At 63.4% G+C, this 111,459-nt stretch carries 114 protein-coding genes and 4 pseudogenes (2 of these 118 running past the window's edge); 64 read left to right on the forward strand and 54 right to left on the reverse strand.

Annotated features, from left to right (window positions below; all coding sequences use genetic code 11):
• The 9 genes from NKJ09_RS18980 to NKJ09_RS19020 form a co-directional block, all read left to right on the forward strand.
• Positions 1-186: the final stretch of a beta-galactosidase gene (locus tag NKJ09_RS18980; protein ID WP_352484035.1), read on the forward strand. The gene continues 1,956 nt to the left of window position 1, outside the view; only the last 186 of its 2,142 coding nucleotides appear in the window; its start codon lies beyond the left edge, outside the window; the stop codon is at positions 184-186.
• 152 nt (positions 187-338) lie between these two features.
• Positions 339-902, forward strand: coding sequence for a hypothetical protein (locus NKJ09_RS18985; protein ID WP_352494472.1), 564 nt, complete (start codon positions 339-341; stop codon positions 900-902).
• Between the two features lie 18 nt (positions 903-920).
• Positions 921-1,133, forward strand: coding sequence for a hypothetical protein (locus tag NKJ09_RS18990; protein WP_352763305.1), 213 nt, complete (start codon positions 921-923; stop codon positions 1,131-1,133).
• 126 nt (positions 1,134-1,259) lie between these two features.
• Positions 1,260-2,768 (forward strand): molybdopterin cofactor-binding domain-containing protein, encoded by a 1,509-nt coding sequence (locus NKJ09_RS18995; protein ID WP_352515662.1) that lies wholly within the window; start codon positions 1,260-1,262, stop codon positions 2,766-2,768.
• Positions 2,769-2,782: 14 nt separating this feature from the next.
• Positions 2,783-4,096 (forward strand): molybdopterin cofactor-binding domain-containing protein, encoded by a 1,314-nt coding sequence (locus NKJ09_RS19000; RefSeq protein ID WP_352515672.1) that lies wholly within the window; start codon positions 2,783-2,785, stop codon positions 4,094-4,096.
• Positions 4,097-4,119: 23 nt separating this feature from the next.
• The gene (locus NKJ09_RS19005) at positions 4,120-4,638 is read left to right on the forward strand and encodes a (2Fe-2S)-binding protein (RefSeq protein ID WP_352494542.1); all 519 of its coding nucleotides are present in this window, start codon (positions 4,120-4,122) and stop codon (positions 4,636-4,638) included.
• 6 nt (positions 4,639-4,644) lie between these two features.
• Positions 4,645-5,925 (forward strand): cytochrome c, encoded by a 1,281-nt coding sequence (locus tag NKJ09_RS19010; RefSeq protein WP_352494469.1) that lies wholly within the window; start codon positions 4,645-4,647, stop codon positions 5,923-5,925.
• A 147-nt stretch (positions 5,926-6,072) separates the two neighbouring features.
• Complete coding sequence (locus NKJ09_RS19015) at positions 6,073-7,314, forward strand: acyl-CoA dehydrogenase family protein (RefSeq protein ID WP_352494541.1); 1,242 nt, start codon at positions 6,073-6,075, stop codon at positions 7,312-7,314.
• A gap of 7 nt (positions 7,315-7,321) precedes the next feature.
• Positions 7,322-8,338, forward strand: coding sequence for a phosphotransferase family protein (locus tag NKJ09_RS19020; RefSeq protein ID WP_352494468.1), 1,017 nt, complete (start codon positions 7,322-7,324; stop codon positions 8,336-8,338).
• A gap of 44 nt (positions 8,339-8,382) precedes the next feature.
• On the opposite strand, the gene ftsZ is transcribed toward NKJ09_RS19020, so the two are convergent.
• A complete protein-coding gene (gene ftsZ, locus NKJ09_RS19025) occupies positions 8,383-9,390 on the reverse strand; it encodes a cell division protein FtsZ (protein ID WP_023720665.1) in 1,008 nt (335 codons plus the stop codon).
• 210 nt (positions 9,391-9,600) lie between these two features.
• Positions 9,601-10,719: an NAD(P)/FAD-dependent oxidoreductase gene (locus NKJ09_RS19030; protein WP_352494467.1), complete on the reverse strand. Its 1,119-nt coding sequence runs from the start codon at positions 10,717-10,719 to the stop codon at positions 9,601-9,603.
• Positions 10,720-10,861: 142 nt separating this feature from the next.
• Here NKJ09_RS19030 and NKJ09_RS19035 point away from each other — a divergent pair, with 142 nt between their 5' ends.
• Positions 10,862-12,238, forward strand: a complete 1,377-nt coding sequence (locus NKJ09_RS19035) for an aspartate aminotransferase family protein (RefSeq protein WP_352494466.1) — start codon at positions 10,862-10,864, stop codon at positions 12,236-12,238.
• Positions 12,239-12,243: 5 nt separating this feature from the next.
• Here the strand turns inward: NKJ09_RS19035 and NKJ09_RS19040 are convergent.
• From NKJ09_RS19040 to NKJ09_RS19055, 4 genes and pseudogenes are all read right to left on the reverse strand, one after another.
• A pseudogene (locus NKJ09_RS19040) lies at positions 12,244-13,345 on the reverse strand (alcohol dehydrogenase family protein).
• 32 nt (positions 13,346-13,377) lie between these two features.
• Complete coding sequence (locus NKJ09_RS19045) at positions 13,378-14,757, reverse strand: aspartate aminotransferase family protein (RefSeq protein ID WP_352494465.1); 1,380 nt, start codon at positions 14,755-14,757, stop codon at positions 13,378-13,380.
• A 35-nt stretch (positions 14,758-14,792) separates the two neighbouring features.
• Positions 14,793-16,286 (reverse strand): NAD-dependent succinate-semialdehyde dehydrogenase, encoded by a 1,494-nt coding sequence (locus NKJ09_RS19050; RefSeq protein WP_352494464.1) that lies wholly within the window; start codon positions 16,284-16,286, stop codon positions 14,793-14,795.
• A gap of 127 nt (positions 16,287-16,413) precedes the next feature.
• A complete protein-coding gene (locus NKJ09_RS19055; protein ID WP_352484028.1) occupies positions 16,414-16,905 on the reverse strand; it encodes an Lrp/AsnC family transcriptional regulator in 492 nt (163 codons plus the stop codon).
• Positions 16,906-16,987: 82 nt separating this feature from the next.
• Between NKJ09_RS19055 and ehuR the strand changes: the two genes are divergently transcribed.
• The 10 genes from ehuR to doeB all read left to right on the forward strand — a co-directional run bounded on the left by ehuR (position 16,988) and on the right by doeB (position 26,708).
• Positions 16,988-18,373: a MocR-like ectoine utilization transcription factor EhuR gene (ehuR, locus tag NKJ09_RS19060; protein ID WP_352494463.1), complete on the forward strand. Its 1,386-nt coding sequence runs from the start codon at positions 16,988-16,990 to the stop codon at positions 18,371-18,373.
• Between the two features lie 122 nt (positions 18,374-18,495).
• Complete coding sequence (gene ehuA / locus NKJ09_RS19065; protein WP_023720656.1) at positions 18,496-19,281, forward strand: ectoine/hydroxyectoine ABC transporter ATP-binding protein EhuA; 786 nt, start codon at positions 18,496-18,498, stop codon at positions 19,279-19,281.
• Between the two features lie 65 nt (positions 19,282-19,346).
• A complete protein-coding gene (gene ehuB, locus NKJ09_RS19070; RefSeq protein ID WP_352484026.1) occupies positions 19,347-20,198 on the forward strand; it encodes an ectoine/hydroxyectoine ABC transporter substrate-binding protein EhuB in 852 nt (283 codons plus the stop codon).
• 188 nt (positions 20,199-20,386) lie between these two features.
• Positions 20,387-21,046 (forward strand): ectoine/hydroxyectoine ABC transporter permease subunit EhuC, encoded by a 660-nt coding sequence (gene ehuC, locus NKJ09_RS19075; protein WP_023720654.1) that lies wholly within the window; start codon positions 20,387-20,389, stop codon positions 21,044-21,046.
• Between the two features lie 16 nt (positions 21,047-21,062).
• A complete protein-coding gene (ehuD, locus tag NKJ09_RS19080) occupies positions 21,063-21,722 on the forward strand; it encodes an ectoine/hydroxyectoine ABC transporter permease subunit EhuD (protein ID WP_023720653.1) in 660 nt (219 codons plus the stop codon).
• Entirely contained in the window at positions 21,719-22,492 is a 774-nt protein-coding gene (gene eutA, locus NKJ09_RS19085) for an ectoine utilization protein EutA (protein WP_352484025.1), read from the forward strand. Before ehuD ends, eutA begins: the two co-directional genes overlap by 4 nt.
• A 10-nt stretch (positions 22,493-22,502) precedes the next feature.
• The gene (eutB, locus tag NKJ09_RS19090; protein ID WP_352484024.1) at positions 22,503-23,495 is read left to right on the forward strand and encodes a hydroxyectoine utilization dehydratase EutB; all 993 of its coding nucleotides are present in this window, start codon (positions 22,503-22,505) and stop codon (positions 23,493-23,495) included.
• Positions 23,492-24,484, forward strand: coding sequence for a cyclodeaminase (locus NKJ09_RS19095; protein WP_352494462.1), 993 nt, complete (start codon positions 23,492-23,494; stop codon positions 24,482-24,484). The genes eutB and NKJ09_RS19095 overlap by 4 nt, the downstream gene beginning before the upstream one ends.
• A 38-nt stretch (positions 24,485-24,522) precedes the next feature.
• Positions 24,523-25,701, forward strand: coding sequence for an ectoine hydrolase DoeA (gene doeA / locus NKJ09_RS19100; protein ID WP_352763310.1), 1,179 nt, complete (start codon positions 24,523-24,525; stop codon positions 25,699-25,701).
• A 5-nt stretch (positions 25,702-25,706) separates the two neighbouring features.
• Positions 25,707-26,708, forward strand: coding sequence for a N(2)-acetyl-L-2,4-diaminobutanoate deacetylase DoeB (gene doeB / locus NKJ09_RS19105; RefSeq protein ID WP_352494460.1), 1,002 nt, complete (start codon positions 25,707-25,709; stop codon positions 26,706-26,708).
• A 2-nt stretch (positions 26,709-26,710) separates the two neighbouring features.
• Here the strand turns inward: doeB and NKJ09_RS19110 are convergent, their stop codons facing one another.
• On the reverse strand, positions 26,711-27,370 hold the full coding sequence (locus NKJ09_RS19110) for a GntR family transcriptional regulator (protein WP_352494540.1): 660 nt from the start codon (positions 27,368-27,370) through the stop codon (positions 26,711-26,713).
• 322 nt (positions 27,371-27,692) lie between these two features.
• On the opposite strand from NKJ09_RS19110, the gene NKJ09_RS19115 reads away from it, so the two are divergent.
• From NKJ09_RS19115 to atzF, 8 genes are read left to right on the forward strand one after another with little or no spacing between them, the layout of a single operon-like run.
• Positions 27,693-28,820, forward strand: coding sequence for a BMP family ABC transporter substrate-binding protein (locus NKJ09_RS19115; RefSeq protein ID WP_352494459.1), 1,128 nt, complete (start codon positions 27,693-27,695; stop codon positions 28,818-28,820).
• A 20-nt stretch (positions 28,821-28,840) separates the two neighbouring features.
• Positions 28,841-29,965, forward strand: coding sequence for an ABC transporter permease (locus NKJ09_RS19120; RefSeq protein WP_352494458.1), 1,125 nt, complete (start codon positions 28,841-28,843; stop codon positions 29,963-29,965).
• Complete coding sequence (locus NKJ09_RS19125; RefSeq protein ID WP_023720644.1) at positions 29,965-30,891, forward strand: ABC transporter permease; 927 nt, start codon at positions 29,965-29,967, stop codon at positions 30,889-30,891. Before NKJ09_RS19120 ends, NKJ09_RS19125 begins: the two co-directional genes overlap by 1 nt.
• 14 nt (positions 30,892-30,905) lie before the next feature.
• Complete coding sequence (gene biuH / locus NKJ09_RS19130; RefSeq protein ID WP_023720643.1) at positions 30,906-31,607, forward strand: biuret amidohydrolase; 702 nt, start codon at positions 30,906-30,908, stop codon at positions 31,605-31,607.
• Positions 31,608-31,617: 10 nt separating this feature from the next.
• Positions 31,618-33,150, forward strand: a complete 1,533-nt coding sequence (locus tag NKJ09_RS19135) for an ABC transporter ATP-binding protein (RefSeq protein WP_023720642.1) — start codon at positions 31,618-31,620, stop codon at positions 33,148-33,150.
• Positions 33,150-33,818 (forward strand): cysteine hydrolase family protein, encoded by a 669-nt coding sequence (locus NKJ09_RS19140; protein ID WP_352494457.1) that lies wholly within the window; start codon positions 33,150-33,152, stop codon positions 33,816-33,818. The genes NKJ09_RS19135 and NKJ09_RS19140 overlap by 1 nt, the downstream gene beginning before the upstream one ends.
• Positions 33,811-34,161: a cupin domain-containing protein gene (locus tag NKJ09_RS19145; RefSeq protein ID WP_023720640.1), complete on the forward strand. Its 351-nt coding sequence runs from the start codon at positions 33,811-33,813 to the stop codon at positions 34,159-34,161. Before NKJ09_RS19140 ends, NKJ09_RS19145 begins: the two co-directional genes overlap by 8 nt.
• The gene (atzF, locus tag NKJ09_RS19150) at positions 34,158-35,966 is read left to right on the forward strand and encodes an allophanate hydrolase (protein ID WP_352494456.1); all 1,809 of its coding nucleotides are present in this window, start codon (positions 34,158-34,160) and stop codon (positions 35,964-35,966) included. The genes NKJ09_RS19145 and atzF overlap by 4 nt, the downstream gene beginning before the upstream one ends.
• A gap of 5 nt (positions 35,967-35,971) precedes the next feature.
• Here the strand turns inward: atzF and NKJ09_RS19155 are convergent, their stop codons facing one another.
• Positions 35,972-36,529, reverse strand: coding sequence for a cytochrome c (locus NKJ09_RS19155; protein ID WP_352494455.1), 558 nt, complete (start codon positions 36,527-36,529; stop codon positions 35,972-35,974).
• Positions 36,526-36,924, reverse strand: coding sequence for a Cu(I)-responsive transcriptional regulator (cueR, locus tag NKJ09_RS19160; protein WP_031194477.1), 399 nt, complete (start codon positions 36,922-36,924; stop codon positions 36,526-36,528). Before cueR ends, NKJ09_RS19155 begins: the two co-directional genes overlap by 4 nt.
• 263 nt (positions 36,925-37,187) lie before the next feature.
• Here cueR and NKJ09_RS19165 point away from each other — a divergent pair, with 263 nt between their 5' ends.
• Genes NKJ09_RS19165 through NKJ09_RS19175 form a run of 3 tightly spaced genes read left to right on the forward strand, consistent with a single transcriptional unit; the run spans position 37,188 to position 40,182 of the window.
• Positions 37,188-38,255, forward strand: a complete 1,068-nt coding sequence (locus NKJ09_RS19165; RefSeq protein ID WP_352494454.1) for a type III polyketide synthase — start codon at positions 37,188-37,190, stop codon at positions 38,253-38,255.
• Positions 38,252-38,965 carry a methyltransferase domain-containing protein gene (locus tag NKJ09_RS19170; protein ID WP_023720635.1) on the forward strand — a complete coding sequence of 238 codons (714 nt, stop codon included), beginning with the start codon at positions 38,252-38,254 and terminating at the stop codon, positions 38,963-38,965. The genes NKJ09_RS19165 and NKJ09_RS19170 overlap by 4 nt, the downstream gene beginning before the upstream one ends.
• Complete coding sequence (locus tag NKJ09_RS19175; protein WP_352494453.1) at positions 38,962-40,182, forward strand: NAD(P)/FAD-dependent oxidoreductase; 1,221 nt, start codon at positions 38,962-38,964, stop codon at positions 40,180-40,182. The genes NKJ09_RS19170 and NKJ09_RS19175 overlap by 4 nt, the downstream gene beginning before the upstream one ends.
• Before the next feature lie 123 nt (positions 40,183-40,305).
• On the opposite strand, the gene NKJ09_RS19180 is transcribed toward NKJ09_RS19175, so the two are convergent.
• The 8 genes from NKJ09_RS19180 to NKJ09_RS19215 all read right to left on the reverse strand — a co-directional run bounded on the left by NKJ09_RS19180 (position 40,306) and on the right by NKJ09_RS19215 (position 45,675).
• Positions 40,306-40,470: a hypothetical protein gene (locus NKJ09_RS19180; RefSeq protein WP_023720633.1), complete on the reverse strand. Its 165-nt coding sequence runs from the start codon at positions 40,468-40,470 to the stop codon at positions 40,306-40,308.
• 113 nt (positions 40,471-40,583) lie between these two features.
• Positions 40,584-41,150 carry a hypothetical protein gene (locus NKJ09_RS19185; protein WP_023720632.1) on the reverse strand — a complete coding sequence of 189 codons (567 nt, stop codon included), beginning with the start codon at positions 41,148-41,150 and terminating at the stop codon, positions 40,584-40,586.
• On the reverse strand, positions 41,147-41,926 hold the full coding sequence (locus tag NKJ09_RS19190; RefSeq protein WP_352484015.1) for a DsbA family protein: 780 nt from the start codon (positions 41,924-41,926) through the stop codon (positions 41,147-41,149). Before NKJ09_RS19190 ends, NKJ09_RS19185 begins: the two co-directional genes overlap by 4 nt.
• 51 nt (positions 41,927-41,977) lie before the next feature.
• Complete coding sequence (locus tag NKJ09_RS19195; protein ID WP_031194475.1) at positions 41,978-42,715, reverse strand: SCO family protein; 738 nt, start codon at positions 42,713-42,715, stop codon at positions 41,978-41,980.
• Between the two features lie 13 nt (positions 42,716-42,728).
• Positions 42,729-43,256: a TlpA disulfide reductase family protein gene (locus tag NKJ09_RS19200; RefSeq protein ID WP_352494452.1), complete on the reverse strand. Its 528-nt coding sequence runs from the start codon at positions 43,254-43,256 to the stop codon at positions 42,729-42,731.
• Between the two features lie 7 nt (positions 43,257-43,263).
• On the reverse strand, positions 43,264-43,704 hold the full coding sequence (locus tag NKJ09_RS19205) for a DUF411 domain-containing protein (protein ID WP_023720628.1): 441 nt from the start codon (positions 43,702-43,704) through the stop codon (positions 43,264-43,266).
• A gap of 28 nt (positions 43,705-43,732) precedes the next feature.
• Positions 43,733-45,169, reverse strand: coding sequence for a multicopper oxidase family protein (locus NKJ09_RS19210; RefSeq protein ID WP_352494451.1), 1,437 nt, complete (start codon positions 45,167-45,169; stop codon positions 43,733-43,735).
• Between the two features lie 131 nt (positions 45,170-45,300).
• Positions 45,301-45,675 (reverse strand): hypothetical protein, encoded by a 375-nt coding sequence (locus tag NKJ09_RS19215; protein ID WP_023720626.1) that lies wholly within the window; start codon positions 45,673-45,675, stop codon positions 45,301-45,303.
• Between the two features lie 146 nt (positions 45,676-45,821).
• Here NKJ09_RS19215 and NKJ09_RS19220 point away from each other — a divergent pair, with 146 nt between their 5' ends.
• Positions 45,822-46,418: a cation efflux transmembrane domain-containing protein gene (locus tag NKJ09_RS19220; protein ID WP_023720625.1), complete on the forward strand. Its 597-nt coding sequence runs from the start codon at positions 45,822-45,824 to the stop codon at positions 46,416-46,418.
• Positions 46,419-46,616: 198 nt separating this feature from the next.
• On the opposite strand, the gene NKJ09_RS19225 is transcribed toward NKJ09_RS19220, so the two are convergent.
• Positions 46,617-47,039, reverse strand: coding sequence for a hypothetical protein (locus NKJ09_RS19225; protein ID WP_352494450.1), 423 nt, complete (start codon positions 47,037-47,039; stop codon positions 46,617-46,619).
• Positions 47,040-47,227: 188 nt separating this feature from the next.
• Here NKJ09_RS19225 and NKJ09_RS19230 point away from each other — a divergent pair, with 188 nt between their 5' ends.
• From NKJ09_RS19230 to NKJ09_RS19245, 4 genes are all read left to right on the forward strand, one after another.
• Complete coding sequence (locus tag NKJ09_RS19230) at positions 47,228-48,040, forward strand: class I SAM-dependent methyltransferase (protein ID WP_352494449.1); 813 nt, start codon at positions 47,228-47,230, stop codon at positions 48,038-48,040.
• Between the two features lie 1,822 nt (positions 48,041-49,862).
• The gene (locus NKJ09_RS32520) at positions 49,863-50,195 is read left to right on the forward strand and encodes a DUF2778 domain-containing protein (protein WP_376706065.1); all 333 of its coding nucleotides are present in this window, start codon (positions 49,863-49,865) and stop codon (positions 50,193-50,195) included.
• A 196-nt stretch (positions 50,196-50,391) separates the two neighbouring features.
• Positions 50,392-51,177 carry a ThuA domain-containing protein gene (locus NKJ09_RS19240; protein WP_352494447.1) on the forward strand — a complete coding sequence of 262 codons (786 nt, stop codon included), beginning with the start codon at positions 50,392-50,394 and terminating at the stop codon, positions 51,175-51,177.
• Between the two features lie 55 nt (positions 51,178-51,232).
• Positions 51,233-52,291 carry a Gfo/Idh/MocA family protein gene (locus tag NKJ09_RS19245; RefSeq protein WP_352484006.1) on the forward strand — a complete coding sequence of 353 codons (1,059 nt, stop codon included), beginning with the start codon at positions 51,233-51,235 and terminating at the stop codon, positions 52,289-52,291.
• 103 nt (positions 52,292-52,394) lie between these two features.
• Here NKJ09_RS19245 and NKJ09_RS19250 read toward each other — a convergent pair whose 3' ends face one another.
• The gene (locus NKJ09_RS19250; protein ID WP_352494446.1) at positions 52,395-53,093 is read right to left on the reverse strand and encodes a TetR/AcrR family transcriptional regulator; all 699 of its coding nucleotides are present in this window, start codon (positions 53,091-53,093) and stop codon (positions 52,395-52,397) included.
• A 183-nt stretch (positions 53,094-53,276) separates the two neighbouring features.
• Here NKJ09_RS19250 and NKJ09_RS19255 point away from each other — a divergent pair, with 183 nt between their 5' ends.
• Together NKJ09_RS19255 and NKJ09_RS19260 are read left to right on the forward strand one after the other, a co-directional pair.
• Complete coding sequence (locus NKJ09_RS19255; protein WP_352494445.1) at positions 53,277-53,753, forward strand: RidA family protein; 477 nt, start codon at positions 53,277-53,279, stop codon at positions 53,751-53,753.
• A gap of 306 nt (positions 53,754-54,059) precedes the next feature.
• The gene (locus NKJ09_RS19260; RefSeq protein ID WP_352494444.1) at positions 54,060-54,491 is read left to right on the forward strand and encodes a DUF6841 family protein; all 432 of its coding nucleotides are present in this window, start codon (positions 54,060-54,062) and stop codon (positions 54,489-54,491) included.
• 24 nt (positions 54,492-54,515) lie between these two features.
• On the opposite strand, the pseudogene NKJ09_RS19265 reads toward NKJ09_RS19260, so the two are convergent.
• A pseudogene (locus NKJ09_RS19265) lies at positions 54,516-54,713 on the reverse strand (polar amino acid ABC transporter ATP-binding protein); the annotation flags it as partial.
• On the opposite strand from NKJ09_RS19265, the pseudogene NKJ09_RS19270 reads away from it, so the two are divergent.
• Both NKJ09_RS19270 and NKJ09_RS19275 read left to right on the forward strand, forming a co-directional pair.
• Positions 54,687-54,902: pseudogene (locus NKJ09_RS19270) on the forward strand (Gfo/Idh/MocA family protein); the annotation flags it as partial. The pseudogenes NKJ09_RS19265 and NKJ09_RS19270 sit on opposite strands and share 27 nt — an antisense overlap.
• A 302-nt stretch (positions 54,903-55,204) precedes the next feature.
• A complete protein-coding gene (locus NKJ09_RS19275) occupies positions 55,205-55,627 on the forward strand; it encodes a hypothetical protein (protein ID WP_023720612.1) in 423 nt (140 codons plus the stop codon).
• 143 nt (positions 55,628-55,770) lie between these two features.
• Here NKJ09_RS19275 and NKJ09_RS19280 read toward each other — a convergent pair whose 3' ends face one another.
• From NKJ09_RS19280 to NKJ09_RS19310, 7 genes are all read right to left on the reverse strand, one after another.
• Positions 55,771-56,499 carry an amino acid ABC transporter ATP-binding protein gene (locus NKJ09_RS19280; RefSeq protein ID WP_376703691.1) on the reverse strand — a complete coding sequence of 243 codons (729 nt, stop codon included), beginning with the start codon at positions 56,497-56,499 and terminating at the stop codon, positions 55,771-55,773.
• A gap of 29 nt (positions 56,500-56,528) precedes the next feature.
• Positions 56,529-57,203, reverse strand: coding sequence for an amino acid ABC transporter permease (locus NKJ09_RS19285; RefSeq protein WP_023720610.1), 675 nt, complete (start codon positions 57,201-57,203; stop codon positions 56,529-56,531).
• Positions 57,200-57,871: an amino acid ABC transporter permease gene (locus tag NKJ09_RS19290; RefSeq protein WP_352494443.1), complete on the reverse strand. Its 672-nt coding sequence runs from the start codon at positions 57,869-57,871 to the stop codon at positions 57,200-57,202. The genes NKJ09_RS19285 and NKJ09_RS19290 overlap by 4 nt, the downstream gene beginning before the upstream one ends.
• A gap of 148 nt (positions 57,872-58,019) precedes the next feature.
• Positions 58,020-58,808, reverse strand: a complete 789-nt coding sequence (locus tag NKJ09_RS19295; RefSeq protein WP_023720608.1) for an ABC transporter substrate-binding protein — start codon at positions 58,806-58,808, stop codon at positions 58,020-58,022.
• A gap of 110 nt (positions 58,809-58,918) precedes the next feature.
• Complete coding sequence (locus tag NKJ09_RS19300) at positions 58,919-60,082, reverse strand: saccharopine dehydrogenase family protein (protein WP_352494442.1); 1,164 nt, start codon at positions 60,080-60,082, stop codon at positions 58,919-58,921.
• The gene (locus tag NKJ09_RS19305; protein ID WP_023677254.1) at positions 60,079-60,582 is read right to left on the reverse strand and encodes an Lrp/AsnC family transcriptional regulator; all 504 of its coding nucleotides are present in this window, start codon (positions 60,580-60,582) and stop codon (positions 60,079-60,081) included. Before NKJ09_RS19305 ends, NKJ09_RS19300 begins: the two co-directional genes overlap by 4 nt.
• Positions 60,583-60,752: 170 nt before the next feature.
• Positions 60,753-60,968 (reverse strand): hypothetical protein, encoded by a 216-nt coding sequence (locus NKJ09_RS19310; protein WP_352494441.1) that lies wholly within the window; start codon positions 60,966-60,968, stop codon positions 60,753-60,755.
• Between NKJ09_RS19310 and NKJ09_RS19315 the strand changes: the two genes are divergently transcribed.
• Positions 60,967-61,821, forward strand: a complete 855-nt coding sequence (locus tag NKJ09_RS19315) for a hypothetical protein (RefSeq protein WP_352494440.1) — start codon at positions 60,967-60,969, stop codon at positions 61,819-61,821. The genes NKJ09_RS19310 and NKJ09_RS19315 overlap by 2 nt on opposite strands.
• A gap of 169 nt (positions 61,822-61,990) precedes the next feature.
• Here the strand turns inward: NKJ09_RS19315 and NKJ09_RS19320 are convergent, their stop codons facing one another.
• Both NKJ09_RS19320 and NKJ09_RS19325 read right to left on the reverse strand, forming a co-directional pair.
• Complete coding sequence (locus NKJ09_RS19320) at positions 61,991-63,037, reverse strand: acyltransferase family protein (RefSeq protein ID WP_352494439.1); 1,047 nt, start codon at positions 63,035-63,037, stop codon at positions 61,991-61,993.
• A 207-nt stretch (positions 63,038-63,244) separates the two neighbouring features.
• Positions 63,245-63,970, reverse strand: coding sequence for a 3-keto-5-aminohexanoate cleavage protein (locus NKJ09_RS19325; RefSeq protein WP_352494438.1), 726 nt, complete (start codon positions 63,968-63,970; stop codon positions 63,245-63,247).
• A gap of 156 nt (positions 63,971-64,126) precedes the next feature.
• Here NKJ09_RS19325 and NKJ09_RS19330 point away from each other — a divergent pair, with 156 nt between their 5' ends.
• The gene (locus tag NKJ09_RS19330; RefSeq protein ID WP_352481701.1) at positions 64,127-64,870 is read left to right on the forward strand and encodes a 2OG-Fe(II) oxygenase; all 744 of its coding nucleotides are present in this window, start codon (positions 64,127-64,129) and stop codon (positions 64,868-64,870) included.
• Between the two features lie 24 nt (positions 64,871-64,894).
• On the opposite strand, the gene NKJ09_RS19335 is transcribed toward NKJ09_RS19330, so the two are convergent.
• Together NKJ09_RS19335 and NKJ09_RS19340 are read right to left on the reverse strand one after the other, a co-directional pair.
• Positions 64,895-66,250 (reverse strand): sigma-54-dependent transcriptional regulator, encoded by a 1,356-nt coding sequence (locus NKJ09_RS19335; RefSeq protein ID WP_352494437.1) that lies wholly within the window; start codon positions 66,248-66,250, stop codon positions 64,895-64,897.
• Positions 66,251-66,256: 6 nt separating this feature from the next.
• Positions 66,257-68,116, reverse strand: a complete 1,860-nt coding sequence (locus tag NKJ09_RS19340; RefSeq protein ID WP_352494436.1) for a sensor histidine kinase — start codon at positions 68,114-68,116, stop codon at positions 66,257-66,259.
• Positions 68,117-68,352: 236 nt separating this feature from the next.
• Between NKJ09_RS19340 and NKJ09_RS19345 the strand changes: the two genes are divergently transcribed.
• The 4 genes from NKJ09_RS19345 (at position 68,353) to NKJ09_RS19360 (ending at position 71,984) form a co-directional block, all read left to right on the forward strand.
• Positions 68,353-69,684: a dicarboxylate/amino acid:cation symporter gene (locus NKJ09_RS19345; RefSeq protein ID WP_292659748.1), complete on the forward strand. Its 1,332-nt coding sequence runs from the start codon at positions 68,353-68,355 to the stop codon at positions 69,682-69,684.
• A gap of 470 nt (positions 69,685-70,154) precedes the next feature.
• Positions 70,155-71,219 (forward strand): glycosyltransferase family 2 protein, encoded by a 1,065-nt coding sequence (locus NKJ09_RS19350; protein WP_352494435.1) that lies wholly within the window; start codon positions 70,155-70,157, stop codon positions 71,217-71,219.
• A 151-nt stretch (positions 71,220-71,370) separates the two neighbouring features.
• Positions 71,371-71,649 (forward strand): type II toxin-antitoxin system RelE/ParE family toxin, encoded by a 279-nt coding sequence (locus tag NKJ09_RS19355; protein ID WP_352489936.1) that lies wholly within the window; start codon positions 71,371-71,373, stop codon positions 71,647-71,649.
• A gap of 26 nt (positions 71,650-71,675) precedes the next feature.
• A complete protein-coding gene (locus NKJ09_RS19360) occupies positions 71,676-71,984 on the forward strand; it encodes a HigA family addiction module antitoxin (RefSeq protein ID WP_352455430.1) in 309 nt (102 codons plus the stop codon).
• Positions 71,985-72,025: 41 nt separating this feature from the next.
• Here the strand turns inward: NKJ09_RS19360 and NKJ09_RS19365 are convergent, their stop codons facing one another.
• The 6 genes from NKJ09_RS19365 to NKJ09_RS19390 all read right to left on the reverse strand — a co-directional run bounded on the left by NKJ09_RS19365 (position 72,026) and on the right by NKJ09_RS19390 (position 77,357).
• Positions 72,026-72,313, reverse strand: coding sequence for a DUF982 domain-containing protein (locus NKJ09_RS19365; RefSeq protein WP_352481695.1), 288 nt, complete (start codon positions 72,311-72,313; stop codon positions 72,026-72,028).
• A gap of 90 nt (positions 72,314-72,403) precedes the next feature.
• On the reverse strand, positions 72,404-73,210 hold the full coding sequence (locus NKJ09_RS19370; protein WP_023720592.1) for an ABC transporter permease: 807 nt from the start codon (positions 73,208-73,210) through the stop codon (positions 72,404-72,406).
• Between the two features lie 4 nt (positions 73,211-73,214).
• Positions 73,215-74,048, reverse strand: coding sequence for an ABC transporter permease (locus tag NKJ09_RS19375; RefSeq protein ID WP_031194462.1), 834 nt, complete (start codon positions 74,046-74,048; stop codon positions 73,215-73,217).
• Between the two features lie 17 nt (positions 74,049-74,065).
• On the reverse strand, positions 74,066-75,181 hold the full coding sequence (locus NKJ09_RS19380) for an ABC transporter substrate-binding protein (protein ID WP_352494434.1): 1,116 nt from the start codon (positions 75,179-75,181) through the stop codon (positions 74,066-74,068).
• Positions 75,182-75,248: 67 nt separating this feature from the next.
• Complete coding sequence (locus NKJ09_RS19385) at positions 75,249-76,343, reverse strand: ABC transporter ATP-binding protein (RefSeq protein WP_352494433.1); 1,095 nt, start codon at positions 76,341-76,343, stop codon at positions 75,249-75,251.
• Positions 76,344-76,466: 123 nt separating this feature from the next.
• Entirely contained in the window at positions 76,467-77,357 is an 891-nt protein-coding gene (locus NKJ09_RS19390; protein WP_352494432.1) for a LysR substrate-binding domain-containing protein, read from the reverse strand.
• 75 nt (positions 77,358-77,432) lie between these two features.
• On the opposite strand from NKJ09_RS19390, the gene NKJ09_RS19395 reads away from it, so the two are divergent.
• Together NKJ09_RS19395 and NKJ09_RS19400 are read left to right on the forward strand one after the other, a co-directional pair.
• Positions 77,433-79,025: a zinc-binding metallopeptidase family protein gene (locus tag NKJ09_RS19395; protein WP_352494539.1), complete on the forward strand. Its 1,593-nt coding sequence runs from the start codon at positions 77,433-77,435 to the stop codon at positions 79,023-79,025.
• A gap of 33 nt (positions 79,026-79,058) precedes the next feature.
• Positions 79,059-79,991 carry a dimethylarginine dimethylaminohydrolase family protein gene (locus NKJ09_RS19400; protein WP_023720586.1) on the forward strand — a complete coding sequence of 311 codons (933 nt, stop codon included), beginning with the start codon at positions 79,059-79,061 and terminating at the stop codon, positions 79,989-79,991.
• An 80-nt stretch (positions 79,992-80,071) separates the two neighbouring features.
• Here NKJ09_RS19400 and NKJ09_RS19405 read toward each other — a convergent pair whose 3' ends face one another.
• Positions 80,072-81,079, reverse strand: a complete 1,008-nt coding sequence (locus tag NKJ09_RS19405; protein ID WP_023720585.1) for an ornithine cyclodeaminase family protein — start codon at positions 81,077-81,079, stop codon at positions 80,072-80,074.
• A gap of 158 nt (positions 81,080-81,237) precedes the next feature.
• Here NKJ09_RS19405 and NKJ09_RS19410 point away from each other — a divergent pair, with 158 nt between their 5' ends.
• Complete coding sequence (locus NKJ09_RS19410) at positions 81,238-81,699, forward strand: Lrp/AsnC family transcriptional regulator (RefSeq protein WP_023720584.1); 462 nt, start codon at positions 81,238-81,240, stop codon at positions 81,697-81,699.
• 105 nt (positions 81,700-81,804) lie between these two features.
• Here NKJ09_RS19410 and NKJ09_RS19415 read toward each other — a convergent pair whose 3' ends face one another.
• Positions 81,805-82,188 (reverse strand): YybH family protein, encoded by a 384-nt coding sequence (locus NKJ09_RS19415; RefSeq protein WP_023722391.1) that lies wholly within the window; start codon positions 82,186-82,188, stop codon positions 81,805-81,807.
• A 160-nt stretch (positions 82,189-82,348) separates the two neighbouring features.
• A complete protein-coding gene (locus NKJ09_RS19420) occupies positions 82,349-83,098 on the reverse strand; it encodes an SDR family NAD(P)-dependent oxidoreductase (RefSeq protein WP_352494431.1) in 750 nt (249 codons plus the stop codon).
• Positions 83,099-83,195: 97 nt separating this feature from the next.
• Between NKJ09_RS19420 and NKJ09_RS19425 the strand changes: the two genes are divergently transcribed.
• The gene (locus NKJ09_RS19425) at positions 83,196-84,089 is read left to right on the forward strand and encodes a LysR family transcriptional regulator (RefSeq protein WP_023722389.1); all 894 of its coding nucleotides are present in this window, start codon (positions 83,196-83,198) and stop codon (positions 84,087-84,089) included.
• A gap of 72 nt (positions 84,090-84,161) precedes the next feature.
• On the opposite strand, the gene NKJ09_RS19430 is transcribed toward NKJ09_RS19425, so the two are convergent.
• On the reverse strand, positions 84,162-84,593 hold the full coding sequence (locus NKJ09_RS19430; protein ID WP_352494538.1) for a VOC family protein: 432 nt from the start codon (positions 84,591-84,593) through the stop codon (positions 84,162-84,164).
• 208 nt (positions 84,594-84,801) lie between these two features.
• Between NKJ09_RS19430 and NKJ09_RS19435 the strand changes: the two genes are divergently transcribed.
• Entirely contained in the window at positions 84,802-86,004 is a 1,203-nt protein-coding gene (locus NKJ09_RS19435; RefSeq protein WP_352494430.1) for an MFS transporter, read from the forward strand.
• Between the two features lie 96 nt (positions 86,005-86,100).
• On the opposite strand, the gene NKJ09_RS19440 is transcribed toward NKJ09_RS19435, so the two are convergent.
• On the reverse strand, positions 86,101-87,003 hold the full coding sequence (locus NKJ09_RS19440; protein ID WP_352494429.1) for a sigma-70 family RNA polymerase sigma factor: 903 nt from the start codon (positions 87,001-87,003) through the stop codon (positions 86,101-86,103).
• Positions 87,004-87,210: 207 nt separating this feature from the next.
• Here NKJ09_RS19440 and NKJ09_RS19445 point away from each other — a divergent pair, with 207 nt between their 5' ends.
• Positions 87,211-88,617 (forward strand): MFS transporter, encoded by a 1,407-nt coding sequence (locus NKJ09_RS19445; RefSeq protein ID WP_352481689.1) that lies wholly within the window; start codon positions 87,211-87,213, stop codon positions 88,615-88,617.
• 56 nt (positions 88,618-88,673) lie between these two features.
• Here the strand turns inward: NKJ09_RS19445 and NKJ09_RS19450 are convergent, their stop codons facing one another.
• Positions 88,674-88,973, reverse strand: a complete 300-nt coding sequence (locus NKJ09_RS19450; protein WP_352494428.1) for a P-loop NTPase family protein — start codon at positions 88,971-88,973, stop codon at positions 88,674-88,676.
• Between the two features lie 205 nt (positions 88,974-89,178).
• Between NKJ09_RS19450 and NKJ09_RS19455 the strand changes: the two genes are divergently transcribed.
• From NKJ09_RS19455 to NKJ09_RS19480, 6 genes and pseudogenes are all read left to right on the forward strand, one after another.
• Complete coding sequence (locus tag NKJ09_RS19455; RefSeq protein ID WP_352481688.1) at positions 89,179-90,372, forward strand: acyltransferase family protein; 1,194 nt, start codon at positions 89,179-89,181, stop codon at positions 90,370-90,372.
• Between the two features lie 3 nt (positions 90,373-90,375).
• A complete protein-coding gene (locus tag NKJ09_RS19460) occupies positions 90,376-91,479 on the forward strand; it encodes a glycosyltransferase family 2 protein (protein WP_023722381.1) in 1,104 nt (367 codons plus the stop codon).
• A 63-nt stretch (positions 91,480-91,542) separates the two neighbouring features.
• Complete coding sequence (locus NKJ09_RS19465; RefSeq protein ID WP_031195092.1) at positions 91,543-92,514, forward strand: glycosyltransferase family 2 protein; 972 nt, start codon at positions 91,543-91,545, stop codon at positions 92,512-92,514.
• Positions 92,515-92,523: 9 nt separating this feature from the next.
• Positions 92,524-94,308 (forward strand): ABC transporter ATP-binding protein, encoded by a 1,785-nt coding sequence (locus tag NKJ09_RS19470; RefSeq protein ID WP_502901336.1) that lies wholly within the window; start codon positions 92,524-92,526, stop codon positions 94,306-94,308.
• A gap of 1,077 nt (positions 94,309-95,385) precedes the next feature.
• The gene (locus NKJ09_RS19475) at positions 95,386-95,604 is read left to right on the forward strand and encodes a hypothetical protein (RefSeq protein ID WP_051409764.1); all 219 of its coding nucleotides are present in this window, start codon (positions 95,386-95,388) and stop codon (positions 95,602-95,604) included.
• A gap of 112 nt (positions 95,605-95,716) precedes the next feature.
• Positions 95,717-95,872, forward strand: a pseudogene (locus tag NKJ09_RS19480) (SOS response-associated peptidase); the annotation flags it as partial.
• A gap of 326 nt (positions 95,873-96,198) precedes the next feature.
• Here the strand turns inward: NKJ09_RS19480 and NKJ09_RS19485 are convergent.
• The 9 genes from NKJ09_RS19485 to NKJ09_RS19525 all read right to left on the reverse strand — a co-directional run bounded on the left by NKJ09_RS19485 (position 96,199) and on the right by NKJ09_RS19525 (position 104,353).
• The gene (locus NKJ09_RS19485; RefSeq protein WP_023722376.1) at positions 96,199-96,348 is read right to left on the reverse strand and encodes a hypothetical protein; all 150 of its coding nucleotides are present in this window, start codon (positions 96,346-96,348) and stop codon (positions 96,199-96,201) included.
• Positions 96,349-96,351: 3 nt separating this feature from the next.
• A complete protein-coding gene (locus tag NKJ09_RS19490) occupies positions 96,352-96,681 on the reverse strand; it encodes a DUF2934 domain-containing protein (protein ID WP_023722375.1) in 330 nt (109 codons plus the stop codon).
• Between the two features lie 149 nt (positions 96,682-96,830).
• Complete coding sequence (locus NKJ09_RS19495) at positions 96,831-97,460, reverse strand: BA14K family protein (RefSeq protein WP_023722374.1); 630 nt, start codon at positions 97,458-97,460, stop codon at positions 96,831-96,833.
• A gap of 174 nt (positions 97,461-97,634) precedes the next feature.
• Complete coding sequence (locus NKJ09_RS19500) at positions 97,635-98,396, reverse strand: ABC transporter ATP-binding protein (RefSeq protein WP_023722373.1); 762 nt, start codon at positions 98,394-98,396, stop codon at positions 97,635-97,637.
• Between the two features lie 32 nt (positions 98,397-98,428).
• The gene (locus tag NKJ09_RS19505) at positions 98,429-99,427 is read right to left on the reverse strand and encodes an ABC transporter substrate-binding protein (RefSeq protein WP_352494427.1); all 999 of its coding nucleotides are present in this window, start codon (positions 99,425-99,427) and stop codon (positions 98,429-98,431) included.
• 54 nt (positions 99,428-99,481) lie between these two features.
• Positions 99,482-100,330: an ABC transporter permease gene (locus NKJ09_RS19510; RefSeq protein WP_352494426.1), complete on the reverse strand. Its 849-nt coding sequence runs from the start codon at positions 100,328-100,330 to the stop codon at positions 99,482-99,484.
• Positions 100,331-100,370: 40 nt separating this feature from the next.
• Positions 100,371-101,735 carry an LLM class flavin-dependent oxidoreductase gene (locus NKJ09_RS19515; RefSeq protein WP_352494425.1) on the reverse strand — a complete coding sequence of 455 codons (1,365 nt, stop codon included), beginning with the start codon at positions 101,733-101,735 and terminating at the stop codon, positions 100,371-100,373.
• 45 nt (positions 101,736-101,780) lie between these two features.
• Positions 101,781-102,338, reverse strand: a complete 558-nt coding sequence (gene msuE / locus NKJ09_RS19520) for an FMN reductase (protein ID WP_023722369.1) — start codon at positions 102,336-102,338, stop codon at positions 101,781-101,783.
• A gap of 722 nt (positions 102,339-103,060) precedes the next feature.
• Positions 103,061-104,353 carry an Nramp family divalent metal transporter gene (locus tag NKJ09_RS19525; protein ID WP_352494424.1) on the reverse strand — a complete coding sequence of 431 codons (1,293 nt, stop codon included), beginning with the start codon at positions 104,351-104,353 and terminating at the stop codon, positions 103,061-103,063.
• Between the two features lie 235 nt (positions 104,354-104,588).
• Between NKJ09_RS19525 and NKJ09_RS19530 the strand changes: the two genes are divergently transcribed.
• Both NKJ09_RS19530 and NKJ09_RS19535 read left to right on the forward strand, forming a co-directional pair.
• Entirely contained in the window at positions 104,589-104,894 is a 306-nt protein-coding gene (locus NKJ09_RS19530; protein ID WP_023722367.1) for a hypothetical protein, read from the forward strand.
• Positions 104,895-105,218: 324 nt separating this feature from the next.
• The gene (locus NKJ09_RS19535; RefSeq protein ID WP_352494423.1) at positions 105,219-107,474 is read left to right on the forward strand and encodes an alpha/beta fold hydrolase; all 2,256 of its coding nucleotides are present in this window, start codon (positions 105,219-105,221) and stop codon (positions 107,472-107,474) included.
• A 120-nt stretch (positions 107,475-107,594) separates the two neighbouring features.
• On the opposite strand, the gene NKJ09_RS19540 is transcribed toward NKJ09_RS19535, so the two are convergent.
• Entirely contained in the window at positions 107,595-108,449 is an 855-nt protein-coding gene (locus tag NKJ09_RS19540; protein WP_352494422.1) for an aldo/keto reductase, read from the reverse strand.
• A gap of 229 nt (positions 108,450-108,678) precedes the next feature.
• Here NKJ09_RS19540 and NKJ09_RS19545 point away from each other — a divergent pair, with 229 nt between their 5' ends.
• The 4 genes from NKJ09_RS19545 (at position 108,679) to NKJ09_RS19560 (ending at position 111,056) form a co-directional block, all read left to right on the forward strand.
• Positions 108,679-109,314, forward strand: coding sequence for an ankyrin repeat domain-containing protein (locus NKJ09_RS19545; protein ID WP_352494421.1), 636 nt, complete (start codon positions 108,679-108,681; stop codon positions 109,312-109,314).
• A 145-nt stretch (positions 109,315-109,459) separates the two neighbouring features.
• Positions 109,460-109,849 carry an ArsR/SmtB family transcription factor gene (locus NKJ09_RS19550; RefSeq protein ID WP_352481715.1) on the forward strand — a complete coding sequence of 130 codons (390 nt, stop codon included), beginning with the start codon at positions 109,460-109,462 and terminating at the stop codon, positions 109,847-109,849.
• Positions 109,846-110,379: an SRPBCC family protein gene (locus tag NKJ09_RS19555; protein ID WP_352494420.1), complete on the forward strand. Its 534-nt coding sequence runs from the start codon at positions 109,846-109,848 to the stop codon at positions 110,377-110,379. Before NKJ09_RS19550 ends, NKJ09_RS19555 begins: the two co-directional genes overlap by 4 nt.
• Before the next feature lie 101 nt (positions 110,380-110,480).
• Complete coding sequence (locus NKJ09_RS19560) at positions 110,481-111,056, forward strand: dihydrofolate reductase family protein (protein WP_352481678.1); 576 nt, start codon at positions 110,481-110,483, stop codon at positions 111,054-111,056.
• A gap of 8 nt (positions 111,057-111,064) precedes the next feature.
• Here NKJ09_RS19560 and NKJ09_RS19565 read toward each other — a convergent pair whose 3' ends face one another.
• Positions 111,065-111,459, reverse strand: the final stretch of a protein-coding gene (locus tag NKJ09_RS19565) for a class I SAM-dependent methyltransferase (RefSeq protein ID WP_352494419.1). 406 nt of this gene lie beyond the right edge of the window; the window shows 395 of its 801 coding nt (coding positions 407-801); its start codon lies off the right edge, out of view; the stop codon is at positions 111,065-111,067.

Consider the following 111,459-nt stretch of genomic DNA (forward strand, 5'->3'; position numbering starts at 1 on the left):
GACGGCGTCGAGGTGACGATGCGCGAGAATGATGAACGCCAGCTTCTGTTCATGCAAAACATCAAGGACACGCCGGTTGCGGTAACCGGCGTTCCCGCCGGCAGCAACCTGCTCGACGGCAAAAGGCCTGTCTCCGGAGTGCTGACCCTGGACGGCTATGGCTGTGCTATCATCGAATTGATCTGATGCGATACGATATGCCGCCAGCAGGTTCAAGATAGAAGAAGAGGGAGGTCAGTTTCCAGTCCACAGAATATCGAAAATGGTGAGAGCGTTGATTTTTTGGTTATGTTCTACTGGGAGATTTGGTAGACTGTTGACAGAGGAGGAGAAATTCTGTGGACGAGATGCCGAAAACTACTCGGAATTTGCGTTTCTCCCTGGCGCTTGGAATCGTGTCCTGGCTGTTGCTCGGTTCGTCGGTTCCGGCCGCGGCTGCCAGGCTTTCCCCAGCGCAGGCTTCGGTCGTTACGGCGGAGATAGCAAAGCTCAAATATCCTGAGGAGCGTGCGCTCGCCAAAGGTTGGACGGATGCGAAGAAAGTAGCCGAGTTCATCTGCCGCCCAGCTGCCATGAAAGCGCTAAAGCATCGCATCAAGGGTGTCGATCGGGTGTTTCTGGGGACCGACGATCCCAGCACGCTGCAGCTCGTGAGCAACCGTCGGCTGACGGGCAGCGGCCAGGCCCGAACGGGCGACGACTGGCAAGCCTTCAGCTTTTCCTGCGGGCTGAACCCACAGACCGGGAAAGCCATATCTTTCGAGATTGCCCCCTTGCCGTCAACCGGTTCGGTTCCCGCTGCCGAGGACAAGCCCGCGCCTAAATGGCCGCGTTACTTCGGGCCTGGGCCAGTGCGTTCTCCCACCTTCAATCCAAAGAAGTGGCCTGGTCAAACTCCGTAGCTGCGACGAGCACGGCGTTTGCCGATGCGCCTCTACCCGGATTGTGAAACCAGCCGGACCGAAACGATGCCGGCGAATGGCCCTAAAGTCACGCAAAGAATGATGAACGGCGAACAGCTGTTGACGCTGGAGCAAAAGGGTAATGTCGCACAGGATATTCACATCCTAAATAGAGCTCTTGCGCCTTACAACTGGCAGGATTGTCATAAAACGTTCCAACGATTTTCATGACATGGCAAGACTGTTCTGCTTTTCGGCGAATGCCGCCATTGCGGAACGGCCCCGACTCGCGAACTATACATGGGAGGCGAGCCGACCAACTGTCCGGTCCGGCACTTGGCCAGTCGGGGAGGCGGTATGAACGGCAGGGTTTCGCGGCGCCAGTTCATCGCGGCGGCTGCCGGCGCGGGAATTTCGGTCAAGGTCGGTTTTCTGGGTCGGCCTGCATCGGCGGCGCTCATTGCCAATCCGTCGGACGGTTCGCTGAACTGGATCGGACCGGATGGTCGGCCGCGCTTTCGGATGGATGCCGTGGCCAAGGTCACCGGCGACAAAACCTTCACCCGCGATTTTCGCGCCCGCGACGTGGCGGGCTGGCCGCAGGAACAGAGCCACGCCGTCCTGATCCGTGGAACCCGCGCCGACGCCCCGTTCGCTGGACTGGACCTCTCGTTGCTGGGAGAGGATCTCAAGCCCGACCGGCTCGTTCTCGGCGAAGACCTAGTCCGCGATGGCCTTGCGCCGCCGGAAACAACGGCGCCCGGCTTCTATGGCGACATGTTCCTGGTGCCGAAAGGGCGCACACCGCGCCTGCTTGGCCAGCCGGTCGCGCTCTTGATCTACAAGGATTTCGCGCGGTTCGACGCGGCGAAGCGGCTGGTCCGTTTCGCCGACGACGTCGTGCGCTGGGGTGCGGTCAGCGGCTACGACACGCCACGGCATTACGGCGCCGGCCGTTTCGTGCGCATCGGTGGCGCAACATCGGATGATCCCGACATTTATGCCCCCCTCGAAGGCACGACGATCTACGGCGATTTCGACGGAGATCAGGTCATCTGGCCGAAGCCGGATCAGGGCGGCGATGCCGCCGCGCGTGCCATGTGGGCGGCGGGCGAGATCGAGCGCGAGATTGCGGCTGCCGGCGACGACGCATTGGTCCTGAAGCGAAGCTATTTCTCGCAGTCGGTCGACGCCTCGGCGATGGAGGCCGACAACGGCAATGCCTGGTTCGAGCCGGCCAGTTCGACGTTGCACGCAATCATAGCAACCCAATCGCCCTACGAGGTCGCGACCTCAACCCTGGCGATGCTGTCGAAATCGCAATTCGCACTCAAGGCGCTAGATCTCTCGATCGGCTATACGGTTGGATACGGCACCAAGGACCACTCGATCTTTCCCTATTACGCCGTCCTGGCAGGCCTCTATGGCGACGGGCGGCCGGTGCGCCTTGCCAACGACCGGTTCGAGCAGTTCCAGATGGGGCTGAAGCGCCACGCCTTCTGGATGGAGAACACGCTTGTCGTCGATCGCTCCACGCACGCCTTCCGCATCATGAAGGGGAGCTATCGTACGGATGCTGGTGGGCGGCGCAATTTCTCGCCCGACGTCGGCAACGTCGGCGCCAGCGCTTCGCAGAGTATCTATTACCTACCGAAGAGCGATTTCTCGGTCGAGGTCCGCGCCTCGCGCGCCGTTGACGCCGGCTCGACGCGTGGATACGGCACGCTGCAGACCATGGCGGCGACCGAGATGATGGTCGACGAGGCGGCCGAACTGCTCGGCATCGATCCGATCGAGCTTCGCCTCAAGAATGCGTTCAAGACCGGCATGAAGAACTCGCAGGGTGCCATTCCCGGCGGGCGCTGAGGACGGAAGAGATCCTGGAGCGGGCCCGTGCCCATCCGCTCTGGAAGGATCGCGCCGCGAAGAAAACTGAGTTCGACACCGCTAATCCCGGCAATCACTATGGCGTCGGTTTCGCGCAGGTGCAGAAGGATTACGGGACCGGAGCCGACGCAGCGGTGACCACGCTGTCGCTGGATCCGTCCGGTCGGTTGGCGATGCGGCACAACGGCAACGATATCGGCACGGGCCTGACCACCTCGCAGGCGGTCATGGTCGCCGACATCATCGGCCGGGTGCCGGACGAATGCGCCTTCGGCGTCGTCGACTGGCCGGAAATGCCGCTCGTTTCGACCGAGGAGCCCAATACAACGCCACAGGACAAGGAGGATGCGCTGGCGCAGAATCCGCGCTGGACGCCCTCCTTTGTTTCACCGATGAGCGCTTCCAACAGCGCCTATTTCGTCGGCCACGCAACGCGGACGGCGGCGCGCGCACTGCTGCGCCTGTCGCTCAGGCCGGCGGCAGTCGCGCTCTGGTCGAGCGGGCCGGGTGGCGGGCAGGCGCGGCCGCTCGCGATCGATATCGCGGATGCGCGGGTGGTCGATGGCAGGCTGACGGCCGGTGGAATGGAGCCGCTCGGACTGGAGCAACTCGCGGCAGCGGCGCACAAGCTTGGCCTGGTCACGGGCGTCAGCGTCCATGTCTTCAACCGCTGGCAATGGGCGGAGGCGGTGTTCGACGTGCCGAATGTCGGCACGGTCCGGTTGCCAGCCGATGCACTGTCGGCGTGCTATGGCCAAGGCGCGCCGGCTGAATTGAAGGCCCTGATGACCTCGGATGGCTTCCATTTCCTTGACCGGCGTGAGGTGTTCTACCTGCCGGTGCAGCGCCTGAATGCTGCCGTCACCTATTACACCGGGATGGCGACGATCGCCGAGATCGCCGTCGACACCGCCTCAGGCGAGGTGAAGCTCCTGTCACATCATTCGATCCTCGAATGCGGCACTCAGGTCGTGCCGGAACTCGTCTCCGGTCAGATCCAGGGCGGTCTGGCGATGGGAGTCGGGCACGCCTTGCTCGAGGAGTTGCCACTCTATGAGGACGGCCCCGGCGACGGCACCTGGAACTGGAACCGTTATCGCTTGCCGCATGCAACAGATGTCGCGGTCTGGACGCAGACGTCGGAGGTGCTGCCGCCGCTTTCTGAAACCGATCCGCCGAAGGGAATGGCCGAGGTAGTGATGATCGCGATCGTTCCGGCGATCGCCAATGCCGTGAACCATGCCATCGGCAGGCGCTTCTATCAGACGCCGATCACATCCGAGAAAATCCTGGAGGCCCTGTCGTGACCCTCGCCACGCGACCACTCTCCATGACCGTCAACAATCGGACGGTCGGCCCGGTCGATGTGCCGGACGATCTGATGATGATCGACTTCCTGCACGAATATCTGAACCTTACGGGATCGCGGCTCGGCTGTGGCCAGGGCATCTGCCATGCCTGCGCGATCATCCTCGATGGGCCGGATGGAAGCTCCCGGGAAATCCGGAGTTGCATCACCGGAGCGCATTTCTTCGAGGGCAAATCTGTCCGCACCATCGAGGCACATGCCGAACGCGACGCGAACGGCAATGTCGTGCGCCTCTCTCCGGTCCAGCAGGCCTTCATCGAGCATTTTTCCTTCCAGTGCGGCTATTGCACGCCGGGCTTCGTCACCGCCGCGACCGTGTTGATCGAGCATCTGAAGACGGCGCCCGTCCGGCGTGCCGACGTCGAACAGACGATCGAGCAGGCGCTTGCGCCGCATATCTGCCGTTGCACCGGTTATGTCCGCTATTACGAGGCCGTTCGTGACGTGATCCTGAGCACGCCCGGGCTGGTACAGGGCTGAGGCGCGATGATGAGGCGCCCCTGGATATTCCGCCTGCCGCGCTTTCTAATTCTCGGTCTGGCGGTCACTGTGATCGCAGCGCTGGCGGTCTTCCTCGGCCTGTTCGAAAAGAGCGCCGTCAGCGCGGTGGTCGATAGGCCGTTGTCAGCCGAGGAGATGCAAAAATTGGCTCCGCAGGGCCGGTATCTTGCCCAGGCGGCCGATTGCGCCGCCTGTCATACGGCGCCGGGCGGCGCGCCCTTCGCCGGCGGTCTCGCCTTTGCCATGCCCTTCGGCACGCTCTACGCCTCCAACATTTCGCCGAACAAAGAGACCGGCATCGGCGCCTGGACCCGGGCCGACTTCCATCGCGCCGTCCGCGACGGCGTTGGGGCGCATGGCCGGCATCTTTATCCGGCCATGCCCTATACGTCCTATCGGCGGCTCACGGAGGCAGATGTCGATGCGATCTACGCCTTCCTGATGACACGCGAGCCGATCCGGCAGGCGAATCGGGCGGGCAGCTTTCCGTTCCCCTATGTCCGCCGGTTCATGACCTTCTGGAACCTGATTAATCTTCCCTCCCGAACGGTTGCCGAGGACGCGGCCAAATCGCAGGACTGGCATCGCGGACGCTATCTGGTTGATGCACTCGGCCATTGCGGCGAATGCCACACGCCACGCGATTTCACCATGGCCACGATCCCGAGCCGATATCTCCAGGGCGCGCGGATCGACAATGTCGACGCACCGGACATCACCACGGCCAGTCTGGCGCGGTTCGGCTTCGACCGCGACGGTCTCGCCGCTTACATGCGCGCCGGGCTTGGGCCGGAGGGGGTGATGAGCTTCGGCATGTTCGACGTGGTGCACAATTCGACACGGCATCTGGACGAGGCGGACGCCAAGGCGATGGCGACCTATCTGATCGGCGAGGCGGCGTCCGCACCCGAACCCGGCAAGCCGTCTGCCGCGACCGAGGCTGCCGCCGGCCGACGCGTCTATGTCGAGGCCTGTTCCGGCTGTCATGGCCTGAACGGCGAAGGCACGCCGCATGTCGCGCCGGCAGTGACCACCAATGTGTCGCTGCGCCTGCCGAGCGCCCACAATTTGCTGGTAATCGTGCTGGACGGCCTTCCGGCTCGCATCTATCCGCACGGCGAAGCGCGGCAGGACATGCCGGGCTTTCGTGAACTGCTGACCGACCAGGAAATCGTGGATCTCGGCAATTACTTGCGCGTCAAGTGGGGCGGGACCAGTCCCGACATTACGCCGCAAAGCGTCGCGGACGTGGCAAAACGAAACTGAGTAAGCCTGATCCTGGAAGTCGACCGGTATCGGCAGCTCACAGGCTGGTATCGCCATTGCCGTTGCTCACATTCGATGCCGGCAGCTACACTACCGTTTCGACCATCGAGATCGATGGCGGCATCTCGTTTCATCGTTGTGAGCGCCATGAATTTCGACATCCCCGTCCGCACCGAGGCCTTCCGCAGCCGGATCGCCGATTTCGTCGAGCGCGAAATCCTGCCGCTCGAGGCAGACAAGGCTTCCTATGACGGCCATGGCAACATCGCGCTGCCGCTGCTCGAAACGCTGCGGCCAAAGGCGAAGGCGGCTGGCCTGTGGTGCCTGCAGTTGAAACCCGAGACTGGCGGGGCGGGCCTTTCCAAGGTGGATATAGCTGTCTGCTATGAGGCGATGAACCGCTCGATCTTCGGTCCGGTCGTGTTCAATTCCGCGGCTCCCGACGACGGCAACATGATGGTGCTGGAACGGTTGGGGACGCCGGAGCAGAAACAGAGATGGCTGAAGCCGATCGTCGATGGCAAGGTGCGCTCGGCTTTCGCAATGACGGAACCGCATCCGGGCGGCGGGTCGGACCCGTCGATGATCATGACCAGAGCCGAGCGGCGCGGCGACAGATATGTCGTCAGCGGCCGCAAATGGTTTATCACCGGGGCGCAAGAGGCGAGCCATTTCATCCTTGTCGCACGCACCTCGGACGATCCGCGTCACGGCCTTTCGGCCTTGCTGTTCCACAAGGACCAGCCGGGCTGGCGGATCCTGCGGCGCATCGAGATCATGGGACCGGAAGAACATGGCGGCCATTGCGAGCTGGAATTCGACGGGCTTGAAATCCCGGTCGAGGACGTGCTTGCCGGCGAAGGCAGCGGCCTCAGGGTTACCCAGGTCCGGCTCGGTCCAGCGCGGCTCACCCATTGCATGCGCTGGCTCGGCCTTTCCAAGCGCTGCGTCGAAATCGCGCGCGCTTATGCCGCCGAGCGTAGCGGCTTCGGGCAGCTTTTGGCCGACCGCGAGAGTATCCAGCTGTTGCTCGGCGACCTTGCCATGCGCATCGAGATCGGTCGCTTGCTGGTGATGAAGGCGGCCTGGGAGCTCGATCGCGGTGGCTTTGCCCGCAAGGAGGTTTCCATGGCCAAGATCCAGGTCGCCAATGTGCTGCATGACGCCGCCGACGTGGCGATCCAGATCAACGGCGCCCGCGGCTATTCGAAAGACACTGTGCTCGAATGGATCTACCGCTATGCCCGCCAGGCTCGCCTGGTCGACGGCGCCGACGAGGTTCACAAGATGGTGCTCAATCGCTTCCTCAACGAGGAAGGTACAGGCTTCTGGCGCTGGCATGTCGAAGCCGGCACGCAAGATGACACAGGTCGCAGCGGGAACGGCTGAGCCGGCAATGAGGACGGATTTCGATCCAACGCGCCTGGAGGATTTTCTGAGAGCGCATTTTGGCGATGGCCAGATGTCGCTTGAGCGGATCGTCGGCGGCCAATCCAATCCGACCTATTTCGTCGACTATGGCGGCCGCCGCATGGTGCTGCGCAAGAAACCTCCGGGACCGATCCTGCGCGGCGCTCATGCCGTCGATCGCGAATACAGGGTGATCGAAGCGCTCGCGGAGACAGAGGTGCCGGTGCCGCGGCCGGTGCTCTTTCACGACGGCGACGAGCCGCTTGGCACGCCGTTCTATCTGATGCAGCGGCTCGACGGCCGGGTGTTCCACGATGGTGCGTTGCCGGGACTGGCGCCGGACGAGCGGCGCGGCATCTATTTCGGCATGGCCGAGGCGCTGGCAAAGCTGCACGCAGTCCGGCCGGAAGAAGTCGGGCTCGGCGATTATGGCCGTCCCGGGAACTATTTTGAGCGACAGATCGCGCGCTGGACCAGACAGTTGCGGGAATCGCCGAGCGAGCGCATCACCGCGCTCGAAGCCGTCGCCGAATGGCTGCCGCGACATCTTCCGCCAGATGACGGCCACGTCTCGATCGCGCATGGCGACTTCCGTTTCGGCAATCTCATCTTCCATCCCGAGCGGCCCGAAGTGATCGGCATACTCGACTGGGAGTTATCGACGCTTGGCAATCCGCTCGCCGATCTCGGCTTCTGCTCGATGCCCTGGCATTCCTCGCCTGACGAATATGGCGGCATCCTCGGCCTCGATCAGGCCGCGCTCGGGATTCCGACACAACGCGAATTCCTCGATCATTACTTCGCCCACGCCGTGCCGACGGCGCCGCTGCAACGGTTCCATCTGGTGTTTGCCATGTTCCGCTTTGCGGTGATCTTCGTCGGCATCGCCGACCGCGTGCTGGCCGGCAGCGCGGTTGCGGCCGATGCGGCGGATGTGGCACCGCTGGCCGGCCATTTCGCTGCACGCGCCATGGAAGTCATCCACGGCGCGCGGCCCTGGTGAGGAGAGGCTGGCAATCGGCTGAGCGAGCCGCACGCGATACGCGTTCAGTTCATTCGAACTTCCGGTTCCGCCAGCAGTGGAATCTCCAGGCCACGCCGCAAGCCGGTGGCGACGACCGACACCCTGAATTTTCCGGCGAGTGCCTTGTCGAAGATGGCGCCGACGATGATGTCGGCATCGTTGTCGACCTCCTCGCGGATGCGGGTAGCCGCTTCATCGACCTCGAACAGCGTCATGTCCATGCCGCCCGATATCGAGACAAGGACGCCCTTGGCGCCCATCATCGAAGCTTCGTCGAGCAGCGGGTTGGCGATTGCCGCTTCCGCCGCCTTCTTGGCACGGCCTTCTCCGGCGGCCTCGCCGGTTCCCATCATGGCGCGGCCCATGTCGCGCATCACCGACTTCACATCGGCGAAGTCGAGATTGATCAGCCCTTCCTTGACGATCAGATCGGTGATGCAGCCGACACCTGCATAGAGAACCCGGTCGGCCATGGCGAATGCGTCGGCGAACGTGGTTCTGGCGTCGGCGATCCTGAACAGGTTCTGGTTGGGGATGACGATGACGGTATCGGCGCTTTCGCGCAGGCGCTCGATGCCGTCATCGGCAGCGTGCATGCGGCGCCTGCCTTCGAAGACGAATGGCTTGGTGACGACGGCGACGGTCAGTATTCCAGCTGCCCGCGCTGCCTGCGCTATAACAGGCGCGGCACCTGTTCCGGTTCCACCTCCCATGCCGGCGGTCACGAAGCACATATGCGTTCCAGCAAGGTGATCCATGATCTCGTCGATGGATTCCACGGCCGCGGCACGGCCGACCTCGGGCAGGGACCCGGCGCCCAGACCTTCGGTGATATGAGCGCCCAACTGGATCAGCCTCGTTGCCTTCGACATGGCAAGGGCCTGGGCATCGGTGTTGGCGACGATGAATTCCGCGCCCTGCAGGCCTTCGGCGATCATGTTGTTGACGGCGTTGCCGCCGCCGCCGCCGACCCCGACGACGGTGATCTTAGGCCTCATCTCCGAGATTACCGGCCTCGTCGCGGTGTTCATTGCCGTTCTCCCTGGATACGCCGAGTGGTCGCTGGAAGCTTGTCCCGGGCGCACTGCGAAAACTTTGAACCGGGCAGTGCGAATCAGAACAGCCCAGAATGCAGGGAATCAGAGCGCGGAGCGGGCTGCAAGTGCGCGATGTGCCTCTTAGGCGACTTGCGCCTGAAAGTTCACGCAATGCGCCTCAGATCGTGGCGCGGGCGCCGCACGCTACAACTTCGGCGCGAGGCGCTGCGCGACATGATCGGCAATCGCCAGGCAGGAGGTCAGGCCGGGGCTTTCGATGCCGAACAGGTTGAGCAGGCTGTCCACGCCATGCACCGCCACGTCCTGGATGACGAAGTCGGCATTGGCCTCACCGGGACCGGACAGTTTTGGCCGGATGCCGCTATAGGCGGGCTGCAGGCTGCCATCGGCCAGGTCCGGCCAGTATTTGCGGATCTCGCTGTAGAAGCGCTCGCCACGAGCTGGATCGACGCGATAGTCGAGTTGATCAGTCCATTCGACGTCCGGCCCGAAGCGGGTGACGCCGTCGAGATCGAGCGTCAGATGAACACCGAGTCCGCCTGGTTCGGGTACTGGATAGATCAGCCGCGAGAAGGGCGCCCGGCCGGCCACCGAAAAATAATTGCCTTCGGCGTAATGGAGCTTTGGCACGAACTGCTGATCTAGCCGTTCAAGCGAGCGGGCAAGCGCTGCGGCGCTAAGCCCGGCCGCATTGACGAAGCGTGTGGTAGCGATCTCGAAGCGCTCGCCGCCGGTAGCGTCCACCGTGTCGAGCACGACGCGGCCCGCTTCGATGCGGCCGGCGGCGACGCGGGTGTTGAGGCTGAGTGCCGCCCCGTGCTCCTCGGCATCAGCCAGCAAGGCAAGCATCAGGGCATGGCTGTCGACGATCCCGGTGGCCGGCGACAGCAGCGCCGCCGTGCACTTGAGGCTGGGCTCCAGCGCATGTGCCTCGGCTTCGCTCAAGGGCGCCAGGTCGCCGGCGCCGCAAGCGCGCGCATTGGCCCGGATCGAGGCGAGCACCGGCTCCTGTTCGGCATTTGTGGCGACGATGAGCTTGCCGCAGCGCAAATGCGGGATCGCACGCTCGTCGCAGTAGCGATAGAGCTTTTCCCGGCCCGCCACGCAGAACCGGGCTTTCAGCGATCCAAGTGGATAGTGGAGGCCGGCGTGGATGACCTCGGAATTGCGCGAACTTGTTCCGGTGCCGATGGCGCTCTCGGCTTCCAGCACCAGCGTGTCGATGCCGCGCTTCGCCATCTCTCGCGCGATCGCCAGGCCAACGACGCCGGCGCCGGCGACAATGCAGTCGATTTGGTCCACGATCAGGTCAAGCCGAAGTTCTGCATGCGTCCATCCATCCGCTGGCCCTGTCGAAAGCGCTTGACACTATATCGTTCGAGAAAGATGCATCAAACCGCATAATGCACGGGGCCTGCCGATGCGGACCCGCACAGGAGCCATCATGGACGCACGACCGAACTCCCCCGAAGCCCGCGACATAAGCTTTCACATGCATGGCTACACCAACGCCCGCAAGCATCAGGAGGCAGGGCCGCTCGTCATCGAGAAGGGCGACGGCATCTATGTCGAGGACCTCGCCGGCAACCGCTATATCGAGGCGATGGCCGGGCTTTGGAGCGTCGCGGTCGGTTTTTCGGAGAGGCGGCTGGTCGATGCGGCGGTACGGCAAATGTCGAAGCTGCCTTACTATCACGACTTCGGCTCCAAATCGCATTCACCGCTGATCGATCTTGCCGAGAGACTGGTGCAGATGGCGCCGGTGCCGATGAGCAAGGCGTATTTCACCAATTCCGGCTCCGAGGCCAACGATACGGCCATGAAGATGATCTGGTACCGGTCGAATGCGCTCGGCCAGCCGGCGCGCAAGAAGATCGTCAGCCGCAAGAAGGGCTATCACGGCGTCACCATTGCCTCGGCGAGCCTGACCGGACTGCCCAACAACCACATCTCGTTCGATCTGCCGATCGCCAATGTGCTGCATACCTCGACACCGCACCATTGGCGCGAGGCGCTGCCGGGTGAAAACGAAGAGCAGTTTTCGAGCCGGCTCGCCGACGAGCTGGAAAAGCTGATCCTGGCCGAAGGACCGGAAACCATCGCCGCCTTCTTCGGCGAACCGATCATGGGTGCTGGCGGCGTCATTGTTCCGCCTTCCGGCTACTGGGAGAAGATACAGGCGGTGCTGTCGAGATACGACATCCTGCTTGTCGCCGACGAGGTGATCTGCGGCTTCGGCAGAACAGGTGAGATGTTCGGCTCGCAGACCTTCGGCATCAGGCCCGACATCATGGTGCTGTCGAAGCAGATCTCTTCGTCCTATCTGCCGATCTCGGCCCTGCTGATCAACGAAAAAGTGTTCGAGCCGATTGCCGACGAAAGCAATCGTATCGGCACCTTCGGCCACGGCTTCACCGGCGGCGGCCATCCTGTTGCGGCAGCGGTCGCGCTCGAGAACCTGAAGCTGATCGAGGAGCGCGATCTTGTCGGCAATGCGCGCACCGTCGGTGCGCATATGCAGAAGCGGCTGCGCACGCTCGCTTCGCACCCGCTTGTCGGCGAGGTGCGCGGCATCGGCCTGATCGCGGCGGTCGAACTGGTCGGCGACAAGGTGAACAAGGCGCCGTGGGGCACGGTTGGTGCCTTGGGCGGACTCGTCAACGGCTTCATGCAGCAGAACGGCGTCATCTCGCGCAATATGGGCGATGCGCTGGCTTTCTGCCCGCCGCTGATCATCACCGAGCCGCAGGTCGACCAGGTGATCGACGCGTTTGAACGGTCGCTCGAGGCTGCCGCCAAGCAGGTCCGATCGCAGAGCTGATCGCGCTATTGAGGGACGCCGACCGCATCCGGCACAACGACCAGCTTGCCGACGAAGTCCTTGGCGATGAAATCGGCCTGGGCGCGATGGAAATCGGAGAGCTTGTAGACGCCGCCGACCAGCGGCCAGATCTTCTTCTCCTCGATGTAGCGCACGATGCGGCGGAAATCCGCCCGCGTGCCCTGGCTCGAGCCGTGCAGTTGCAGCTGTTTCAGATACATGGTGCGCAGATCTAGCTGCACGACGGGGCCGGCAATTGCACCAGCCGTGGTATAGCGGCCTTCCGACCTCAAGATGCGCAGGAGATCGTTGAAGATCGCGCCGCCGACCAGATCGGCCACCACGTCGATCGGCTGGCCCCCGGTCGCCGCGCTGACGGCGGCCGGCAGATCGGCAACGCCACGGGTGATCACCGCCTCGGCGCCGATGTCACGCACGGCCTGTTCCTTGCCCCTTGCCGGCAATTGCATAGGGAATGGCGCCGCGCGCCCGCGCCAGCTGCACGATGCCGGAGCCGACGCCGCCCGAGGCGCCGGTGACCAGCACACGCTCGCCGGCTTTCAATGAGGCGCGTTCCAGCATCTGCTCGCCGGTGAGATAGGCGCAGCAGAACGTGGCGAGTTCGACATCGCTCAGATCGGTGTCGACGACATGGGCGTTTTCGGACGGTACTGCCTGGTATTCGGCATAGCCGCCGTCGCGGCCATGGCCCATATAGTCGATGTCGGCGAGTGAATCGTCGTCGCGATTGTAGATGGAGAAATCGACCATCACCCGCTCGCCGATGCGAGCCGGCGACACGCCGTCGCCGACGGCAACGATGTTGCCGACCGTGTCGGTGCCCTGGATGCGCGGGAAGGTCAGTGTATTGCCCTGTCGACGCCAGGTCGACACAGCGGCGGCATCCTCCTCAGTGCCATACGCGCCCTGTCGCACCCAGACATCGGTGTTGTTCATACCGCAAGCGGTGACCTTGACCAGCACCTCACCCGGGGCGGGCGAGGGCACTTTGACGTCGGTGCGGTAGACGAGCTTTTCCGGTCCGCCGTGCCCGATCAACTGCACGGCGGCCATGGTGGCGGGGATGGTCTTGGTCATGGCATTCATGTCGGTTCTTCAGATGTTGGCATGTCGGTTCTTCAGATGTTGGCAAACACGCTCTTCACCGCATCGGCCGTCTTGGAGACGACGATGTCTGCCTCTTCCCGCGTCAGGCAGAGCGGCGGCGCAAAACCGAGAATGTCGCCCTGCGGCATGGCGCGGCCGATGACGCCGCTTGCCGCAAGCGCGGTCGCGATCTGCGGACCGATCTTCTGCGAGGCATCGAAGAACACGCGATCGTTCTTGTCGGCGACGAACTCGATTGCCGCCAGCATGCCGTCGCCGCGCACCTCGCCGACGTTTTTGTGGCCACCGACGGCTTTCGTCAGCTCGGCGCGGAAATAGGCGCCGGTCTCGCCGGCGTTCCGTACCAGGTCCATCTCGTCGATCAGTTCCAGGTTGGCGACGCCGGCGGCGACGCAGATCGGATGCGCCGAATAGGTCCAGCCATGGCCGAGCGAGCCGAGCTTGTCGGAACCCTGCACCAGCACCTGCCAGACCTTGTCGGAGACGATGACTCCGGAGAGCGGCGCATAGGCCGAGGTCAGGCCTTTGGCGATGGTAATCAGGTCGGGCTTGATGCCGTAATGGTCGGAGCCGAACATGGTGCCCAGCCGGCCGAAGCCGGTGACGACCTCGTCGGCAACCAGCAGCACGTCGTACTTCTTCAGCACCGCCTGGATCTTCTCCCAGTAGCCGGCCGGCGGCGGCACGATGCCGCCGGTGCCGAGGATCGGCTCGCCGATGAAGGCGGCGACCGTTTCCGGCCCTTCGGCCAGGATCATCTCCTCGAGCTTGTCGGCGCAGTATTGCGAAAACTGCTCCTCGCTCAGCGAGCGGTCGGCGCGGCGGAAATAGTAGGGCGCCTCGGTGTGCAGGACCGGCGCACGCGGCAGGTCGAAGGCGTTGTGGAAAAGGTCGAGGCCGGTCAGCGATCCGGTCATGATGCCGGAGCCGTGATAACCGCGCCAGCGCGAGATGATCTTCTTCTTCTCGGGCCGGCCGAGCACGTTGTTGTAGTACCAGATCAGCTTGATGTTGGTTTCGTTGGCGTCGGAACCGGAGAGGCCGAAATAGACCCTCGACATGCCTTGCGGCGCGCGGTCGATGATCATCTTGGAAAGCGTGATCGATGCCTCGGTGCCGTGGCCGACATAGGCATGGTAATAGGCGAGGTTCTTGGCCTGTGCGGCGATGGCGTCGGCGATCTTCTGGCGGCCATAGCCGACATTGACGCAGTAGAGCCCGGCGAAGGCGTCGATGCTCTTCTTACCGGTATTGTCCCAGATGGTGACGCCTTCGCCACCGGCAATCACACGCGTCGGGCTCTCGCCACGCGCATGGGTGCCCATATGGGTCGAGGGATGGAAGAAGTGATCGCGATCCCAGGCGGCGAGTTCGTTTGACTGGTCGAGCATTTTTTTACTCCTGAGAAAAATGTGTCGGGCGCGGCTCACGCAACGTCGAGGCAGAGATATTTGAGATCGGTAAAGGCTTCGAGCCCGTGACGCGAGCCCTCGCGGCCGATGCCGGACTGCTTGACGCCGCCGAAGGGGATCGGCGCGCCGGTGATCTTGACGCGGTTGATGGCGACCATGCCATAGTCGAGCGCGCGACCCATGCGCAATTGCCTGCCGCCATTCTCAGTCACGACATAGGCAACCAGGCCGTATTCGGTGGCGTTGGCGCGGGCGATGACCTCGTCCTCGCTGTCGAAAGGCGTCACTGCCGCAACCGGACCGAAGGTCTCCTCGCGCATGATCAAAGCGTCGTCTCCAACGTCGGCAAGCACGGTCGGCTGGTAAAACAGCGGCCCGGCCGGATGGCGCTTGCCGCCGGTCAGGCAGCGCGCGCCTTTGGCGAGCGCATCGGCCACCTGCTCCTCGACCTTCTTGGCGGCGCGTTCATGCATCAAGGGTCCGATTTCGGTGTCGTCAGCCAGGCCATTGCCGGCCCGCAATGCCTGGACGCGTTTGGCGAAAGCAGCGCAGAACCGATCGTATAGCGGACGCTGGACATAGATGCGGTTGGCGGCGAGGCAGTCCTGGCCGGAGGTGGCGAATTTGGCGTCGACCGCGATGGCCACAGCCTTGTCGAAATCGGCGTCGGCGAAGACGATCAGCGGCGCATGACCGCCGAGCTCCATCACCAGACGCTTCATCGTCGGCGCACTCTGCGCGGCGATCAACCTGCCGACCTCGGTCGAGCCGGTGAAGCTCATGGCGCGAACGCGCGGGTCTTCGCACATCCGCCCAACGATGGTCGAAGCCTTGCCGGTGAGGACGTTGAACACGCCAGCCGGCAGGCCGGCACGTTCGCCAAGCTCGGCCAGCGCCAGTGCGGACAGCGGCGTTTCCGAGGAAGGGTGCGCGGCGATGGTACAGCCGGCGGCAAGAGCGGCAGCCGCCTTGCGGGTCAGCATGGCCGCTGGAAAATTCCACGGCGTGACCACGCCGACGACGCCGAGCGGCTCGCGCCGCACCATCATCTCCGCGCCCGGCAGATGACTGGTGACGCTTTCGGCGTTGAGGCGTTTGGTCTCCTCGGCATACCATTCGACAAAAGAGGCGGCGTAGTCTATCTCGCCGAGCGATTCCTTCAGCGGCTTGCCTTGTTCTAGCGTCATCAGCAGCGCCAGGTCATTTTTGGCGGCGATGATCAGATCGAACCATTTGCGCAAGATTTTCGAACGTTCCTGCGGCAGCAATGCGCGCCAGGCGGAAAAGGCGCGCGATGCCGCATCGATCGCCGACGTCGTCTGCCGGGCATCGAGCGCGGCAACGAAAGCGACGGTGGATCCGGTGGCCGGATCGGTCACCTCGAAACTCTCCGCGGTCTCGCTTGCCGTCCAGTGGCCATCGACATAGGCGAGTTCACGCAGCAGCCGTCGGTCGGCGAGGCGATCAAGCGCTTCATGGCGCTGCGAGCGGGCAAAATGTGCGGACATCATCGGGCTCCCGGTTCGGGTGACGCCGCAAGACTATCTCTGCCGCGCAAACAGAGAGGCTGTTTCGGTGCCTGCACGTAGAGAGATTGTCTCTATTGCATCGCCCGGGCAGACGATCTCTCCTGTATCAGGAAGATGCGGGCAGCAGATCGGCCACTGGCAGCACACTCTCCTCCTTCACCGTCTTGGTGACGATGTAGGTGAAATAGCGGTCTATGCCGATCTCGCGTTCGAGCAGAGTGTCAACCAGCCGCTGATAGGCGTCGATGTCGCGCGCCATCACCTTCAGCAGGTAATCGACGCCGCCACCGACAGACCAGCAGGCGACGATCTCGGGGATGTCGCGGATGACGCGCTCGAAACGGTCGAAATCGGCCTGGCGGTGGCTGGCCAGCGTCACCTCCATCAGCACGGTGGCGACCGGCGCGATGGCACGCATGGCGATCCTGGCGTGATAGCCGGAGACGATGCCGGCCTTTTCCAGCTTGCGCAGCCGCATCCAACACGGCGTCGGCGACAGGCCGACCTTCTCGGCCAGCGCCAGCTTGGTGATGCGCCCGTCGCGCTGGATGGCGTCGAGGATTTTCAGGTCGATCGGATCGAGTTTCGCTGCAGCCATGATCGTCCACTTCCAGTGCCGGACACCATGATGGCGCATTATTTCGATTGTCAATTGCACTGATTTCGATCTCTAATAAGTCATGACATTATGGCGACCAGATCCCGCTCTTATCCGGCGGCCGGCCTACCAATCGCTCGCCGACCAGTTCGCGCGGGCCATCCATGACGGGCGCCTGGCCAATGGCGCCCGGTTGCCGACGCACCGGCAGCTGGCCGACGATCTCAAACTTTCCGTGCAGACGGTCAGCCGCGCCTATGAGGAACTGATCCGCCGCGGGCTGGTGTCCGGCGAGGTCGGCCGCGGCAGCTTCGTGCAGACGCAGCGCCGCGAGCCGGAGCCGCCCTATTTGCCGGAGCGGCTGGGTGAGGTCATCGACCTCTCTATCCTGAAGCCGGTCTGCGAACCGATGCATCTGGAGCGGCTGAAGCAGGCGCTGGGCTGGCTCGCCGAAAACCTGCCGTCGAGCTCGGCGCTGTCGTTCAGGCCGAACATGGTGTTCCCGCGCCACCGCGCGGTGGGTGTCGAGTGGCTACGCTTCTGCGGCCTCGACGCGTCGCCGCAGAACATCAGCCTGACCAACGGCGCCACCGCAGGGATGACAGTGGCGCTGATGAGCGTGGCGCCGCCCGGTTCGACCGTCGCCACCGAGGCGATCGGCCATCACACACTGATCCCGCTGGCGCGTTATCTCGGTTTCAACCTCGAGGGTTTGCCGATCGACGACAATGGGCTGATCCCGGCAGCGCTGGACGAGGCCTGCCGGCTGTCGGACATCCGCGCGGTGTTCGTGCAGCCCTCGGTGATCAACCCTACGGCGACGCTGATGGACGCCGCCCGGCGCGAACAGATTGCCGCCGTTGCGCGCAGGCATGACATCGCCATTATCGAAAACGACGTCCTCGGCCCGCTGGTCGAGGACCGGCCGCCGCCGGTCGCGGCGTTTGCACCCGAGCGCACGCTCTACGTCACCTCCTTCACCAAGATCGTGGTGCCGGGCCTGCGCATCGGCTATCTCGCGGCACCCGATCGTTATGTCGCCGCGGTTGCCAACCGCCACCTCGTCTCGAACTGGATGGCGACGCCGCTGGTGGCCGAGATCGCCACCAAATGGGTGACCGACGGCACCGCGATGGAACTCGTTCGATGGCAGCGGATGGCTTTGCGGCGGCGTCTGGACATCGCCGCCGAGGCGCTCGCCGGAGTGGACTATCGGGCTCATCGCGACGGGCTGCATGTCTGGCTGCAACTGCCCGATGATCGCGGCGAGGAAGGCTTTGTTTCCCAGGCCCGCCTGCAGGGCGTGGCGATCGCGCCCGGCACGTCGTTTCGCATTTCGCAGATGCCTTGGCATCCAGCCGTGCGGATTTCGCTGGGCTCGACCACGGAGGGGGAACTGCGTGCCGGTCTCGGCGTTGTCACCAAGCTTCTGCTCGGCGATCCCGAGCATCTCCTGCTTGCGATCTAGGCAACAATTGGCGGGGAATTGTGCGGAGTCCGAAATATTGTCATGATATTATTTTCTTGATTGACATGATTTGCCGCGATCCGCATCGTTAAAGGTACAGCTTCTCCAGCACGGGAAATTCATTGTCGGCGCCCATCATCAAGATCGACGGCATTTCGAAAAGCTTCGGCACCTTCAAGGTGCTGGATGGCCTCTCGATGCAAGTCATGCCCGGCGAGAAGCTGGCGCTGATCGGCCCGTCGGGTTCGGGCAAGACGACGATCCTGCGCATCCTGATGACGCTCGAGCGCATTGACAGCGGCCACATCCAGGTCGACGGCGAGCAGTTGTACCATATGGAGCGCAACGGCCGGCTGCTGACGGCGGATGAACGGCATTTGGCAAAGATGCGCCAGAAGATCGGCATGGTCTTCCAACTGTTCAATCTGTTTCCGCACAAATGCGTCATCGACAATGTGACGCTGGCACCGATGCTGACCAAAGCCATGCCGCGGGCCGCCGCCGAAAAGCGGGCGATGGAGCTGCTCGACATGGTCGGCATGGTCGACAAGGCCAAGGCGATGCCGGCGCAGCTTTCCGGCGGCCAGAAGCAGCGCGTCGCGATTGCCCGGGCGCTGGCGCTGTCGCCGAAGATCATGCTGTTCGACGAGGTCACCTCGGCGCTCGACCCGGAACTCGTCGACGAGGTGCTCAACGTCATGCGCAAGCTCGCCGCCGAGACCGATATGACCATGCTGCTGGTCACCCACGAGATGGGTTTCGCCCATGACTTCGCCGACCGGGTGCTGTTCTTCGATCGCGGCAGAATAGTCGAGGAAGGCAAGCCCGACGAGATTTTCCGCCATCCCAAACAGGAGCGTACGCAAGGTTTCCTGAAGAAGATCATTGCGGCCGGACATCGGGTCTGACTGCCATGCGAGGCGGCGACGCCTCAAGCAAGCCAAGAAGACAGACAAACAAGGAGTTGGGAACAATGAAGAAATTTGCCATTTTGGCCGGCGTCGCCGGTATTGCGCTGACGGCGGTGCTGGCCGCCTCGACGACCGGCTCGGCCGATGACAGCAAGCTCGAAGAGCTCAAGGCGCAAGGCTTTGCCCGCGTCGCCATCGCCAACGAGCCGCCCTATACGGCGGTTGCCGCCGACGGCAAGGTCTCGGGTGCGGCGCCTGACGTTGCCCGTGAAATCTTCAAACGCCTTGGCGTCAACGACATCGTCGCCTCTATCTCGGAATATGGTGCCATGATCCCCGGCTTGCAGGCCGGCCGTTTCGACGTCGTCACCGCCGGCCTGTTCATGAAGCCGGAACGTTGTGCTGCGGTCGCCTATTCGGAACCGGTGCTGTGCGACGCCGAGGCGATGCTGGTGAAGAAGGGCAACCCGAAGGGCTTCAAGAGCTACGAGGACGTCGCCAAGGACACCAGCGCGACGATCGGCGCACCCGGTGGCGGCACAGAGGAAAAGCTGGCGCTCACCGCAGGTGTGCCGCGCGAGCGCGTCATCGTCGTGCCGGACGGCCAGAGCGGCCTGAAGATGCTGCAGGACGGCCGCATCGATGCCTATTCACTGCCAGTGCTGTCGATCAACGACCTGGTCAAGAAAGCCAATGATCCGAACCTCGAAGTCATCGCGCCGGTGGTCGGTGCGCCGGTCTATTGCGATGGCGCGGCCTTCAAAAAGGGCGACGAAGCGCTACGTGATGCCTATGATGTCGAGCTGGCGAAACTGAAGAAGTCCGGCGAGTTCGCCAAGATCATCGAACCCTACGGCTTCTCGGCGGCGGCGGCGATGTCGACGAGCCGCGACAAGCTCTGCTCGGCGAAGTAGGCGCGTTCTTCCTTCTCCCCGTTGACGGGGAGAAGGTGGCCCGAAGGGCCGGATGAGGGGCGACGCCCAGCTTTTGACAGATTGGCTCTGCCCCTCATCTGCCTGCCGGCATCTTCTCCCCGTGAACGGGGAGAAGGACGCTGAAGTGATCGCCTCGCCAAATATTCAATGCGGAGCCCTTTCGACCAATGACCCAATGGTCCGGCTATTTCGGCCTGATTTTGCAAGGAGCGCTTGTCACCATCGAGCTGACGCTGATGGGGTCGGTGCTGGCCTTGATCATGGCCTTTCTTGCCGGGCTGGGGCGGCTGTCGCGGTTTTTTGTGCTACGCGCGCTGGCCACCGCCTATATCGAGTTCTTCCGCGGCACCTCGATCTTCGTGCAGCTGTTCTGGGCCTATTTCGTGCTGCCTTTCGCCGGCATCTCGCTGACGCCGCTGCAGGCCGGCGTGCTGGCGCTGGGCCTGAATGTCGGGGCCTATGCGGCGGAAGTGGTGCGCGGCGCCATCAAGTCGATCGGCCGCGAACAATACGAGGCCTGCACCGCGCTCAATCTCGGCCGCTGGCAAGCCATGCGCCATATCATCCTGCCACAGGCACTGCTGGTGATGCTGCCGACCTTCGGCAACAACGCCATTGAATTGCTCAAGGCCACCGCCGTCGTCTCGCTGATCTCGCTTGCCGACCTGACCTTCCAGGCGCAGGTGGTGCGCTCGCAGACCGGCAACACGCTGGTGCCGTTCAGCACCATTCTCGTCATCTATTTCGTGCTGGCGCTACTCATCTCATGGGGCGTGCGGTCGCTGGAACGCCGCATGGCGCGCGGCCTCGACGGGGTGCGCGTCTGATGGATCGGGCTCTGTAATGGAATGGGATTGGGATTTTGTCCGGCAGATCCTGCCGACGCTGATCCAGGGGGTGAAGATCACCATCCTGGCGACGCTGCTCGGCTCGGTGCTGGCGGCCATCGTTGGGCTGGGCATCGCGTTGGCGCGCCGTTCGCCGAACAGGGCTCTGTCGCGCACGATCGGCTTCCTTGCCGAGTTCATCCGCGGCACGCCGCTATTGGTGCAGCTCTATTTCATCTTCTACGTGCTGCCGGATTTCGGCGTCCTGTTGCCGCCGCTGGTGGCGGGCGTCATCGGTCTCGGGCTGCATTACGGCACCTACACAGCCGAGGTCTACCGCGCCGGCATCGATAATGTGCCGCGTGGCCAATGGGAAGCGGCCAAGGCCTGCAATCTGAACGCCACGCAGACCTGGACGCACATCATCATGCCGCAGGCGATCCCGCCGATGATCCCGGCGCTTGCCAATTATTTCATCGCCATGTTCAAAGAGACGCCGCTGCTGTCGGCGATCACCGTGCTGGAACTGATGAACCAGGCCAAGAGCGTCGCCAATACCTATTATCGGTATATCGAACCGATCACCTTGGTCGGCGCCTTCTTCCTCGCCATCAGCCTGTTCTCGGTGGTGCTGCTGCGCTGGCTGGAACACCGTTATGGGCGGATCGAACGATGAGCGCTGCACCCGATATCCGCCTGCGCTCGGCCCGTCCAGCGCTCGATGCACGTCCGCTGGAAAAGCGGGTCGGCCTGATTATCCTTGCCACCGACCATACGAGCGAACCGGATTTTCACCGCATGGTGGCAAGCGATCGTATCGGCGTCTATGTCGCGCGTATTCCCTACGCCAACCCGACGACGCCGGAGAATTTGCGCAAGATGCAGCCGTCACTGACGGCGGGCGCGGCCCTGATCCTTCCTGACGAACCGCTCGATGCGATCTGCTATTCCTGCACCTCGGCCTCCGTCGTGATCGGCGATGCCGAAATCGAGGCGGCGGTGAAGGCCGCGAAACCCGGCGCGCCGGTGGTGACGCCGCCGATGGCCGGAGTGCGCGGCCTGAAGGCGCTGGGCGCCAGGACAATCAGCATCCTCACCCCCTATACGGTCGAGACGAGCCGGCCAATGGCGGCCTATTTCGCGGCACACGGTTTCGAGATCGCCAGCTTCACTTGCCTCGGCTTCGAGGATGACCGCGAGATGGCGCGGATTGCGCCGAAATCCTTGGTCGATCTGGCCCGCGAGGCGACGGCCCCGCAGGCCGACGCGCTGTTCGTGTCCTGCACGGCGCTGCGGTCGGCGCTGGCAGTTGTCGGTATGGAAGAAGCCATCGGCCGTCCCGTCGTCACCAGCAACCAGGCGACAGCCTGGAATTGCCTGCGGCTTTGCGGCGACGACGAGCCACGCCCCGAATTCGGCCGCCTGATGACGCTGCCGTTGAACTGATTGCAGAGCCATGACCACGTCCAGGATAAGCCTCTCCGACATCCGCGCCGCACGCGAGCGCATCGCAGGCAAGGTCGAGCGCACGCCGACCGTCACTTCCCCGAGTCTTTCCCAACACTTGGACGCTCCTGTTTATCTCAAGCTCGAACATCGGCAGACCACCGGCGCCTTCAAGTTGCGCGGTGCCTCGAACGCTATCGCCTCGTTGACAGAAGAGGAGAGCGCGCGCGGCGTCGTCGCGGCCTCGACCGGCAACCATGGCCGGGCGCTTGCCTATGCCGCTCGACTGCAAGGCATCCACGCGACGATCTGCATGTCGCGGCTGGTGCCTGAGAACAAGCTCGAGGAAATCCGTCGGCTCGGCGCCGAGATCCGCATCGTCGGCAACAGCCAGGACGATGCGCAGCGGGAGGTCGAACGGCTGGTCGCGGAAGAGGGGCTGATCATGCTGCCGCCTTTCGATCATCCTGCGGTCGTTGCCGGGCAAGGAACACTTGGGCTGGAGATCATGGAACAAGTTGCGGACGCCGCGCTGGTGTTGGTGCCGCTTTCCGGCGGTGGGCTGGCGGCTGGCGTTGCCGCTGCCGTCAAGGGCGTCAGCCCGGCAACGAGGGTCATCGGCGTTTCGATGGCGCGCGGTGCGGCGATGAAGGCAAGCCTCGACGCCGGGCATCCGGTGTCGGTCGAGGAACTGCCGACGCTGGCCGACTCGCTCGGCGGCGGCATTGGGCTCGACAACCGGCTGACCTTCGCCATGTGCCGTGATCTGCTCGATGATGTGATCCTGCTCAGCGAGGACGAGATCGCCGCCGGCATCCGCCATGCTTATGAGCAGGAGCGCGAGATCGTCGAAGGCGCCGGCGCGGTCGGCATTGCGGCTGTGCTTGCCGGCAAGGTCGGGGCGAACGGCCCGACGGTGCTCGTGCTGTCCGGCCGCAACATCGACATGACACTGCACCGCAAGATCATTTGCGGCGAAGCAATTGCGGAGAGCGCAGCATGAGCCGGATGACGATCCTCACCGAAGCTGAATTGCGCAAGATCGTGAAGCTCGATCTCGATGCCGTCGCCTGTGTCGAGAACGCGTTTCGCGCGCTCGCCACCTTGCCAGTGGCGATGCCGCCAATCCTGCGGCTCGACATTCCCGAGCATCGCGGCGAGGTCGATGTCAAGACCGCCTATGTGCCGGGCATCGACGGTTTTGCGATCAAGATCAGCCCCGGCTTTTTCGATAATCCGAAGCTCGGCCTGCCTAGCGTCAACGGCATGATGGTGCTGCTGTCGGCGAAGACCGGGCTGGTCGAGGCGCTGCTGCTCGACAATGGCTATCTCACCGACATCCGCACGGCGGCGGCCGGCGCGGTCGCCGCCAAACATCTGTCGCGTCCGGACTCCTCCGTTGCCGCAATCTTCGGCGCCGGTGTTCAGGCCGGACTGCAGCTCGAGGCGCTGATGCTGGTGCGGTCGATCACCGAGGCTCGGATCTGGGCAAGGGATGCCGCCAAGGCCGAAGCCGCGGCGGACGCATTGTCCGAAAGACTGGGCATCGCCGTTCACGCCGAGCCGGACGCGGCAAAGGCTGCGGCCGATGCCGACATCATCGTCACCACGACGCCGTCGACCGAGCCGCTGATCAAGGCCGGCTTCGTCTCCGCCGGCCAGCACATCACCGCGATGGGCTCGGACGCGGAGCACAAGAACGAGATCGCGCCGGCGATCCTGCGCATGGCCGACCTCTACGTCGCCGACAGTGCGAAACAGACGCGGCTCCTGGGCGAACTGCACCATGCCATCGTGGCGGGCGTGATGGCGGCCGATGCCGAGATCACCGAGCTTGGCCACATCATCGCCGGCGAAAGGCATGGCCGGCGTTCGGACAGCGACATCACCATTGCCGATCTGACCGGCACCGGCGTGCAGGACACGGCGATCGCCACGCTCGCCCGCGACCGTGCGCGTGCAGCCAAGACCGGTACGATTTTCGAAAGCTGATACCGGCCGCAAGGCCCAACAAACGAGGACCAAGAACAATGCAGCCTAATTTGAAATTCTCGCGCGGCGAATATGCGGAGCGCCTCGCCAAGACGCGGAAGGCGATGGAGGCCAAGGGCGTCGATCTGCTTGTTGTCAGCGATCCGTCCAACATGGCCTGGCTGACCGGCTATGACGGCTGGTCGTTCTACGTACACCAGGCGGTCGTCGTGCCACCGTCGGGCGAGCCGGTGTGGTACGGGCGCGGCCAGGACGCCAACGGCGCCAAGCGCACCGCCTATCTCGCGCACGACAACATCGTCGGCTATGCCGACAACTATGTGCAGTCGACCGAGCGCCATCCGATGGATTTTCTGTCCAGCGTGCTCGCCGATCGTGGCTGGGGCAAGCTCAGCATCGGTGTCGAGATGGACAATTACTGGTTCTCTGCCGCTGCCTTCGCATCGCTGCAGAAGCACTTGTCCCATGCCCGCTTCGTCGATGCCACGGCACTGGTCAACTGGCAGCGCGCGGTGAAGAGCCCGACCGAAATCGACTACATGCGCAAAGCCGCCCGCATCGTCGAAGCGATGCACCAGCGCATCGTCGACAAGATCGAAGCCGGCATGCGCAAATGCGACCTGGTCGCCGAGATCTATGATGCCGGCACGCGCGGCGTCGACGGCATTGGCGGCGACTATCCGGCGATCGTGCCGCTGCTGCCGTCAGGCGCCGACGCATCGGCACCGCATCTAACTTGGGACGACAGGCCGATGAAATCGGGCGAGGGCACTTTCTTCGAGATCGCCGGCTGCTACAACCGCTACCATTGTCCGCTGTCGCGCACCGTTTTCCTCGGCAAACCGACGCAGGAATTCCTCGATGCCGAAAAGGCGACGCTGGAAGGCATGGAGGCCGGGCTTGCCGCCGCCAAGCCCGGCAACACCTGCGAGGACATCGCCAACGCCTTCTTCGCGGTTCTGAAGAAATACGGCATCGTTAAGGACAACCGCACCGGCTATCCGATCGGGCTTTCCTATCCGCCGGACTGGGGCGAACGCACGATGAGCCTGCGCCCAGGCGACCGCACCGAGCTCAAGCCCGGCATGACCTTCCATTTCATGACCGGCCTGTGGCTGGAGACGATGGGCTTGGAAATCACCGAATCCATCCTGATTACCGAAACCGGGGTCGCGTGCCTGGCCAATGTGCCGCGCAAGCTGGTGGTGAAGAATTGAGCCCGATGTCCAGCCTTCGCCCATCACCGATCACGCCGAGCGTCGATTTCGAGCGCGACGGCGTGCAGCACGGTTTCTTGCGCCTGCCTTACAGCCGTGACGATTCCGCCTGGGGATCGGTGATGATCCCGATCTGCGTCATCCGCAACGGCAACGGGCCGAGTGCATTGCTCACCGGCGGTAATCATGGCGACGAATATGAGGGGCCGCTGGCGCTTTACGATCTCGCCCGCACGCTCGATCCGAGGCAGGTCAGCGGCACGGTCATCATCGTGCCGGCGATGAATTATCCGGCGTTCCGCGCCGGCACGCGCACCTCGCCGATCGACAAGGGCAATCTCAACCGCAGCTTTCCCGGCCGGCCCGACGGTACGGTGACCGAGAAGATCGCCGATTATTTCCAGCGCGAACTTCTGCCGCGCACCGACATCGCGCTCGATTTCCATTCCGGCGGCAAGACGCTCGACTTCGTGCCGTTCTGCGCCGCCCATATCCGGCCCGACAAGGTGCTGGAAGAGAAGGGGTTCGCTGCGGTTGAAGCTTTCTCGGCACCCTGGTCGATGAAGATGCTGGAGATCGACGCGGTCGGCATGTTCGACACTGCCGCCGAAGAGATGGGCAAGCTGTTCATCACCACCGAGCTCGGCGGCGGCGGAACTTCGCGCGCGGAAACGGTGAGGATCGCGCGTCGCGGCGTGCTCAATGTGCTGCGCCATGCCGGCATCGTCGCCGGCGCGGTCGAGATGCAGCCGACCCGCTGGCTCGACATGCCATCGGGAGATTGCTTCTCGTTCGCCGAGGACGACGGGATGATCGAAACCATGATCGATCTCGGCGAGCCGGTGGCAGAAAACCAGGTGCTGGCGCGCATCCATTCGATCGGCCGCACCGGCGGCGCTCCGCAGGAGATCCGGGCCAAGATGTCCGGTCTGTTGGCGGCGCGGCATTTCCCCGGATTGGTCAAGGCCGGCGACTGTGCTGCCGTGGTGGCCGTGCTGGTCGATTGAGGCTAGGAGGCCGATGTCGGAAACGGCTCGGCCTTGCCTTTAGGGCGGTCGCCGATGGCAAAGACGGCGCTCGCCTCGCTGACGATCGAGACATGGTCCTTGGCGGCTGTTCCGGCGGCCGTACTGTCGCCGCGCATGATTGCGGTAACGATGGCGTCATGCTCTTGCCAGGACTGGGCCAGCCGGCCGGGCAGCATGAATTGCGCGCGCCTGAACGGCGCCAGCCGGCCGCGGGTCATGACGGTCAACTCATAAATGTGCTTGCTGTGCGCGCCGCGATAGAGCCGGGTGTGGAATTCGGTGTTGAAAATCTCATACTCTTCTTCGGCACCGAGCTGCACGAAGCGTGCCGAGGCCCGGTGCTCGGCCTCCAGCGTGCGGCGCTCGCCGGCCGTCATGCGCTCGGCCGAGAAGCGCGCGCAGATCGCTTCAAGCTCGGCCATGCTCTCGAACATCGAGGCGAGGTGCTCCTGCGTCATCACGGCGACGGTGGCGCCGCGGTTCGGCCGCCTTTCGACCAGTCCCATGGCGCTGAGCCGGCTGAGCGCTTCCCTGATAGGCGTGCGTGAGACGTCGAAGCGGGCGGCGAGCGAGGCTTCGTCGAGTTTTTCGCCGGGACGCAGGAAACCGGTAACGATCCGGTCGCTGATCGCCCTCACCATCTGATCGACGGTCGTGCCCGACCTGATCAAATTGCGCTTTGCCGACACGTCTCCTCCGTCCAGTCTCTTCGCGCAGCCATAAGCCACGCACCGGCTTCGATTCCTCCGCAGCTCTGTATGCCTATGTTTTAGCCTTCATGTCAAATTGGCCGTTTTAGAGGCAAAAAGTGTATGCAATTGCTCCGGCTTTGTGCAGGCCACATCGGCACACTCGTTGATATTGCTGAATAAATCCCATTTCTGAAACTGGCACGCTGATTGCATACACTTCTTTCATTGAGGTGTTAACCGGCCCCAAAGGCCCCATAGAGGGAGCATTCACATGACCGAGCGATTCATGCTTAGCCGCCGCGACCTGCTCAAGACTTCCGCCGCCGGAGCGGCGCTCGGTCTTGCGTCCGCATCGTTTCCGATCAGCAGGGCCTTCGCCGCGACCGCAACCGTCGGCTTCATCTATGTCGGGCCAAAGGACGATTACGGCTACAACCAGGCGCATGCCGAAGGCGCCGCCACGCTGAAGGGGATCGAAGGCATTTCCGTCGTCGAAGAGGAGAACGTGCCGGAGACGGTCGACGTGCAGAAGACGATGGAATCGATGATCAATCTCGACGGTGCGTCGCTGATCTTCCCGACCTCGTTCGGCTATTTTGATCCGCATATGCTGGCCATGTGCGCGAAATTCCCCGACGTGCAGTTCCGCCATTGCGGCGGCATGTGGAACAAGGACAAGCATCCGATGAATGCCGGTTCCTATTTCGGCTATATCGGCATGGGCCAGTATCTGAACGGCGTCGTCGCCGGCCACACCAGCAAAACCAAGAAGCTCGGCTTCGTCGCGGCAAAGCCGATCCCGCAGGTGCTGCTCAACATCAATTCCTTCCTGCTCGGCGCGCGCTCGGTCGACCCGACCATCACCTGCCAGGTGATCTTCACCGGCGAGTGGTCGCTGGCGGTCAAGGAGGCGGAGGCCACCAATGCGCTGGTCGACCAGGGCGCCGACGTCATCACCTGTCATGTCGACAGCCCCAAGGTGGTGGTCGAGACGGCGGCCGGGCGTGGCGCCTTCATCTGCGGCTATCATGCCAACCAGAACCCGCTGGCGCCGGAGAAATACCTGACCGGCGCGGAATGGAACTGGGCCAAGGTCTACAAGATGTTCGTCGACGATCTGGTGGCCGGCACGCCGCTTCCCAATTTCACGCGCGGCGGCCTGGCCGACGGTTTCGTCAAGATGAGCCCGCTCGGCCCCGCCGTCGGCGAGGCCGCCCGCAAGCAGTTCGACGGCACGCTGGCCGAAATGATGAAAGGCGGATTTTCGGTCATCAAGGGTCCGTTGAAGAGCAACAAGGGCGTCGTCGTCGCGACCGAAGGCCAGGCCTTCGTCGAGACCGCGCTCGAGCTGGAAAGCATGGACTACCTCGTCGAGGGCGTGGTCGGTTCGACCGCCTGAACCGGATCGGAGACGGGGCCATGACAGACACGGTCAGTACCGCGAGCGCACCAGCGCTGTTTGGCGCCAGGAATTATCCGGCGGCACTCGAATGGGTGGCACGGCGGGCGGAAGCCTTCGTCATACCGCTCGCGGCGCTGATCGTCGGCATGGCGCTGTTCAGCCTGTTCATCGCGCTGGTCGGCAAATCACCGGTGCAACTCTACGTGACGATGTGGCGCGGCGGCTTCGGCTCCTGGTTCTCGATCCAGAACTCGCTGTCGCGGGCCGCACCGCTTTTGCTGGCAGCGCTCTGCGTGGCGCTGCCGGCTCGGCTCGGCCTCGTCGTCATCGGCGGCGAAGGCGCGATCGTGCTGGGCGGCGTTGCCGCCGCCGCCATCGGCGTCGCGGCGAATGGCGCGCCGGCTTTCGTGGTCATCCTGTTGATGGGCGTGGCGGGCGTGGTCGCCGGCGGCATCTGGATAGGTGCCGTCGGCGCACTCCGCCACTACCGCGCCGTCAACGAAACCATATCCAGCCTGCTGATGGCCTATATCGCCATCGCGCTGATGAACCATCTGGTCGAAGGGCCGCTGCGCGATCCGGCCTCGCTCAACAAACCTTCGACCGAGCCGCTGGCGGATGCCTACCGCATCGGCAACATTCCAGGCATGGACGTGCACTGGGGCCTTGTCGTCGGCATCGTCGCCTGCGTCCTGTCCTGGCTGTTGATCGAAAAGACGCGCTGGGGGTTTGCCGCCCGCATTGCCGGCGGCAATGTCAGGGCGGCCCAGGTGCAAGGGCTTGCCGTCGGCCCGCTGATCGTCGGCTTTACCGGGCTCGCCGGCGGCTTTGCCGGACTGGCCGGCATGCTGGAAGTCGGCGCCGTGCAAGGCAGCGCCAACGCCTCGCTCGCCGCCGGCTACGGCTATACCGGCATCCTCGTCGCCTTCCTCGCCCGCCACAATCCGCTCGCCATCATCCCGGTCGCTTTCCTGCTCGGCGGCATCGGCGCTTCCGGCGGGCTGATCCAGCGCCGCATGGACCTGCCCGACGCCACCGTGCTGGTGCTGCAAGGCATGCTCTTCGTAGTCATCCTGTTCAGCGAAACCTTTTACGGCCGCTTCAAGGTTTTCAATCCCGATCTGTGGAAGAGGGGCTCCTGATGGACGCGACCGAGATCGGCCTGTGGGGCGTGCCGCTCGCCATTCTCGGCGGCGCCATCCGCGTCTCGACGCCGTTCATCTTCGTGTCGCTCGGCGAAGCCATCACCGAGCGCTCCGGCCGCATCAATCTCGGCCTCGAAGGCACGCTGGTCTTCGGCGCAATGACCGCCTATGCGGTAGCAGTGGTGACCGGCTCGCCATGGCTCGGCGTGCTGGCTGCCGCCGGTGCCGGTCTTTGCTTCGGGCTGTTCCATGGCTGGATCTGCAAATTCCGCGGGGTTAACGACATCGCCATCGGCATCGCGCTGATGCTGTTCGGCTCGGGTCTCGCCTTCTTCTTCGGCAAGCCGTTCATCCAGCCCTCGGCGCCAGACCTGCCGGCCATCGCCTTCGGTGGCTGGTCGAATATTCCGCAGGTGCAGGCGGCGCTCAACGTCAACGTGCTGTTCCTGATCGGGGCCGCACTTGCGCTGTTCCTGTGGTGGGCCTTCCGTAACACCCGCGCCGGCCTGATCGTACGCGTCGTCGGCGACAGCTCCGATGCGGCGCGCGCCATGGGCCTCAATCCCAACACCGTGCGCCTGCTTGCGACAGGCGTCGGCGGCGCGCTCGCCGGCATCGGCGGCGCCTATCTGTCGCTCTATTACCCCGGCAGCTGGACCGAACGCATCTCGTCGGGGCAGGGGCTGATGGCGGTGGCGCTGGTCATCTTCGCACGCTGGAACCCGCTCGGCTGCTTTGCCGCGGCACTGTTGTTCGGCGGCGCCGGGGCGCTAGGCCCGGCGTTGCAATCGGTCGGGGTAACGCAGGGCTACTATCTCTTCTACGCCGCACCTTACATCCTCACGCTCATCATCATGATCGCCACCTCGTCGCCGAGCCGCTCGCTTGCCGGCGCGCCGGGCGAGTTGTCGATCACCAAATGACTGGAGTTTTCCCGATGAACGCCAGAGCCGAGATCACCCAGCGCTACATCGACGCCGACCCTTATCCATGGCCCTACAATGGCGAGCTGCGGTCGGACAATACGGCTCTGATCATCATCGATATGCAGACCGATTTCTGCGGGCCGGGCGGCTATGTCGATCATATGGGCTACGATCTTTCGCTGGTGCGGGCGCCGATCGAGCCGATCAAGTCGGTGCTTGCAGCCATGCGGGCCCAGGGCTACACCATCATCCACACGCGCGAGGGCCACCGGCCCGATCTCGCCGACCTGCCGGCCAACAAGCGCTGGCGCTCACGCCGCATCAATGCCGGCATTGGCGACCCCGGACCTTGCGGGCGCATCCTGGTGCGCGGCGAACCAGGCTGGGATATCATCCCCGACCTCTATCCGGCGGCGGGCGAACCGATCATCGACAAGCCGGGCAAGGGCTCGTTCTGCGCCACCGATCTGGAGCTGATCCTGCACCAGCGCGGCATCGAAAACATCGTGCTGACCGGCATCACCACCGATGTCTGCGTCCACACGACCATGCGCGAGGCCAATGATCGCGGCTTCGAATGCGTGATGCTTGAGGACTGCTGCGGCGCGACCGACTACGGCAACCATCTCGCCGCGATCAAGATGATCAAGATGCAGGGCGGCGTGTTCGGCGCGGTGTCGAGCTCGGCGTCCTTCGTCGCGCAGCTGCCGTGAGGGGGCGATCTTGAGCGGAACCATCGTCAAGAAAGCCGTCGGCGTCGAGACTATCGGCATGACCATGCGCTTCGGCGCCTTCACCGCGCTGGACGATGTCTCGATCAAGGTGCCAGCGGGATCATTCCATGCGCTGCTCGGCGAAAACGGTGCCGGCAAGTCGACGCTGGTCAAATGCATGATGGGTTTTTACCGCCCGACCGCCGGCGACATGCTGGTCGATGCCCGCGAGGTCGCGATAGCCAGCCCGAAGGATGCCTCGGCGCTCGGGCTAGGCATGGTCTATCAGCATTTTACCCTCGTCCCGTCGCTGACCGGTGCGGAAAACCTGGTCATTTCCCGCGAGAAAGTGCCGGGCGTCATCGACTGGCGCAAGGAGCGCGCCGCACTTGCGCAATTCATGCAGCGGATGCCGTTCAAGCTGCCGCTCGACGTCAAGGTGGCGGAACTTGCGGCCGGCGAGAAGCAGAAGCTCGAAATCGTCAAGCAGCTCTATCTCGGCCGCAGTTTCCTGGTGCTCGACGAGCCGACTTCGGTGCTCACCCCTGGCGAGGCACAGGAAGTGCTTGGCCTGGTGCGCGACATGACCAGGACAGGCGACCTCACCGTGCTGATGATCTCGCACAAATTCCACGAGGTGACGGCCTTTGCCGACGACATCACCGTGTTGCGCAAGGGCAGGCTGACCGGAACCGGAAAGGTCTCCGAACTTTCGCACAAGCAGATGGCGGCGATGATGATCGGCGACCAACCGATTGCAGCACTCGACAGTCGCGCTCCGGTGCCGGCCGGCGCCAGGCAGGTGCTGACGGTAAAGTCGCTGAAGGCGCCTGACCGCACCGGCTTGAAAAGCATCGACATCGGCGAGCTCGACGTGAAGTCCGGCGAGATCGTCGGCATCGCCGGCATCTCCGGCAACGGCCAGAAGGAGTTTCTCGAAGTCCTTGCCGGACAGCGGGCACGCAATGCGGGCGACGTTCTGGTGAAAGGCTCGCCCTATGGTGCCAGCCGCAGCGAGGCGCGCACACTCAATGTCCGCTTCATTCCGGAGGAGCCATTGCGCAATGCCTGCGCACCGCGGATGACGGTGGCCGAAAACATGGCCTTCCGGACCTTCGACCTCAACGAGGCCGGCAAGCCGGTCAACTGGATCAGGATGAGCGCGATCAGGGACTACGCGGCCCGTCTTGTCGAACAGTTCAAGGTCAAGACGGCCTCGCTCGCTTCGCCGATTTCATCATTGTCGGGCGGCAATGTGCAGCGCGCGGTGCTGGCGCGGGAACTGACCGGCGAGGTCGATTTGCTCATCGTGTCGAACCCCTGCTTCGGCCTCGACTTCTCCGCCGTCGCCGAAATACGCGCCCGCATCATGAAGGCGCGCAATGCCGGTGCTGCAGTGCTTTTGATGTCGGAGGACCTCGACGAGCTGCTTGAGCTCTCGGACCGCATCTTCGTCATGTCGGATGGCGCGCTGGTCTACGAGACGCCGATCGCGCAGGCGAGCGTGCAGACGATCGGCGAGCACATGGCGGGACATCATTGATGGCGGAGATCGAGGCGCTGCCGTTCCCGTTTGCCTTCAAGCCTGAGGCGATGGCGCTGGTCGTCATCGACATGCAGCGCGATTTCGCCGAGCCCGGCGGCTTCGGCGCCAGCCTCGGCAACGACGTCAGCCGGATCACGGCGATCGTGCCCACGGTGAAAAGGCTGCTCGAAGGGTTTCGCGCCGCTGGCCTGCCGGTGATCCACACGATGGAGTGCCACAAGGCAGATTTTTCGGATCTGCCGCCGGCCAAGCGCAATCGCGGCAGTCCGTCGATCCGCATCGGCGATATCGGTCCCATGGGTCGCGTGCTGATCGTCGGCGAACCGGGAACGGCGATCCTCGATGAACTTGCACCATTGCCTGGCGAGATCGTCATCGAAAAACCCGGCAAGGGCGCGTTCTATGCCACCAGCTTCGGCGATGACCTCAAGCGGCTCGGCGCACAGCAACTGGTCTTTGCCGGGGTGACGACGGAGGTCTGCGTGCAGACGACGATGCGCGAGGCCAACGACCGCGGCTATGAATGCCTGCTGGCGGAGGATGCGACGGAGAGCTATTTTCCGGAGTTCAAGACGGCAGCCCTTGCCATGATCAGGGCGCAGGGCGCGATCGTCGGCTGGACGGCGACAACGGACCAGGTGCTCGAGGGAATTTCCAATGCCTAACATTGCATACCAGGCCCTCATCCAAGGGGGCTGGCGTGATCTGCCATTCGAGCCTTTTCGCGAAGGCATCACGGTGCATTGGCTGCTCAAGGGGGGATCGACGGAACCGTCGGTCGCGATTCTCAACTACCGGGCGGGCGCCGGCGTGCCGCGTCACCGCCACGCCGGGCTGGAAACGATCATCGTGCTGGAAGGCTCGCAGAGCGACGAGAACGGCGACTATGCAGCGGGCAGTGTGATCCTGAACCCGGTTGGAACCGAGCATTCGGTGTGGACAAAAGACGGCTGCGTCGTACTCATCCAGTGGAACCTGCCGGTCGTCATTCAGGGCGAGGCCGAATGAGCGACATCCGCTTCGACATAGCGAGCCTGCACGCCGCCTATCAGGCCGGCCTCAGTATTGGCGATATGATCGATACGGTCCATGCGCGGCTCGCGGCGGCCGATGACCCGGGCATCTTCATCCATCTGGCGAGCAGGGCGGAGATGCTTGCCGAGGCGGAAAAGCTCGGCCCGTTCGATCCGTTGGCAAAGCCACTGTGGGGCGTTCCGTTCGCGGTCAAGGACAACATCGATGTTGCCGGCATGCCGACCACGGCGGCCTGCGCGGAATATGCCTACTTGCCGGCGAACGACGCCACCGTCGTCGCGCGGCTCAAGGCCGCCGGCGCGCTGGTCGTCGGCAAGACCAATCTCGACCAGTTCGCTACCGGCCTGGTCGGCGTGCGCACGCCCTATCCAATCCCGAGGAATGCGATCGACCCGACACTGGTGCCGGGCGGCTCCTCATGCGGCTCGGCCGTGGCGACGGCGCGTGGCATCGTCTCGTTCGCGCTCGGCACCGACACCGCCGGTTCGGGCCGCATACCCGCCGGCCTCAACAACATCGTCGGGCTGAAGCCGAGCGTCGGCGCGCTGTCGGCCGCCGGCGTCGTGCCGGCCTGCCGCACGCTCGACTGCGTCTCCGTCTTCGCACTCAACGTCGACGACGCCTACAGCGTGTTCGAGGTCGCGGCGGCGAAGGACGACGCCGATCCCTATTCACGTGACCTCGGCATCCAACCGCTTGCCGCGCGCCCACCGGTGCTGACGGTTGGCGTGCCGGCCAAGGCCGATCGGACGTTCTTCGGCGACCAGGCGATGCAGGCGGGCTTCGAGGCCGCTCTTGCCTCGCTGGAGACGCTGGGCTGCAGGCTGGTCGAAATCCCGTTCGGCGATTTCTACGCCACCGCCAATCTGCTTTACGAGGGCGCCTGGGTGGCCGAGCGTTACACCGCGATCAGGGACTTCATGGATGCCAACGAGGCGGCCATGCATCCGGTGACGCGGCAGATCATCGGCGGTGCGCGAAAACTTTCCGCAGCGGACGCCTTCAACGGGCTCTATGCCTTGCAGGCCTACAAGGCCAAGCTTGCGCCGGTTATCGCCTCGGTCGATCTTTTCTGTGTGCCGACCGCGCCGACGCATTACACAGTCGAAGCGGTGTTGGCTGACCCTATCGTCACCAACAGCCGGCTCGGCACCTACACCAACTTCGTCAATCTGCTCGACATGTGCGGCATCGCCGTGCCGACCGGAACCCGCAGCGACGGTTTGCCGATGAGCGTCACCTTGCTTGCCGCGGCGGGCAAGGACCATCTGACGGCGTCGCTTGCGCGCGATGTCCATGCGGCAAGCGGCCTTGCGCTGGGCGCTACCGGCTGGCCGCTGCCGCCGCGTGGCGATATCCGCGTGGACGTGGATGAAGGCACGATCGAGCTGGCCGTGGTCGGCGCGCATCTATCGGGGATGGCGCTGAACGGCCAGTTGCAGCAGCTCGGCGCGATTTTCGCCCGGGGTGCGAGAACGGCGCCGCTCTACCGGCTTTACGCACTCGCCGGCCAGTCGGTGTCGAGACCGGGGCTCGAGCGCACCTGCAATGGCAAGGGCACAGCCATCGAGGTCGAAGTCTGGCGGCTGTCGCCGCAAGCCTTCGGTCGCTTCGTCGCGGCGATCCCGCCGCCGCTCGGCATCGGGACGCTTCTGCTCGACGACGGAACTTCGCCGAAAGGCTTCCTCGTTGAAAGTGCCGGCCTTACCGATGCAGAAGAGATTTCGCATTTCGGCGGCTGGCGCAATTTCATGGCGGATCAGCAGCTGCGGAGCTGACGCCATCACTCGACCTTTTGCCGGAACTTCGAGTGGCAGCTCGAGCAATCCTGCAAGATGAGATGCAGGAGGTGCTCCGCCGGCAATTTGGCGGGATCGGCTTCCGCCGTCCCCGGTCGCTTGCCAAGCAGGCTGCCACCGCCCATCGCCGGGCCGGAACCCATTCTCATGTCGTCGGTAATGCGCGGCGGCACCCGCTCGGCGTCGGAGGCCAGGGCGCTGGCCAGCGTCCCGATGTGGCGAGCCAGCCCTTCGAACTCCGCGCGGGCAGGGTCGATATCCAGCTTGGCGCCTGAAGGCGCACCCAATGTCGCGCTGGGGAATTCGGCAATGAGGGAAGGGCCGGTGCGGGCGCGGAGGGCCTCGGCCGCCGCTTTGAAAGCCGCGGCGTCATACGCCCGCTTGCCGTCGAACATCCCGGCGATCGCCTTTGCCGCCGCAGCCATTTCCTTCATCGAGGCCTGGCGAGCCTCGATGACCGCATCACGGCTCGAATGGGCGGCAGCGAGCACGACAGAGACGCAGGCAAGCGACAGCACTGTTAGAGCGGCTGCGAGCCTCACTGGGCCACGCCTTGTCCCGCCAACTCGTCGATGATCGGGCACTCCGGCCGCTCGTCGCCGTGGCAGTGACTGACCAGATGGTGAAGCAAGCCGCGCAATCCGACCAGTTCGGCGATCTTCCTGTCGATCTCCACCAACTTGGCTTTCGCGATCGCCTTCACGTCAGCGCTGTCACGTTCCCTGTCTTGGTACAGCGAGAGCAACTGGCGGCATTCGTCGACCGAAAACCCCAGGCTTCGCGAGCGCTGCAGGAAGCGCAGCCGGTGAATATCGGCCGTCGAGTAATCGCGATAGCCATTGTCTGTCCGGGCCGGGTGCAAGAGCCCGATGTCCTCGTAGTAGCGGATCGTCTTGGCCGGTAGGCCGGATTTTTCGGATGCGACGCCGATGTTCATATCGGAAATCTCCTTTATCGGAGGAAATAGACCTTCCAGTAGATGGAAGGTCAACATGATGTGGCGATTTTGGATGCCCGACGCAACCGCCCGCCGGCTCCAACCGTTTGCCTGCCAACAGCGCATACTGAACCTTCGGGAAGAAATCAGTTTTCGGAAACGTTTATCGAACAGCGCTCAAACTCGGCGCCCGGCACCAGGTACCGATCAGCAAGGACCCTCCGGCGGCACGTTACGCCGTGCAGACGCCGAGGAGATAGAACATGCCCGTCAAGGCCTATATCAACCGGATCGCGACAGCGGTGCCGGAGCACGAGGTTCATCAATTCTACCTGCGTTTCGCGGCCTCGATGCTCGCGGCCGATCGCCGGAGGATCTTCGAACGCATGGCCGATCTTGCCGGCATCGAGCACCGCTATTCCTGCTTTGCGCCGGCGTCCGATCCCGAAGGACCATCCGCCGACCTGGCCGGGACCTTCATTCGGGGCGCGTTTCCCGGAACGGCCATGAGAATGGCGATGTTCGACGATGCCGCACCTGTTCTGGCGCAAAAGGGCATCGACGGATTGCAACTTGGCGACGACGCTTCCCGCATCACCCATCTTATCGTCACTACCTGCACCGGTTTTTCGGCGCCGGGCATCGATCTCGAGCTGGTTGCGCGTTGCGGGCTGCCGGACGGGGTCGAACGCACGATGATCGGTTTCATGGGTTGCTACGCGGCGATCAACGGCCTCAAGCTGGCGCGTCACATCGTCCGCTCCGACCCGCAGGCCAAGGTCCTGCTGGTCAATATCGAGCTCTGCACGATGCACCTGCGTCAAACCACCGAACTGGAAAAACTGCTGTCGTTCTGCCTCTGGGGCGATGGCTGTGCGGCTGCGCTCATCACTTCCGAGCCGCTCGGCATCGAGCTCGATAGCTTTCACTGTCTGGTGGCGAGGGAGCGGCGGGATCTGATGCGCTGGAATATTCGCGACCACGGATTCGAAATGGTTCTTTCCGGCCAAGTGCCGGCAGCGATTCATGAAGCGTTGCGGAGCAACCAGGCCGCCATCCTCGGTGGCCGGCCGACCGAGGCGATCGACCTTTGGGCCGTGCACCCGGGTGGGCGTTCGGTGCTTGATGCCGTCGAAAGGGCTCTGGAACTGGAGCCCACCGCGCTGGAACCATCGCGCGCGGTGTTGCGCCAATACGGGAACATGTCGTCGGCGACCGTCATGTTCGTGATGAAAGAGATGCTGAAGGCGCCTGCCGGCCTGCTCGGCTGCGGCATGTCGTTCGGACCCGGGCTGACGGCCGAAACCATGCTCTTTCGAACGGTGTCATGAGCGGCCTGGAGCATCGGCAGCTTGCGCCGGAAATCCTTGACGGCCTTGCGGCCGACGATCCGCGAGCGCTGACCGCGCGCCGCGACCTTCGGCGCATCAATATGCTGATGTTTCAGGTGCCGATCATGACGTCGTTGCTCAGGAGGTTTGTGCCAAAGCCGCCACGCCGTATTCTGGAGATCGGCGCCGGCGATGGCTCCTTCATGCTGGCGGTGGCGCGGCGCATGGCCAGGCATTGGCCTGGGGTCGAACTGATGATGCTCGACCGCGTCAGCCTCGTCACCGCGCAATTGCGCGGCGATTTTGACAGGCTGGGATGGAAGGCTGAAGGGATCACCGCCGATGTCTTCGACTGGGCAGGAAAGATCGAGGGCGCACGGTTCGACGCCGTCACGGTCAATCTGTTCCTGCATCATCTCGACGATGCGCAGCTCGTGCGTCTGTTTTCGCTGATCAGGCCGAAAGCCCCGTTGCTGCTGGCGACTGAGCCGTTGCGGGCGAAACTGGCGCTGGCCGCGACCCGTCTTCTCCCGGCAATCGGCGCCAATGACGTCACACGGAACGATGCGGCGCAAAGCGTGCGTGCCGGCTTTCGCGGCAGCGAGCTTTCCGGTCTCTGGCTTGCGGCCAACGGCAAACCGGTCGAGGAGCGGCGCGCCGGCCTCTTCTCCCACATCTTCGTCGGCGCCAGTGCCGGCAGCGACTCATGACGCGATTGTCGACTCATGACGCGATCGTCATCGGTGCCGGCCCGGCGGGGACGTCCGTCGCGCTCACGCTGGCCCGGCGCGGATGGGCCGTGGCAATTGTGGAAAAGACCGCATTTCCGCGCCGCAAGGTCTGCGGCGAATACATCTCGGCAAGCAATCTTGCGCTTTTCGACCAGCTGGAGATCGGCGATGCCTGGCGTACCGATGCCGGCCCCGAAATCCGCCGCGTCGGTTTGTTTTCCGGCGAAACCTGCGTCGAGGCGGCAATGCCACGTGCAGGAGCTGGGCCTCCTGCAAAAGACGGCTTCGGCCGGGCACTCGGCCGGGACATTCTCGACTCTCTGCTTTTGCAGACGGCGCGATCGGCGGGTGTCGAAATCTTCCAGCCCTGCCGCGCCGTCGCCATCGACCGGGACGGCGAGATGCAAAGGGTACGAATTCAAGCCGGGGACGAAACGGCGATGTTGCGCGCGCCGGTGATTGTCGCCGCACACGGCTCCTGGGAACCGGGGCCGCTGCCCAGCCAGCTCGCAAAGGCCAATCGCCCGTCGGACCTGCTCGGCTTCAAGGCGCATTTCACCGGGTCGTCGCTGGCGCCGGATTTGATGCCTCTGCTGGCCTTCCCCGGCGGCTATGGCGGCATGGTCTCGGCCGATCATGGCCGCTTGTCGATCTCGTGCTGCATTCGCCGCGATATGCTGGCGCGGTTGCGTAAACAACATGGCCCCAAACACCGGAGCCATGTGCCGGCCGCCGATGCGGTCTCCCGCCATCTCGTCGACTCATGCCGGGGCGTGCGGGACGCTCTGGAACCGGCGCTTCTCGACGGTCCGTGGCTTGCCGCAGGTCCGATCCGGCCGGGAATTCGCTCGTTCTACGAAGAGGACATCTTCCGCGTCGGCAACGCAGCCGGAGAGTCTCATCCTGTTATCGCCGAGGGTATCTCGATGGCGCTGCAGTCCGGCTGGCTGCTGGCTTGCGAACTCGCATGCGCGCCAGGTGGCCGAGCAGGGCGCGAGGCTGCCGCCAGGCGCTATGAGGCGGCCTGGAAAAGACTGTTTTCGACACGGGTCTACGCTGCCGCGGCCCTTGCCGGAATTGCCCTTCGCCCCGGCAGCGCCACCTTGATGGCGGCGATCGTCCGGAATTTCCCGCAGACACTGACACTGGGCGCGCAACTGAGCGGCAAGACCAAGCGGGTTCCCGGCTTTGCCTGACGAGTGACGCGGCGTCGTGCTGCCCTGGTCGCCTTACATGCCACCGCCACAGTTGGCAGCAGCTGGCTCCTTCTCCCCGGAATTTGTCATCGCATAGTCGTATACCTGACTGCGTCCGCGGCTTCAGGTTCGCAGGTATTTGACCAAGGCTGCAATCGCGAGCAAGAGGGCGACGAACACCAGGACCCAGACGAGCGCCATGCCGCCCATCATCCACGTACCCATTGGACCATTCATCATTGCAATCACCTTTACGGTCAGTGAAGGCCCGCCTTCGTCGGTAAGCATCGGCGACTGCGAAGGCAATTAGCTCGCCGTGGAATTCGGTCAAGACGACTAGGAAACCGATCGGCCGCCTGTCGCCTTGTCCCCCCAACCGGAAGTGTCCTGTCCTTGCCGTCTCACATACCTCCGCCGCAGCCGTCCGAGAGATCCCAGACGTCGACGACCTGCTTGCCGGTGAAACCTTGCTCGCGGATCAGGAACTTCGCCAATCCGCCATACACTTTCCAGCGCCAGCATTGGCAGCAGCAAGGGCCTTTCTCGTTGGAATTGGCCATCGCATAGTCATAGGCCTGCTGCTCGTCGCCGGAGAGTTTCACATCGTAGTAGGGCATCATCTTCTGTGCGATGCCGGCCGGAATATCGTACGGATCGTTCGGGATCATCGCGATCTCGCGGTACCTGGCCAAACCGTTCACCTGCTCGGCATAGCGCTTTGTCTCCATTGGGCTGCAGCACGAGCCCGTGATCCGCGACATCGCCGGCATGGTCGCAATCGACTCCGTGAACTTGGCCGAACACGTGCTGTTGCCGTTCTGGCTGAGATATTTGAAGCGGCGCACCAGATCGGAATCCTCCGCGGCGATCGTCAAATCCGGCCCCTTGAGCAAGCCGACGACCGCAGCGACGCCAAAGGCGCTGCCCAGAACAACCGTCCGTCGGGTTGGATGGCATATCCGGCTCATTTGCTGTTCCTCGCTTGCTCGATCAGTTTCTTCATCGTTGCGAGGTCGGTCGCGCCGGGGAAAATCTGCTCGCCAACGACGAAGCTTGGCGTTCCACTGATCTTCAGCGCCTGTGCCAGTTGCGTATTCCGGTCGATCGACGCCTGGATATCGGGCCGCTGCATGTCGGTCTTCAGCTTAGCCACATCGAGACCGACGTCGGCAGCAACCTTCAGCACGACCGCTTCGGTCACCCGCGTCTTCACCGCATACAAGGCCTTGTGGAATGCCATGTACTTGCCCTGGCGCATTGCGGCGAGAGCCGCCTTGGAAGCAAATACGGAATCCGTGCTGAGGATCGGGAATTCCTTGTAGACGATTTTGAGCTGCGGATCGTCGGCCACGGCTTGCGCCAGGATCGGCGCAACCTGGCGGCAATAGGGGCAGTTGTAGTCAAAGAACTCGACCATGATGACGTCGCCTTCGGCGTTGCCGCCGACCGGGCTCGCCGGGTCCCGGAAGATATCGTCGGCCTTGGCCGCCAGGGCAGCCTTCGCCTCTTTTGCCGCGGCCTCGCGCTGGCGGGCATCGAGGCTCTGCAGCGCCTCCATGACGACCTCGGGATGCGCGAGGATATAATCGTGGATGCGCTGGTCGAACTGGTCCTGGGACATCTCGCCCGCGGCGATCGCCTGACCGTGGATACCGAGCGCGAGCCAGGCCGTCGCACCGGCCAGGACGAAGGCACGGGCCATTTTGCCGATGGCTCCGCGCCATGAATTGGATTTGTGGATCACAGGGTTCTCCTTCCCTCTGTTTCGCCGGACCGCCGGCATGTGAATGGTGCCTCAGAACATGCCCTTGATCGTCGCCCACCATCCCGTTTCCGGCTCATGGTGCGGGCGCTCGACATTGTTGGTGAGCGCATTGACGAAGGTGACGAGATTGACCGCAGCGAAATTCAGGCCATGGAAATTCGCCCGCCAGCGGCCCTCCTTGTCGATCACATGGGTGACGGTGCCGTGCATCTGATAACCATCGTCCGTCAGTGTGAACTTGTGGCCGAAGGCCTCCGCCAGTCTGCGGGTCGCATCCTCCGGCTGATCCGCCGTCGTGGTCAGGAACAGCCAATTGACGGGATCGAGCCCGTGCGTCTGCCCGTAGCTGCGCAGCACGTCCGGCGTGTCCCTGGCGGGGTCGGTGGTGATGGTCACAAAGCTGACCTGGCCTCTCATCGGCGTGCCGTTCACCATTTTCTGGACCTCGGCGATCTTCTCGGCATGCAGGGGGCATACATCCGGGCACGATGTGTAGATGAAGTGGAGGACGACCACCTTGCCGCGCAGATCTGCCGTTCGCACGACACGCCCATCGGCGGTGCGCAGCGTGAATTCAGGCGCCGGCTTGTCGATCGTTTGGAAATATTTCTCGTCGCCCTCAAGCATGGTGTCGATTTCGTCGAGCGAGTGGGCTTGCGCCCGATACGAAAACCCCACGGTCAGCGCCGCAATGGCAATGGCGCCCAGCAGCAAACATCTCCACTCGTTCAAAGCCGATGCAAGGCAGTGAGCCTTCAACCCGGACATATCTGTTCCTTTCTCACTCGGCAGCGATGCGGCTGCCGATGAAGTCGACCATGTCGGGCGCGTCCCATTCGGCCGGCCCAATCAGCCGGCCGATCTCCTTGCCGTCGCGATTGATCAGCAGGGTTGCCGGAAGGCCGACGGAGCCGATGGCGAACATGGCCTTGCCCGAGGCATCGATGTTGAGGGCGAGGTGCTTGATGCCGATCTCGGCAAAGAACTTCTTCACAACCTCCGGACCGGCACGGTCCATGGACAGCGCGACGACCTCGAAATCCGGACCGCCCAGTTTGGCCTGCAGACGATCGAGCGTCGGCATCTCCTTGCGGCAAGGCGCGCACCATGTCGCCCAGAGATTGAGCAGCACGACCTTGCCGCGGAAATCCGCAAGCGTTTTCGGCTTGCCATTGCCATCCTCGAAGCTGATTTCCGGTACGGGGACGGGCGCCTCGTGAACGACAAAGTTCTGCGGCGGCTCGGCGGCTGATACCGGCAGCGAAAATGCCAGCAGCATGCCAATCAGGACCATGGCCAGTTTGCTCACAATAGCCTCACTCTGTCGCGTAGACGGTGGGCGCCTTGCCGTCCTTGGTGAAGGCGTAGACGACGAAGGGGCCTTGCTTCTCACCACCCATGCCTGGAGCGCCCGTCGGCATGCCGGCCAGCGTTATGCCGGTGATGGCAGGGCGTTCGGTCAAAAGCTTCTTGACGATTTCGACCGGCACCAGGCCATCGACGACATAGCCGTCGACCATCAGCGTGTGGCAGCCTTCGAGGTCGGCCGGCACGCCGGCATCGCTGCTGATCTGAGAGAGATTGTTGACCGGCTTGATGTCGACCTTGAAGCCGTTGTGCTCGAGATAGTTGGCGTAGGATTCGCAGCAGCTGCATTGCGGGTTCTTGTACATGACGGCGTTGATCGTGGCGGCAAAGGCAGGCAGCGGCGTTGCGATCAGCAGGGACAGTGCGGCTAGGCGGTAGGTCAGTTTCATTGCAGTTCTCCTTGGTTGGACAAAACTTTCAGGTCACGCGGAACACTGTCATCAGGCCGGCCATCTGGTGATCGGCGACATGGCAGTGCAGCATCCAGTCACCGGGATTGTCGGCAACGAAGGCGCATTCGATCGTGTCCTTGGGGGCGAGCAGCACCGTGTCCTGCCATTGCCGGTGCGGTACTGGCGAGCCGTTGCGCGAAAGCACCGACAGGCTGAAGCCGTGGACGTGCATGGGATGCCACCACGCGGTTTCGTTGCGCATGGTGAGACGGCAGGTGGCGCCGCGTTCCAGCGTGAACTGTGGCGCCATGCCCGCGTGGCCGTCGCCGGTCATCGACATGCCGTTGATTGCCCAGGCGGCGGCGCCGCTCATGCCGGGCATCGCCATGCCCATCATGCCGCCGACGCCGGCCAGCTTGCCGCCGCCCATCATGCCGCCCTGCAGGACGATTTCATGCCGTTCGGCCTTGGCCAGGTCGGGGGCCGGCAGCGGATTGGCCGGCAGGCGAAGCGGCGCATCGAGAGGATGGTCGCGCAGCGGCGCGCCGGCGTCGTAGGCGAGCGTGGTCAGGGAGTAGGCAAGGCCGTCGTAGAACTCATCGATCACCGCGTAGCGCTTGCCCGGGTCGCCCTGCATGTCGAGCACGACATCGATGCGCATGGCAGGCGCCAGCACCAGGCGTCCGCCCTCCGGCTCATGCGGGTCGCAGGGCTGGCCGTCGATGGCGACGATGACCGGACGGTGGACTTCGAAACGCAAAGCCATGATGCGAGCGAGTGACGCATTGGCCAGCCGCAACCTGACGCGCTCGCCGGCCTTCACGGTCAGGTCGGCCGGCGGTGCACCGTTGACGGTGACGACATTGCCGACGCGGCCCGACATCGCTGCATCCATCATGTTGCCGAAGCCGGCAGCGATTTGTCCATCCTTGGTGAGCCGCCAGTCCTGCAGCAGCCATAGAAGCTCGCGGTCGACCGCGACCGGTTCGGCTTCCTCGACGATCAGTGCGCCTGCAAGGCCACGGCCAAGCTGAACCAGGCTGTCGGCATGCGGATGGTACCAGAAGGTGCCGGCATCGGGCGGGGTGAACTCGTACACGAAATTTTCGCCCGGCCGGATCGGCGGTTGGGTCAATCCCGGCACGCCGTCCATCGCGTTCGGCAGCCGGATGCCGTGCCAGTGAACCGTGGTGTCCTCGCCCAGTCCGTTCTCAACGATGATGCGAGCGGGCCGCCCCTGGCGTAAGCGCAGTGTCGGGCCGGGGACCGTGCCATCATAGGCCCATACCGGAGTGCGCGGACCATCGGGGCCGGTGAGCCGTGCCTGGCCTGGCGCCACCCTGATCCGGTGTTCGCCGGTAGCCAGCGCCAGTGCAGGGCGGATCGGCACGGAGGCGGCAATGCTCGCTGCCGCAAACAGGAATTTGCGGCGCGTTATGAACGGACTTGAAACGGAATTCACCCTTGTGACCCCTGCGGTAACCGACGGCGAACGTCGCGACGTCGATTGGATTGCTGCCGCGCCCGCTGCGCATTGTGCGCAGCCGGACGATCAAACGCCGCCAATCAGCCGCGGAAACGGCAGAAACGGCGTCAGACGAGAGCGCTGGGTCTTGGAGGGAATGGCTCGGGCAACAGACTTCGCCCGTGCAGGAACGCGGCGGGAAGCGCCGGCGGCAGCTCTGCCCGCAGCAGTCCCGTCACGGGGAGAGCTTCCGGCAGCACCGCCAGAACCGGTGCGACGCAGGTCGGCGCACATTGCATCGGTTTGTCGTTGTCGGCCGAGCTCTTGAGGCAAGCGCTGCAGTCGCCGCCCTTGGCATCGGCCATCTTGGCCATGTCGGCGTCGGTGGTGCCGGCATCTGCGGCCATGGTCATGCGGCTGTCGATCGCCATCCTGGCCGACATGACGGCAGCCTGAGCGGCGGACAGGCTGAACCCGGCGATCACGAGGACCGCGAGCAGCATAGTCAGGAGGTGTTTTGGTGACAGACGTGCCATGTTCGGCCTAGGCTGGCCTCAAATAGCGGTTTTTGCAAGCCCCTGCGAGATCGAGACCATCGAGAGCCGGGGCGGCCGGCAATAACATCAACACCATCACATCGGGACAGACCATGCAGCAAGCCATTACGTCGGACGGCCTTCGCCGGGTGGTGCTTGTCGTCGCGCTGCTGAACCTCGGTTATTTCGGCATTGAATTCGCCGTGGCGCTGGCGATCGGCTCGGTGTCGCTGTTCGCCGACAGCGTCGATTTCCTGGAAGATGCCTCGGTCAACCTCCTGATACTGCTCGCCATGGGATGGTCGCTGCGTGCCCGCTCGCGGGTCGGCATGGCGCTGGCACTTATCCTTTTGGTGCCGGGCCTGGCGACGCTGTGGACCGCGTGGGAAAAGTTCAACATGCCGGTGCCGCCGCAGCCAACGGCCCTGACGCTGGCGGGGTTGGGCGCCTTGGCGGTCAACCTGTCATGCGCCTACATGCTGGCGCGCTACCGCCACCACAGCGGCAGTCTTACCAGGGCGGCATTCCTCTCGGCCCGCAACGACGCCGTCGCCAACATCGCGATCATACTGGCCGGACTGGTGACGGCCTTCCTATGGCGCTCGGCATGGCCGGATCTGATCGTCGGGCTGGGAATCGCGGCACTGAATGCAGACGCGGCGCGCGAGGTCTGGGAGGCTGCCCGGGAAGAGCACCGAGCCGTTTCGTGAAGCCAAACGCTCAGCGCGCTGCCGGATTGCTAATCCGCCAATGCAGGCCGCATACCGGCCGGCAGTCATCCAGAAACTTGCGTGATCTCTAATATAAACGCACACTTGCAATGCGGACCGAGAGAGAAACCGCCACGAACATCATCAAAAAGGCCCGCGTCCCGGACGAGGACGCGGGCCGGTTTTGGTTGGCATGCGCTAGGCAGGTATCAAGACGGCGATGCGGTGGATGCCGACCACCTTGCTGGTGTTGGCTGCCGCCTCGGTCTTGCCCTTGGAGCAGGTATACATGTCACCTTCCTTGAGCTTGAATTGCTTGTCGGCTTTCTTGACCGTGAATTCACCGGCGGCAATGGTGCATACCATGTCGTTGTCCATTACCATTGCGGGAGCGGCTGCTCCCGGCTGAAAGACCACATCGACAATTGAGATGCTCTTGTAGGCGGGGATATCGGAATTGCCGGTGCCGACCTCAACTACCCTGACGCCGGGGGCTATTTCCTTGCCTTCCTTCGGGCCGTATTTCTTGACCTTTGCAGCTGCCGCCAGCGTGAACAAAGGCGTTACCGCGGCCGCCGTCACGCCGAGCGCAATTGCAGACCTGCGATTTATGGTTTTCATCGCGTCCTCCCATTATGTTGGCCGCGCACCAATGTGCATGGCCACTCTATATTAGCACATTTGCAGATAACTGCAGAACGCCGTTTCGGAGGGTCCATGAGCGAACCGCCGCTCGGTCGGATGCGACCGAAAAACAGACAATTCCATGCTATGCTGACGAGCCATCAAACGGACGGCGGGGGATAGCAATGTTGGAAACGGACAAGGTGTTCGCTGGCTCGATTCCGGAAAACTACGACCGCTATATGGTGCCGTTGATTTTCGAGCCGTTCGCCGCAGATCTTGCACGACGGGCCGCGTCCTTGTCGCCCAAGGTCGTTCTGGAAACCGCCGCGGGCACCGGGGTTGTCACCCGCGCATTGGCGCCAAAACTGGCCCCCAGTGCAAGCTATGTCGTAACCGACCTCAACCAGCCGATGCTCGACTACGCCGCTTCGCGGCAAGCTCCCGACGATCGCATCGAATGGCGTCAGGCCGATGCTCTGGCGCTGCCGTTTGAAAATGCGGCCTTCGATCTCGTTTGTTGTCAGTTCGGTGCGATGTTCTTTCCCAACCGCTCATCTGCCTACCGCGAAGCCCGGCGAGTTCTGAAGCCTGGCGGACATTTCCTATTCAGCGTATGGGATCGCATCGAGGAGAATGTATTTGCTGACGATGTGACGAATGCTCTGGCGCGGATTTTTCCGAACGATCCGCCGCGCTTTCTGGCACGCACGCCGCATGGCTACCACGATACGGCACTGATCCGCCGCGAACTGGAGGACGCAGGTTTTTCCGGTGTGGTGATCGAGACGAGGGCCGAACAAAGCCGTGCCTCCTCGCCGCGCCTTCCGGCCGTTGCTTATTGCCAGGGCACTCTGCTTCGCAACGAAATCGAGGCCAGGGAGGCGGGAAAACTGGATGCTGCAACCGACTACGCCGCAGCCGCGATTGCAGACAGGCATGGCAGCGGCGAGGTTGCTGCCAAAATCCAGGCTCACATAATCATGGCTGTGGTCTGAACGGTTCATCGTTTTCCGGGCGGAAAACCGTTTCACACTTTTCCTGGAATTTGCTTGAGGTGCTGGATATTCCGTCCAGCGCTGAGCAGTAAACGTCTTGCCGCTATCCTGAATTCCCAGACGTTAATCGTTCATTCGCCCAAGTGGCAGGTCGACAAGTGGCAGGTCGATAATCGCCAGTTCGACCGATCGCCGGGGCTTGATGGCGGCGGCTGCCGGCGGCGCGATTCCGGTCGGCCTGGCTTCACTTTGGCAGCCGTCGCCGACTCCGCCCAGCAAGGTCTAGTCATTTCGCTTTCTTGACTCGGCCGACAAAAACGGGCAGCAAAGTCATCATTGGAGGGCAGATTTGCCAACTATGTAGGTTTTGGAGGGCGTTTTTCGGTGTGACCGTCGCCCAATCGGCGGTCGGTAGAGGGATTGGTTAACCAACTTTGTCCATCTTTTGAATCAATCGGCAACAGACGCGAAGTGTGCTGGGGGCACCAGGCGAACTGTGAATGTCACGGCTGCGAAATCCGCTAGCCGGCAACGGCCGATTGAGAGTGGTTGAATGGCGTTTGTAAGTGCGAAAACCCGGGGTGACAGTCCTGCAACTGGATTGACTTCGATGAGGCCCGGCGTGCGCTGGGTCGCGGTTCCGGCCGTCGGTGCAGCCATTGCTTTATGGTCGGTGGCGACCTTGGCCGGCCTTTATTCGATGGGAACCTCGCTCACCGCAGCTTCCAACGGTCTCCCGCAAAGCCTGCTCGCGCCGCGCACCATCGCGCTCGCCGATCCTCGCCGCAGCCTTGCAAAGGCGCAGGCCCCGACATGGGCCGCGGCAAACGCAGCGCTGTCGGCCCAGCTGCTGCAGCACGGGTGCGATGCCAACTGCCTGCGGTCGGCGTCGAACTTCGTTCACCAGGGAAAATCGGCGCGTCTCAAGCGCAATACCGTGCCGCTTGTCGCCGATGCATCGCGGCAATCCAGCTTCGACGACGTGGTGGCCAAAGCCGCGCTGTCGCCGCAAAAGCTTGCCGCTGCCTTTGCCCGTGCCTCCTCCGGCTCACCCGTCATGCTCGCCAGCCTGCCGGCCGATGCCCGGTTCGCCGAGCCGGTACGCATACCCGACCCGAACGGCCCGCCATCGGTGCGCTTCGGGCCGGCGGTGGCGGAGATCGAACGCTCGTCGCGCCTGGCGCTGGCGCTGGCGAATACGTTGCCGGAGCAGATGATCGACGTGCTCCCGGCAGCCGTCATGGCAAGCGAGCCCGCGGCTTCACAAGAGCCGCAAGAACCTGAGGTCCAGTTCGCCTCGCTGCCGCCGCAGGACGACATGCCCGACAGCATTCCGCTGCCGACGCTGCGTCCGCGGGCGGTCATCGATCAGCCGGCGCCCCAGACTCAAGCCTCGAAAGACCGGGCGCCGAAAGACCGGACGCCAAAGGATCAGGCAGCAAAAACGGAGCCGCCCCAGGCATCCAAGGCCCAGGCATCGAAGACCCAGGCATCGAAGACCCAGGCATCCAGGGCGAGCAAGGTCCAGACGGCCGATGCTCCGCCGGTCGAGACGCAACCCGGCAGCCTGTCGCCTCGCAATTCGTCACAAGCGGCAGTGCCGGCGGTGTCGGGCAAGCCGGGCAAACGGTCGAAGACGCAGGGCGGCGACATGCTGGCCTATGCCAAGCCCGACATGCCTTCCGGCGGACTCGGCGGGGCCTTCAGGAACCTGTTCACCACGCCTGGCATGGGCAGCGGCGTGGCCGTCTACGACATCTCGGCCAAGACCGTCTATATGCCCGACGGCTCGCGGCTGGAGGCACATTCGGGATACGGTTCGATGGTCGACCAGCCGCGCTACGTTCACAAGAAGAATGTCGGTCCGACGCCACCCGACACCTACAATCTGACGCTGCGGGAATCGCGCTTCCACGGCGTCGAGGCACTGCGTCTCACCCCTGCCAGCGGCAGCAACAAATATGGCCGCGACGGCCTGCTCGCCCACACCTACATGCTGCGCGGCGGCCGCGCCGAATCCAATGGCTGCGTCGTCTTCAAGGACTATGCCCGCTTCCTCGCCGCCTACAAGAAAGGCAAGATCAAGCGCCTTGTCGTGGTGCCGCGGCTGTCGAAGCCGCTGACACGCGTCGCCCAAGAGGGCCGCGGCGCTTAGGTTATTCGCAGGCAGCGCAAACATGTGAGATGTCGGCGGGAACAGCGCCGGCATCGTTGGTTTTGCCGCGTGGACTTTCCCGCCCGATTTCCAACAGATTGTCAGCAGCCGGCCGCGAAACGGTTTTCATTCCCGGCCGGGGATATTATGACTGACCGGTCGGGCGGCTCCAGCTTCAAACAATCAAGAGGACATCATGACAATACGCGCTGTCGTTTGGGGCGAGAATATCCATGAGCGGACCAATGAGGTGGTCGCCGGCATCTATCCCGAGGGCATGCACGCGACGATTGCCAATGCGCTGAAGCTCGACCCCGAGATTTCGGTGTCGTGGGCAACCCTGGAGCAGCCGGAGCATGGGCTGCCGGCCGACCGTCTGGCCGAGACCGATGTCTTGCTGTGGTGGGGGCACAAGGACCATGGCGCCGTCGCCGACGAAGTGGTCGAGCGCGTGGCGCGCCGTGTCTGGGAGGGCATGGGGCTGATCGTTCTCCATTCCGGCCATTTCTCGAAGATTTTCAAGAAGCTGATGGGCACGCCCTGTACGCTGAAATGGCGCGAGGCGGGCGAGCGCGAGCGGCTTTGGGTGACCACCCCCAACCACCCGATCGCAGCCGGGATCGGCGAGTATTTCGAGCTCGAGAACGAGGAGATGTATGGCGAGCAGTTCGCCGTGCCGGAGCCGCTCGAGACCGTGTTCATCTCGTGGTTCCAGGGCGGCGAAGTGTTCCGGTCGGGGCTGACCTATCGCCGCGGCGCCGGCAACATCTTCTATTTCAGGCCCGGCCACGAGACCTATCCGACCTATCACGATGCCAACGTCCACAAGGTGCTGCGCAATGCGGTGAAATGGGCGCACAACCCGCTCGGCTCCAATCCGGCCATCCTCGATGCGCCGAACGTGCCGGCGGAAAAGGCGCTCGAGCCGATCGTCGAGCGCGGCGGAAAACTTCATTCCGCCGGCGAAGCCGGCTTTCGCTAGACCACAAATCCATGGTCGAACAAGAAGATAAAGCCCTGTCCTAAGGATAAGAATCATGCGCCTCTTGATACTCGGCACCGGTTGGATGGCGGAGGAGCACGCCAGGCAGTTCGGCAAGATCGAGGGCGTCGAACTGATCGGCGCCGTCGATCTCGACCGTACGCGTGTCGACAAGTTTTCGGACATCTACGGTATCCCCAACCGGTTCGCGTCGTTGGACGAGGCGCTGGCATGGGGCAAGTTCGACGCGGTGGCGAACGTGACGCCGGATCGCATCCACCATCCGACCACCATGATGCTGATCGCGGCAGGCAAGCCGGTGCTGTGCGAGAAACCGCTGGCCGAAAATTTCGAGAAGGCCAGTGAGATGGCCAATGCCGCCGAGCGGGCCGGCATCATCAACATGGTCAACCTGACCTATCGCAACGTAGCGCCGCTGCAGAGAGCGCGCGCCATGGTGCTGGCCGGCGAGATCGGCACGGTCAGGCATGTCGAGGCGTCCTATCTGCAGAGCTGGCTGGTGTCCAAGTTCTGGGGCGACTGGCGCACCGATCCGAAATGGTTGTGGCGGCTGTCGCGCGGCCACGGCTCCAATGGCGTGCTGGGCGACGTCGGCATCCATATCCTCGATTTCGCCAGCTATGGCGCGGCGCTCGACATCGACCATGTGTTCTGCCGGCTGAGATCCTTCGACAAGGCGCCCGGCAACCGGATCGGCGAGTACGGGCTCGACGCCAATGACAGTTTCACCATGTCGCTGGATTTCAGCAATGGCGCTTTCGGCGTCGTCCATGCCAGCCGCTGGGCAACCGGCCATTTGAACGAACTCCGCCTGCGCATCTACGGCGACAAGGGCGGCATCGAAGTCGTGCACAATCTGACCGGCTCAGAGCTGAAAGCCTGCATCGGCGAAGACGTCGAGAACGCCAAATGGCAAGTTCTGGACGCCGGAACGGTGCAGACCAACTACCAGCGCTTCGTGGATGCAGTGCGCAACGGCGTCCAGGCCGAACCGTCGTTCCGGCATGCTGCCGAATTGCAGAAGGTCCTCGACCTCGCCGTCGTCTCGGATGAGAAGCGGGCTGAATTGAGCACGCACGCGGATGCGCAATAGGCCTGGGTTCCTCGCGGCGGGGCGGGGGCGGTCAGGGTCAAAACAAAACCGAGTTTGCATCTCCGCCATTCACGGCAGGAAGTCACGGCTCTGAAAGCAGAGTTCATTGTCTTGGAGAGAGGCCATCGAGCAGGAAGCCGAGGCCTTTCCGGAAAGCACCATCCCAATCGTTATCCAACAGCAGACGAGAGCGTTCGATCGTCGGATAGCGTTGGCTGAGCCCTGTAAGGCGCTGCTGCGTGTCGGCTCTGCCGTCGTCCGAGAGGTCGAAGTTCGCCCGGCTGATGGTGGCGCCCATCACATAGTTCCACAGCGACCATATCGCGACGTTCAAATCTGCGTCCGCCACACCGGCCCTGGACAAGGTCTTGCTCAGCAGTTCAAGGCGACTGAGGATGTTCGCGCCGAGCGCCCGGCGCGGCAACAGCGATGCCGACCAAGGATGGCGCAGCATGCTGGCGCGCCAGTCTTCGAGCATATGGACGACTTCTCCGCGCCAGTCTCGAGGTTCAACCAGTTGCGGCGGTCCGCCATATTCGAGCACCGAATCGAGCGCCAGATCAAAGACATCCTCTTTGTTGTCGACGTGCCAATATAGGCTCATCACGCCCGAGCCGAGGCGATCGGCCAGCCGACGCATCGTCAATCCGTCGACCCCTTGAGCGTCCAGCAGTTCTACCGCGGTCGCCACGATACGTTCCCGCGAGAGAGGCGGTTCACTGCGCGGCTCCTGCACGGGCTGGAGCGACCCGCTTGTCCGCTGAGACCGCGTGCTCCGGGCGCCGCTACGTTTGGCTGCCATCCGTCTTCCTCGCTGTTCGGGCCGTCGATTTTGACCGGCAACGCGACGAATGTCGATCCTGAACGATTGACTCGTACGACGTACCATGCGACTGGCTCGTGCGGCGTACGAGTCGATCGCCGATATCAATCATGCCGGCCGCGAGGGTGTGTTGCTCGCAGTCGGCAGAGCCAAGAGAAAATCATGCCACGCGCCAAGCGCCTGCTTATCGGAGGGTTAATCGTGATGACCATGGGCGTTTCCACTGCCACAGCGAATGATCTCAAGCTGACCATCGTCAATCCACAAAACCTCTATGACCCATCGCCGAATGGCTACAGCACGGCGGTGATCACGCCCCGCGGAGCCCGGCTGGCCTACATCTCCGGACAGGGCGGCCAGGACAGCACGGGAGCCTTGTCGCCCGACTTCGCTGTCCAGGTTGCGCAGGCCTACGCAAATTTGCGCACCGCCCTCGATGCGCTCGGTGCCAGGCCGGATCAGGTCGCCAAGCTCACGGTCTTTGTGGTCGATCACGATATGTCCAAGCTTGGGGTCTTGACCAGGAACGTCAAGGAGATGTTCGGCGAGGCGCTGCCGGCGCAGACTCTAATTCCCGTTCCCAAGCTTGCAATCGACCCGATGCTCTTCGAGGTGGAGGCCGTGGTCGTGCTTGACTAGGGGCGCGGCTATAGCTCCGATCGCCCAAATCGAGTGGGTCGAGCGCGCCGCTAGCCGCGCGCTCGCCATCACGAAGGCCGAGCAACAGGGCTTCGCTTGTTGCGTCTGCGGCGACAAGGGTGGCATCGAAGTCGTGCACAATCGGGTCGCACCACGCATTCGTCATCCCAGGGTCTGCGCCGCGTCGCTTCGCTCCTTGCTCCACCCCCGGGACGAAGTCATCATGGCTGAGGCCATTGCGGATGTCGGAGATCGGCGGAGCGTTTCCTGCTCCCACCCAACATAGCCTCACCTGGAGATGAAATGATGGAAACCAGCGTAAGGAAGCTATTCGAGAGATATGAGCGCTTTTTCAACCAGTCCCTCGGCGGCGACATGGACATGGATGAAGTCGCATCGCTGTATGCTTCGGACTTCATAGCGGCTTCGCCCGCCGGGGTCATGACTGGAAAGAACGATGGGCAACTCAAGCAGGTCATGGCGCAAGGCTATGCGCACTATCGCGCGATAGGTACGAAGGAAATGCGGATACGCAACCTCAGGCTCTCGCCGATAGACGAACATCATTGCGTGGCCCATGTCGCCTGGACGGCAACCTATGCCCGCAGGGATCAATCGAAGGTGGCGATAGATTTTGACGTCCACTACCTCGTGCAGAAATTGGACGCGGAGCCGAAGGTTTTCGGCTGGATATCAGACGACGAGCAGGCGCTGTTGGGAAAGCACGGCATCGTCTGAGGTCCGCTTTGTCCTAATGCCCTCCTAATGCCGCAGGATCTTGCTCAGGAAAGAGCGGCTGCGGTCGGTCTTCGGGTTGGAGAAGAACTCGTCCGGGGTGCCGCTCTCGACGATGGCGCCGGCGTCCATGAACACGACGCGCTGGGCGACCTTGCGGGCAAAGCCCATCCCGTGCGTCACCACCATCATGGTCATGCCTTCCTCGGCGAAGACGTCGAGAACGCTAAATGGCAAGTTCTGGACGCCGGAACGGTGCCCACCAACTACCAGCGCTTCATCGATGCAGTCCGCAACGGCGTCCAGGCCGAACCGTCGTTCCGGCATGCTGCCGAATTGCAGAAGGTCCTCGACCTCGCCGTCGTCTCGGATGAGAAGAGGGCCGAATTGAGCACCCACGCCGATATGCAATAGGTTTGGCTTCCTCGCCCCCGCCAAGCGGGGGGAGATGTGGCCGCAAAGCGGCCGGAGAGGGGTCTTTGGCAGCGAGGGCCTTCGCAAGAACGAAATGTCTTTAATGTCGGGACAAGGTCGCACGCAATGACATGGTCAGCGCAATTTCCCCTCTCCGTCTCGGCGACCCGAGTGGTTTGTGAAACTCGCTAGCCGCGAGCGAGACTGAACTAACTCGGAAGGTCAGTTGACTCTTCGCCGCAACGGCCCATCGTTGATTGTTGGCCTGCCTTTCCGACCAACTTTTGAACAGGGAGGAAACAATGGAAGCCGTCAATCGTAGATCCACACTTGCACTCGGTCTTACACTGGCCGCAACGCCTCTGATCGCTTGGGGGACACCAGCAGCCGCCCAGACTTACGGCCCCGATGAGGGCAAAGAGGTCTCACCCGGCGTCAGAGTTGTAGCGCTTGGCGAGCGCAAGTCGGTCATACCAGCCTATGCAACGGTGAAGCTGCGCGATGTTGTCATTCAGCCCGGAGCGAAGACGGCTGACAACATGATGAAGAACGACATGCTCTGCCACATGACTGAGGGAGAACTTTCGGTCGTTCACAACAAACAAAAGTTCACAGTCAAGAAGGGCGATGTTTGGGCCTGCGCTAATGGCGCTACGACAGAAGGCACCCAGAACACGAGCAGTGCGGTCGCGATCATGCGGGTCATCGATTTGATGCCCGCATAAGGGAAGCGGCTGGTGGAAGTGCGGCAATGGCCGCCCTAAGAGGAAGCCCGGCGCGCATCTGTCGTATTAGGGAACGTCCAGCGAAGGGCCGCTTTCCATCCATCTCGGCCATCGACGACAGCCAACTGAGTTGAGTTTGAACCCTAATGCCGCAGGATCTTGCTCAGGAAGGCGCGGCTGCGGTCGGTCTTTGGGTTGGAGAAGAACTCGTCCGGGGTGCCGCTCTCGACAATGGCGCCGGCGTCCATGAACACGACGCGCTGGGCGACCTTGCGGGCAAAGCCCATCTCGTGCGTCACCACCATCATCGTCATGCCTTCCTCGGCGACCGCAACCATGACGTCGAGCACTTCTGAGATCATCTCGGGATCGAGCGCCGAGGTCGGCTCGTCGAACAGCATGATCTTGGGGCGCATGCCGAGGCAGCGCGCGATCGCCACGCGCTGCTGCTGGCCGCCTGAGAGCTGCGCCGGATAGGCATCGACCTTGTCGGCGAGGCCGACCTTGGCGAGCAGCTCGCGCCCGGCCTTCTCGGCCTCAGTCCGCGGGATCTTGCGGACATGGATCGGCGCCAGGGTGACGTTCTCGAGCGCCGTCTTGTGCGGATAGAGGTTGAACGACTGGAAGACGAAGCCGATCTCGGTACGCAGTCGCGTCATGTTGGTGGCGGGGTCGCCGAGGCGCTGGCCGTCGACCGTCAGGTCGCCGTCGCGGATCGTCTCCAGCCCGTTGATGCAGCGGATCAAGGTGCTCTTGCCCGAGCCGCTCGGGCCGCAGACGACGACCACTTCGCGCGGCTCGACGCTCAGCGTAATATCCCTGAGCACGTTGAGCTGGCCGAACCATTTGTTGACGCCGCGAAATTCGATCATGCCGGCACCATTCTTGCTGCTGAGGTTCGTCATAGCTGCACCTCGCCATGGGCTGCGCCCATGCGCTGTTCCAGCCGTCGGGCCAGCATGATCAGGGGGTAGCAGACGATGAAATAACCGACGCCGACGAGGAAGAAGACGAGCAGGCCGTTCGGCACACGCTGCACCACCAGCCACCCGACGCGGGTGAGATCGGTGAGCCCGATGGCCGAAACGACCGAGGAATCCTTGATCAGCAGCACATATTGCCCGACCAGCGGCGGCAGCACGATGCGCATCGCTTGCGGCAGCACCACCTGGCGCATGCGCTGCCAGCGCGACAGGCCGGACGCCAGCGCCGCCTCGACCTGGCCGGTCGGCACCGAGCGGATGCCGGCGACGACGATCTCGCAGATGAAGCAGGCGGCCAGATTGGTCAGCGCGATGATGCCGGCGGTGAAGGCGTCGAGCTCGATGCCGAGTTCCGGCAGGATGAAGAAGATCAGGAAAATCTGCACCAGGAACGGAGTGCCGCGGATCAGGTCGACCCAGCCGCCGATCGCGCTGCTGATCAGCCGGTTGCCGCCTGTGCGCAGGATGCCGAGGCCGAAGCCGAGCAAGGTGCCCAGCACCAGGCTGATCAACGACAGCACCACGGTCATGCCGAGGCCGCGCAAGGCGAGGGGATAGCTGCCGGCGATGCTTTGCAGTTGCTGCCAGATCATGTCCGTGCCCCCGCCAGGCCGAGCCAGCGCCCGGAGAGTGCCGCCAGTCCCTTCAGCCCGTAATAGAGCAGCAGGTAGAAGGCGGCGATGGTGATAAAACCTTCGGCCGGCATGAAGCGGTCGGAAGCGAGCAATTGTCCGGCGCGCGTCAGTTCGGCGACCGAGATCAGCGACAACAGCGCGGAATCCTTGACCAGCACGATCGCCTGGCCGAGCAGCGGCGGGATCGTCACCTTAAACGCCTGCGGCAGGATGACGAGGCGCATGCGCTGGACATAGGTCATGCCCGAAGCGACGCCGGCCTCCACCTGGCCGCGCGGGATCGACAGGATGCCGGCGCGGATGATCTCGGCGACATAGGCGCCGCTGTTCAGCGACAGGGCCAGGATGCCGACGACGAGCTCGGGCAGGACGAAGCCGAGCCGCGGCAGGCCGAAATAGAGGAAATAAAGCTGCGCCAGCAGCGGCGTGGCGCGCACTGCATCGATATAGGCCTTGGCCGGGGCGCGGAACAGCCGGCCGCGCTGCAGGTTCATCGCGGCGAGTACGATGCCGACGGCGAGCGCGCCGGCAAAGGAGAGGACAGACAGCCACACGGTCGTGACGAGGCCCTGCCCGAACAGGGGCAGATATTCGACGATGGTGCGGAAGCTGAAGTTTTCGAGCATGGTGAGGCGGTGACTGGTGACTGGTGAATGGCGAGTAGCGAGTAGCGAGTAGCGAGTAGCGAGTAGCGAGTAGCGAGTAGCGAGTAGCGAGTAGCGAGTAGCGAGTAGCGTTCCCTACTCCCTACTCCCTACTCCCTACTCCCTCTACTCAGTGATCCTTCTTCCAGGCGTCGGAATTGACCCAGTAATCGAGGTTCTTCTGCAGGCGGCCGTCGAGGCTGACCTGGTCGAGGAACAGGTTCATCCAGGTCAGCAGGTCCTGCTCGTCATAGCGCGTGGCGAAGGCCAGTGGCTCCTTCGACAGCATGTCCGGCATGATGATGAAGCTGCCGGCCGGATAAGCGGTTGACTGGCCCTTGACCGCCGAGACGTCGTTGACGCCGCAATCGGCCTGGCCGTTGTTGACGGCGTCGAGCAGCAGCGGGCCGCCGCCCTTGTAGCTCTTGATGTCGGCATCGGGGAAGGCGGCCTTGGCTTCCTTCTCGCCGGTGGCGCCGAGCAGCACCGCGATCTTGGTGCCCTTGGCCTTGCAGTCCTCGGTGGACTTGAAGGCGGTCCCAGCCTTGGTGAAGACGGTGCTGCCCGTGTACATGTAAGGCTTGGTGAAGGCGACCTTCATGCCACGCGCCAGTGTCGGCGTCATGTCGGCAACCAGAAGATCGGCCTTGCCCGACAGCAGCGCCGGGATCAGGCCGTCCCAGTCGAAGTCGAGGAAGGTGATCTTGACGCCCATTTCCTTGGCCATCAGTTCGGCGAGTTCGACCGAACTGCCGGTGCGTTCGCCGGCGGCGCCGACCAGCGAGAAGGGCGGTCCCTGCGTCTGCACGGCGACGCGCAACTCACCGCGCTTGGTAATCTCGTCGAGCGTTCCGGCACTGGCGGCAGCGGTGAGGCCGGCGAGCGCAAGTCCGGCGATGAAAAGCTTGGCAATCTTCATTTGGGCATTCCTCCTTGTTGTCGTTTGTTGTTCCACTTGTTGTTTCACCCCATCGGGGCGCCTTTTGAGCGGCGGCGCCGTTGCCGGCGGCAACCACCGTTCGAAAATCTTCAATCCCAGCTCACCGTTTCGGCGACCTTGATGCCGCGCCTGGCCAGCTCGTCGAAGAAGCGGCCATCGGGCACATGCAGCAGCGGGTTGAGCAGGCCGGGCGTGGCGATCTCGCGCCGTGCCAGCATCTGCGCCACGATACTGGCGGGATAGCCGACGCCAAGGCTCATGCCGAACAGGCCGGAGGCGAGGTCGCGTTCGATGACCAGCTCCGAGGTCACCGTCTTGCGGCGGCCGCCTTCGCTGCCGACAAAGACGTTGCGCATCACGCAAAGGTCCTTTTCGTCGGCGCCATATTGCAGTTGCGGACCGAGCAGCCGGCCGAGGAATTCGCGTGGGCTGATGCCGGTGCCGGGCACCTTGTCCTCGGAGAGGAAGCCGAGCTGCTTCAGCGGCGCCCAGAACGCCGACCAGCCGGGCCAGCGCAGCGAGTAGCGGCCGGAGCGCTGCAGCCCCTTGGCGGCGGCGAGCATGCCGGCATAATGCGGCGCGTCGCCATTGGGGAAGGCCTCGAGCCTGCCCAGCCCGGCGATCTCGATGTCGTGGATGAAACGATTGTCGTGCTGGCGGGCGGCCGGCACATCGACCCGGTTGCCGTCGTCGACCAGCACGCTGTCGCGGTTCTGGCTGACCAGAACCATGTCGAAATTCCAGCTCACCTTGTAGCGCAGCGGCTCGACCACCGCTTTCAGCTCGGGAATACCGCCGCAATAGGAATCGATCGCGGTGATGGTGTCGAACTGGCTTGCGGCGCGCGCGTAGAGCACAAGGTCGATGCCGGGGTCGAGCCCGCATTCGGTGACGATCGAGACGCCGGCCTTTTCGGCCTCGGGCGCGAGATCGGCGATGGCCTTGCCGTAATTGGTGGTGACCAGCGGCGTGCGCGTCGCGATCGCCGCCTGCACCGCCTCGCGCATCAGCGGCTGCGGCAACAGGTCGATGACCGCGTCGACGTCCTTCATCACATCGGCCAGCACCGGTCCGATCGCGCCCTCCGGCACGACAAAACGCACCCGGGCAAGGTCGGTCAGGCCGCCAAGCCGCGCCGCGCCGTCGGTTGCGGTGTCGAGGCAGACCACTTGCTCAACGCCGGCGCTGGCGACGAGATCGGCGATCGCCGCCCGGCCTTGCAGGCCGAGGCCGCCGAGAACCGCGATCTTCATGCCATTTCCTTTCGCGTCTCGTCCGACCAGCAGCCTTCCGGCAGGCTGACCCATTTGTTGCAGGACGCCATGACGACGAAGGTTTCGCTGCGCACGACTTCGCCCGGCTCGCCGGCGCCAGGGATCAGCTCGCTGGTCACGCGGTAGAGATCGGCGACATCGCCGGCCACCGTTACGTCGACGATGATGTCGAAGCGTCCGGTGACGACGGCGGCCGAGTTCACGAAAGGCAGTTCGGAGATGCGCTGCGCCAGTTCACGCGCCCGGCCGCGCCCTTGCGCGTTGATGCCGACGATGGCCGAGATCAGCTCGGGGCGTTCGGTCAGGTTGAGCAGTCCGACGATCTTGAGCAGGTTGCGGTCGAGCAGGTTGCGCAGCCGCATGCGCACCGTCGGCACCGAGATCGCCATCTTCTCCGCGAGGCGGTTGACGCCAAGCTGCGCATCCTGCGACAGCAGCTTGACCAGTCGCCGGTCGGTCTGATCGAGATGTTCCCGCAAACGCTCAGGCTTTCATAAAAGGAAATAAACGGTCGGTTTTTCTTTCTGATATGAAAATACCTTATGAGAGATTTTTAACAACGGCAAGAGCCACGTCATCCGCGGTGCCCCTGTGCCTGTCGGCAGTTTCGTCGCAGATGCCACATTTTGTTCTTGCTTTGTGCCGGCAGCTATGCTACTAATTTGGGTATGGTGCTAATCGCGCCGCCGACCCGCCCTCCCGAGGCGGGTTTTTTGTTTTCCGGATCCCTTTGAAGGTTCAGCGCCGCCGGCTTGAGTTGGCGGTACAGCGCCGTTCGGGACGCGCTGTGTTCGAGGGTGAAAGAAGCAAGTGGCGCAAGAGGTGCCTGGAATCCATAGCTTAGAAAGGAACGGTAGATCGACATGAAGAAGATTTCTCATCTGTTGGTGCTGACGGCAATCTGCACCATTACCGCCGCCATGGCGCCAGCTGGCGCCGCATATGCCCAGAATGCGCCCTACTGGCGAGCGGACTGGGAGGAGGGGCCTTGCACCGGAGCCTCGTGCTATACCGACTGGTCTTTCGTCCAGGCGGAGAATCCGGCGGAAGCCGATCCCGCCTTGAACGCAATTGTCAGCGGCCTGGTCTCGACCGGCGCAGGGAATGTATCCTCGCACGGCGGCAACAGCTTCGGAAAGTTCGAAACGACGCTGGCTGCCATCAATGCCGGGAAGCCCCACTCCAAAGTCTACAAGGAGTGGCTCTTTGCAGGCGGCCTGGCCAAGAACGACGCTTTCGGACGTCCACTCCAGGCGGTGCCGCCGTCGGGGATCGATGGAACCTATGTCGCGTGGTTTTTCATTCCCTCCGATTACCAATACGCGGGAAACGGCTGGACGAATATCTTCCAGTTCAAGGTGACCGAGCAATCGCCCTTCAAGCAGGACCCAACGTGGTGGGTCAACCTGACCGACAATCCGACTGACGATGTGGTGATGCTGCATGTGGAAAATGCGGCGGCCGGAGTACACAATCCGGCTAACGATGTTCCCGCCCCGAAGGGCCGCTGGTTTCAGCTGCGCGCGGATCTCTATGAAGGGGTAGGCATCGATTGGTATCTGGACGGGGTGTTTTGGCAATCGTCGTCGAACGCAACCTGGCCGGTTGGGCGAGATTCCGACGGATCAGGTACACCTCAGTCATTCGTGTTTGGCGTGGGTCACTATGGTGGAGTTGGCAAACTCTACACTGATGATGCCTACATGATTGCAAAGTAGCCACTGACACATTGCCGAAGTGCATAAAATAACAAGCTGCTTCGGGTCCGACCGGGCGGCTATTTTTGTACCTAGAGCGCGTCGCATTGAACGGATCCTGCGACGCGCTTTAAGTTTTTTGTTTTATGCATGTCGTTGTCGCAAAATCGTTGCGAGGCGCAACCGCAACTTATTGTGCCTTCACCTGATAGGCGGAGAGGCTCATCCGAGATATCGCCAAAAGCGGCTTCTCAATAAAACTATAGCTGGCCAGGGAGACGGCAATGCAGGCGGTGACAATAACCATGCCTGCGAGCCATGGTGATACATTGGCGCTTGCAACGACAGGAGCGGTCGCAAGCAGCACGATAGGATGTGTCAGATAGAGAGAGTAGGAAGCATCACCCAACCTTGCCAGCACGCGAGGAGCAAGAAGCCGGAAGTAGCTTTCCAGGCTTATGCAAGCCGCGACAAGGATCAACGCCGGGATTCCCTGAGCAAGGGTTCGCGGCAAGTTGAAGCCAAGGCCCATCACCAGCATGGACACGATGGCGAACACGAGTGCCGAGACACCCAGGACGGCAGGCGAACGCGCCAGCCTGCCGACCAGGTGGCCGAGAGCCATGCCGGCAAGGAACTCAAACAGGATTGGCGTGGTATAGAAAAACAGCACAGTATCGGCGGCGGGTTTGAAGATGATGCGCGCCGCTACGGCGATTGCAAAGACAACGCCGACCATGGCCATTTGCGTCAAGGTGCCAAGACCCATAGTTGCCGCGAACAGAATGTAAAACAGGATTTCCAGATTGAGCGTCCAACCCACGCCAAGCACTGGTTGGACATAACCTGTAACAGTGTCGAGATAGGGAATGAAAAGCAGGCTATTGGTGAGCTGCTCAAGAGACACTGCACGACCGGCAAACAACCAAAGTGCGGCGACCATGACGAAGGTCATAACCCAATAGAACGGAACGACGCGCGTGAAGCGCTGCATCAAAAAAGCACGATGGTCGCGACGTCTGTTCTCCGTCGAGAGAACCATGACAAAACCGCTGATGACGAAAAACAGATCGACACCACTGTTTAGGATGGGAATACCCAGATCGAGCATGCCCAGTGCGGCCGGAAGATGATAGATAACAACCATGAGGGCTGCTAGCCCCCGCAGGATCTGTACCGATGTATACTGTTGAACCCGGCGCGGCGCAGCGTGATCATTCTCTGGAATGATGTTCATCGAAAAATGGTCCCCTGTGCGGGGAGCATTAACACACGGGGTCGTTGATGTGCTGATTAATTGCTGGTTTAATTAATGCGTAAAGTTTTAGATAAGTTTTACTGACACCAGCACGCGGCTATACTTTAGACCCGCCCGACTTTGGCCTGCCTCTCTGTCAAAACCTGGCATCTCCCCAGTGAAGAGGAGATTGGCCGTTTCCCCGCCCTAACGGCTGGTCTCGAAGATAGCGACGGCTGCCGCTGTCAGTGCGGCGTTACCGGGTGCTACTGTTCCATCAGGAAGCTCCTTGCCGTCTTCCAGTCCGATGCGCGTCGACCAACGGCGTTCCGCCGCCCGGTGCACGAAAGGCCAGACCGTGGCGTCGGCGCCGTGCAGCAGGATCGCCCGGCGCATCCCGGCGCCGTCGAGCACGGCGGCGATATCGTCACTGACCTCCAGCGCCGCGTCCAGGGGCTGCTCGGAGATTTCGATCAGGATGCGCAGCACCCGTTTGCCATGGTCGAGGCTCACCAGGCGTTCGGCGTCGGCGACGGAGGCAAGCCCCGCCTCGATGCCGATGCCGCGCTGGCGCAGACTCTCCATGACGGCGGGCGCGGCGTCTTCGCTCAGATTGACCGAGGCATAGTCGGGCAGCTCGCTCCAACCGGCGATCGCGGCCAGCGTCCGCTCGTCGTCGTTTTCGATCCAGGCGCCGGTCGACACGCCGATCAGCGTTCCCGGACAGGCACGGCGGAGCGCCATCACAGTCCGGTCCATAGCCGCAGACGCGATGCTTTCGCGGCCGTCGAGTCCGCGCGCATGGACATGCAGCTCGGCCGCACCGGCGGCAATCGAGGCCGCACCGTCGCCCGCCATGGCCTCCGCGTCGAGCGGCAGTCGCGGGTGGAAATCGGCGCTGCGCGCGCCATTGATGCAGGTCTGGACAATCATTGAGATGGCGGTCCCGTTGAAGTGGAACAAGTTTAGCGCACGACAACGAAATCGGAAATCGGATGATATCCATCCCGCGAAGCTCACCCGGCAAGAAACGGGTGGTCTGCGCGCGCTGTCTCACCCATCTCTGGTCGTAGAGAAGGAGGCGAAGCCATGACCATCCATTCGATAGGCGCGAAAGCGGCGATCAAATCGGCGGAGGCGCGCGTCGCCGCCTATGATTGGCCGAAACTCGCCGGCGAGCTGAGCGGCTATGGCTGCGCGGTGATGGAAAAGCTGCTGACGCCGCAGGAGTGCCGGCAGATCGCCGGGCTCTATCCGGACGAGAGCCATTTCCGCAGCCATGTCCACATGGCGCGGCACGGCTTCGGCAAGGGCGAGTACCGCTATTTCCGCTATCCCTTACCCGACTTGATCGGCGGCTTGCGCACCGCGCTCTTTCCGCGCCTGGCCGCGGTCGCCAACGACTGGAACGCGCGCATGGGTATCGCCCAGCGCTATCCCGACGAACACGCCGCATTCCTCGAGCAATGCCACGAGCAGGGCCAAACGCGGCCGACGCCGCTCCTGCTGCAATATGTCCCCGGCGATTTCAACTGCCTGCACCAGGATCTCTACGGCGATCTGGCGTTCCCGCTGCAGGTGGCGATCCTGTTGTCCGAGCCCGGCAAGGATTTCACCGGCGGCGAGTTCGTGCTGACCGAGCAGCGTCCGCGCATGCAAAGCCGCGTCGAGGTGGTGCCGCTGCGCCAGGGCGACGCGGTCGCCTTCGCGGTCCACAATCGTCCGGTCCAGGGCACGCGGGGCAATTACCGGGTCAATCTCAGGCACGGCGTCAGCCGGCTTCGCTCCGGCATGCGCCACACCGTCGGTATCATCTTCCACGACGCCAAGTAGCCGAGCCTCTCGGCCCGGCGGCGATTACCTGGAAAAATCGCTGCGCACGATGCCGTGGCGCTGGAGCTTGTCGTAGAAGGTCTTGCGCGGAATCCCCAGCGCTTCGATCGTGCGCCTGACATCGCCCTCGTTGCGGCCAAGCGCCTCGCGGATGATGTCGGCCTCGTAGCGCTCCAGCCGCTCCGGCAGCTTCATGGCGGCGTTCGATTCAGTTGGGGCAGGGGGTTGTGCTTCGGCGCCTTCCTCCAATCCAAGCACGAACCGCTCGGCGAAATGCGCCAGTTCGCGCACATTGCCCGGCCAGTCATGGTCGCTCAGATGGCGATGTACCGTCGCCGGCACTGCCGGCACCGGACGATGGAAGCGGGCGGCGGCGCGCTCGGCGAAATAGAAGAACAGCAGGGCGACGTCGTCGCGGCGCTCGCGCAGCGGCGGAATGGAGATCGTCACCACGTTGAGCCGATAGTAGAGATCCTCGCGGAAAGCGCCGCGCTGGCGCGGATCACCGAGATCGACCTTGGCGGCGGCGACGACGCGCAGATCCACCGGCCGCACCTCGTTGGTGCCGAGCGGGGTGACCTCGCGCATTTCCAGCACGCGCAGCATCTGCACCTGTGTCGAGACCGGCATGCTTTCGATCTCGTCGAGGAACAGCGTGCCGCCGCTGGCGTGCTCGATGCGGCCGATCCGTTTCTTCTGAGCGCCGGTGAAGGCGCCGGCCTCATGGCCGAACAATTCGCTTTCGATAACGGTCTCCGGCAGCGTGCCGCAATTCAGCGCAACGAAGTTGCCCTTGGCGCGGCGGCTCCAGCGATGCAGAAGGCTTGCCACCACCTCCTTGCCGGAGCCGGTCTCGCCGGTCACCAGCACGTCGACGTCGGTGTCGGCGATCTGGCGTAGCGTGCGGCGCAGCCTGTCCATCGCCGGCGTCTGGCCGATCAGCGGCAGGCCGTCCTGCGCCTCTCCGGCCGCCTCGCGCAAGGCCCGGTTCTCCATCACCAGGCGGCGCTTTTCCGCTGCGCGGCGCACGCTCTGTACCAGCCGGTCGGCGGCGAAGGGCTTTGTGATGAAGTCGTAGGCGCCGTCCTTGATCGCCTTGACGGCCATGGCGATGTCGCCATGGCCGGTGACGAGGATGACGGGAATGTCGGCATCCAGCCGCAGGATGCGGTTGAAAAGCTGCAAGCCGTCGATCTGAGGCATGCGGATGTCCGACACCACGACACCGGTAAAACCGGCGTCGAGCCCGGCCAGCGCCTCAGCCGCCACCGCAAAGGCCGAGACCGAGAAGCCGGCAAGCTCCAGCGTCTGCGCGGTGGCCTTGAGGAGATCGCGGTCGTCGTCGATCAGGATCACCGGCGCGGCATTGTCGTTCGTCATGATGGCTTACGCTGCTTTCATGAGATGGATGGTGAAGCGGGTGCCGCTGTCGTTGCTTGAAACCTCGATGCGGCCGCCATAATCGGCGACGATGTCCTTCGAGATGACGAGGCCAAGGCCGAGGCCTTTTTCCTTGGAGGTGTTGAACGGCGTGAACAGCGACTTGAGAATCCCGGGCGGAATGCCAGGTCCGTTATCGGACACGCCGACCGTCACGCCGTCCGCGGTCTCCTCGACCGATACCTGCACATAAGCGTCGTCGCGGCCGTCGAGTGCTTCGAGCGCGTTCTGGAAGAGGTTGATCAGCACCTGTTCGAGCCGGACCCGATTGCCCATGACTTTGAGGCTCGGCGGCGGCAGGTCGATGGCCAATGCGTCGAGCCGACCGGCAAAGCGGCTTCTCAACAGCATGACCGCGCCCTCGACAACACCACGTAATTCAACAGGCTCGGCGGCGGTGCGGCCCTTGCGGGCAAATGCCTTCAACTCCTCGGTGATTGAGCCGATGCGTTCGGTAAGTGCTGCAATGGCGCCGAGGTTTTCCTCGGCCGGCCCGGTCTGCTTGCGGTCGAGGAAGGTGCGGGCATTGTCGGCATAGGCGCGGATGGTGGCGACCGGCTGGTTGATCTCATGGGCGACACCGGCGGCGACCTGGCCGAGGATGGCGAGGCGGTTGGCCTGGACCAGATCCTGCTGCACGATTTGGAGCTTGGCTTCGGTGCTGCGGTGGCCTGCTATCTCGGCCTGCAGCCGGTCGCGGGCTTGGCTCAGATCCTCGGTGCGTTCGACGACGCGGCGTTCGAGTTCGGTGCGCGCCGCCTGTTCGGCGGCAATCCGCATCTGCGCCGACTGCCGCCGCCACAACAGATACGCGGCCAGGCCGAGCAGCGGGACGACGGCACCCAGTGCCAGAAGCCGCATTTCGCGGACGGCAGCGGCGATCGGCGCTTCGGCCGGGATCAGATAGTCGAGCTGCCATGGGGTCGAAGGGACCGGCGTGGAAAGGCTGAGATACTCCGCCTCACTGCCGCCGGGCGTCACCGCGTGGACGATCGACACATCCGGGCTGAGCGCCTGCCGGTGCATGATCGGCAGCGGAACCAGCGGCGCGTCGCCGAACTGTTGGCTGTCGCGGATCGCGGCTTGCTCAGGTCCGGCCAGCGGCGCGGTTGTCATGAAGCGCCAGGACGGCACGCTGGTGATCAGCACGACGCCGTTCTCGTCGCTGACATAGGCCGGGCGGTTGGCCTCGCGCCAGTCGGCTTCGAGCTGGTCGAACTCCATCTTGACGACGACGACGCCGAGCGGTGCGGCGGCATCGCCGACGCGTCGCGAAATGTAGAGGCCGGGACGCTTGCTGACATTGCCGAGCGCAAAGTACTCGGCGGTTCCGGCCTGCATTGCGCCGGAGAAATAATCGCGAAAACGGTAGTCATTGCCGACGAAGCTGATCGGCTCGCGCCAGTTGCTGGAGGCGATCGCCAGTCCGTCGGTGCCGACGACATAGAGCACCGACGCCTTGGTGCCGGAGACCAGCCCCTCGAGCTTGCGGTTCAGAACATCGATTGCCGCGGCATTTTTCTGCGACAGCGCGTCACGCACTTGCTGGTCCGCGGACAGAAGCAGCGGCAGGGCGCGCGGGCTTTCGAGCACGGCGCGCAGCAGCGCGACCTTCAGATTGGCGTCGGTACGCCCCTGCGCCGCCAGGGTCCCGACCTCGGCGGTGCGGCCGTAGAGGCCGGCACCGTAGAGCGCTGCCGTGACGATCAGCAGGGCGACGGCCGCAAACAGCAGCCAGGCTCGGCGCGCCCGCCTGGCGAGTTGCTCGGGCGTCGAAGACAAGGCACCGGCGGGGCGTTGCAGCATCGCCCATTTGTGCATGAACTCGCACAAAACACAATTCGACCTATGCGGAGATTCGCACTTGTCTGTGTGTCCAGCAGTGCGGACATTTGTGAATGCTCAACAAAATCAATGATGAAAGGCCCTTCTGCGTATCTGGCACGGCTGTTGCAAACACGAATTCAGCAGTCGCGAGGCTGCTGGTCAAAACAACTGCCCCGGGGAGTCGAGCTTTCGATCGGGGCGCCATGGAGGACGTCATGCAGACAGCAATCGCTGCCGCCGAGCCGCGCGGCAAACTTCCCTTATACCGGCATCTTTATGTGCAGGTGCTGGCGGCGATCGCCGCCGGTGTGCTGCTCGGCCACTTCTATCCGGAAACCGGCGAGGCGATGAAGCCGTTCGGCGATGCCTTCATCAAGCTGGTGAAGATGGTGATCGCGCCGGTGATCTTCCTGACGGTGGCGACCGGCATCGCCGGTGTTTCCGACCTGCAGAAGGTCGGCCGCGTCGCCGGCAAGGCGATGATCTATTTCCTGGTGTTCTCGACGCTGGCGCTTGTCGTCGGCCTGGTCGTCTCCAATGTCGTCCAGCCCGGCGCCGGCATGCACATCAATCCGGCCACGCTCGATACCACCAAGGTGACGGCCTATGCCGAGAAGGCGCACGACACAACCATCGTCGGCTTCCTGATGAACATTATCCCCGACACCATCACCGGCGCCTTCGCGCAGGGCGACATCCTGCAGGTGTTGTTCTTCTCGGTGCTGTTCGGTGTCGCCCTGGCACTGGTCGGCGATCGCGGCCGTCCGGTCGTCGATTTCCTGCAGGCACTGACCACGCCGATCTTCCGCCTCGTCGCCATCCTGATGAAGGCCGCACCGATCGGCGCCTTCGGCGCCATGGCCTTCACAATCGGCAAATACGGCATCGGCTCGATCGCCAACCTCGCCATGCTGATCGGCACATTCTACCTGACCGCGCTGCTGTTCGTGCTGGTGGTGCTCGGCGCGGTTGCCCGCTACAATGGCTTCTCGATCCTGGCGCTGATCCGCTACATCAAGGAAGAGCTGCTGCTGGTGCTCGGCACCTCGTCCTCGGAAGCGGCATTGCCGGGCCTCATGGCCAAGATGGAGCGCGCCGGCTGCAACCGCTCGGTGGTCGGCCTGGTCATCCCGACCGGCTATTCCTTCAATCTGGACGGCACCAACATCTACATGACGCTGGCGGCGCTGTTCATCGCGCAGGCGACCGACACGCCACTCACCTACGGCGACCAGATCCTGCTGCTCGCCGTCGCCATGCTGAGCTCCAAGGGTGCCGCCGGCATCACCGGCGCCGGCTTCATCACGCTGGCGGCAACGCTTTCGGTCGTCCCCACCGTGCCGGTCGCCGGCATGGCGCTGATCCTCGGCGTCGACCGCTTTATGTCGGAGTGCCGGGCGCTGACCAACTTCATCGGCAATGCGGTGGCGACAGTGGTGGTGGCACGCTGGGAGGGAGAACTCGACCAGACGAAGTTTGCCGCGGCCATGGCCGGCGACTTGCCCGAGGAAGTCGACCTGTCGCTGCCAGGGTTGCAGGCCGCCTGACTGTCTAGGCCACATGACTATAAGCCCCGGAGGCGGTTCGCCGGCTCCGGGGCAAAGCACCGGCGGTCGCGGCATGCCGCCTGAACGCAACCTGAAGTGGCCCTGTTTTCGACGCGGGGCTTGTTCCAGCCGCATTTGAAGGCCAGTATCCGCCATGCCTTCAGGGCACCCGTCCGCTTCGCTCCCGACCTGATCGCGAGGCGAGACATTTCCGTCGGGCTCGGTTGCGACATCACCTTGGCCGAACCGTCTGGGCTTTTGCTGCCGCCGACCCCTGACCATGGCAGCAGCCCTCGAAGGCAATGGCGGCCTCAGTACGAAGTCGCAAAGCGAAACGTGACCCGTCTCCTGATAGAAAGCGCAGGCTTTCTCCCAGGGAACTCGTTGCGCGCCAAGAGGGCGCTTGAAGAGGGGGGCAGGCCCATGAGCGGGCCTTTGCCGAACCAAAGCAAGATGCGAGGTCAAACGCGATGCAGACTGTCCCGAGAATTCCGGTATCCATCATCATCCCGAACTACAACTACGCGCGGTTCCTCAAACGCAGCATCGACAGCGCCCTCGAGCAGGACTACGCGGATGTCGAAGTCATCGTCGTCGACGATGCATCGCAGGACAATTCCACGACAATCATGGAATCGTATCGCGACGAGATCCTCGCATGTCCGCGAGCGCAAAATGGCGGACACGCCGCGGCATTCAACACTGGCTTTGCAGCGAGCTCGGGCAAGATCGTCCTGTTCCTCGACGCCGACGATTATCTTTATCCGACCGCCGTCTCCACCATCGTCGACACCTGGGACGAGGCAACCGCCCAGGTCCAGTCCAGACTGCATATCGTCGACGAAGGGCAACGCATCAAGGATGTCTTTCCGCCGCCCGAACTGCCTTTCGACAGCGGCGATGTCATGCCGAAACTCCTGCACAAGGGCCGCTACCAGACCACCGTGACCAGCGGGCTGGCCTTTGACCGCGCAACGCTGGAGTCGATCATGCCCATACCGGAGCCGGAGTTCCGCCAGGGCGCTGACGGCTATCTTGCCACGCTGGCGCCGATGTATGGGCACGTCCAATCCATCGACGAATGCCTCGGCGCCTACCGGATCCACGGCGCCAACCATTCGGTCTTCGGCGAAAAGCTCGCCGAGCGGGCACGCTGGCGGGTAACCCACGATTTCCGCCGCATGCAGGCACTGTCGGACCAGGCCTCCGGGATCGGCCTGACCATCGTGCCGTCGGATGCCGTCCGCCACGATCCGGTCCACCTGGAAGAGCGGCTGGCGTCGCTCTGCGCCGACAGAGACCGACACCCCGTGGCCGACGATTCCCGGCTGGCGCTCGGGGCGGCCGGCGCCGTCGCCAGCCTCGAAATGACCGCATCCCTGCGGCGGCGCGCAATCCTTGCCGCCTGGTTCCTGTCGGTCGGGGTGTTGCCGCGGAAAATGGCAACGGCGGTGCTGTCGTGGAAGCTTGATGCGTCGTCGAGGCCGGCATTTTTGAGCCGCCTGTCGAAGAGAATCCGCCACGCCATGGGATAGCGGATGATGCCGTGACATGGGTCCGCCAGGTATTCGGTTGGCCCGGCCCAGCCCAGCGGGCGTAGTTATTGCCTCCGATGGGCTCGGACCATTCTGTAAATCATTTGCTTACACCTGCTTGACCCGAGTAAGCAATATGCTTACATGTTGCATGATCAAGTCGTTCAAGCACAAGGCGCTGGCGGACCTCTTCCAAACCGGAAAGACCGGAAAGATCGACGCCAAGATGCATAAGCGCATCCTTGTCCGGCTTGACCGCTTGGAAGTCTCGGAAAGGCCTGATGACATGGACCTGCCCGGCTTCGACTTCCACGCTTTGAAGGGCTTTAACCCGACCCGCTACACAGTGCATGTCAACGGGCCGTGGTGCATCACATTCGAATTCGACGCCAATGATGCTGCCCGCGTCGATTTCGAACAGTACCATTGAGACGGCTTAGATTGGAGAAATCGATTATGAGCGTGTATGAGCCGATGCGTCCGATGGAGCGCTGCCCATCCCACCCTGGGGCGCTGCTCGACGACATTATCCCGGCAACCGGAAAGACCAAGGTGGAAATCGCCAATCTGCTCGGAATCTCGCGCCAGCAGCTTTACGACATCATCCGCGAAAAGAAGCCGGTCTCGCCGGCCGTCGCGGCGCGCCTTGGAAAGATGTTCGGCGACGGCGCCGCGATCTGGCTCAGGATGCAGGCCGCTTACGATGCGTGGCACGCGGAGCGCGAGGTTGACGTCAGTGCCATTCCAAGGCTGCATGCTGCCTGAGATGCAATAGATCGGCCGAACCACCGAGGCTCACAAATCGATCACGGTCCCGCCTGCCTGGACCGGTCCTGCGGTTCAACGGCTCGCTCGACCAGGACATGCGCTTCCCGCGCGGCCTCGATGAACGCGTCCCTGGCGGCTTCGGTCCAGCGGTCGTCGCTCATAGCGCGGCGGCATGTGCGCCGTGCCAAGCCGTGTTTGGCGCTGCCAGCGTCGCGCCAGTGGGCTTCCAGCAATTCGACAGCCTGCCGTGCGTTGGAAATGTTGCGGATATCTCCCACGATGCCGACCGCAACCGCAACCGGCTTGGAAAACCATCCTTGATTCATGGCGAAGCCTTCGACGTGTTGAACTACCTATAACGAAAATCGTGGCGCAAGGTTTCATTCGCGCCAGTCACCGCGGCAGTGAGGCGGCCCTCACTGCGCCGCGCGCAGCCTGACCACGACGCTGCGCGCCACAAGCACCAGCACCGTGATGACGATCAGGATCACCGAGAGTGCGGCGATCGCCGGGTCGATGTTGTCGCGCAGGCCCATCCACATCAAGCGCGGCAGCGTGATGGCGTTGACCGAGGTGATGAACAGGGTGACGCCGATCTCTTCCCAGGACAGCACGAAGGACAACAACGCCGCGGTGACGATGCCGAACTTGATGTTGGGCATGATGATGCGGGTGGCGCGCTCCCACACGGTGGCGCCGAGGCCGCGCGCGGCAAGATCGATGCGGCGGTCGAGCTGGCTGAGCGACACCAGGATCAGCACCGTGGCGAAGGGCACCGTCATCACCGCATGCGCCATGGCGACACCCAGCCAGGTGTCATAGCCGAAGAACGACGAGAAACCCGAGATCGAGGTCAGCAGGAAATAGAGCGTGATTGCCGAGACCACCGGCGGTACCACCATCGGCAGCAGCACGAAGCCGACCAATGCTGCGGTGAAGCGCGGCTGGAACATCCAGACGCCGAGGCCGAAGCACAGCGCGAGCACGGTGGAAAAGGCGCTGCTGACGACGCCGATCCTGATCGAGAGCAGGATCGAGTTGATCCAGCGCGGATCCTCGATCAACGCCCGGTAATGGCGCAGCGACAATTCGCCCGACGGCATCGCCAGCATGCGGCTCGGCGTCAGCGACACCGGAATGACGGCGAGCAGCGGCAACAGCAGAAACAGCGCGACCAGGGCGGCGAGGACCAGCGAGACGGGACCGGGGCGATAGGTCGGCATCGCGCTACACCAACTGCTTTGGTCTGATATAGCGGAACAGCAGCGCCATCAGCGCGCCGACGAACAGCACCAGCACCACGCTGATCGCAGCGCCCAGGCCCCAGTCCGGGCTCTGGAAGATACGGAGGTAGATCAACTCGGCGATCATCACGCTGCGGCCGCCGCCGAGGATCGCCGGCGTCACGAAGAAGCCGAGCGAAAAGACGAAGACGATCAGCGCCGAGCCGATGATGCCGGAGCGGGTCATCGGCACGAACACCGACCAGAAGGTGCGCATGCGGCTGGAGCCGAGGCCGCGCGCCGCCAGCAGCACGCGGTCGTCGAGACTGCGCATCGAAGAGGCCAGCGGAAACACGGCGAAGGGGATGAGGAAATGCGTCATGCCGACGATGACGCCGAACTCGTTGCGCACCAGCGCCAGCGGCTCCGAGATGAAGCCGACCGCCTGCAGCCAGGTGTTGATCAGGCCGCGATTGGACAAAAGCGCCACCCAGCCGAAGGCGCGGGTCAGCACCGAGATCCAGAACGGCACCAGGATGCAGAATTCGGCCACGACGCGCTGCACCGGCGTGCCGCGCACCCAGACGACGGTGATGGCGTAGGCGGCGGCAACCGAAACGATCGTCACGATCGCGGCGATGCGCAGCGTGCGGATGAAGACCGACTGCACCAACTGATCCGTGAGCAGTGCATTGTACTGCCCCAGCCCCGGCGTGGGCAGCGTAAAACTCCATTTGACCACGCCAAGGAATGGCCAGGCGTAGGCCAGCACAAGAAAGAGGAGCAGCGGCGCCATCAACAGCGCCGCGCCCATCCTGTCGGAGAGGTATGCTCTCATCCGGTTATCCCGGCTTGTCAGGCGGAGATGATCTTCGTGTATTCGTCGAGTGCTGCCCCATAGTTCTTGGCGTACCAATCCATGTCGAGCGGGATCTGCTTTTTCATGTTCTCGGGATCGACCGGGTTGATGCGCTTCTTGTCGGCGGGGATCAGCGCATCGGTGGCCGGATTGGCCGGACCCTGGCCGAGCTTGTCGAACATGATGAGTTCCTTCTCCGGGTCCTGGGTGCTGGCGATGAACTTCATCGCCGCGTCCTTGCCGCCGGGATTGCCCTTGAGCACGGCGAGCGCGCCGGGCGAGATCAGGCCCTGGTCCCAGATGAACTTGATCTTGCCGCCGGAATCCTGCTCGATGAGCGAAGCCCGGGTCGACCAGACGATCGCCATCGAGGCCTCGCCATTGAGCAGCACGCTCTGGCTTTCGGCGCCGCCACCCCAATAGGCGACGACGTTTTCCTTGAAGGCAGCGATCTTGTCATGCGCGCGCTTGAGGTCGAGCGGATAGAGCGAGGCCGGCGCGATGCCGTCGGCAAGCAGGACCGCTTCCCAGCTCGACACGCCCCATTTGTAGAGCGAGCGCTTGCCGGGGAATTTTGCCACGTCGAAGAAGTCGGCCATGCCGGTCGGTGCCTGGCTGCCGTATTTCTCGGCATCGTAGGCGATGACGTAGGAGAAGAAATAGGTCGAGGCGGCGTGTTCCCAACCGAACCCCTCGCGCATCTTCTTCTTGTCGACGATCGTATAGTCGATCGGCTCGAGCATGCCCTGCGCGCCGAGCGTGATGGCCGAGAACGGATCGACGTCGACCAGGTCCCAGGTCGGGGCGCCGCTCTTGAACTGCGCCGCGATTGCGCCTTCGGTCGGGCCGGAGCCATCCATCTTAACGACGATGCCGGTCTCCTTGGTGAAGGCCTGGCCGTAAGCCGCGTCATAGGCGGTGATGGCGTCGCCGCCCCAGTTGACCAGCACCAGTTCCTTCGCCGCGGCAAAGGCGCCGGTCGAGCGCAGCAGCATCGGCGTGCCGGCCAGCACCAGCGCGGCCAGCTGCGTGAACTGCCGGCGCGAGATCTCTCCGCGCACGGCCCTGGCGGACAGCGCCTCGATGGAATGTTTCTTGGTTTGGTTTGTCATGTCAGTTCCCCTTTTTTGTCGTTGGTATTTCCTGAAAGTCAGCTTGGCGAATTCGCCACGCCGATCGTCATTGTCCTCCATCCGGAAGGAGGAAACCTTTCTCCGCCGGCCAGGTCAGCCAGACGGAATTGCCTTGGCTGAGCGCGGAAGCGGCAACCTCGTTCGGCACCGAGACCGTCATCTTGGCGCCTTGGCGCGTCGTCAGATCGAGCCGCGTTGCAGCGCCGAGATAGGTCGAGGCGACGGCAGTCGCGGCAATGCCGTTCTCGCCTGCGGCGGCTTCGCGGGCGATCGACATGTATTCGGGCCGGATCGCCAGGATGGCGTCGCCCCGGACCTTCTCGGCCTTGCAGCGCATGCTGATCGCGCGGTCTTCGCAGAGGCCCGTCGAGCCATTGTCGGCCGGGCGCACGCCCTTCAGCGGCAGCATGTTGATCTCGCCCAGGAACTCGGCGACGAAGCGGTTGTCCGGCCGATCATAGACCTCGTCCGGCGCGCCGACCTGCAGCAGTTTGCCATGGTTGAAGATGGCGACGCGAGACGACAACGCCAGCGCCTCGCTCTGATCATGGGTGACGAAGACGAAGGTGGTGCCGGTCTCCTGGTGCAACCGCTTCATCTCGGCCTGCATCTGGCCGCGCAGGCCCTTGTCGAGTGCCGAAAACGGCTCATCGAGCAAAAGTACGCCCGGCTCGAACACCAGCGCCCGCGCCAACGCCACGCGCTGCTGCTGGCCGCCGGACAATTGCGACGGCAGTTTCTTCTCGTGGCCCTTGAGCCCGACGCGCTCGATCATTTCGCCGACGCGGCGTTTGATCTCGGCCGCCGGTTTCTTGCGCACCTTGAGCGGGAAGGCGATGTTGGCCTCGACGCTCATATGCGGGAACAATGCGTAGCCCTGGAAAACCATGCCGGCGGCACGCTGCTCGGCCGGCCGCTCGGTGATGTCGACGCCGTCGCTGTAAAGGCGGCCGTCGGTCGGCTGAATGAAGCCGGCAAGGATCATCAGGAAGGTGGTCTTGCCGGAACCGGAGGGGCCGAGCAGGGTGAGGAACTCGCCACGGCCGATATCGAGCGTCAGATCATCCAGCGCACGGAACGAGCCGAAGCTCTTGCCGATCCCGATTGCCTTGATCTCTGCGGCCCGGCCGGGTTGCTGCATCCTGCCCTTTCCTTAGCGTAGGCGAAATCGTAGGCAGGGCGGCGGCTCACCGCAACCGAATAGTTTTCGCCTGATCGGCAAATTTGATTCATCTATGCGCCAATCTCCTCCTCAAGGGGGAGATTAGCGCTCCTTGTTCTCCGACAGCTTCGACCTCAGCCATCGCCCAAACGCCTCCAGCACCGGATGCGCTGCCTTGGCGTGCTCGGAAACCAGAAAATACGAGCGCGGCGAATTGATCGCGATGTCGAAGGGACGCACCAGCCGGCCTTCGCTCAGCGCCCGCCGGCTGGTCAGTTCGTCGCCCATGGCGATGCCCTGGCCGGCGATCGCCGCCGAAAAGACCAGGTTCATGTCGGAAAAGAAGATGCCGCCTTCCGGGTCGGGGTTCTCGACCTTGGACAGCGCCAGCCAGCGCGCCCAGTCCTCGGTATCGCCGAGATGCAGGAGATTAGCGCGCAGCACGTCTGCCGGCTTGGAGAAGCCGCCGATCTTGTTGAGCAGGGTGGGGCTACACAGCGGCGTGAAGGAGATTTCGCACAGCATCTCGACCGCGCGATTCGGCCAGTTGCCGACGCCGAAGGCGATGAAGGCGTCGGCCTCGGCATTGCTGACGTCATCGAGACGGCGCGGCGTCAGGATGCGCAGTGCGACATCGGGGTACATCTGCCGGAACTCGCCGATATGGGTGCACAGGAACAGTGAGGCGAAACCCGGCGTACAACTTACACTGAACGAGCCGCCGATGCCGGTGCCGGCATGGCGTGTCACCGCGTCGCCCAGCACCGTCAGCGCCTTGCGCACGTCGCTGGCATAGCGTTGGCCGCGTGGCGTCAGCGCCACGCCCTTCCCGATGCGCTTGAGCAGGTCGAAGCCGAGATCGCGTTCGAGCAGGCGCAATTGATGACTGACCGCACTGCGGGTCAGATGCAGTTCGTCGGCGGCGCGCCAGACGCTGCCGTGGCGGGCAAAACTGTCGAGGGCGCGCAGCGCCTGCGTCGAGGGAATTCTCAAGAGGTGAACCGAATTTGCACGAGCCGGGAAAACATATCACTTTTTGGCGAGGCGCTTCACTGCTTTCTTTCCGCCATGGAGAAACCGGTGACCTCGGCGCAAGCGACCGCGCTTGCCTGTCTGGACGACATCCAGCCGTCGCTGTCGGCGTGGACGCGGACCATCTTCGACTTCGGCGAGACCGCCTGGCGCGAATACCAGTCGGCCGCCTGGTATGTCGAGCGCCTGAAGCACGAAGGCTTTACCGTTGAAGAGGGCTCAGGCGGCATGCCGACCGCCTTCTGCGCCCACTGGACCAACGGGACCGGCCCGACGATCGGCCTATATGCCGAGTACGACGCGGTGCCTGGCAATTGCCAGGATGCGGCGACGGTGAAGCGACCGCGTCCGGGCCTCGGCGAACAGGCCGGCGGCCACACCGATCCGCATTCCGGGCTCGGCATTGCCAGCCTCGGCGGGCTGCTGGCGACCAAGGCGGCGATGCAGCGCCACGGCATATCGGGCACGCTGCGCTTCACCGGAGAGCCGGCGGAGAAGGTGAGGGGATCGAAGCCGATCCATGCCGCGAAGGGCTATTATGATGGGCTGGCGGGCATGATCTCCTTCCATCCTTTTTACATGCTGCCGCTGTGCAACACGGCGCGCTGGGACACGCATTGCGGTGCGGCCTATGCGATGATCTACCGCTTCATCTGCGACGAGCCGGAACATTGGACGAGGGCGGCAGGCAACGCGGCGCCGATCCCGCAGGCGCATTCGGCGGTCCGGGCGCCGGGCGCCAACGACGCGCTCATGATGATGTACATGGCCTCCAAGGCGCTACGCGATTCCATGCTGCCACATCAGGGCGGCTGGTCGATCAGCGAGGCGATCCTGACGGCGGGGCAGGCGACCGCCGACAATTTGCCGGCGGGGCTGGCCGAGATCCAGTACATGATCCGCGTGCCGACGCTGGCGATGGCCGACCAGGTCACCGCCATGCTCGACCGCAATGCCGAAGCCGCCGCCAAAATGAGCGGCTGCCGCCATGAGCGGCACTGGGTGTCGAAGTCGCGGCCGGGGCTCGCCAACCACGCAATGGCTGATATTGCCTATGAGGCGCTGACGGCGGTCGGGCCGCCGCGCTGGGACGAGACGGCCAAGGCGATCGCCCGCGAAATCCAGATCAATGCCGGCGGGGTGGCGAGCGAGGAACCATTCATCGACGAATTGGAGCGGCTGATTGCACCACAGGCGGCCGAGGCGATCCTGCGCCGCGACCTGGCGCCGTCGCAGGTGAATTCGACGTCCGACGACTACACCGACATGTCATGGCATACGCCGACGGCGCGGTTCTATGTCGCTCGCCCGGCATTGCGCTCGGAGAACGGTCACGCCTTTCCGTCCTGGGCGATGAATGCGCTGGGCGGCATTTCTGCCACCATCGACCCGATGGTCATCTGCGCCGCAAAGACGGTCGCGCTGGCAGCACTTCGCCTGTTGGAAGACGAGGCCGCGCGCGACGCGGCGATGGACGAATTCGTCGCCCGCACCGGTGGCGGCATCGGCGGCTCGAACTGGATCGCGCCGCTCTGCGACTACGAGCCGCCAATTGGATTTCGCTGGCCGGAATACATCACCACCCCGCGCGGACGGGACTGGTGGATACCGAGCAACCAAGCCGCATGACTCAACCAAGCCGCCCCTTCACGAGGAGAACCCATGACCGTCCATGACCGCATCGTCACCGAGCCGTTTTCGCTGCAGCGCCGCAACCCGGCCGGCGGCACCAAGAAGCTGACCGCCTGGGGCTTCGCCAACGAGACCGACGTGCTGACCGACGTGCTGCTCGGCTCGCCCAATTTCCTGCGCCATCTCTCGACCAGCTCGCTATCGCGAAAACATCTGCGCGAGGCGCCTTGCAATGTCCAGATCGCGCAGGCGCAGCACAAGGACCTTGTCGCCGCCTATGAGCATTTCGGCGTCAACATCCACTGGCATGAGCCGACGCCGGAACTGCCGATGCAGGTCTATTCACGCGATTCCAGCGTGATGACGCCATATGGCGTCATCATCACCGCGATGGCCAACTGGTGGCGGCGCGGCGAGAACTACGCGGCGATCCGCACCTATGAGAAGCTCGGCATCCCGATCTATGACATGGTCACCGCCGGCACATTCGAAGGCGGCGACTTCAACGTCATCGAGGACGGCGTGGTGCTGATCGGGTGCGGCGGCGCCCGCACGCAGGAGGAGGGCGCCCGCCAGGTCCAGGCCTGGTTCGACAAGGAGGGCTGGGAGACCCGCATCGCGTTCATCGACGAATATTACGTCCATATCGACCTGATGGTGGTGCCGATCGCCGAGAAGCTGACCGCCGTCTGCCTCGCCTGCACGGAGCCGGGCATCGTCGACTGGCTGAAGGGCAAGGGCCACGAGATCATCGACGTGCCGTTCCAGGACACGATGGCGCTCGGCTGCAACTTCATGTCGCTGGGCAAGGACAGGGTGATCGCGCCGACGTCCAGCCAGGCGCTGATCGGCCAGCTCAAGGCACGCGGCTTCGAGGTCGCGGCCATCGATATGAGCGAGATCTCGAAGACCGGCGGCGGCATCCACTGCATGGCACAGGCGCTGAAGCGCGAGCCGGCCTGAGGGGCCGGCCTTTAGCCCCAACGCTCCCACGAAAGCGCCATTGTCAGCAACGTCGAACCCGCCTGGCTCGCGGCACGCGCCTACAGCACGATGAGCTTTCCCTTGCGCAGACGCTTGGCGCAACGATAGGCGAGGTCGGCGGCGACCATGTCTTCCATCGCAATGCCCATCGCCTTGTAGGTGGTGATCTGTTGATTCGAAACGCGACCCGGCGCGCGGTCGAGCAGCATGGCGCCAAGCTCGGTGCCGAAATCCGGGTCGAAGCCGGCAAGCTCGCAAGAACCGACCGGGGTCGGTTTGAACGCATCCTTGGTTTCGACAAAAAGACTGGATTTGCCGATGAGCTCGATCGGCATTTCTCCGCCGGGCGGCGCCACCCCGACCGACGAGACATGCGTGCCCGGCTGGACCCAGCCTGCGTCGATCACCGGCTGGTAGGAGTGGGTCGCCAGGCACACCACGTCCGAACTGCGCACTGCCGCCTCGAGGTCGGCGACCGCCACCACCGACGGATGCAGCCGGGCAAGCGCTGCCGCATCGTCGAAGCTCTTCGAAGCGACCCGGATTTCGGCAAAGTCGCGCACCAGCGGCAACAGATGCAGGTGCTGGTTGGCCTGCACGCCGGCGCCGATCACTGTCGCTATCCTGGCATCCCGGCGGGCAAGCGCGCGCACCGACAGCACGGCGGAGCCGGAGGTTCGCACCGCGGTTATGAAGGTGCCGTCCATGATGCAGACCGGCAGGCCGGACAGCGGATCGAACAGGCTGATGGTGGCGAGATGGCTGGGCAGGTTCTTGGCCAGGTTGCCTTCGAAGACATTGACGATCTTGACGGTCAGGTTCATGTCCTCCATCCAGGCCGGCATGGCGAGGCTGTAGCCGGCTCCGGGGATGTCGAGCTGTGGTCGGGGTGGATTGACGACCTTACCTTGTGACAGCGCCTTGAAGCCGTCTTCCAGAACGTCGAGAAGCTGGCTGAGGTCGATGCACGCCATCACGTCGGCTTCGCTCAGCACCAGGATCTCGGTCGCTCCCTTGCTGATTTCCGCCGCACTCTTGCCGGCTGGGCTGCACGCTTCCTTGGTCATCCTGCACTCCTGTGTTCGTCGAAATCGGCTCACCACATCTGCTTTGAGTGGGTGAGGGAAGCGCAGGCTATTGCGAGGTTTTATGTGATGAAATACGTTGATTTTGGCATCTGTGCGTGAATTAAGCACACAAATCCCTGAGATAGAGTGGATTGTGAATGGACGATCTCGACCAGATAGACCGCAGCCTGCTCCGGCTGCTGCAGGAGGATGGGCGCCGGACGACGCTTGATCTTGCCGGGCGTGTCGGGCTGTCGCCGACCGGAACCAGCCAGCGGGTGAAGCGCCTGTTCCGCGACGGGTTCATCACCGCGGTCAGGGCTATGCTCGATCCGCGCAAGGTCGGCAGGGGAACGCTGGTGTTCATCGAGGTCAGGCTTGACCACACGGCGCCGCATGTCTTTGACCGCTTCGCCGAAGCCGTGGCGAAAGCTCCGGAGGTTCTGGAGTGCCATATGGTGGTTGGCGGTTTCGATTATCTGGTCAAGGCGCGGATCGCTGAAATGGCGGTGTTCCAGGATTTCCTGCAGCGGGTCATCCTGCCTCTGCCCGGCGTGCGCGAAACGCACACTTTCGCCTCCATCGCCGATGTCAAGCCGAACGCCCTCTTGCCGGTGTAATCAGATGGAGGAGGGGAATGCTGTTCAGGGCGACGTTGAACGCATCTTCGCCACCTTGTCGCTCCCCCTAGCGCGCCTCCTGGTGCAGAGATGCCGGAGACCGCTCTAGCCTTGCAGGGTCAGCAGGTTAGCGTCGCGCGCGAGCCGCCACTCACCATCTGGCTCCTTACGCAGGAGCGTCAGCGCATATCCCGATCGATGGACCGGCTCGCCATTCGGCGGGGTCGCGGTCATGTCGATGCGGCTGCGGATGAAGGCCCAATTGCCGAGAAGCTGTAGTTCCACGATATCGCTCGTGCCGTCGATATGAACGCCGGCCGTCTCCTGCGCGGCCGCCGCGAAGATCTCCTTGTCGAAGGGTTCCCGGCCGGGAACCATGAAGATCGCATCGTCCGTCATCAAGCTGAGGACAGTCGCGATGTCTCCACGCTTACTCGCATCCATCCACGTCTCGACCAGCTTTCGGATTGCTGTTTCGTCGCCCGTCATCCGTTACCTCCCTGGCATCTCGCCGTCATCGATAGCGCACGGCGCTTCCCCCTCGCTGAAACATAGGGCTTAGATCGCTGTCGTCATCGATTGCGGTGGTCCTCGACGTCGCGCGGCGTGGGGCATGGTCCGTGAAACGGCAGGTCCGCGCCCTCCATGCCTATCGCCAGCCGCCCGAGGCGGTGATGCGCTCGCCGGTCAGCCATGACGCCTCGTCGGAGGCGAGGAACACCGCGACGCGGGCGACGTCATCGGGCAGGCCGAAGCGACCGAGCGGGGTCATGGCGATAATCTGCTTCTCGAATTCGCTGCCGACGATGCCGATGCGCGCGAGGCCTTCGGTATCGATGCCGCCGGGCGCGATCGCGTTGACGCGGATGTTGCGTGCGCCGAGCTCCCGCGACATCGACAGCGTGATCGTGTCCACCGCTCCCTTGGTGGCGGCGTAGACGAGCGAGTTCGGCTGCGGATTGCGGCTGGCAACCGAGCTTATGTTGATGATGCTGCCGCCGCCCGGGCCAAAATGGCTCACTGCTGCTTGCGTGGTCAGAATGATGCCCAACACATTGGTGTCGAACTCACGGTGGAACTCGGCCTCGGTAACCGCTTCCAGCGGCTCGAACGCGAAGACGCCGGCATTGTTGACCAGGATGTCGAGCCCGCCAAACTCCGATTTCGCCGCCTCGAACAGGCGGCGCACGTCGGCCGCTTGCGACACGTCGCCCTGGACGGTGACGGCGCGGCCGCCACGGTCCTCGATCTCGGCGACGACGCGGTCGGCGCCTTCCTGTGACGAGGCGTAGTTGACGACCACCGCGGCGCCGGCCGTGGCAAGACCCCTGGCGATGGCAGCGCCGATACCCTTGGAGGCGCCGGTGACGATGGCGACCTTGCCGTTCAGCTTGCTCATCAAATCTCTCCTTTGTCGATGATGAGCGGTATTTAATGATGATCAGAAATCGTATTAGGATCATCATGATCCATTCTTTCGTGCCTGGAATTCCGGAATGACCACCATCCTCGAAAAGACCGCCGGTCTCGTCGCCTTCGTCCGCACGGTCGATGCCGGCTCGTTCCATGCCGCCAGCCGGCTGGTCGGCTCCAGCCCATCGGCGGTGTCGAAAAGCGTGGCGCGGCTCGAGCGGCGGCTGGGCGTCAGGCTGATCAAGCGCTCGACGCGCCGGCTCGGGCTGACCAGTGAAGGCATCGCTTATTACGAGCGCGTGGCGCCGCTGCTCAGGGCGCTGGACGATGCCGAAGACATCGTCCAGCTGGCCGATACAGCGCGCGGCCTGCTGCGCGTCACAGCGCCGGTCGAACTCGGCCGCGGCCTGATCGCGGCATGGGCGCAGGCGTTCCTTTCGCGGCATGGCGCAGTCAAACTAGAGCTCAGCGTCACCGACCGCCACGCCGACCTGATCCGCGAAGGCTATGACGTTGCGGTGCGCATGGGGCAGCTCTCGGACACCGGGCTCATCGCGCGCAAGATCGCCAATCTGCCGATCGTGCTGGTGGCCTCACCGGCCTATGTCGAGCGGCGCGGCCGTCCGGCATCGGTCGAGGATTTACCGAACCACGAATTCGTCCGCTACCAGATGGCCGGCCGGCCCTATCCCGTCACTTTTGCCGACGGTACGATGATCGTGCCGGATGGGCGGCTCGATACCGATGATGGTGGTGCCATCCGCAATGCGGCACTTGCCGGCGCCGGCATCGCGCATCTGATGCGGTTTGCCGTGCAGGACGATCTCGACACGGGCCGCCTGGTCCGCATCCTGCCCGAGGTGGCGATGCCGACCATGCCGGTGTACATCGTCCATGCGTATGGGCGACAGCTACCCGTCCGGGCGCGGCTGTTCGTCGACTTCCTGGCGGGCCAGATGGCGGCGCTGATGCGATAGCGCAGCGCGGAATGACCTCCGCAGCCGATCCGACGCCGTCGCAAGCAAGATTCTTGCCCCATCACCCGATCTTCAGAACGCAATCTTCACTGACTCGGCGCTGCGGTTGGCCGGGCCGTGGTGGACGGCCTCGATATTGTTGCCGTCGGGATCGAGCAGGAAGGCGGCGTAGTAGCCGGGATGGTAGTGCTGCCGCTCGCCCGGTGCGCCATTGTCCGTGCCGCCGCCATCGAGGCCGGCCCTGTAGAAGGCGTCGACCATGGCGCGGTCCTTTGCCTGGAAGGCAAGGTGGTGGCGCCCCGTCAGCTTTCCCTGGGCTGCCGGGCTGTCGGGGCTCGAGATGAACAGCTCGTCGGCCCAGAAATAATCCTCGGCGCTGCCGCCGATCGGAATATCGAGCACCTTGAAAACCGCCTCGTAGAAGCGGCGGCTGGCCTTGAGATCCCTGACCACCAGCTGGACGTGGTCGATGAGACGGCCGCGATGAAGTTCCATGCCTGTCAGCTCCTGATCGCCAGGCTGGAAATCTAGCTCAGCACGGTGCACCGTCAATGCAATGGAGCAATTGAGCGGCGCAATTTCCTGACTGGATAAAAAATGCAACCGGATTGTCGGATTCAAAACATCTCCAACGTCCTTCGGACGCAAGCGGCTCGGCGAAGCTCGAAAAGGTCGTGCCGTATCAACGCTTCCGGCATGGGAGAAAAGTGAAATGAGCCTTTCCTATCGTTGGGTTATCGTCGCGGCTGGCGCGCTGATGACCTGTGTCGCCCTCGGGGCGATGTTCTCGCTGGCAATCTTCCTCGAACCGATGGCGCTCGACACACAATGGTCGCGCGCCGGCATATCGAGTGCGATGACGCTGAACTTCCTGGTAATGGGCCTCGGCGGCTTCGCCTGGGGCGCCATTTACGACCGCTTCGGCGCTCGCATCGTCGTCATGACGGGCGCCGTGCTGCTCGGCCTGGCGCTGGTTCTGGCCAGCCGCACCGGCTCGCTGCTCGTTTTCCAGCTGACCTATGGCGTGCTCGTCGGCCTCGCGGCAAGCGCCTTCTTCGCGCCGATGATCGCGCTGACTTCCGCCTGGTTCGACACGAACCGCAGCCTTGCGGTCTCGCTGGTCTCGGCCGGCATGGGCGTGGCGCCAATGACCATCTCGCCCTTCGCGCGCTGGCTGATTTCGGCCTATGACTGGCGCACCGCGATGTTCGACATCGGCATAATCGCGTGGGTGCTACTACTGCCGGCCGCCTTGCTGGTGCGCCAGCCGCCCAAGCCCGCTGCCGACGGTGCTACGCCAAGCGTTGCAGCCGAGGGTGTCGGCATGACGGTTCCGCAGGCGCTGCGCTCGCCGCAGTTCATCGTGTTGGGACTGACCTTCTTTGCCTGCTGCGCGGCGCATTCGGGGCCGATCTTCCATATGGTGAGCTATGCGATGCTGTGCGGCATAGCGCCGATGGCGGCGGTCAGCATCTACAGCATCGAGGGCCTGGCAGGGCTGGGTGGCCGGCTGCTTTACGGCGTGCTTGCCGATCGGCTGGGCGTCAAGCCGGTGCTGATCACCGGGCTGGCCATACAGGCCGTGGTCATCGCCGCCTATCTCGCGGTTAGTGAGCTTGGTCAATTCTACACGCTCGCCGTCATTTTCGGCGCCACCTATGGCGGCGTCATGCCGCTCTATGCGGTGCTGGCGCGCGAATATTTCGGCCAGCGCATCCTCGGCACGGTGTTCGGTGCCGTAACCATGCTGTCCAGCCTCGGCATGGCTTTCGGCCCGCTCGCCGGCGGCATGGTGTTCGATGCCTATGCCAGCTATTCCTGGCTGTTCATCGGCTCGGCCCTTGTCGGGCTTGGCGCGATGGCGATTGCGATCGCCTTTCCGCCGCTGCCGCGCCGGGAGTTGCAGCCGGCTTAAAGCACGATCGGCGGAAAAGGGCGGCCGCTTGGATGGCAAGCGGCCGCGTTCCAAAATAGCTGGCAGTGGTTGTTCGGCATTATGAAAAGCGAATTGCTATGGCCGCAGAGGCACCACTTCGGCGCCATCAAGCGTGTAGCGCGCATAGCGGAAATCGCGAATTCTCGCCAATCTGTCGCCCGCCCATTCCAGCAGGATAAAGTATCTTGGCCCTCCGGCCGAGTCGTCCGGATCGATCACCAGAATGGCTGGGTGCCGATCCACCAGGCCCGGAAGCAGCCGCCAGTCGTGGATACCCGCGTAATTGTGGAAGTACCGGCCCACTTTCGTGCGGCCGCTCGCCCGGAGCCGGTTGACGAGGTCAAGCCGCACGTCCTCGGCCAGCATGTCGCGGATCGCATCGAAGTCGCGGGCATTGAACCGCTCTACATAGGCTGCCAGACGCGCCCGCTCGGGCTCGGCCAACACCGGCACAGGCCGATCGTCAGGCTCGCCGGCGACTTCGCGCAGGCGCAGACGGCCGCGATGCAGTGCGGCTTTCACCGCCGGAACACTGCTGTCGATAATGTTGCCGATCTCTTCGATCGTATAGCCGAGCACATCCATGAGAATGACGCTGCTACGCTGCGCCGCGGGCAGGCGCATGAAGGTCTGCAGGCTTGCGGCCGCAGTGTGCCGGCCCTCGGCCGACATGCCGGGGTCAGGTATCATATCGATATCCTCGACGACATGCGCGGCATCCAACCTGGTACGGCGGCGTAGGTGGTCGAGTGCTGCATTATGCGCGATGCGGAACAGCCAGCCCTCGACATTGGCTATCGGCCCGGTCCCGGGGAACGCCTCGAGCGCCTTCACCGTAGCTTCCTGGACGACATCCTCGGCATCGATCACCGAACCGGTCATGCGGGCACAATAGCGATGCAGTTTCGGCCGCAATTCGCCGAGCAGCCGGTCAAATGGCTCCCGTCCTTCTGGCGCACCGGATGCGGATCCGGTCATCGCACAAGGATCGATTTCATTGCGTATCTCCCAGGGCAGGCGCGCCCGCCATCAGGCGCAGCGTCTTATAGACGCTCGACGATGGCAAAAGGATTCGGTCGAAAAAAACTTTCTTTAGCTGGAATCCTTTGGTGGTGCCTCCGCGTCTCTGGATCATGGGACCGCGAGACTGGTGGGCCATCTGTTCAAGCCGGAGGCGCCATAATCATGAGCAAGCAAAGTGCGGGATCAACGAAGGTCTGGGTTCTCGCCCTCACGTCGATAGGCTCCTTGATGGTCGTTCTCGATGCGATGGTCGTGGCGACCGCATTGAGCACGATGCGGGTCGAACTCGATGCCTCGCTGGAGACGCTGCAATGGACGATGAACGCCTATAATTTGAGCTTTGCCGTCCTGCTCATGACCGGGGCTGCGCTCGGTGACCGGTTCGGCCGCCGCCGTACGCTCGTTGCCGGATTGGCGTTGTTCATCGCAGCGTCGGTTGCCTGCGCGCTCGCTGGAAATGCCGGATTGCTGATTGCGGCCCGTGCGGTTCAGGGCGCGGGTGCCGCAATGGTCATGCCGCTGGCCATGGCGCTGCTGAGCGTCGCTTTTCCCCCGGAGGAACGAGGCAAGGCGCTGGGCATCTTTAGCAGCATCACCGGCCTGGCCCTGATCATCGGTCCGATGGCGGGCGGGGCGATCTCCGAAGGCCTCTCCTGGCACTGGATCTTCTGGCTCAATGTTCCGGTCGGCATCGTTCTCATCCCGCTGGTGATGCGTCGGATTCCGGAGAGTCACGGGCCGGGTACGGCAATCGATGTCCTCGGCGTCGCCCTGGTGACTGCGGCGGCATTTGGAGTGGTCTGGGGTCTGATGCGCGGCAACATCGTGGGCTGGAGCAGCTCTGAAGTGCTGTCGGCGCTGACGGCCGGGCTGCTTCTGGCCATCGCATTCGTCCTTTGGCAGCTGCGTACCCGTGAGCCCATGCTGCCTTTGCGGTTCTTTCAGGCGCGCGCATTCTCCTCGGGCGTCGGCGCGAATTTCCTGCTTTGCGCCGCCATGTACGGCCTCGTATTCCTGCTGCCGCAGTTTCTGCAGTTTGCCCAGAGCCGTGGGCCGCTCGGCGCCGGCATGGGTTTGCTGCCCTGGACCGCCACGCTTTTCGTGGTCGCACCGATCGCCGGCAGCCTGATCAACCGCGTCGGCGAGCGCTGGCTTGTCGTGGCCGGATTGATCCTGCAAGCGGCTGGAATGGCCTGGCTGGCGCAGATCGCAGCACCTGATCTGCCCTACATCCAGCTAGTCGCGCCCCTGATCATTACCGGTGCCGGCGTGTCGATGGCCATGCCTGCCGCGCAGAATGCGGTCCTCAATGCGGTCGCGCGGCCGGAGGTCGGCAAGGCTGCCGGCACGTTCAATACATTCCGCTTTCTGGGCGGCGTATCCGGGATCGCGATCGCCGGTGCGGTGTTCGCCGGCACTGGAAGCTTCTCGTCCACCGACGCGTTCAGCGATGGCTTCACCGCGGCAATCGACGTCTCCGCGCTGCTCTCGCTCGCCGGCGCGCTCGTCGGAATGGGGCTTCCGGAGCGTCGCACAGTGGCGCTCGCGAATGCCGGCAAGGAGGCGTAATTGTCGCTCGGAGGCGGGAAGCTCGCGCGAAGCGGGTCCCCGCTTCAAAACGCCTTCTACTGCCCGGCGGATGCGAGGGTGCCGCTCGCCATGAGGCCCCACAACTGGTCGGCGCTCAAGTGCCTGGCGGATCCGTCATAGGCCACGCGTCCGAGGCTGAGAACCACGATCCTGTCGGCCAGCGCCCGCACCGCGGCGAGATCGTGTGTGACGAGGCTGACGCCAGTGCCGCTGGCGGCGATCGAACGGATCAGCTTCACGCGTTCCGTGATGGCGGCGAACATGCTGCATCGCAGCACCCTGCCGCCGATATCGGCGGGCCAAGGCAGCGCGCGAAAATCGTCAAAAATGGACAATTCGGGCTGGTTCCCGCTGTTTTTTGGCTTTTATTAGCCGCGCCTCACGTTCCTGTTTCAAATATGTCAACTTTTTGTGTTGCGTTGCACAATGGTGGCGCCTTATCCTGCGTGAGGGGGGCGCTTCCGATTGGAAATGCGCCGTGAACGACGCCGCTATGTTGACCGATTGGCAGTTTCGCCGTCCCGCCGGCGCACGCCGCTAATGGGAAATGCGCGCGACACCCAATTGGACGCGCTGAGGGCCATCGCCGTGACGATGGTGCTGTACGCACACTTCTTCGCGGCCGGAGGATCCTCGTTCTGGGGCCATATCGGCGTACGTCTGTTCTTCGTGCTGAGCGGCTTTCTGATTACCCGCCTGCTGCTCGAAGCCCGCTCGGCCGCCGAATTCGAAACCGGACCGGCGCTGAGATCCTTCTATATCAGGCGGGCGCTGCGGATATTCCCGCCCTATTTCGCCGTGCTGGGTTTCGTCTGGCTTACGGACATGGAGCAGTCGAGAGGATCGCTGGCCTGGCACGCGCTCTATCTGTCGAATTTCTGGTACGCAGCGCAGAATGAATGGACGCCCTGGCTGCTCTGCCATTTCTGGAGCCTGAGCATCGAGGAGCAGTTCTATATCGCCTGGCCGTTGATCGTGCTGCTGGCGCCGCGCCGGCGCCTCGAAGCGATCTGTATCGCCGTTATCGGGCTGTCGCTGGCCTACCGGTTTTATTGGCCGATCGCGGGAACACCCGGTTTGTCGCGCGACCTGCTGCCGCCGGCGTCGATGGACGCGCTGGCGTCAGGGGCGCTGCTTGCCGCTTACCGGTCAAGATCCGCTGGCCTGCCGCAATGGCTTCGAGCTGGCTGGCCGTGGCTCGCCGCGGCGTTTTTCGTTCTGCAGTGGTTTGCGCCGGCGCCGGCAAATCCGCTGCAGGAATGGGGCCTCTGGCTGCTGTTGCAGATCCTGCCTCTCGTGCCGCTGGTGGTCATCGTTGCAAGCTGTTCGACAGGCGTTGGTGGCTATATCGGAAAAGGTCTCGAACTGCCGCCGCTGCTTGGCCTTGGCCGCATCAGCTACGGCGTTTATCTCTACCATCCGATAGTGCTGTCGCTCGTCGTCAAATCGCAGCCCTGGATTCCGCTCAACGTCTCGGAACAAGGGCCGGGACGGTTCCTGGTGGCGGGAACGGTGACGCTCATGCTGGCGTCGGTTTCATGGCTGCTTTTCGAGAAGCCGCTCAACAGCCTAAAGCGCCACTTCCCCTATGTTGCCCGGAGAGGCCGAGCCGGCTTCCCGACAGGCATCGATACGACCAACAGCGGTTGGCTCGCGGCAGGAGCATATCCGAGCAGGCCGCTTGATGGCGCATCGCGCTTGCCACGCAAGTTGCAACGAAGCGGTCGGGGCTGACCAATGGCTGCTCCCTTAGTCTCCGTTCTGCTGCCGACCTACAATGCGGGACCTTATCTTGCCGCTGCGCTGGGTAGCATCCTGCGCCAGGATTACGATCGTCTGGAGGTCATCGCCATCGATGATGGCTCGACCGACAACTCACTGCAGATCCTACAGAAATACCGCCAGGCCGACAATCGCATCTCGATCATCTCACGCGAAAACCGTGGCCTGATTGCAACTTTGAACGAAGGCCTGGCCATGGCCCGCGGCGATCTGGTCGCCAGGATGGACGCCGACGATGTCGCCTATCCCCGGCGCCTGTCGCGACAGGTCGCGCTGTTCAACCAGCAGCCTGACCTCGCGCTGTGCGGCGCGGGTTTCGACACCTTGCTCGGCAACCGCATCGTCAGGGGTTCGCCCGATCCGATATTCCAGGACAATAGCCTGCGCATCTTGTCGATGTTCTTCACGATCTGCATGCATTCCACGGTCGTCTACAACAGGAAGGTCATCGAAGAGAGCGTTCTATTTTATAACGAAAGGTACAAGCACGCCGAAGACTTCGACCTGTTCAGGCGGCTGACCGACCGCTACCCGGCGGCCATGATCCCCGAAAGCCTGATCGCCTATCGTATCCATGACGACAGCGTGACCAACAGGCACAAGCGCGAAATGCGCAGGACGCATTTGAAGATCGTCGCCGAGAACCTCGAGCGCGAGGGGCTCGCGGAAGAGACGCAAGACCTCCGCGACATCGGTGAGGTCCTGTCGATGGGCACGGTTCGCCGTGCCGCCGAGTGGATCCTTGCGCTGGAAGAAAGGATTGCCGCGCTGCCGGCCGAGGCGAGGCCGAGCTACCAGGCCGGCACGCTGAACCTGTTCTACTTCCTCTATCAGCTCATATCGGGAGAAAGACAGCCGTTGCTGATGCACGAATTCCTGACGCGGACCGCGAAATGGAAGCTCATCCGGCGCCGCGAGCAGTACGTGTTTCGCACCGGTGCCTTCGCGCCGCGCTTCAGTCTCGCCTCGATGTCGGTCACCAGGCAGGTGGATGCCCTGTCGCGGTATCTGCAATCCGTGCCGGCCGCGGCGGTTTTGCCTTCGAACCAGTTGAGCTAGCAACGCATGTTCGTCAAATCGCACCAGCTCCAGCAGCGCGGCCACTCGACGGTGCCGGCGGCCATGTCGCCGCGGCCGCAGCATGGACCGGCGCCGGCGGTCAGCTTCATCGTCTGCACACGCGACCGCGTCGCCGTGCTCGAGCCCTGTATCAGGTCGATCCAGGCCGCGTGTCGTGCCCATGCCGACTTTGCCGCCGAGCTGGTGGTTGTCGACAACGGCTCGACCGACAGCACCGCCAAACGGCTGGCCAGCATCGCCGAACTGTCGGACATCCCGTTCACCGCTATTCGCGAACCACGACCTGGACTGGCGGCCGCGCGCAACGCCGGGCTGGAGCGGGCGCGGGGCCGCGTGCTCGTCTTCGTCGACGACGATTGCGCAGTCCACAAGGATTATCTGCACGATCTGCAACGGCACTATTCGGCCGGCGAACGGGTCATCCGTGGTGGCCGCGTCGAGATCGGCGATCCCCGCGACCTGCCGTTCACCATCAAGCGGTCGCCGGTGCGCGCGCGGCTTACGCCGGATGTCCATCCCGGTGGCTTCGTGCTTGGCTGCAACATGACGATGCACCGTGATGTTGCAGCCCGCATCGGCCGTTTCGACGAACGCTTCGGCGCCGGCGGCCCGCTGCGCTCGGCCGAGGATACGGACTATCTCGTGCGGGCGGTGCTGCTTGGGATTCCGGTCGAATATGTGCCCGACATGACGATTTACCACCATCATGGTCGGCGCGATCGCAAGGCCATAGAAAAGCTGCACCGCGACTACAGCATGGGCAATGGCGGGCTTTGCCTGAAACATATCCGGCACGCGCCGTGGCTGCTTCGCCATTTCTACTGGTCCATGAGGGCGGCCTTGCGCGAACTGAGGAAAGGCCCTCTGTTCGACCGTGAACTCAAGCTGTCGCACTGGCCGATCATCGGCATGAACTTGCTCGGCGCGGCCAAGTTCGCGGTGCTTTCGCTGGTGAAATCGCCGCAGCCGGCGCAAATGCGACAGGAGCAACAGGCAAATGCCGAGGCGAGGTGATCCGCAATCATGCGATTGATGCCGCCCAGCCTGCCGATGCTGCGCCGCGCGCTCGGGCAAAAGCAGTTGCGCCTGCTTCCGGCCGTGGTGGTGCTCGGGCTGCTCAGTGCGGCGCTTGAGGGGTTCGGCATCGGCCTGATCATCCCGTTGCTGAACATAATCATGGGGCAGGGGCAGACCGGCATGGCTGGCTTTTCCGCCGTCTTCCAGCATGTCGGATCCAGCCTGAGCGAGCGCGACCGGCTGATCGTCATATCCGTCGCCATCCTCGGCTCGATCGTGCTCAAGAACCTGTTCGCCTACGTCAATACGCTGCTGACCACCTTCATCTACGGCAAGGCAAGCCATTCGATCCGCAGCGCGCTGTCGGAGCAGCTGCTGCGGGTGGGCTACCCGTTCTTCCTGCAGCAAAGCCCTGGACGGCTGCTCAACATCATCTCCAACGAATCCTGGCGGGCCTCGGATGCCATCCAGATCACGCTGGGGGCAATCGTCAACGCATCGGCCGCGATCATCCTGCTGACCTTCCTGCTGCTCCTGTCGTGGCAGATGACGCTGCTGGTCACGCTGGGCCTGGCGCTGGTGCAGGTCGCGCACGCCATGCTGTCGGCCAATCTGAAGGCGCCGAGCCGCAGCGTCGCCTCCCGCAACAGCCAGCTCGCATCACAGATGCTGCATCTGGTGCATGCCGGACGGCTGATCCGCATCTTCGGCCAGGAGCAACGCGAGAAGGCGGCATTCGACCAGGCATCGGATGCAGTGCGCCGGGCGGCGTTCGTGCTTTTGACGCGTCAGGGAGCGTTGCCGCCGCTGACCGAGGTTCTGCACGCCATGCTGTTCCTGGCGGTGGTGATCGGCGCCTGGTTCGCCAATGTCAGCTTCCCGCTGATCGTCGCCTTCGTCATCCTGCTCTACAGGCTGCAGCCCTACATGCGGTCGCTGCAAATGGCCTGGAGCCAGTTGCAGGGCCTGAGCGGATCGCTTGAAGAGGTGACGTGGATGCTGGACCCATCCGGTAAGCCCGAGCCGCCGCAAGGTGACGCGGCGTTCCCCGGGCTCAGCCAAGGCATCAAGTTCGAGGACGTCACCTTTACCTATTCTGGTTCGGAACAGCGCGCGGTGGTGCTGCATGCGGCGAATTTCGACATCCGCAGCGGCCGCTCGACCGCGCTGATCGGCCGCTCTGGCGCCGGCAAGACGACGATCGTCAATCTCCTGTGCCGCTTCGTCGAACCGGATAGCGGCAGGATCCTCGTCGATGGATCGCCTCTGGACCGCATCGACCCCAGCCAATGGCGAAAGCACATCGCGCTCGCCAGCCAGGAGCTGGAGCTGGTCGACGGCACGATTTTCGACAACATTATCTACGGCCAGGACGCGGCCTCGACCGATGACGCCGAGCGCGCGGCAAAACTGGCCGAAGCGCATGGCTTCATCGAGCAACTGCCGCAAGGCTACAGGACCGTCGTCGGCTACCGCGGCGTCAACCTCTCGGCGGGACAGCGGCAGCGGATCGCGCTGGCCAGAGCCCTGGTGCGCGATCCCGATATCCTCATCCTCGACGAAGCCACCAATGCGGTGGACGGGCTGTCGGAAGCGGCGATCGTCGAGACACTGAAGTCGCGCGCCGGCCGCCGCACCACCATCGTCATCAGCCACCATCGCAGCACCATCTCGTTCTGCGACGACGTGGTGATCCTGAGCCACGGCCGCGTGAAAAAGCAGGCGCCCTTCGCGGCGCTCGCGACGCTCAGCATGGACGAGCTTTACCAGCACGAGGCGCTGGAGGGCTGAGGGCGCCCCCCGCTGCGTGCGCGCGCTGGGAGGTCGTCTCGGATGTCAAGCCAGGTCAAGCATCTCAGGGCGAGGAGCCCTCCGCCATGCCTCTCTGCAGGATTTCTGGGATGATGAGTGATCCCGAGCTTACCCGCTTTCGATCTGGAGCGTACAGAACCAAGGGTCCGCCTGCCAAATCCATCAATGGCAGGCGGACCCTAATCAGCGCTGAAGGGACTGATTCTGCGCCGATCTCTCCTCGAGGAGGTGACGCCATCAACTGAAGACGGGCGCAGTTGTTCCCGGCGCCGGCCGTACACGAGACCATTGCGCAGGCAGGTCAGACTTAGGTCCTATAAACGGGCATCGCTGGCTGGAGTGAACATCGGGTCTGCTCGGTGGTAGCGAAACTTCGGCCGGAGGTCGACGCAGCCATTGGGTTCCGGGGCATGGCTCGGCGCTGATCATAGGCGGCGATCGATCCCCGCACGCCTGATGGAGGGGCGCTTGCATTCCTGCGGAATGCCCATCCACCGGCGCCAAGTGAAGTTCTCCAAGCGGTACGGGCTCAGCGGTCGTCAAGCTGTTGCTAATATGCAGCACAGGCAGCGCTCTATGAACAGCGTCGCTTGGAACCGCTACCTCCGACCAACCGTTAGTGTCACAATGACGAACCAAAAAGTGAGGCTGACGATGGACCCGCTGCAAAACAACACGTTGGAGATCTGGTGTCTTGCGGCTGTTCCGCTGTCACTGCTCCTTACGGTGTTATTAGCCGGATTTATTCTTTAGCTGACCCAACGAGGCCGGCTTTGCGGACCGGGCCAGGAAGATGAAAATGACGGCCATTAGGCACGGTAGGGTCGCGGACACCCCGTGGCACCAGGCCGTGGCTGCCTTTTCCAACGTGCCCCCATAAATCGGCTCTTTCGAGCGGTCCGGCTCGCGGCGATTGCTCGCGGCGCCGTGGCGAGGGCGAGCATCCGAGCTCGTACGTTTTTTACACAATCTCTGATTGGTGGACTCGCCCGACGCCATCGACGTTAATTTTGCGTTAGCGACAGGAGGGGGAAGATCGCTAACGGGAGGAAGAAAATGAAAGAAAACTACGATCTGACGATCGACTACGACGACGTGCCTTACGACAACAAGCCTTACGATCTAGCCACATTCGCAAGGAAGCACGGGCTCAACATTCGAGCCGCCGAGCTTCTTCTTTTCGCCAAGGGCCCGTCTCGAGCGGCCTGCGATGCCGCGGCGAGGGCTTTTCTGGCGGCAGTCGCCGCACAAGCTATGAGACAATCGGCGCGGTAGGTCTCACAAAGCCATTGCTGACACGGCCTGCCGTGTCAGCAACCTAACGGACAGCGCTGGAAATTCCGGGCCGTTTCCAACAAGATGCCTAAGCATCCGGGAACGGCCTGAAATGTGCAATCTTTACAATATCACGACCAGCCAGGAGGCCATTCGCCAGTGGACCCGCGCCTTGCGGGATATCCTCGGCAATCTCGAACCCTCCATCGACATCTATCCCAACCAGCCAGGCCCTGTGGTGCGCAACACGCCGGACGGCGAACGCGAATTCAATTCGCCCGTGACATTTTTGTTCCCGTTTTGTTCAATTTGACCAGAAACTAGTGGAGGCATCGCCCACATTGCAAGCGAACGCTTCGTCACTGAAAGGTTTATGCCGCTTGCGCGAGGTGCATCAGGTACGGTTCTGAACAATTTGCATACCGTGCTAAAATCCGCGGGCGACCGCGATGGGCGTCGTTACCTGCTTCTGGACGCACCATGTTCTCGTAAACTGTCCGGCGCAGAGATGCGTGGCCGCCGTCTTCGCAGGCTCAGGTTCCGTCAGGCATCCGGCGCGGCTGCCTGGCAAGCGACAACACGCCCAACGCCGCCTCAATGCTTCTTGAAATACTGCACCTCACGTTCGTGCTTCTCCGCAGCCTCGCGGCTGTCAAACGTCCCGAGATTGCGGCGCTTGCCGGTCTTTTCGTCCTTCTTGCGCGAATAGAGGCGGTATTTTCCGTCTTTGAGTTTTCTGATCATCTGTCACTCCCCGAGCCGCTGCTTCCCCTTGAGGTTGCGCGCGGCTTGTTCGATCGCCGCCCGGTCGTTGCCCAGCCTGTCGATCAGCTCCTGTGCCTGTTCGCCCGATATGCCGGTGCGCACCGCCAGGGCCTCCACCGTCAAGACGTCGGAACTCGCGAACTCGCGGGTTTCCGGCAGGGCATCGCCTGCCGTCAGCGGCAGGGCTGCCTCCCTGTCGATCTCGGCCTCAGCCCGGTGCCAGTGCCGCTCGGGATCGCCATGGATCCCGCCTTCGCGTTCCCAGATCTGGTATGCGCGCTCACGAATCTTGTCGTCCCGTTCGTCGCCCATCTTAATTCCTCCTTTGCCTGTCGGATGAACGCCGCGCCGATCCGAACGATCCAAAAAAATTTGCGTGATCGTTGGTTAGCCGCTCGAGGGTGGGATCGCACAAGACACCATGCCCTTCGGTCCGCTAGCCCGCCATCCGGCGCGCCAGCCTACTCGCACTGCCGACGTGGCCCGCCGGAATACGGTTGATAGCTGTTGTCCTCCGGCCGGTACGAGCGGTAGCGGCTGAAGCAGTATTGGACGTGGTCGGATGAGAACTCGGCGCCGCCGGGTTCATCCGGTGGCGGGTAGCCCTCCACTGACGACGTATCGCTCGCCTCGACGTAGCTGCCGTCATCGGCGGCGTCGAGATAGGGCGATATGCAGGGGCGCTGTTGGCCGCTGTAGGATGTGTAGCGGTTGTCGCCTGGCCTGTAGGAGCGGTAGCGGCTGGCGCACCATTCGACATGGGCGGCGGGCAGCGTCTGCTGCTCTTCCACCGCCGGCTTGATGGAGCCGGTGGTGTCGGGTGTCGAAGCTGCGGCGGTGTCGGCGGGTTTCGAGCTGCGATCAACTTCCGAGGTGCGAACGGGAACCGGGCGGGCCGGGAGGCGCTCGAGGCGCTGCGAGGCCGGGTTTACCGGGCGCGGATCCTTGGCCCACAGTTCGGCGACGCTGGAGACCGGGGCGGGCGGCCGCACCGGCTTGGCTATCAATAGCCAGGTGGCGAATGCGAGGCCGCTGGCGAATACGGCGAGCGTCAGGACGAAGCCGCCAAAGATTGCGAACAAAGCTTTCATGCCGCGCTCCTTCGCCTCCCGGTTAAGGAAATGCGGGGGCGGGGAATCCGGTTCCAGGAAAGAGCGCGGGGGGAGAGGATTTCAAAAAAGGAAGACCCCTCTCCGTCTCGGCATCGCCGAGCCACCTCTCCCCGCTTTGCGGGGCGAGGAACCCAAGATCGCGTAGGGGGCCTTTCAGTGCAGGCCGAATTCGCGCAGCAGTTCTTCGCGGTAGCGTACGAAGCGGCTTTCGCTGCGCTCGCGCGGGCGGGGCAGGTCGATGTCGATCAGCCGCGCCGCGCCGCCTTTCTCCTTGGGCAGGATCAGCACCCTGTCGGCCAGGTAGATCGCTTCCTCGAGGTCGTGCGTCACCATCACCATGGTGACGTTCTCCTCGCTCCAAATGCGCGCCAGTTCCTCCTGCATGCCGATCTTGGTCATCGCGTCAAGCGCGCCCAGCGGCTCGTCGAGCAGCAGGATTTCGGGCTGCACGGTCAAGGCGCGGGCGATGCCGACGCGCTGCGCCATGCCGCCCGACAGCTGCCTCGGGAATGCATCGCCGAATTCGGCGAGGCCGACGAGCGCGATATAGAAGCGCGCCCGTTCCTCGGCCTCGGCCTTCGGCACGCCGCGCACTTCGAGGCCGAAGGCGACATTGCCGAGCACGGTCAGCCAGGGCAGCAGGCGCGGTTCCTGGAAGATCACCGCGCGCTCGGCGCCGACGCCGTGCACCGGCTTGCCGTCGATGGCGACGCCGCCGCTGTCGGCGGCCTCCAGCCCGGCAAGAATGCGCAGCAGCGTGGTCTTGCCAGATCCGCTGGCGCCGACGATGACCAGGCATTCGCCCGAGCGGATGTCGAGGTTGAGGGTCCTCAGCACGGCAAGCGAGCGCCCGCCGATGCTGAACGATTTGGACAGGTCGCGTATGCTGACCTCACCGCCGCTTGTGCTGCTCATCGCGCTCGTCTCCCAGCTGCCGGTTGGCCTTGTCAGTTGGTCTTGGTTTCGCGGGGCCGGTAGAGGATGTCTGTTGCCTTCAGCTTACCCTTTGGCAGGCGACCGTCGCGCTCGAGCACGCTGACCCAGAAGTCGATGTCGCGGTCCGTCGCCTTGGCCCCCTGGCGCAGCCCGAAGCCGGTCCAGTAGCGCGCCAGCTCGCCGTTTTCGCCGCGCTTGTCGAGGATTGTCGCGAGCACCTTGCGCGCTTCGTCGGGGTTCTGCAGCGACCAGTCGGAGGCGCGCGCCGATTGCTCGACGAAATTGCGGGCGGCGTCGGGATGCGCGGCGATGAAGTCGCGCCTGAGCACGACGAAGCCGCCGGCCAGTTCGCCCAGCACGTCGGTGTCGTTGAACACGCCACGCACGCCGCCATTGTCGACCAGCGCGCCGGCAAAGGTCGCCTGCCAGTAGCCGAGCGCCGCGATGTCGACCTGGCGGGAGCGCAAGGTCTGTTCGAGTTGCGGTCCGGGCACGACGACGAGATTGGCGGCGTCCGGCGACAGGCCGACGCTGTGCAGCGCCTCGCGCACGGTGTAGTCGAGATGGGCGCCGAGCGTGTTGACGGCGATTGTCTTGCCGGCAATGTCGGCGATCGATTTGATCGGGCTGTCGTCGAGCACGTAGAAGACGCTTCGCACCTTGCCGTTGATGCCGTTGCTCGGATAGGCGGCGACGAAGTCGTTGCCGCCGGAGATCGAATTGATCACGGCGGCGGTTGCGGCCGATCCGATATCGACGCTGCCGGAGGCGAGCGCAAACAATGATTCCGGGCCGCCGCCGGAATAGCCGACATTCTCGACCTCGATACCGAGGCCTTTGAAATAGCCGAGCTCGCCGGCCAGTTCATGCGGAGAGATGCTGCCGCGGCTGGCGAGGGAGCGGAACTTGACGGGTGCGGCTTCGGCAAAGGCGAAGCGCGGCAGGCCGGCGGCGAGAAGGCCGGCGGCGAAGGGTGCGCCGGCAAGCAGGGAACGGCGGGTGACTTTCATGGTGGTCTTTCCTGGTTGGCTTGGCTTGGGTCTGGTCGATGGCGAAAGGGGAGGTCAGTCGACGGCATTGTTCCAGCGGCAGAGCCGCCGCTGCAGGCTGACCAGCGCCTGGTTGGCGATCAGGCCGAGGCCGGCGAGGATGACGATTGCCGCAAACATCAGCGGGATCTGGAAGTTGTACTGCGCGTTCATCACCTGAAAGCCGATGCCCTTGTTGGCGCCGATCATTTCGGAGGCGATCAACAGCAGCAGCGCCGTGGTGGCGCTGAGCCTCAGCCCAACGAAGATCGAGGGCACGGCGCCGGGCAGCACGACGCGGCGGAAGACGGTGAGCTGCCTGGCGCCATAGACGCGGGCCATCTCCAGCAGTTTCGGATCGACCTGCTTGACGCCGCCGATGGTGTTGAGCAGCAGCGGGAACAGCGTCGCCCAGAAGATGACGAACACCTTGGAGGCTTCGCCGAGCCCAAGCAGCAGGATGAATACGGGATAGAGCGCCAGCGCCGAGGTCTGGCGGAAGACCTGCAGGATGGGATCGAGCGCGGTCTCGACCGCGCGCACCTGGCCCATGAACAGGCCAAGCGGGATGGCGACCAGCACGGCGGCCGCGAAGGCGAGACCGGCGCGCTGCAGGCTGATGGCGATGTCACCGAGCAGAGTGCCGCCGGCCAACCCCTTCCAAAGTGCCGCGACAATCGTATCGATCGGCGGCAGCACGGCCGTGTTGACCCACCCTGCGCTACTCGACACTTGCCAGATTGCGAGGAAGGCAATGAGGGCGCCGTAGCGCGACAGGAAGCGGATGCCTGCCCGGCCGCCGAGGCGCAGGAAGTCCGTGCCCAGGCTTGTCGTGCCGTCACGCGTGCCGAGGCTGGCGGCCTGTTCGATGTGCTGCAAGGTCATCGTCTTGCCTCTCGCTTCGAGGGTAGTGGGCTTCTCGGGATTATTCGGCGGCCAGCACGGCCGAGCGGGCGGCGGTCCACGGGTTTTCAGGCCGCCTGAGGCCGAGGTTCTCGCGCAGCGTCCTGCCTTCATAGGCGGTGCGGAACAGGCCGCGGCGCTGCAGTTCGGGGATCACCAGCTCGACGAAGTCGTCGAGCCCGCCGGGCAGCCAGGGCGGCAGGATGTTGAAGCCGTCGGCGGCTTCGTTGCCGAACCATTCCTCCAACTGGTCGGCGACCTGCACTGCGCTGCCGATGACGGTGTAATGGCCGCGGGCCGTCGCCACCCATTGGTAGAGCTGGCGGATGGTGAAGTTGTGCTCGTCGGCAATCTGGCGGATCAGCGCCTGGCGGCTCTTCATGCCTTCGGTTTCCTTGCTCGGCGGCAGCGGGCCGTCGAGCGGATAGCCCCTGATGTCGAGCGTCTGGCCTGCCAGCCCGTTGAGCAGGGCGACGCCGTCTTCGGGCAGGATGAGATCGTTCAGCTGCTGGTATTTGGCGCGCGCTTCTTCTTCGGTACGGCCGACGAAGGGTGCTACGCCGGGCATGATCAGCACCTGCTCGGGATCGCGGCCGACGGCCGCCACGCGGGCCTTGATGTCGCGGTAGAATTCCTGCGCCGACGCCAGGTTCTGATGGGCGGTGAAGATGACTTCCGCCGAGTGGGCGGCGAGCTTGCGGCCGTCCTCCGATTGCCCCGCCTGCACCACCACCGGGTGCCCCTGCACAGGGCGCGGCACGTTGAGCGGACCCTTGACGCTGAAATGCGCGCCCTTGTGGTCGATGTCGTGGAGCTTGTCCTTGTCGTAGAAGCGCCCCGATTTCTGGTCGCGGATGAAGGCATCGTCCTCCCAGCTGTCCCACAGCGCCTTGACCGTCTCGACATGCTCATGCGCGCGGGTATAGCGCTCGGCGTGGGCAGGCTGGGTATCACGATTGAAATTGCGCGCGGTTTCGTCGCCGGCCGAGGTGACGACGTTCCAGCCGGCGCGGCCATTCGACAGATGATCGAGCGAGGCGAATTTGCGGGCGAGCGTGTAGGGCTCCTCGTAGGTGGTCGAGGCGGTGGCGATGAAGCCGAGATGCGTGGTGAGCGGCGCCAGCGCTGCAAACAGCGTCACTGGCTCGAAGCCGGCGATCTTGGCATTGCCGCCTTCGCGGGCGCCGAGCCCGACCGTCAGATTGTCGGCGAGGAAATAGGCGTCGAACAGGCCGCGCTCGGCGGTCAGGGCAAGCTGCTTGTGGAACTCGAAATTGGTGGCACCGTCGGCCGGCGCCTCGGGGTGACGCCAGGCGGCGATATGCTGTCCGCCGCCGGGCAGGAAAGCGCCCAGTTTGATCTGCCTGGATTTCTTGGATCTGGTCATCGCGGCGTGCTCCTGGATTGGTCGGGGAGGGGATCTCGGGTCAGTTCAGGCGGCAAGGCCGACGCGATAGGGCACTCCGGTTACCCGGCATGCCTCGGCGACCGCCTGCCGGGCGCGGGCATGGATCGCGTCCGACACCAGCACGCCATTGGCAAAGTCCTTGTCGGAGGCGTAGATCGCGGTCGGCACGGTCAGCGCCTCGAAGAAGCCGAACAGCGGCCGCAGCTGGTGCTCGACGATCAGCGAATGGCGCTCGCCGCCGCCGGTCGCGGCGAGGATGACGGGCTTGCCCCTCAGCGATGACGGATCGAGCAGGTCGAAGAAATGCTTGAAAAGCCCGGTATAGCTGCCTTTGAAAGTCGGCGAGCCGGCCACCAGGATGTCGGCGCCTAGCAGCCGTTCGACGATGTTGCGCGCCGCCGGGTCGAGGTCGCCGAGGCGCCTCGCCTGCGGCAGGGACGCGCCGAGATCCTCGATGTCGAAGACGGCCGAGGCCGCGCCAATGCTTTCGGCGGCCTGTCCGACAATGTGGCTGACGAACGCCTTGGTCTTCGATGGCCGGGTCAAATTGCCCGACAGCCCCACCACGAGCTTTTTCGACATTCCTAGCTCCCTCTCAAGCGCTCCACTTCAAGCGATCTATGTTAAGTCTAGAGAGTTTGTAGAATTAAAAGAGCCAGAAAATTTCAAAAGCAGGACGATGAGCGAACTGAGTTTGCGGCACATCGCCGGCAATTGGTTCATTCAACGCGCCGTACCGCGCTGAAAGATCGCTGCAGCGCCTGCAGCCGCGATAGCGCAGCGCGTCGGACAGAGCGCATGAACAGCTGGCCGGACATATCAGGCAAGTCGCCCTCGGGCGCTCCGGCGCGACGTCGGGGAACCATGTCCTGATGCCACGATCCTGGATGGCCTAGCGGCCCTCGGAGAGGACGCGGCGCGGGCACAGGCCAAGGTGCTGGCGTGGGGTCCGCGGCATGTGGCGAGTCAGGCCAATTTGATTCAAATCCGGCTGTGGATATTTGCTTTTGGGTAAATCGAGGCGGTCATCTTGCCGGCCGGCGGGCAACAGGGAGAAGCCTATGACAAGCGACTTTGCCGCCGCACACCTCCACCTCGAACGAGCCTGCCATTATTTGAGCGGCGAGGACGAGACGAGCCGCACGGCTCGTGCGGCTCTGGATCTCCTGATCGATGCAATTGTCGCGGCGCAATACAAGCGGCCCACGGGCGACGTTGTGGAATTTCCAAGACCGGCAAAGCTGGGACAATCCGCAAGCGGGAACGGGTAATCCAACCGGCGGCGTCGCTTTGCTTCCGCCGGATCACATGAACCAGGTTGCCACCAGGCCGATCGTCGCCGAGAAAATGGCGGAGGTCGTTGCCCAACCGAGTATGTTGGTGCTGCGGCTGTTCACCTGGTCGCCCATGATCCTGCGGTTGTTCGTCATCAGCATGATGAGCAGCAGCAAGGGTGGTGTCGAGAAGCCTTGAACGATGCCGGACCAGACCAGTGCCTTCATCGGATTGAAGCCGAGAAAGTTCAGGCCAGCGGCGATCGCGGTAAAAAATCCGATGGCGAGATAAAATTTGGGCGCCTCTCGAGCCCGGGCGTGCAGGCTATTTTTCCAGCCGATGGCTTGCGCCACATCATAGGCAGCGCCGGTGGTCATGACAGGAACCGCGAGGAAACCGACGCCGATCACGCCTGCGGCGAACAGAACGCTTGCGGCCTGGCCGGCGAGCGGCCGCAACGCCTCCGCGGCTTGCGCGGCCGTGTCGATATCATGGCGGCCCGCCTTGTAGAGGGTAGCACCCGTCGACAGGATGATGAAATACATGATGAGATTTGAAAACATCATGCCGATGAGGATGTCCCGGCGAGAGCGACGGAGTTCACTGTCGGTGGCGCCCTTCCTTTCCCTGAGCGTCGTTCGCCCCTGGGCAATCTCCTCCTCGACCTCCTCATTGGATTGCCATGTGTAGAGATAGGCGGACAACGTGGTGCCGATGATGGCGACCAGGATCGACAGGAACTCACGGTTGAACTCGATCCTGGGAAGCAGTGTTCCGCGCAGCACCGCCGCGGCGTCCGGCTTGGCCAGAATGGCGGCACCGACATAGGCGAGCAGCGCCAGCGCCAGCCAGCGAAAGATGTTGCGGATCAAAGTATAGGAGCCAAAAACCTGGAGGGCGAAGATGAGGGCGGCGACGAACAGCACGATCAGCGGGATGGGAAGCGGCACGAATATGTTGATCGCGGCCGCCATTCCACCAAGATCCGCCGCTGCCTCGATGGTGTTGCCGACGAGCACACCCAAGAGCACCGACCAGAGCAGCCACCGCGGGTAGAAGTCCTTGATGACGTGGAACAATCCGCGCCCCGACACCTGGCCGAGCTTCGACGACAGGTAGACGACCGCGTACATCATCGGCAAGGTCACCGGAGCCGTCCAAAGCAGGTCGGGTCCGAAACGGGCGCCGGCGCTGGCATAGGTGCCTATTGCAGAACAATCGTCGTCGGCCGCCCCTGTTATCAGGCCGAGGCCGAGCGCTCGTCCTATGCCGCCTTTGCTCTCCTCCGGTGGGGTGGAACGATCGGAACCGGCCTGCCTCATTGCGATCGGACCGGGTGGGGAACGAAAGGCGCGGCCTGCCATGCAACAATGCTAAGGATCGGTCGGGGCGCTGGTCTCATTTTGCCTCCTTCAACAACTTGCCCAAACCCGGCGTGCCATGACTTGTTCCGCAACGACGGGGCAGGGTTTTGCCCCAGGCAAAAAAGTTCGGGTTGACCGCTTCCGAACGCGAAGCGACTATCCGGGCGAGGCGAAGATCGCAGGAGGAAGTGCAATGGACGAGCCCGATCAGTGGCGCCACATGTCGAGCGCGCCAAGGGACGGCAGCAGAATCCTTGTCACAGTTCGGCCTTCCGAACAGGGGCCGGCCGAGGTCGACATGGCCTACTGGGCCCGCGCCGATCAGTTCGGCAGCGAAGGCTGGCGCGCTTCCGATTCGTCTCCAGGACGCATCGTCGAATATGCCGAACCCGAACTGAAGTGCTGGATGCCGCTGCCGTCGGCCAATCTCAGCAAGGGATCGATGCCGAGCCCGTGGGAAGGCGAAGATGTGCCGCTGGTGGATGGCTCGGGGATATGAAAGGGCCTAATGCCCAGGACCTCTAAGAGCCGATATCCACGGCTACCCGCATTCGCCAAAAGTGCGCGCAAGCTGACCGCGGCGGCCCGGAAATCGAACCCCTGGATCATTGACGCCCGGCGGGCCCGCTGGTTCTCAAGATAGCGCGCGAGCGCAATGTCGTGGCGCAGTGGCCCGCCGCGCGGCTGCGGGTCCTGCCTTGAATCATCATGCCAGATGGGCCATTCCGTCGGGGGTAGCATAGCGTCCTCCTGAGATACCGGTCTCCCGACACTTGTCTTCCCTGCGTCGTGAGAAACGCGGTGGAGCCAGCGTGAAGGATTCGTGAAAAACACCAGGCCGGGCGAAATGACGGTTGAAATAGAGGCAAGTACAGGAAAGGATCGCAAAGAAGCTGTGGCTGTGGCGGATCCGATGGCGCACCCTCATCTCTGTCTGTTAGGCGGCTTTGACTTTGCCGGAGGAGCGGTGGCCCCGGTTTTCAGCCGCAAGGCTCGCGCCATGCTGGCTTATCTCGCCCTGCAATCCGGACACTCCCAATCGCGCGAGAAGCTCGCCGCGCTTTTGTGGGGCGGCAACAGCCAAACCCAGGCCCGAATGAACCTTCGACAGGCCCTATCCGCCATAAGGAAAGGAATGGGCGCATCCGATGGCGAAAGGTTTCTGAGCGACGGCGACAGCATTACGCTCAATCTCGACGATCTTGATTTCGACGTCGCGCGGTTCGAGTCGCTGGCCGCCGGCTCCGACCCGGAGCAACTCGAGCAGGCGCTCGTCGTCTATCGTGGCGACCTCCTGGACGGGTTCGGCCTGAAGGAGGAGCCGTTCGAAGATTGGCTCAGAGTGGAGCGCGAGCGATTGAGGGCAATCGCAACCATCGTGCTGGAGAAGCTCGTCGCGCACTATTCGGCAACGAATGATCTTCCATCATGCCTGCGGGCGGCGGTGCGCCTGCTGGCTTTGGAGCCCTTACGGGAGGATATCCACCGAGCCCTGATGCGGACCTATGCCGCCCAGGGCCGCTTTAACCTCGCGCTGAAACAGTATGAGCGCTGCCGTGATGTGCTGCAACTGCAGCTCCGCTTGCAGCCCGAGCCGGAGACCCGGCAACTCTATGATGACCTGCGGACGCGCCGCGTGACGCCGCAAGCCGCTACCCGGATAGCCGCCTCGGTGTCGCCTTCCCAGACACCGCCAACGTCGGCAGCCCGAACAGGTGAGCGGCCGGCGTCCCGGGCCGAGCCGATGCGCCCCGCGACCCACTATGTCAAATCGGCCGGAATCAACATCGCCTATCAGGTAACCGGCGACGGGCCGGTCGACCTGATCTATGTGCCTGGGTGGGTCTCCAACCTCGACCTTGCCTGGTCATCGCCGCGGCTGGCGCATATGCTCCAGCGTCTCGGTTCCTTTGCCCGCCTGATCCGTATGGACAAGCGAGGCACCGGACTGTCCGATCGCAATGTTGGTTTGCCAACGCTGGAAGAGCGGATGGAAGACATGCGAGCGGTGTTGGATGCGGTCGGATCAAAGCGAACGGTTCTGTTCGGCAGCTCCGAAGGGGGGCCTATGTGCATGCTTTTCGCGGCGACCTATCCCGAACGAACAGCGGCTCTCGTGCTCAACGGAACCTATGCCAGCGGCCGATGGTCGCCGGATTATCCATGGGCAAGGACAAGCGAGCAGGTAGAAGAAGATCTGACCGCCGTCGAGAGACAGTGGGGGGAGCCGGCGGACATGAGCAACGCCGCACCCAGCCTGATGAACGACAGTTTCGAGAGAGAATGGTTCGCCGCGTATCTTAGGAATTCAGCCTCACCTGCCGACGCGGTCGCGCTCTGGCGCTGGGGCACTGAAATCGATGTTCGCGCCCTTCTCCCAACCGTTCACGTCCCGACACTGATCGTGCAGACGGCGGGCGACCGCTGGGTAAAACCGGAAGAGGGGCGCTACCTGGCAACGCATATCGAAGGCGCCAGATACATTGAGCTTGCCGGCCGTGATCACGTAATCTGGGGGGAGAATTCCGATCGTTTGGTCGACGAGATCCAGGCTTTTGTCACCGGCTCGCTGCCGGCAACGTCGAGCGAGCGCGTGCTTGTGACGGTGCTGCACATGGAAATCGTCGGGTTGCCGCCGGCTCCCGTCAACGCTGGCGACCGGGCGCGGCGCGATCTGATGCAGCGACACGACGACGAGATACGCAACGAATTGCATCTTGCTAACGGTCAAGAAATCAGCCGCACCGGAAACGGGTTTCTCGCGGTATTTCTGCGACCAACGCGGGCGATCCAATGTGCAATCGCGGTCCGTCGTCGAATGAAGAGGTTAGACCTTCAGGTTCGCGCGGCAGTCCATATTGGCGAATGCGAAAGGCGCGGAGACGACTTCACCGGTGTTGCAATTCAACTGGCATCACATCTGCTCGACGTTGCCGGACCGGGCGAGATCATCGCGTCGCGCACGGTTCGTGATCTCGCGGCCGGTTCCGGCCTGGCTTTTGAAGAGCATGGCGAGATGGAGCTTGTAGGTGTTCCCGGCAGCCTGCAGCTTTTTTCCGTCAGTGAACCGGCTGCCTGAGGTCCCGCTGGGTTGGGATATGAGCCGGAGAGTTCAATAGGCCGGCGGGACAGCGCCCCCCCTCTGTCCTGCCGGACATCTCCCCACAAGGGGGGAGATCGGCAGCTTCACTGTCGGCCCTCAGAACAGGAATGCGGCCGTAGCGGGGTTCGGGCCGGAGCGGCCGTCGGGCGAATCCATGCCCCGAATGAGCTCGAGGTCCTTCGCTTCCAGCTCGAAATCGAAGACATCGAAATTGGCGGCGATGCGGTCCTGGTGGATCGACTTTGGAATAACGATCAGCCCTTCCTGAAGATGCCACCTGACGATCGTCTGCGCCAGCGACTTGCCGTGTTTCCTGGCAATGCTTTCAAGCGTCGGATCGTTCAACAGCCGGCCGCTGCCCAGCGGGCTCCAGCTTTCGATGCGGATGTTGTGCCTGTCATGAAATTCGCGTTTGTCACGCTGCTGGAAGCGGGGGTGGAGCTCGATCTGGTTGACGGTCGGCGTGACACCGGTCTCGCCGATGATCCGTTCGAGATGGTCCTGGTTGAAGTTCGAAACGCCGATCGACTTGATCCGGCCTGATTGCCTGAGTTCGACCAGCGTCTTCCAGGCTTCGACATATCTGTCCTGGCTGGGCACCGGCCAGTGGATCAGGAACAGGTCGATCTGCTCGATGCCGAGCTTGCTCATCGTCTCGTCGAAGGCGCGCAAGGCGGCGTCGCGCTGATGCGCGCCGTTGCGCAGTTTCGAGGTGATGAACAACTCGCTTCTCGGCACGCCGGCCGAGCGGATTGCCTGCCCGACACCTTCCTCGTTCTGATAGCCTTCGGCGGTGTCGATCAGTCTGTAGCCGGCCTCGATTCCCCAGCGCACTACCTTGGCGGTGATGGCTGGATCGACCTGCCACACGCCGAGGCCGATTTGCGGAATGGCGGAGCCGTCGTTCAATCTGGTCTGTTCAGGTCTATTCAGGGTAATCTGTTCAGGCATGTTCAGGTCCTTCTGCATCGTTCCGCCCGGCGCAGGCTCTATCTAGTCCGGATGGCCGGCAAAGCGAGTCAATATCAGGAGAATGTGAGGAAACGGACGTGAAGCGCTGATCTCGATGTCCGTTCGGGCCGACAGCGTTCCAGCTTTTGACCCATTGGACTTGAGTACAGGAGCCGCCACTATTGCCGATAATGTGGTATTCTGTCGACTATCCGAGGAGGCGACTGCGTTGACCAACAGCTTGGAAGCCGGAGGGGCAAGAGACTGGTCGCCTCTGCTGGTCGCGGCAGAAAAAGGCGATGCGGAGGCGGTTCGATCGGAATTGGCGGCTGGCGCCGATATCAATCAGCCGGACGATGGCGGCTGGTCTGCACTTCACCTTTCAGCCCTCAATGACCGCACAGCTGTGGTGGAGGCGCTGATCGAAGACCCGGAAATCGACGTGAATTCCAGAAACAAGTGGAAGAGCACGCCCTTGAGCCTTGCGTCCGCCAAGGGACATTATGCGTGTATCTCAGCCCTGGTGAGACACCCCCAAATAGAGATCAACGCGCGAGTTGACTACTACGGCAGAACCGCTCTAATCGAGGCGGCGAAGAACGGGCATCTCGAAGTCGTCAAGTTGCTCGTGGAGAATGGCGCGGAAGTAAATCTGACCGACAAGACGGGGAGAAACAACGCGCTCATCGAGACTATCAAGGGGCGGCACTACGAGATCGCGGAGTACCTGCTGGATTCTGGGAAAGTGAGCTTTATCAACAAGGAGATGAGGCTAAACGCCCTGATCTGGGCTGGCAGCTGCCACAACCCTCAGCTTATCGAAAAGCTGGAAGCCGCGATCCACAGTTTCTTCGACGGCAAATAAGGGCCTCGCCCTTCCTGTCGCGGGGCGCGTCCGTATCTCCCGTCACGTCGACGCGCTCGATGGCGCAAACAGCCCCGCAACGCTTCACATGAATTATTCAACCAAACGGTTGACTATCTCAAAGCGTGCGTCTATATTCAACTACATGGTTGAATTAGAGACATCTCAGATGGACGCGGTTTTTCACGCCCTTGGCGACGCCACCCGCCGGCACATGCTTCGCGATCTCGCCGATGGCGAGAAAACGGTAAGCCAGCTGGCGGAACCCTTCGTGATGTCGCTCGCGGCCGCCTCCAAGCACATCAAGGCGCTGGAGAACGCAGGGCTTATTCGTCGAGAGGTGAGGGGCCGCACGCATCTGTGCCGACTAGCCCCTGGACCGCTGGCCAGCGCCCATCAGTGGCTCAGCTTCTACGAGCGCTTCTGGACCGGTCGTCTCGATGTTCTCGAACGCCTTCTTCGCGAAGAGGACGCACGCAAAGCCCAGGATGAGCCCAGGAAATCGCCCAATCCGAAAGAAGGAGACGAGCAATGAACCAGATGAGAACCATCGGCGCCTATGGCGAGCTGACCGAGCCCGCCACGTTCACCATCCAGCGCCTTTTGCCCGGCCCCATCGAGCGCGTCTGGGCCTATCTCACCGAGAGTGACTTGCGACGGCAATGGATGGCCGCAGGCCAGATGGAAATGAAGGCCGGCAGCTCGTTCGAGTTCGTCTGGCGTAACGACGAGCTGACCGACCCGCCTGGCCAGCGCCCCGCGGGCTTCCCCGAAGAGCATCGGATGGAGGGCCGGATCACCGAACTCGATCCGCCGCGCAAGCTTTCCATCACCTGGGGAAATACCGGCGGCGTCTCCTTCCTGCTGGAGGCGAAGGGTAGCGATGTGCTGCTCACCGTCGTCCATCGGCGCCTGCCGGAACGTGCAATCCAGCTCAACATCACCGCCGGCTGGCACGTGCACCTCGACCTGCTGGCCGCCCGCCTGGCGGGTAAGACACCGACCTCGTTCTGGGACGGCTGGAGCCGCCTGCGGGACGAATACGACCGCCGCCTGCCGGCCTGATGTAACTCGCGGCGGCCATCCCTGAGGTCGCCGCCAGCCACACGAAGCAACGATGATCCGACGAAACGTGCTTGCATCCCGCAAGCCTGATGGAGGAAGTCATGCGTAAATTGATCACTGGAATGAAAATTTCCGTCGACGGCAAGATGGAGGGACCCGAGGGTTACGCCGATTGGGTCGATGCGTGGTCTGAGGAATACGGCCTGACGCCGCAAATCGATGCCTGCCTGCTTGGCGGCGTCATGTATGCTGGCTACGAGCGCTACTGGAGCGCCATCCAGAACGAGCCCGACAAGCCGCTGCCGATGACCGGCAAATTGCCGAAGCCGGCCGAGCTCGAATGGGCCCGCTTCGCCGCGCAGACGCCGCATTATGTGCTGTCGAACACAATGACTTCGGCGGCCTGGCCAAAGACGCGCTTCGTGCGGAATTTCGAGGATATCGCTGCGCTGAAACAGCAGCCCGGCAAGGACATCTACCTTATGGGCGGCGCCCGAATTACCGCGAGCCTTATCGATGCCGGGCTGGTGGATGAACTCAGGCTGATCGTCTATCCGCTGCTCGCCGGTGAAGGAAAGGCGCTGTTTGGAACGGCGAAGAATCGTCGTGGGCTCGAACTGCGCAAGGTTGAGCAGTTGTCGGACGGCCGCGTCGGGTTGGTCTACGGGATCGGCTAGCGCCAACGTCAGGCAACGACACCGCGGCAGGCCCAGGCGACATTGGCAAAGGACCTCGGGCCGTCGGGCCGGCCGGCCTCATAGGCGTCGCGCATGGCGGCGTCGGTGCGCGCCCGCTCTTCTGGATCGAGCGTGGCCACATACTTGCCGAGCGGCCCTTCGCCGGCGGCAATCGGCGCCCAGTAGTCGTCGAAGTTTTGGTAGTCCATGCGGATCATCAGCTGCGTTTCCGTAACGTCCCGGAGACCCTGTTCGACAAAGGTCCGTTTCATTTCACCCGGCTGCATCATCGGCTGCGTGCAATAGCGGGCACGCAGCTGGCGTCCGCCTTCGCTGAGCACCGCCACCGTGTCGATCATCATGCGCATCCCCGCCATGCCGCCGAGATGGTCCCATACCGTCG

Source organism: Mesorhizobium sp. M0189 (assembly GCF_040322135.1).
GTDB lineage: Bacteria > Pseudomonadota > Alphaproteobacteria > Rhizobiales > Rhizobiaceae > Mesorhizobium.

Bases quoted from the DNA above. Each gene is read 5' to 3' on its own strand.
- NKJ09_RS19325 (WP_352494438.1), bottom strand. From the start codon at position 63,970: ATGATTGTCCAGACCTGCATCAATGGCGCGCGCAGCGCCGATTTCCAC.
- NKJ09_RS19245 (WP_352484006.1), top strand. From the start codon at position 51,233: ATGCGCCTCTTGATACTCGGCACCGGTTGGATGGCGGAGGAGCACGCC.
- NKJ09_RS19215 (WP_023720626.1), bottom strand. From the start codon at position 45,675: ATGCTGCTCGCGGTCCTCGTGATCGCCGGGTTCAGCCTGTCCGCCGCT.
- NKJ09_RS19035 (WP_352494466.1), top strand. From the start codon at position 10,862: ATGGACGCACGACCGAACTCCCCCGAAGCCCGCGACATAAGCTTTCAC.
- NKJ09_RS19460 (WP_023722381.1), top strand. From the start codon at position 90,376: ATGGCTGCTCCCTTAGTCTCCGTTCTGCTGCCGACCTACAATGCGGGA.
- atzF (WP_352494456.1), top strand. From the start codon at position 34,158: ATGAGCGACATCCGCTTCGACATAGCGAGCCTGCACGCCGCCTATCAG.
- NKJ09_RS19375 (WP_031194462.1), bottom strand. From the start codon at position 74,048: ATGAGAGCATACCTCTCCGACAGGATGGGCGCGGCGCTGTTGATGGCG.
- NKJ09_RS19165 (WP_352494454.1), top strand. From the start codon at position 37,188: ATGCCCGTCAAGGCCTATATCAACCGGATCGCGACAGCGGTGCCGGAG.
- NKJ09_RS19280 (WP_376703691.1), bottom strand. From the start codon at position 56,499: ATGATCGAATTTCGCGGCGTCAACAAATGGTTCGGCCAGCTCAACGTG.
- NKJ09_RS19405 (WP_023720585.1), bottom strand. From the start codon at position 81,079: ATGACCAAGGAAGCGTGCAGCCCAGCCGGCAAGAGTGCGGCGGAAATC.
- NKJ09_RS19385 (WP_352494433.1), bottom strand. From the start codon at position 76,343: ATGCAGCAACCCGGCCGGGCCGCAGAGATCAAGGCAATCGGGATCGGC.
- NKJ09_RS19475 (WP_051409764.1), top strand. From the start codon at position 95,386: ATGAAAGAAAACTACGATCTGACGATCGACTACGACGACGTGCCTTAC.
- NKJ09_RS19335 (WP_352494437.1), bottom strand. From the start codon at position 66,250: ATGACGAACGACAATGCCGCGCCGGTGATCCTGATCGACGACGACCGC.
- NKJ09_RS19470 (WP_502901336.1), top strand. From the start codon at position 92,524: ATGCGATTGATGCCGCCCAGCCTGCCGATGCTGCGCCGCGCGCTCGGG.
- NKJ09_RS19525 (WP_352494424.1), bottom strand. From the start codon at position 104,353: ATGAGGCAGGCCGGTTCCGATCGTTCCACCCCACCGGAGGAGAGCAAA.
- NKJ09_RS19195 (WP_031194475.1), bottom strand. From the start codon at position 42,715: ATGTCCGGGTTGAAGGCTCACTGCCTTGCATCGGCTTTGAACGAGTGG.
- NKJ09_RS19350 (WP_352494435.1), top strand. From the start codon at position 70,155: ATGCAGACTGTCCCGAGAATTCCGGTATCCATCATCATCCCGAACTAC.
- NKJ09_RS19415 (WP_023722391.1), bottom strand. From the start codon at position 82,188: ATGACGGGCGACGAAACAGCAATCCGAAAGCTGGTCGAGACGTGGATG.
- NKJ09_RS19530 (WP_023722367.1), top strand. From the start codon at position 104,589: ATGGACGAGCCCGATCAGTGGCGCCACATGTCGAGCGCGCCAAGGGAC.
- ehuD (WP_023720653.1), top strand. From the start codon at position 21,063: ATGGAATGGGATTGGGATTTTGTCCGGCAGATCCTGCCGACGCTGATC.
- NKJ09_RS19505 (WP_352494427.1), bottom strand. From the start codon at position 99,427: ATGAAAGTCACCCGCCGTTCCCTGCTTGCCGGCGCACCCTTCGCCGCC.
- NKJ09_RS19495 (WP_023722374.1), bottom strand. From the start codon at position 97,460: ATGAAAGCTTTGTTCGCAATCTTTGGCGGCTTCGTCCTGACGCTCGCC.
- NKJ09_RS19205 (WP_023720628.1), bottom strand. From the start codon at position 43,704: ATGAAACTGACCTACCGCCTAGCCGCACTGTCCCTGCTGATCGCAACG.
- NKJ09_RS19120 (WP_352494458.1), top strand. From the start codon at position 28,841: ATGACAGACACGGTCAGTACCGCGAGCGCACCAGCGCTGTTTGGCGCC.
- NKJ09_RS19145 (WP_023720640.1), top strand. From the start codon at position 33,811: ATGCCTAACATTGCATACCAGGCCCTCATCCAAGGGGGCTGGCGTGAT.
- NKJ09_RS19055 (WP_352484028.1), bottom strand. From the start codon at position 16,905: ATGGCTGCAGCGAAACTCGATCCGATCGACCTGAAAATCCTCGACGCC.
- NKJ09_RS19050 (WP_352494464.1), bottom strand. From the start codon at position 16,286: ATGTCCGCACATTTTGCCCGCTCGCAGCGCCATGAAGCGCTTGATCGC.
- NKJ09_RS19275 (WP_023720612.1), top strand. From the start codon at position 55,205: ATGGAAGCCGTCAATCGTAGATCCACACTTGCACTCGGTCTTACACTG.
- NKJ09_RS19395 (WP_352494539.1), top strand. From the start codon at position 77,433: ATGGAGAAACCGGTGACCTCGGCGCAAGCGACCGCGCTTGCCTGTCTG.
- NKJ09_RS19010 (WP_352494469.1), top strand. From the start codon at position 4,645: ATGATGAGGCGCCCCTGGATATTCCGCCTGCCGCGCTTTCTAATTCTC.
- ehuR (WP_352494463.1), top strand. From the start codon at position 16,988: ATGACATTATGGCGACCAGATCCCGCTCTTATCCGGCGGCCGGCCTAC.
- NKJ09_RS19315 (WP_352494440.1), top strand. From the start codon at position 60,967: ATGAAGAAGATTTCTCATCTGTTGGTGCTGACGGCAATCTGCACCATT.
- msuE (WP_023722369.1), bottom strand. From the start codon at position 102,338: ATGTCGAAAAAGCTCGTGGTGGGGCTGTCGGGCAATTTGACCCGGCCA.
- NKJ09_RS19555 (WP_352494420.1), top strand. From the start codon at position 109,846: ATGAACCAGATGAGAACCATCGGCGCCTATGGCGAGCTGACCGAGCCC.
- NKJ09_RS19020 (WP_352494468.1), top strand. From the start codon at position 7,322: ATGAGGACGGATTTCGATCCAACGCGCCTGGAGGATTTTCTGAGAGCG.
- eutB (WP_352484024.1), top strand. From the start codon at position 22,503: ATGACCACGTCCAGGATAAGCCTCTCCGACATCCGCGCCGCACGCGAG.
- NKJ09_RS19140 (WP_352494457.1), top strand. From the start codon at position 33,150: ATGGCGGAGATCGAGGCGCTGCCGTTCCCGTTTGCCTTCAAGCCTGAG.
- NKJ09_RS19170 (WP_023720635.1), top strand. From the start codon at position 38,252: ATGAGCGGCCTGGAGCATCGGCAGCTTGCGCCGGAAATCCTTGACGGC.
- NKJ09_RS19295 (WP_023720608.1), bottom strand. From the start codon at position 58,808: ATGAAGATTGCCAAGCTTTTCATCGCCGGACTTGCGCTCGCCGGCCTC.
- NKJ09_RS19230 (WP_352494449.1), top strand. From the start codon at position 47,228: ATGTTGGAAACGGACAAGGTGTTCGCTGGCTCGATTCCGGAAAACTAC.
- NKJ09_RS19410 (WP_023720584.1), top strand. From the start codon at position 81,238: ATGGACGATCTCGACCAGATAGACCGCAGCCTGCTCCGGCTGCTGCAG.
- NKJ09_RS32520 (WP_376706065.1), top strand. From the start codon at position 49,863: ATGGTCGACCAGCCGCGCTACGTTCACAAGAAGAATGTCGGTCCGACG.
- ehuB (WP_352484026.1), top strand. From the start codon at position 19,347: ATGAAGAAATTTGCCATTTTGGCCGGCGTCGCCGGTATTGCGCTGACG.
- NKJ09_RS19255 (WP_352494445.1), top strand. From the start codon at position 53,277: ATGCCACGCGCCAAGCGCCTGCTTATCGGAGGGTTAATCGTGATGACC.
- NKJ09_RS19320 (WP_352494439.1), bottom strand. From the start codon at position 63,037: ATGAACATCATTCCAGAGAATGATCACGCTGCGCCGCGCCGGGTTCAA.
- NKJ09_RS19500 (WP_023722373.1), bottom strand. From the start codon at position 98,396: ATGAGCAGCACAAGCGGCGGTGAGGTCAGCATACGCGACCTGTCCAAA.
- NKJ09_RS19290 (WP_352494443.1), bottom strand. From the start codon at position 57,871: ATGCTCGAAAACTTCAGCTTCCGCACCATCGTCGAATATCTGCCCCTG.
- NKJ09_RS19515 (WP_352494425.1), bottom strand. From the start codon at position 101,735: ATGACCAGATCCAAGAAATCCAGGCAGATCAAACTGGGCGCTTTCCTG.
- NKJ09_RS19240 (WP_352494447.1), top strand. From the start codon at position 50,392: ATGACAATACGCGCTGTCGTTTGGGGCGAGAATATCCATGAGCGGACC.
- NKJ09_RS19045 (WP_352494465.1), bottom strand. From the start codon at position 14,757: ATGCTCGACCAGTCAAACGAACTCGCCGCCTGGGATCGCGATCACTTC.
- NKJ09_RS19485 (WP_023722376.1), bottom strand. From the start codon at position 96,348: ATGATCAGAAAACTCAAAGACGGAAAATACCGCCTCTATTCGCGCAAG.
- doeB (WP_352494460.1), top strand. From the start codon at position 25,707: ATGTCCAGCCTTCGCCCATCACCGATCACGCCGAGCGTCGATTTCGAG.
- NKJ09_RS19300 (WP_352494442.1), bottom strand. From the start codon at position 60,082: ATGAAGATCGCGGTTCTCGGCGGCCTCGGCCTGCAAGGCCGGGCGGCG.
- cueR (WP_031194477.1), bottom strand. From the start codon at position 36,924: ATGAACATCGGCGTCGCATCCGAAAAATCCGGCCTACCGGCCAAGACG.
- NKJ09_RS19510 (WP_352494426.1), bottom strand. From the start codon at position 100,330: ATGACCTTGCAGCACATCGAACAGGCCGCCAGCCTCGGCACGCGTGAC.
- NKJ09_RS19180 (WP_023720633.1), bottom strand. From the start codon at position 40,470: ATGCTTACCGACGAAGGCGGGCCTTCACTGACCGTAAAGGTGATTGCA.
- ftsZ (WP_023720665.1), bottom strand. From the start codon at position 9,390: ATGAACACCGCGACGAGGCCGGTAATCTCGGAGATGAGGCCTAAGATC.
- NKJ09_RS19440 (WP_352494429.1), bottom strand. From the start codon at position 87,003: ATGACCGGATCCGCATCCGGTGCGCCAGAAGGACGGGAGCCATTTGAC.
- NKJ09_RS19185 (WP_023720632.1), bottom strand. From the start codon at position 41,150: ATGAGCCGGATATGCCATCCAACCCGACGGACGGTTGTTCTGGGCAGC.
- NKJ09_RS19455 (WP_352481688.1), top strand. From the start codon at position 89,179: ATGGGAAATGCGCGCGACACCCAATTGGACGCGCTGAGGGCCATCGCC.
- NKJ09_RS19310 (WP_352494441.1), bottom strand. From the start codon at position 60,968: ATGTCGATCTACCGTTCCTTTCTAAGCTATGGATTCCAGGCACCTCTT.
- NKJ09_RS19420 (WP_352494431.1), bottom strand. From the start codon at position 83,098: ATGAGCAAGCTGAACGGCAAGGTCGCCATCGTCACCGGCGCCTCCAAG.
- NKJ09_RS19465 (WP_031195092.1), top strand. From the start codon at position 91,543: ATGTCGCCGCGGCCGCAGCATGGACCGGCGCCGGCGGTCAGCTTCATC.
- NKJ09_RS19560 (WP_352481678.1), top strand. From the start codon at position 110,481: ATGCGTAAATTGATCACTGGAATGAAAATTTCCGTCGACGGCAAGATG.
- doeA (WP_352763310.1), top strand. From the start codon at position 24,523: ATGCAGCCTAATTTGAAATTCTCGCGCGGCGAATATGCGGAGCGCCTC.
- NKJ09_RS19360 (WP_352455430.1), top strand. From the start codon at position 71,676: ATGAGCGTGTATGAGCCGATGCGTCCGATGGAGCGCTGCCCATCCCAC.
- NKJ09_RS19370 (WP_023720592.1), bottom strand. From the start codon at position 73,210: ATGCCGACCTATCGCCCCGGTCCCGTCTCGCTGGTCCTCGCCGCCCTG.
- NKJ09_RS18995 (WP_352515662.1), top strand. From the start codon at position 1,260: ATGAACGGCAGGGTTTCGCGGCGCCAGTTCATCGCGGCGGCTGCCGGC.
- NKJ09_RS19330 (WP_352481701.1), top strand. From the start codon at position 64,127: ATGACCATCCATTCGATAGGCGCGAAAGCGGCGATCAAATCGGCGGAG.
- NKJ09_RS19115 (WP_352494459.1), top strand. From the start codon at position 27,693: ATGACCGAGCGATTCATGCTTAGCCGCCGCGACCTGCTCAAGACTTCC.
- biuH (WP_023720643.1), top strand. From the start codon at position 30,906: ATGAACGCCAGAGCCGAGATCACCCAGCGCTACATCGACGCCGACCCT.
- NKJ09_RS19125 (WP_023720644.1), top strand. From the start codon at position 29,965: ATGGACGCGACCGAGATCGGCCTGTGGGGCGTGCCGCTCGCCATTCTC.
- NKJ09_RS19355 (WP_352489936.1), top strand. From the start codon at position 71,371: ATGATCAAGTCGTTCAAGCACAAGGCGCTGGCGGACCTCTTCCAAACC.
- NKJ09_RS19110 (WP_352494540.1), bottom strand. From the start codon at position 27,370: ATGGTGAGGGCGATCAGCGACCGGATCGTTACCGGTTTCCTGCGTCCC.
- NKJ09_RS19540 (WP_352494422.1), bottom strand. From the start codon at position 108,449: ATGCCTGAACAGATTACCCTGAATAGACCTGAACAGACCAGATTGAAC.
- NKJ09_RS19250 (WP_352494446.1), bottom strand. From the start codon at position 53,093: ATGGCAGCCAAACGTAGCGGCGCCCGGAGCACGCGGTCTCAGCGGACA.
- NKJ09_RS19445 (WP_352481689.1), top strand. From the start codon at position 87,211: ATGAGCAAGCAAAGTGCGGGATCAACGAAGGTCTGGGTTCTCGCCCTC.
- NKJ09_RS19490 (WP_023722375.1), bottom strand. From the start codon at position 96,681: ATGGGCGACGAACGGGACGACAAGATTCGTGAGCGCGCATACCAGATC.
- NKJ09_RS19260 (WP_352494444.1), top strand. From the start codon at position 54,060: ATGGAAACCAGCGTAAGGAAGCTATTCGAGAGATATGAGCGCTTTTTC.
- NKJ09_RS19225 (WP_352494450.1), bottom strand. From the start codon at position 47,039: ATGAAAACCATAAATCGCAGGTCTGCAATTGCGCTCGGCGTGACGGCG.
- NKJ09_RS19015 (WP_352494541.1), top strand. From the start codon at position 6,073: ATGAATTTCGACATCCCCGTCCGCACCGAGGCCTTCCGCAGCCGGATC.
- NKJ09_RS19005 (WP_352494542.1), top strand. From the start codon at position 4,120: ATGACCGTCAACAATCGGACGGTCGGCCCGGTCGATGTGCCGGACGAT.
- eutA (WP_352484025.1), top strand. From the start codon at position 21,719: ATGAGCGCTGCACCCGATATCCGCCTGCGCTCGGCCCGTCCAGCGCTC.
- NKJ09_RS19380 (WP_352494434.1), bottom strand. From the start codon at position 75,181: ATGACAAACCAAACCAAGAAACATTCCATCGAGGCGCTGTCCGCCAGG.
- NKJ09_RS19175 (WP_352494453.1), top strand. From the start codon at position 38,962: ATGACGCGATTGTCGACTCATGACGCGATCGTCATCGGTGCCGGCCCG.
- NKJ09_RS19220 (WP_023720625.1), top strand. From the start codon at position 45,822: ATGCAGCAAGCCATTACGTCGGACGGCCTTCGCCGGGTGGTGCTTGTC.
- NKJ09_RS19435 (WP_352494430.1), top strand. From the start codon at position 84,802: ATGAGCCTTTCCTATCGTTGGGTTATCGTCGCGGCTGGCGCGCTGATG.
- NKJ09_RS19345 (WP_292659748.1), top strand. From the start codon at position 68,353: ATGCAGACAGCAATCGCTGCCGCCGAGCCGCGCGGCAAACTTCCCTTA.
- ehuC (WP_023720654.1), top strand. From the start codon at position 20,387: ATGACCCAATGGTCCGGCTATTTCGGCCTGATTTTGCAAGGAGCGCTT.
- NKJ09_RS19285 (WP_023720610.1), bottom strand. From the start codon at position 57,203: ATGATCTGGCAGCAACTGCAAAGCATCGCCGGCAGCTATCCCCTCGCC.
- NKJ09_RS19425 (WP_023722389.1), top strand. From the start codon at position 83,196: ATGACCACCATCCTCGAAAAGACCGCCGGTCTCGTCGCCTTCGTCCGC.
- NKJ09_RS19365 (WP_352481695.1), bottom strand. From the start codon at position 72,313: ATGAATCAAGGATGGTTTTCCAAGCCGGTTGCGGTTGCGGTCGGCATC.
- NKJ09_RS19400 (WP_023720586.1), top strand. From the start codon at position 79,059: ATGACCGTCCATGACCGCATCGTCACCGAGCCGTTTTCGCTGCAGCGC.
- NKJ09_RS19340 (WP_352494436.1), bottom strand. From the start codon at position 68,116: ATGCTGCAACGCCCCGCCGGTGCCTTGTCTTCGACGCCCGAGCAACTC.
- NKJ09_RS19550 (WP_352481715.1), top strand. From the start codon at position 109,460: ATGGTTGAATTAGAGACATCTCAGATGGACGCGGTTTTTCACGCCCTT.
- NKJ09_RS19095 (WP_352494462.1), top strand. From the start codon at position 23,492: ATGAGCCGGATGACGATCCTCACCGAAGCTGAATTGCGCAAGATCGTG.